General features: G+C 69.8%; 103 protein-coding genes and 1 tRNA gene (1 of these 104 only partly in view). 48 read left to right on the forward strand and 56 right to left on the reverse strand.

Annotation, left to right across the window (positions count from 1 at the left end):
- Both ACJ8AN_RS10075 and ACJ8AN_RS10080 read right to left on the reverse strand, forming a co-directional pair.
- On the reverse strand, positions 1-385 hold a 385-nt coding region (locus ACJ8AN_RS10075; protein ID WP_407755065.1), incomplete at its 3' end, for a hypothetical protein.
- A gap of 111 nt (positions 386-496) precedes the next feature.
- Positions 497-1,576: a hypothetical protein gene (locus ACJ8AN_RS10080; protein WP_407755066.1), complete on the reverse strand. Its 1,080-nt coding sequence runs from the start codon at positions 1,574-1,576 to the stop codon at positions 497-499.
- A 190-nt stretch (positions 1,577-1,766) separates the two neighbouring features.
- Between ACJ8AN_RS10080 and ACJ8AN_RS10085 the strand changes: the two genes are divergently transcribed.
- Positions 1,767-2,525: a 2OG-Fe(II) oxygenase gene (locus ACJ8AN_RS10085; RefSeq protein WP_407755067.1), complete on the forward strand. Its 759-nt coding sequence runs from the start codon at positions 1,767-1,769 to the stop codon at positions 2,523-2,525.
- A gap of 10 nt (positions 2,526-2,535) precedes the next feature.
- Here ACJ8AN_RS10085 and ACJ8AN_RS10090 read toward each other — a convergent pair whose 3' ends face one another.
- Genes ACJ8AN_RS10090 through ACJ8AN_RS10105 form a run of 4 tightly spaced genes read right to left on the reverse strand, consistent with a single transcriptional unit; the run spans position 2,536 to position 6,828 of the window.
- Positions 2,536-3,099 (reverse strand): hypothetical protein, encoded by a 564-nt coding sequence (locus ACJ8AN_RS10090; protein ID WP_407755068.1) that lies wholly within the window; start codon positions 3,097-3,099, stop codon positions 2,536-2,538.
- Positions 3,100-3,111: 12 nt separating this feature from the next.
- Positions 3,112-4,704 carry a hypothetical protein gene (locus tag ACJ8AN_RS10095; protein ID WP_407755069.1) on the reverse strand — a complete coding sequence of 531 codons (1,593 nt, stop codon included), beginning with the start codon at positions 4,702-4,704 and terminating at the stop codon, positions 3,112-3,114.
- A gap of 10 nt (positions 4,705-4,714) precedes the next feature.
- Complete coding sequence (locus tag ACJ8AN_RS10100) at positions 4,715-5,974, reverse strand: glutathionylspermidine synthase family protein (protein ID WP_407755070.1); 1,260 nt, start codon at positions 5,972-5,974, stop codon at positions 4,715-4,717.
- On the reverse strand, positions 5,971-6,828 hold the full coding sequence (locus ACJ8AN_RS10105; protein WP_407755071.1) for a DUF350 domain-containing protein: 858 nt from the start codon (positions 6,826-6,828) through the stop codon (positions 5,971-5,973). The genes ACJ8AN_RS10100 and ACJ8AN_RS10105 overlap by 4 nt, the downstream gene beginning before the upstream one ends.
- Positions 6,829-7,060: 232 nt before the next feature.
- On the opposite strand from ACJ8AN_RS10105, the gene ACJ8AN_RS10110 reads away from it, so the two are divergent.
- Positions 7,061-7,750, forward strand: a complete 690-nt coding sequence (locus ACJ8AN_RS10110) for an N-acetyltransferase family protein (RefSeq protein WP_407755072.1) — start codon at positions 7,061-7,063, stop codon at positions 7,748-7,750.
- A 3-nt stretch (positions 7,751-7,753) separates the two neighbouring features.
- Here the strand turns inward: ACJ8AN_RS10110 and ACJ8AN_RS10115 are convergent, their stop codons facing one another.
- Together ACJ8AN_RS10115 and ACJ8AN_RS10120 are read right to left on the reverse strand one after the other, a co-directional pair.
- Complete coding sequence (locus ACJ8AN_RS10115) at positions 7,754-11,944, reverse strand: AAA family ATPase (RefSeq protein ID WP_407755073.1); 4,191 nt, start codon at positions 11,942-11,944, stop codon at positions 7,754-7,756.
- Complete coding sequence (locus tag ACJ8AN_RS10120; protein WP_407755074.1) at positions 11,934-12,770, reverse strand: hypothetical protein; 837 nt, start codon at positions 12,768-12,770, stop codon at positions 11,934-11,936. The genes ACJ8AN_RS10115 and ACJ8AN_RS10120 overlap by 11 nt, the downstream gene beginning before the upstream one ends.
- 121 nt (positions 12,771-12,891) lie before the next feature.
- Between ACJ8AN_RS10120 and ACJ8AN_RS10125 the strand changes: the two genes are divergently transcribed.
- From ACJ8AN_RS10125 to ACJ8AN_RS10145, 5 genes are all read left to right on the forward strand, one after another.
- Positions 12,892-13,275: an endonuclease domain-containing protein gene (locus ACJ8AN_RS10125; RefSeq protein WP_407755075.1), complete on the forward strand. Its 384-nt coding sequence runs from the start codon at positions 12,892-12,894 to the stop codon at positions 13,273-13,275.
- Between the two features lies 1 nt (position 13,276).
- Positions 13,277-13,564 (forward strand): hypothetical protein, encoded by a 288-nt coding sequence (locus ACJ8AN_RS10130; protein ID WP_407755076.1) that lies wholly within the window; start codon positions 13,277-13,279, stop codon positions 13,562-13,564.
- A 52-nt stretch (positions 13,565-13,616) separates the two neighbouring features.
- Entirely contained in the window at positions 13,617-14,081 is a 465-nt protein-coding gene (locus ACJ8AN_RS10135; protein ID WP_407755077.1) for a hypothetical protein, read from the forward strand.
- A gap of 159 nt (positions 14,082-14,240) precedes the next feature.
- Entirely contained in the window at positions 14,241-14,675 is a 435-nt protein-coding gene (locus ACJ8AN_RS10140) for a tetratricopeptide repeat protein (RefSeq protein ID WP_407755078.1), read from the forward strand.
- Positions 14,676-14,753: 78 nt separating this feature from the next.
- A complete protein-coding gene (locus ACJ8AN_RS10145) occupies positions 14,754-15,761 on the forward strand; it encodes a tetratricopeptide repeat protein (RefSeq protein ID WP_407755079.1) in 1,008 nt (335 codons plus the stop codon).
- A gap of 86 nt (positions 15,762-15,847) precedes the next feature.
- Here ACJ8AN_RS10145 and ACJ8AN_RS10150 read toward each other — a convergent pair whose 3' ends face one another.
- Together ACJ8AN_RS10150 and ACJ8AN_RS10155 are read right to left on the reverse strand one after the other, a co-directional pair.
- Positions 15,848-17,419 (reverse strand): M4 family metallopeptidase, encoded by a 1,572-nt coding sequence (locus ACJ8AN_RS10150; protein ID WP_407755080.1) that lies wholly within the window; start codon positions 17,417-17,419, stop codon positions 15,848-15,850.
- A 177-nt stretch (positions 17,420-17,596) separates the two neighbouring features.
- Positions 17,597-18,940, reverse strand: a complete 1,344-nt coding sequence (locus ACJ8AN_RS10155; RefSeq protein WP_407755081.1) for a sigma 54-interacting transcriptional regulator — start codon at positions 18,938-18,940, stop codon at positions 17,597-17,599.
- 147 nt (positions 18,941-19,087) lie between these two features.
- On the opposite strand from ACJ8AN_RS10155, the gene ACJ8AN_RS10160 reads away from it, so the two are divergent.
- Positions 19,088-20,986: an SPFH domain-containing protein gene (locus tag ACJ8AN_RS10160; RefSeq protein WP_407755082.1), complete on the forward strand. Its 1,899-nt coding sequence runs from the start codon at positions 19,088-19,090 to the stop codon at positions 20,984-20,986.
- Positions 20,987-21,326: 340 nt separating this feature from the next.
- A complete protein-coding gene (locus ACJ8AN_RS10165) occupies positions 21,327-21,758 on the forward strand; it encodes a DUF1634 domain-containing protein (RefSeq protein ID WP_407755083.1) in 432 nt (143 codons plus the stop codon).
- Positions 21,759-21,847: 89 nt separating this feature from the next.
- Here the strand turns inward: ACJ8AN_RS10165 and ACJ8AN_RS10170 are convergent, their stop codons facing one another.
- The 3 genes from ACJ8AN_RS10170 to clpB form a co-directional block, all read right to left on the reverse strand.
- On the reverse strand, positions 21,848-22,453 hold the full coding sequence (locus ACJ8AN_RS10170) for an HmuY family protein (protein WP_407755084.1): 606 nt from the start codon (positions 22,451-22,453) through the stop codon (positions 21,848-21,850).
- Positions 22,454-22,455: 2 nt separating this feature from the next.
- Positions 22,456-24,468, reverse strand: coding sequence for a TonB-dependent receptor plug domain-containing protein (locus ACJ8AN_RS10175; RefSeq protein ID WP_407755085.1), 2,013 nt, complete (start codon positions 24,466-24,468; stop codon positions 22,456-22,458).
- Between the two features lie 198 nt (positions 24,469-24,666).
- Positions 24,667-27,270: an ATP-dependent chaperone ClpB gene (gene clpB, locus ACJ8AN_RS10180; protein WP_407755086.1), complete on the reverse strand. Its 2,604-nt coding sequence runs from the start codon at positions 27,268-27,270 to the stop codon at positions 24,667-24,669.
- A gap of 228 nt (positions 27,271-27,498) precedes the next feature.
- Between clpB and ACJ8AN_RS10185 the strand changes: the two genes are divergently transcribed.
- Entirely contained in the window at positions 27,499-28,014 is a 516-nt protein-coding gene (locus ACJ8AN_RS10185; protein WP_407755087.1) for a hypothetical protein, read from the forward strand.
- 27 nt (positions 28,015-28,041) lie between these two features.
- Here the strand turns inward: ACJ8AN_RS10185 and ACJ8AN_RS10190 are convergent, their stop codons facing one another.
- The 3 genes from ACJ8AN_RS10190 to ACJ8AN_RS10200 are packed head-to-tail and all read right to left on the reverse strand — an operon-like array spanning position 28,042 to position 29,244.
- Positions 28,042-28,698, reverse strand: a complete 657-nt coding sequence (locus tag ACJ8AN_RS10190; RefSeq protein ID WP_407755088.1) for a hypothetical protein — start codon at positions 28,696-28,698, stop codon at positions 28,042-28,044.
- A complete protein-coding gene (locus tag ACJ8AN_RS10195) occupies positions 28,695-29,006 on the reverse strand; it encodes a DUF1844 domain-containing protein (protein WP_407755089.1) in 312 nt (103 codons plus the stop codon). The genes ACJ8AN_RS10190 and ACJ8AN_RS10195 overlap by 4 nt, the downstream gene beginning before the upstream one ends.
- Positions 29,007-29,010: 4 nt before the next feature.
- Positions 29,011-29,244, reverse strand: coding sequence for a hypothetical protein (locus ACJ8AN_RS10200; RefSeq protein ID WP_407755090.1), 234 nt, complete (start codon positions 29,242-29,244; stop codon positions 29,011-29,013).
- A 95-nt stretch (positions 29,245-29,339) separates the two neighbouring features.
- On the opposite strand from ACJ8AN_RS10200, the gene thiE reads away from it, so the two are divergent.
- From thiE to ACJ8AN_RS10225, 5 genes are all read left to right on the forward strand, one after another.
- Entirely contained in the window at positions 29,340-30,017 is a 678-nt protein-coding gene (thiE, locus tag ACJ8AN_RS10205) for a thiamine phosphate synthase (protein ID WP_407755091.1), read from the forward strand.
- Entirely contained in the window at positions 30,014-30,775 is a 762-nt protein-coding gene (locus ACJ8AN_RS10210; protein ID WP_407755092.1) for a gamma-glutamyl-gamma-aminobutyrate hydrolase family protein, read from the forward strand. Before thiE ends, ACJ8AN_RS10210 begins: the two co-directional genes overlap by 4 nt.
- Complete coding sequence (locus ACJ8AN_RS10215) at positions 30,772-31,512, forward strand: bifunctional hydroxymethylpyrimidine kinase/phosphomethylpyrimidine kinase (RefSeq protein WP_407755093.1); 741 nt, start codon at positions 30,772-30,774, stop codon at positions 31,510-31,512. Before ACJ8AN_RS10210 ends, ACJ8AN_RS10215 begins: the two co-directional genes overlap by 4 nt.
- 53 nt (positions 31,513-31,565) lie before the next feature.
- On the forward strand, positions 31,566-32,366 hold the full coding sequence (locus ACJ8AN_RS10220) for a DUF6544 family protein (RefSeq protein WP_407755094.1): 801 nt from the start codon (positions 31,566-31,568) through the stop codon (positions 32,364-32,366).
- Positions 32,367-32,471: 105 nt separating this feature from the next.
- Positions 32,472-33,137 carry a hypothetical protein gene (locus tag ACJ8AN_RS10225; RefSeq protein ID WP_407755095.1) on the forward strand — a complete coding sequence of 222 codons (666 nt, stop codon included), beginning with the start codon at positions 32,472-32,474 and terminating at the stop codon, positions 33,135-33,137.
- A 21-nt stretch (positions 33,138-33,158) separates the two neighbouring features.
- Here the strand turns inward: ACJ8AN_RS10225 and ACJ8AN_RS10230 are convergent, their stop codons facing one another.
- From ACJ8AN_RS10230 to ACJ8AN_RS10275, 10 genes are all read right to left on the reverse strand, one after another.
- Positions 33,159-34,484 (reverse strand): hypothetical protein, encoded by a 1,326-nt coding sequence (locus tag ACJ8AN_RS10230; protein WP_407755096.1) that lies wholly within the window; start codon positions 34,482-34,484, stop codon positions 33,159-33,161.
- Between the two features lie 98 nt (positions 34,485-34,582).
- Entirely contained in the window at positions 34,583-35,950 is a 1,368-nt protein-coding gene (gene dnaB / locus ACJ8AN_RS10235; RefSeq protein WP_407755097.1) for a replicative DNA helicase, read from the reverse strand.
- Positions 35,951-36,143: 193 nt separating this feature from the next.
- A complete protein-coding gene (gene rplI, locus ACJ8AN_RS10240) occupies positions 36,144-36,590 on the reverse strand; it encodes a 50S ribosomal protein L9 (protein ID WP_407755098.1) in 447 nt (148 codons plus the stop codon).
- A gap of 30 nt (positions 36,591-36,620) precedes the next feature.
- Positions 36,621-36,950: a 30S ribosomal protein S18 gene (gene rpsR, locus ACJ8AN_RS10245; RefSeq protein WP_407755099.1), complete on the reverse strand. Its 330-nt coding sequence runs from the start codon at positions 36,948-36,950 to the stop codon at positions 36,621-36,623.
- Positions 36,951-37,000: 50 nt separating this feature from the next.
- Positions 37,001-37,453 (reverse strand): 30S ribosomal protein S6, encoded by a 453-nt coding sequence (gene rpsF / locus ACJ8AN_RS10250; RefSeq protein WP_407755100.1) that lies wholly within the window; start codon positions 37,451-37,453, stop codon positions 37,001-37,003.
- A gap of 225 nt (positions 37,454-37,678) precedes the next feature.
- The gene (gene pth, locus ACJ8AN_RS10255) at positions 37,679-38,257 is read right to left on the reverse strand and encodes an aminoacyl-tRNA hydrolase (RefSeq protein WP_407755101.1); all 579 of its coding nucleotides are present in this window, start codon (positions 38,255-38,257) and stop codon (positions 37,679-37,681) included.
- A gap of 72 nt (positions 38,258-38,329) precedes the next feature.
- A complete protein-coding gene (locus ACJ8AN_RS10260) occupies positions 38,330-39,031 on the reverse strand; it encodes a 50S ribosomal protein L25/general stress protein Ctc (protein ID WP_407755102.1) in 702 nt (233 codons plus the stop codon).
- Between the two features lie 187 nt (positions 39,032-39,218).
- Positions 39,219-40,169: a ribose-phosphate pyrophosphokinase gene (locus tag ACJ8AN_RS10265; RefSeq protein ID WP_407755103.1), complete on the reverse strand. Its 951-nt coding sequence runs from the start codon at positions 40,167-40,169 to the stop codon at positions 39,219-39,221.
- Between the two features lie 67 nt (positions 40,170-40,236).
- A complete protein-coding gene (spoVG, locus tag ACJ8AN_RS10270) occupies positions 40,237-40,545 on the reverse strand; it encodes a septation regulator SpoVG (protein ID WP_407755104.1) in 309 nt (102 codons plus the stop codon).
- 90 nt (positions 40,546-40,635) lie between these two features.
- A complete protein-coding gene (locus ACJ8AN_RS10275; protein WP_407755105.1) occupies positions 40,636-40,998 on the reverse strand; it encodes a DUF5658 family protein in 363 nt (120 codons plus the stop codon).
- 181 nt (positions 40,999-41,179) lie between these two features.
- Here ACJ8AN_RS10275 and ACJ8AN_RS10280 point away from each other — a divergent pair, with 181 nt between their 5' ends.
- Genes ACJ8AN_RS10280 through hpt form a run of 3 tightly spaced genes read left to right on the forward strand, consistent with a single transcriptional unit; the run spans position 41,180 to position 43,159 of the window.
- The gene (locus tag ACJ8AN_RS10280; protein WP_407755106.1) at positions 41,180-41,782 is read left to right on the forward strand and encodes a thymidine kinase; all 603 of its coding nucleotides are present in this window, start codon (positions 41,180-41,182) and stop codon (positions 41,780-41,782) included.
- 18 nt (positions 41,783-41,800) lie between these two features.
- Entirely contained in the window at positions 41,801-42,616 is an 816-nt protein-coding gene (locus ACJ8AN_RS10285; protein WP_407755107.1) for a uracil phosphoribosyltransferase, read from the forward strand.
- Between the two features lie 9 nt (positions 42,617-42,625).
- Entirely contained in the window at positions 42,626-43,159 is a 534-nt protein-coding gene (hpt, locus tag ACJ8AN_RS10290; RefSeq protein ID WP_407755108.1) for a hypoxanthine phosphoribosyltransferase, read from the forward strand.
- A gap of 112 nt (positions 43,160-43,271) precedes the next feature.
- Here the strand turns inward: hpt and ACJ8AN_RS10295 are convergent, their stop codons facing one another.
- From ACJ8AN_RS10295 to ACJ8AN_RS10305, 3 genes are read right to left on the reverse strand one after another with little or no spacing between them, the layout of a single operon-like run.
- The gene (locus tag ACJ8AN_RS10295; RefSeq protein WP_407755109.1) at positions 43,272-44,402 is read right to left on the reverse strand and encodes an acyl-CoA dehydrogenase family protein; all 1,131 of its coding nucleotides are present in this window, start codon (positions 44,400-44,402) and stop codon (positions 43,272-43,274) included.
- A 27-nt stretch (positions 44,403-44,429) separates the two neighbouring features.
- Entirely contained in the window at positions 44,430-45,629 is a 1,200-nt protein-coding gene (locus ACJ8AN_RS10300) for an acyl-CoA dehydrogenase family protein (RefSeq protein WP_407755110.1), read from the reverse strand.
- Between the two features lie 36 nt (positions 45,630-45,665).
- Positions 45,666-47,750, reverse strand: a complete 2,085-nt coding sequence (locus tag ACJ8AN_RS10305) for a 3-hydroxyacyl-CoA dehydrogenase NAD-binding domain-containing protein (RefSeq protein WP_407755111.1) — start codon at positions 47,748-47,750, stop codon at positions 45,666-45,668.
- Positions 47,751-48,179: 429 nt separating this feature from the next.
- Between ACJ8AN_RS10305 and ACJ8AN_RS10310 the strand changes: the two genes are divergently transcribed.
- Positions 48,180-50,618, forward strand: coding sequence for an asparaginase domain-containing protein (locus tag ACJ8AN_RS10310; protein WP_407755112.1), 2,439 nt, complete (start codon positions 48,180-48,182; stop codon positions 50,616-50,618).
- A gap of 98 nt (positions 50,619-50,716) precedes the next feature.
- On the opposite strand, the gene ACJ8AN_RS10315 is transcribed toward ACJ8AN_RS10310, so the two are convergent.
- On the reverse strand, positions 50,717-51,283 hold the full coding sequence (locus tag ACJ8AN_RS10315) for an MmcQ/YjbR family DNA-binding protein (protein ID WP_407755113.1): 567 nt from the start codon (positions 51,281-51,283) through the stop codon (positions 50,717-50,719).
- Between the two features lie 50 nt (positions 51,284-51,333).
- The gene (locus ACJ8AN_RS10320; protein WP_407755114.1) at positions 51,334-52,233 is read right to left on the reverse strand and encodes an IF-2 protein; all 900 of its coding nucleotides are present in this window, start codon (positions 52,231-52,233) and stop codon (positions 51,334-51,336) included.
- Positions 52,234-52,334: 101 nt separating this feature from the next.
- Here ACJ8AN_RS10320 and ACJ8AN_RS10325 point away from each other — a divergent pair, with 101 nt between their 5' ends.
- The 4 genes from ACJ8AN_RS10325 to ACJ8AN_RS10340 are packed head-to-tail and all read left to right on the forward strand — an operon-like array spanning position 52,335 to position 61,225.
- Positions 52,335-56,954: a hypothetical protein gene (locus tag ACJ8AN_RS10325; RefSeq protein WP_407755115.1), complete on the forward strand. Its 4,620-nt coding sequence runs from the start codon at positions 52,335-52,337 to the stop codon at positions 56,952-56,954.
- A gap of 15 nt (positions 56,955-56,969) precedes the next feature.
- Positions 56,970-57,821: a diaminopimelate epimerase gene (gene dapF / locus ACJ8AN_RS10330; protein WP_407755116.1), complete on the forward strand. Its 852-nt coding sequence runs from the start codon at positions 56,970-56,972 to the stop codon at positions 57,819-57,821.
- A 39-nt stretch (positions 57,822-57,860) separates the two neighbouring features.
- Complete coding sequence (locus ACJ8AN_RS10335) at positions 57,861-59,711, forward strand: response regulator (RefSeq protein WP_407755117.1); 1,851 nt, start codon at positions 57,861-57,863, stop codon at positions 59,709-59,711.
- A gap of 17 nt (positions 59,712-59,728) precedes the next feature.
- Positions 59,729-61,225: a DUF4388 domain-containing protein gene (locus ACJ8AN_RS10340; RefSeq protein WP_407755118.1), complete on the forward strand. Its 1,497-nt coding sequence runs from the start codon at positions 59,729-59,731 to the stop codon at positions 61,223-61,225.
- A 6-nt stretch (positions 61,226-61,231) separates the two neighbouring features.
- On the opposite strand, the gene ACJ8AN_RS10345 is transcribed toward ACJ8AN_RS10340, so the two are convergent.
- Positions 61,232-61,567 (reverse strand): hypothetical protein, encoded by a 336-nt coding sequence (locus ACJ8AN_RS10345; RefSeq protein ID WP_407755119.1) that lies wholly within the window; start codon positions 61,565-61,567, stop codon positions 61,232-61,234.
- Positions 61,568-61,649: 82 nt separating this feature from the next.
- Between ACJ8AN_RS10345 and ACJ8AN_RS10350 the strand changes: the two genes are divergently transcribed.
- On the forward strand, positions 61,650-62,933 hold the full coding sequence (locus tag ACJ8AN_RS10350) for a tetratricopeptide repeat protein (RefSeq protein ID WP_407755120.1): 1,284 nt from the start codon (positions 61,650-61,652) through the stop codon (positions 62,931-62,933).
- Between the two features lie 12 nt (positions 62,934-62,945).
- Here the strand turns inward: ACJ8AN_RS10350 and ACJ8AN_RS10355 are convergent, their stop codons facing one another.
- On the reverse strand, positions 62,946-63,758 hold the full coding sequence (locus tag ACJ8AN_RS10355; protein WP_407755121.1) for a class I SAM-dependent methyltransferase: 813 nt from the start codon (positions 63,756-63,758) through the stop codon (positions 62,946-62,948).
- Positions 63,759-63,817: 59 nt separating this feature from the next.
- Entirely contained in the window at positions 63,818-64,783 is a 966-nt protein-coding gene (locus ACJ8AN_RS10360) for a class I SAM-dependent DNA methyltransferase (protein ID WP_407755122.1), read from the reverse strand.
- 81 nt (positions 64,784-64,864) lie between these two features.
- Between ACJ8AN_RS10360 and ACJ8AN_RS10365 the strand changes: the two genes are divergently transcribed.
- The 3 genes from ACJ8AN_RS10365 to rd all read left to right on the forward strand — a co-directional run bounded on the left by ACJ8AN_RS10365 (position 64,865) and on the right by rd (position 66,474).
- Entirely contained in the window at positions 64,865-65,671 is an 807-nt protein-coding gene (locus ACJ8AN_RS10365; RefSeq protein WP_407755123.1) for an SDR family NAD(P)-dependent oxidoreductase, read from the forward strand.
- 69 nt (positions 65,672-65,740) lie between these two features.
- Positions 65,741-66,292: a zf-TFIIB domain-containing protein gene (locus tag ACJ8AN_RS10370; RefSeq protein WP_407755124.1), complete on the forward strand. Its 552-nt coding sequence runs from the start codon at positions 65,741-65,743 to the stop codon at positions 66,290-66,292.
- A gap of 14 nt (positions 66,293-66,306) precedes the next feature.
- Complete coding sequence (rd, locus tag ACJ8AN_RS10375; protein ID WP_407755125.1) at positions 66,307-66,474, forward strand: rubredoxin; 168 nt, start codon at positions 66,307-66,309, stop codon at positions 66,472-66,474.
- A 23-nt stretch (positions 66,475-66,497) separates the two neighbouring features.
- Here the strand turns inward: rd and ACJ8AN_RS10380 are convergent, their stop codons facing one another.
- The 4 genes from ACJ8AN_RS10380 to ACJ8AN_RS10395 form a co-directional block, all read right to left on the reverse strand.
- A complete protein-coding gene (locus ACJ8AN_RS10380; protein ID WP_407755126.1) occupies positions 66,498-67,106 on the reverse strand; it encodes a DUF2378 family protein in 609 nt (202 codons plus the stop codon).
- Positions 67,107-67,271: 165 nt separating this feature from the next.
- The gene (locus ACJ8AN_RS10385) at positions 67,272-67,982 is read right to left on the reverse strand and encodes a hypothetical protein (protein WP_407755127.1); all 711 of its coding nucleotides are present in this window, start codon (positions 67,980-67,982) and stop codon (positions 67,272-67,274) included.
- 123 nt (positions 67,983-68,105) lie between these two features.
- Positions 68,106-68,585 carry a hypothetical protein gene (locus ACJ8AN_RS10390; RefSeq protein WP_407755128.1) on the reverse strand — a complete coding sequence of 160 codons (480 nt, stop codon included), beginning with the start codon at positions 68,583-68,585 and terminating at the stop codon, positions 68,106-68,108.
- A 162-nt stretch (positions 68,586-68,747) separates the two neighbouring features.
- Positions 68,748-69,128 (reverse strand): nuclear transport factor 2 family protein, encoded by a 381-nt coding sequence (locus tag ACJ8AN_RS10395; RefSeq protein ID WP_407755129.1) that lies wholly within the window; start codon positions 69,126-69,128, stop codon positions 68,748-68,750.
- A gap of 88 nt (positions 69,129-69,216) precedes the next feature.
- On the opposite strand from ACJ8AN_RS10395, the gene ACJ8AN_RS10400 reads away from it, so the two are divergent.
- The 3 genes from ACJ8AN_RS10400 (at position 69,217) to ACJ8AN_RS10410 (ending at position 72,793) form a co-directional block, all read left to right on the forward strand.
- On the forward strand, positions 69,217-70,581 hold the full coding sequence (locus ACJ8AN_RS10400; RefSeq protein ID WP_407755130.1) for an ATP-binding protein: 1,365 nt from the start codon (positions 69,217-69,219) through the stop codon (positions 70,579-70,581).
- A 138-nt stretch (positions 70,582-70,719) separates the two neighbouring features.
- On the forward strand, positions 70,720-72,054 hold the full coding sequence (locus ACJ8AN_RS10405; RefSeq protein ID WP_407755131.1) for a Tox-REase-5 domain-containing protein: 1,335 nt from the start codon (positions 70,720-70,722) through the stop codon (positions 72,052-72,054).
- A gap of 31 nt (positions 72,055-72,085) precedes the next feature.
- Complete coding sequence (locus tag ACJ8AN_RS10410; RefSeq protein WP_407755132.1) at positions 72,086-72,793, forward strand: immunity 52 family protein; 708 nt, start codon at positions 72,086-72,088, stop codon at positions 72,791-72,793.
- Positions 72,794-72,827: 34 nt separating this feature from the next.
- Here the strand turns inward: ACJ8AN_RS10410 and ACJ8AN_RS10415 are convergent, their stop codons facing one another.
- On the reverse strand, positions 72,828-74,123 hold the full coding sequence (locus tag ACJ8AN_RS10415) for a M16 family metallopeptidase (protein WP_407755133.1): 1,296 nt from the start codon (positions 74,121-74,123) through the stop codon (positions 72,828-72,830).
- On the reverse strand, positions 74,120-75,661 hold the full coding sequence (locus ACJ8AN_RS10420) for an ATP-binding protein (protein ID WP_407755134.1): 1,542 nt from the start codon (positions 75,659-75,661) through the stop codon (positions 74,120-74,122). The genes ACJ8AN_RS10415 and ACJ8AN_RS10420 overlap by 4 nt, the downstream gene beginning before the upstream one ends.
- Before the next feature lie 114 nt (positions 75,662-75,775).
- Between ACJ8AN_RS10420 and ACJ8AN_RS10425 the strand changes: the two genes are divergently transcribed.
- Positions 75,776-77,347, forward strand: coding sequence for a kelch repeat-containing protein (locus tag ACJ8AN_RS10425; RefSeq protein WP_407755135.1), 1,572 nt, complete (start codon positions 75,776-75,778; stop codon positions 77,345-77,347).
- Positions 77,348-77,401: 54 nt separating this feature from the next.
- On the opposite strand, the gene ACJ8AN_RS10430 is transcribed toward ACJ8AN_RS10425, so the two are convergent.
- On the reverse strand, positions 77,402-78,469 hold the full coding sequence (locus ACJ8AN_RS10430; RefSeq protein WP_407755205.1) for a cell envelope biogenesis protein TolA: 1,068 nt from the start codon (positions 78,467-78,469) through the stop codon (positions 77,402-77,404).
- A gap of 281 nt (positions 78,470-78,750) precedes the next feature.
- On the opposite strand from ACJ8AN_RS10430, the gene ACJ8AN_RS10435 reads away from it, so the two are divergent.
- Positions 78,751-79,635, forward strand: a complete 885-nt coding sequence (locus ACJ8AN_RS10435; protein ID WP_407755136.1) for a 2-oxo acid dehydrogenase subunit E2 — start codon at positions 78,751-78,753, stop codon at positions 79,633-79,635.
- Positions 79,636-79,688: 53 nt separating this feature from the next.
- On the opposite strand, the gene ACJ8AN_RS10440 is transcribed toward ACJ8AN_RS10435, so the two are convergent.
- Both ACJ8AN_RS10440 and ACJ8AN_RS10445 read right to left on the reverse strand, forming a co-directional pair.
- Positions 79,689-80,651, reverse strand: coding sequence for a zinc metalloprotease HtpX (locus ACJ8AN_RS10440; protein WP_407755137.1), 963 nt, complete (start codon positions 80,649-80,651; stop codon positions 79,689-79,691).
- Positions 80,652-80,733: 82 nt separating this feature from the next.
- The gene (locus ACJ8AN_RS10445; RefSeq protein WP_407755138.1) at positions 80,734-81,168 is read right to left on the reverse strand and encodes a hypothetical protein; all 435 of its coding nucleotides are present in this window, start codon (positions 81,166-81,168) and stop codon (positions 80,734-80,736) included.
- A 168-nt stretch (positions 81,169-81,336) separates the two neighbouring features.
- Between ACJ8AN_RS10445 and fni the strand changes: the two genes are divergently transcribed.
- The 8 genes from fni (at position 81,337) to ACJ8AN_RS10485 (ending at position 91,277) form a co-directional block, all read left to right on the forward strand.
- Complete coding sequence (gene fni / locus ACJ8AN_RS10450) at positions 81,337-82,395, forward strand: type 2 isopentenyl-diphosphate Delta-isomerase (RefSeq protein WP_407755139.1); 1,059 nt, start codon at positions 81,337-81,339, stop codon at positions 82,393-82,395.
- A 48-nt stretch (positions 82,396-82,443) separates the two neighbouring features.
- Positions 82,444-83,772 carry a hydroxymethylglutaryl-CoA reductase, degradative gene (locus ACJ8AN_RS10455; RefSeq protein WP_407755140.1) on the forward strand — a complete coding sequence of 443 codons (1,329 nt, stop codon included), beginning with the start codon at positions 82,444-82,446 and terminating at the stop codon, positions 83,770-83,772.
- A gap of 107 nt (positions 83,773-83,879) precedes the next feature.
- A complete protein-coding gene (mvk, locus tag ACJ8AN_RS10460) occupies positions 83,880-84,833 on the forward strand; it encodes a mevalonate kinase (protein WP_407755141.1) in 954 nt (317 codons plus the stop codon).
- A complete protein-coding gene (mvaD, locus tag ACJ8AN_RS10465) occupies positions 84,830-85,822 on the forward strand; it encodes a diphosphomevalonate decarboxylase (protein WP_407755142.1) in 993 nt (330 codons plus the stop codon). Before mvk ends, mvaD begins: the two co-directional genes overlap by 4 nt.
- Positions 85,822-86,901 carry a mevalonate kinase gene (locus ACJ8AN_RS10470; protein ID WP_407755143.1) on the forward strand — a complete coding sequence of 360 codons (1,080 nt, stop codon included), beginning with the start codon at positions 85,822-85,824 and terminating at the stop codon, positions 86,899-86,901. The genes mvaD and ACJ8AN_RS10470 overlap by 1 nt, the downstream gene beginning before the upstream one ends.
- A 350-nt stretch (positions 86,902-87,251) precedes the next feature.
- Positions 87,252-88,943 carry a hypothetical protein gene (locus tag ACJ8AN_RS10475; RefSeq protein ID WP_407755144.1) on the forward strand — a complete coding sequence of 564 codons (1,692 nt, stop codon included), beginning with the start codon at positions 87,252-87,254 and terminating at the stop codon, positions 88,941-88,943.
- A 42-nt stretch (positions 88,944-88,985) separates the two neighbouring features.
- Positions 88,986-89,864 (forward strand): DUF4846 domain-containing protein, encoded by an 879-nt coding sequence (locus ACJ8AN_RS10480; RefSeq protein ID WP_407755145.1) that lies wholly within the window; start codon positions 88,986-88,988, stop codon positions 89,862-89,864.
- Between the two features lie 87 nt (positions 89,865-89,951).
- Positions 89,952-91,277, forward strand: a complete 1,326-nt coding sequence (locus ACJ8AN_RS10485) for a sensor histidine kinase (RefSeq protein ID WP_407755206.1) — start codon at positions 89,952-89,954, stop codon at positions 91,275-91,277.
- 24 nt (positions 91,278-91,301) lie between these two features.
- On the opposite strand, the gene omp85 is transcribed toward ACJ8AN_RS10485, so the two are convergent.
- Complete coding sequence (gene omp85 / locus ACJ8AN_RS10490) at positions 91,302-92,522, reverse strand: Omp85 family outer membrane protein (RefSeq protein WP_407755146.1); 1,221 nt, start codon at positions 92,520-92,522, stop codon at positions 91,302-91,304.
- A 152-nt stretch (positions 92,523-92,674) separates the two neighbouring features.
- Here omp85 and ACJ8AN_RS10495 point away from each other — a divergent pair, with 152 nt between their 5' ends.
- Together ACJ8AN_RS10495 and ACJ8AN_RS10500 are read left to right on the forward strand one after the other, a co-directional pair.
- The gene (locus ACJ8AN_RS10495) at positions 92,675-94,279 is read left to right on the forward strand and encodes an alkaline phosphatase family protein (protein WP_407755147.1); all 1,605 of its coding nucleotides are present in this window, start codon (positions 92,675-92,677) and stop codon (positions 94,277-94,279) included.
- A complete protein-coding gene (locus ACJ8AN_RS10500) occupies positions 94,276-95,358 on the forward strand; it encodes a lysylphosphatidylglycerol synthase transmembrane domain-containing protein (protein WP_407755148.1) in 1,083 nt (360 codons plus the stop codon). Before ACJ8AN_RS10495 ends, ACJ8AN_RS10500 begins: the two co-directional genes overlap by 4 nt.
- A 63-nt stretch (positions 95,359-95,421) precedes the next feature.
- Here ACJ8AN_RS10500 and ACJ8AN_RS10505 read toward each other — a convergent pair.
- The 7 genes from ACJ8AN_RS10505 to ACJ8AN_RS10535 all read right to left on the reverse strand — a co-directional run bounded on the left by ACJ8AN_RS10505 (position 95,422) and on the right by ACJ8AN_RS10535 (position 100,864).
- Positions 95,422-95,505, reverse strand: a tRNA-Leu gene (locus ACJ8AN_RS10505).
- 94 nt (positions 95,506-95,599) lie between these two features.
- Entirely contained in the window at positions 95,600-95,977 is a 378-nt protein-coding gene (locus ACJ8AN_RS10510) for a 2Fe-2S iron-sulfur cluster-binding protein (RefSeq protein WP_407755149.1), read from the reverse strand.
- A gap of 1 nt (position 95,978) precedes the next feature.
- Entirely contained in the window at positions 95,979-97,823 is a 1,845-nt protein-coding gene (gene hscA / locus ACJ8AN_RS10515; protein ID WP_407755150.1) for a Fe-S protein assembly chaperone HscA, read from the reverse strand.
- Positions 97,820-98,386, reverse strand: a complete 567-nt coding sequence (hscB, locus tag ACJ8AN_RS10520) for a Fe-S protein assembly co-chaperone HscB (protein WP_407755207.1) — start codon at positions 98,384-98,386, stop codon at positions 97,820-97,822. The genes hscA and hscB overlap by 4 nt, the downstream gene beginning before the upstream one ends.
- Before the next feature lie 180 nt (positions 98,387-98,566).
- Positions 98,567-98,965, reverse strand: a complete 399-nt coding sequence (locus ACJ8AN_RS10525; protein WP_407755151.1) for a HesB/IscA family protein — start codon at positions 98,963-98,965, stop codon at positions 98,567-98,569.
- A 28-nt stretch (positions 98,966-98,993) separates the two neighbouring features.
- Complete coding sequence (gene iscU, locus ACJ8AN_RS10530) at positions 98,994-99,392, reverse strand: Fe-S cluster assembly scaffold IscU (protein ID WP_407755152.1); 399 nt, start codon at positions 99,390-99,392, stop codon at positions 98,994-98,996.
- Between the two features lie 110 nt (positions 99,393-99,502).
- Positions 99,503-100,864, reverse strand: a complete 1,362-nt coding sequence (locus tag ACJ8AN_RS10535; protein WP_407755208.1) for an IscS subfamily cysteine desulfurase — start codon at positions 100,862-100,864, stop codon at positions 99,503-99,505.
- A 371-nt stretch (positions 100,865-101,235) separates the two neighbouring features.
- Here ACJ8AN_RS10535 and ACJ8AN_RS10540 point away from each other — a divergent pair, with 371 nt between their 5' ends.
- The gene (locus tag ACJ8AN_RS10540) at positions 101,236-102,990 is read left to right on the forward strand and encodes an SPFH domain-containing protein (RefSeq protein ID WP_407755153.1); all 1,755 of its coding nucleotides are present in this window, start codon (positions 101,236-101,238) and stop codon (positions 102,988-102,990) included.
- Positions 102,991-103,176: 186 nt separating this feature from the next.
- Here the strand turns inward: ACJ8AN_RS10540 and map are convergent, their stop codons facing one another.
- Positions 103,177-104,160: a type I methionyl aminopeptidase gene (gene map, locus ACJ8AN_RS10545; RefSeq protein WP_407755154.1), complete on the reverse strand. Its 984-nt coding sequence runs from the start codon at positions 104,158-104,160 to the stop codon at positions 103,177-103,179.
- Positions 104,161-104,168: 8 nt separating this feature from the next.
- Complete coding sequence (locus ACJ8AN_RS10550) at positions 104,169-104,735, reverse strand: DUF3267 domain-containing protein (RefSeq protein WP_407755155.1); 567 nt, start codon at positions 104,733-104,735, stop codon at positions 104,169-104,171.
- Between the two features lie 171 nt (positions 104,736-104,906).
- Between ACJ8AN_RS10550 and ACJ8AN_RS10555 the strand changes: the two genes are divergently transcribed.
- Positions 104,907-105,038 (forward strand): ATP-binding protein, encoded by a 132-nt coding sequence (locus ACJ8AN_RS10555; protein ID WP_407755156.1) that lies wholly within the window; start codon positions 104,907-104,909, stop codon positions 105,036-105,038.
- 167 nt (positions 105,039-105,205) lie between these two features.
- Here ACJ8AN_RS10555 and ACJ8AN_RS10560 read toward each other — a convergent pair whose 3' ends face one another.
- Both ACJ8AN_RS10560 and ACJ8AN_RS10565 read right to left on the reverse strand, forming a co-directional pair.
- Positions 105,206-106,438, reverse strand: coding sequence for a DUF1990 family protein (locus tag ACJ8AN_RS10560; RefSeq protein WP_407755157.1), 1,233 nt, complete (start codon positions 106,436-106,438; stop codon positions 105,206-105,208).
- 1 nt (position 106,439) lies between these two features.
- A complete protein-coding gene (locus ACJ8AN_RS10565) occupies positions 106,440-107,060 on the reverse strand; it encodes a DUF1990 family protein (protein ID WP_407755158.1) in 621 nt (206 codons plus the stop codon).
- A 109-nt stretch (positions 107,061-107,169) separates the two neighbouring features.
- On the opposite strand from ACJ8AN_RS10565, the gene ACJ8AN_RS10570 reads away from it, so the two are divergent.
- On the forward strand, positions 107,170-107,460 hold the full coding sequence (locus ACJ8AN_RS10570) for a hypothetical protein (protein ID WP_407755159.1): 291 nt from the start codon (positions 107,170-107,172) through the stop codon (positions 107,458-107,460).
- Between the two features lie 7 nt (positions 107,461-107,467).
- On the opposite strand, the gene ACJ8AN_RS10575 is transcribed toward ACJ8AN_RS10570, so the two are convergent.
- Positions 107,468-107,932, reverse strand: a complete 465-nt coding sequence (locus ACJ8AN_RS10575) for a hypothetical protein (RefSeq protein ID WP_407755160.1) — start codon at positions 107,930-107,932, stop codon at positions 107,468-107,470.
- A 117-nt stretch (positions 107,933-108,049) separates the two neighbouring features.
- Between ACJ8AN_RS10575 and ACJ8AN_RS10580 the strand changes: the two genes are divergently transcribed.
- The 3 genes from ACJ8AN_RS10580 to ACJ8AN_RS10590 all read left to right on the forward strand — a co-directional run.
- On the forward strand, positions 108,050-108,499 hold the full coding sequence (locus ACJ8AN_RS10580) for a MaoC family dehydratase (protein ID WP_407755161.1): 450 nt from the start codon (positions 108,050-108,052) through the stop codon (positions 108,497-108,499).
- Positions 108,500-108,588: 89 nt separating this feature from the next.
- Complete coding sequence (locus ACJ8AN_RS10585; protein ID WP_407755162.1) at positions 108,589-109,635, forward strand: methyltransferase domain-containing protein; 1,047 nt, start codon at positions 108,589-108,591, stop codon at positions 109,633-109,635.
- Positions 109,636-109,722: 87 nt separating this feature from the next.
- On the forward strand, positions 109,723-110,766 hold the 5' portion of the coding sequence (locus tag ACJ8AN_RS10590) for an MFS transporter (RefSeq protein WP_407755209.1). 189 nt of this gene lie beyond the right edge of the window; 1,044 of the gene's 1,233 nt are visible here — the first part of the coding sequence; the start codon lies at positions 109,723-109,725; the stop codon falls past the right edge of the window.

Here is a 110,766-nt window from a genome sequence, read left to right on the forward strand (position 1 = left end):
ACCGGGTCGCGCAGCGCTCCGTGTGGAGCTGGCTGGCCTTCTCGAGCAGCGCGGTGGCCTCGGGCTGTTGGGGCTGGAGGTCCAGCGCGGCGAGCAGCGGGGGGATGCACCGGTCGAGCTCCCCGGCCTCGCACGGCGGGCGCGCGGACTCGAGGGCCTGGTTCACCCCCTTCTCCACGAAGATGGGCACCAGCGGACAGGCCTTCTTGTCCTCGGGGGCGGCGGCACAGGCCGACCGGTAGGCGCGGGCCGCCGCGATGAAGTCCCCGCGGAGCGCCGCCTCCCGGGCCTGGGCCATGGCCTCCCGATACGCGGTGTTGCAGCCACTCAGGACCAGGAGTGCGAGAAGCGCGGAGAGGCGCGAGACCAGGGACGGGGAGCTCATGCGGGAGGACTCGGAACGAAGAACGGGAGCAAGGGCCCCAGACGGGCGAGGGAGCCGTTTATTCAACCCGGCCTCCCCCGTGCTCCCGGATTCTACCCGCCCCCGCGCGGGCTACTCGAAGAGGGACAGCTCGTTGAGCGTCACGAGGTGGTCCTGGTCGCTGGACGAGGTGGCGCGCAGGCGCACCTGGCTCACCGGCGTGGGGTTGCTCAGCGGCAGCTCGATGAAGCCGCGCGTCTTCGGGGTGCCCTCCATCAGGTTGGCCAGCGACACCCACTGGGTGCCGTCGCTACTTCCCTCGAGCACGAACGCGGTGGGATGGAAGCTCAGCTCGAGGTTGCGCAGCACGGCCTTGCGCAGCACCTTGGCCTGCGGCAGCTGGATGACCACTTCCCTCATCCCATTCTGGAAGGACGTGCTCCCGCCGAGCTGGCCATCCGTCAACGGGCAGGTGGCCGGCGCACCGGTATAGGTGCAGCTCGCGCCGCGGCTGACGGGAACACGGGCGCGCTTGGGCAGCGCCACCGGTGCGCCCTGGTAGTAGATGTTGAAGTGGGTATTGCTGCCCGGCAACTCAAGGCGGTACAGGGAGACGCTGGCCGAGGTGTCCACGTCCTCGAGCAGGTCATCGTTCAGCAGCACCGGCGAGTGCACCGAGTCGCTCTTCCAGATCGCGCCGGACGACTTCTGCGTCACGCTCAGCGTGTGCTCTCCCGAGGCGTCCGCCTGGGTGTCGGAGATGGGTTTGAAGGACACGCTCACCCCATCCGCGGTGGCCGCCGACGAGGGCGAGCCGGTCCACTGCTGGAGCACGGGAACCTGCACGTTCTCGTCCTGCATGAGGAACCAGGCATACAGGGAATCTCCCTGACCACTTCCTGGCGCGTGCACCTCGAAACAGCGCGCCGTGTCGCCGTACCGGGTGTCGGCTCCGAGCAACTCCATGCTGAAGGCGCCATCCGTGCCCGTCTTCAACTTCTTCCAGTCGATGCCGTCGAAGAGGAGGAAGATGCACTCCGAGTTGGAGGCGCGGTTGATCCTCAGGAGCGCGTCCGCCAGCGGCTGCTTGTCCTCCTTGAGCACCTTGCCGGTGAGGGTGACGTTCACCTCGGGCTCGAGAGCGCTCTTCCCGCAACCCGCGCAGGCCATCGCCGCCGTGAATGCCGCCATCATCCAACGATTCATCGTCATGTCCTTCCCCCTGTTTCCGGCACCGGGCCGGAGTGAGTTCCCGGGTAGTGTTGTCGAGAACCGGGCTTTTGGGATCCAAGGCGGCCCGGAGCCGAGGGGCGCTCGACGACGCGAGGTGTCATGCACGGCGAGGGTGCACTGCCGGTGGCTGCTTGACCCTCCGATGATGGAGCCGCATGGTGCCTCCACCATGGCCGTGCCTCCTCACGCCACGGTAGCCGAGCGCTCGTGGGACGCGCTGCGCTCGGGTACCTCGGACTTCCTCTCCCTGCTCGATGCGCACCTGGGCGTGCGCGTCCCCGGCTTCCTCGCGCCCGACGAATGCGCCGCGCTCGCGCGCCGTGTCTACGCGGGCCGGCCCTTCTGGAGCTCCGACTTCGACGGCGTGCAGTTCTCCCTGGGCCGCGCCTGGTACACCCACCTCGAGCAGGACCGTGAGGACGAGTACTTCGCCCACGCCCGCACCTCGGATGCCGTGGTGGAGCGGATGCTCCCCGGGCTTCAGGCCCGTCTGTGCGAGGCCATCTCGGCGCTCGTGGGGGCCCCCGCCGTCAAGCGCGAGGGCTGGTGCGGCCCCGGCGTCCACATCTTCCCGGCCGGCGAGTGGTTGTCCCATCACGGCGGCGACATCCACTTCGACACCGAGGGCCTCTCGGAGGCGCACTGTGCCCGCCGCTCGCGCGCCCTCACGCTCGTGCTCATGCTCCAGCCGCCCGAGTCCGGTGGCGCGCTGCGGCTGTGGGACGTCACCTGGCCGGGCAGTGATGAGGTGCCCGGCAGCGCCCTTCGGGCCCCTCGCGCCGATGTGGAGTACCGCGTGGGGGAGCTGCTCGTGCTCGACAGCTACCGGCTGCATCAAATCCAGCCCTTCACCGGCACGAGGGATCGCATCTCGGCCACGGCGCACGCGGCGCTCGGGGAGTCGGGCTCGTGGGAGGTCTGGTTCTAACCTCCTCGCTTCAGAGGAGCCGGCGCAGGTAGTGCCAGTCTTCGCTCGCCAGCTCCACATCCGTGAGGGCGCAGGCGGGGTCGTCTCCCGGCAGCAGGTACACGAGGTGCGACTTCACGTGCAGGAAGTTGAGCAGCCCCGGCCCCTTGAGCAGATGGTGGAAGGTGCCGCGGGTCCACAGCTTCGCCTCGGGGATGTCGCAGTGCGCCAGCAGCCGCTGATCGCTCGTGCTTCCGTGCTGCAGCAGTATCGCCAGCGTGCACACGAGATAGCGCGGGCGGCCATCCTCGGGTGCCGGCTCGGTCCGCGCCTCCTTGCCCTCCAGTCCGTCCACCCAGTCCTGGAAGTCGTTCGGCGCGCGGGAGGGATCGTCCCAGTAATCCCAGACGCCCAGCTCGAAGCGCTCGGATTCCCGGCGCAGCACATTGCAGATGCGCCCGTAGTAGTCGTGCATCCGCGCGTAGTTGGTGCGCTCCGGTGCCGTCCGCACGAGCTTCTGCAGCTCCCGGTACGCCGGGTCATCCGAGCCCCGGAGCGGCATCGCCACCTGCATGGAGAAGATGGAGTAGTTCATGCGCCGCTCCCGTCATCCGCCGGAGGAGGAGTAGCTCGAGGAGCGGTTCCACGAGCTGCGTGAGGTGAACGCCGGCCCGAGGATGGAGCGGCTCTTGCTCGACACCCGCATGGCCACCTTGCCGAAGCCCGAGGGCGGTGGACGCGGCGCTCCGCTCGCCCCGCGCGGCACCGAGGCGAACATCGTCGTCCGCCGCGACGGCTCGTAGGCGTAGCCGCCCGAGAGGGTGGTGGGCACCCGCGCCAGCTCCTTCGTCGAGAGAATGCCGGCGGGTGAGATGCCTCGCACCGTCTCGTGGCTCGTCTGGGTGCGGCCCCAGGGGTAGAACAGCCAGAAGGTCTCGTGCGCCGCCCGTGAGCCTCCGAAGTACCACGCACGCGGTGCGGGCGCCGAGCCGGTGCTCGCCGTGGCCAGGCCCGAGGTTCCCGCGTCCGGGGTGGTGCCCGCATCCGTGGCGGCGGTGGGCTGCTGCGTGGAGGGGCTCGCCGTGGCCAGTGCCGAGGTGCCCGCGTCCGGCATACCCGCGTCCGTGGCGGCCACCGGGGTGCCTCCATCCGTCGTGGCGGGCTGCCCCGTGGAGGCCATGGTGGGAGGGGTGTTCTCCGTGGGGTCGGGCTGGAAGTCGCTCGCCGCCACCAACTTCACGTCCAGCTCGCCGGCGCGCCAGGCCACGAAGTCCTCGTTGAGATCGTCCAGCTCCTGCGGCGGCGTACTCCCACCGGGGACGACGTACAGCACGTGCTGGAGGCCCAGCTTGCGGAGCTGCTCGGCGGTGGGCATCCGCGCCATGTAGCGGTTGTCGAACTGGGTGCGCTCGTCCGTGTAGGGCTGCAGCCGCTGGTTATCGAGCACGAACACCGGGGGCGCGGGCAGCCGGCGCTGCTGCGCGAGCTGCCGGAGCATGGGCTGGTAGTACGCCACCGCCGCGAGCGTCAGGTGCGCGGGCACCACGCCGAGTGGGTGGGGCCAGTTGTCGAAGGTGAAGACGGGCTCGAAGCGTCCGGCCAGTCCCGCCGCGAAGGCCACCGACTCGGGGCCCGGCAGGTCCACCAGCACGGCCGTGGCGAGCGCCGCCTCCTCCTGCTTCGCGAAGAGGCTCGACAGTGCCACGCCCTGGTTGAAGGCCGCGTCCATGGCGGGCGTGTAGATGGGGCGCAATTCGTTGCGCAGGGACCCGGCGCCGAGCTGGTTGACTCCGACCGACTGGAAGAGCGTGGCCTGGTAGAAGGGCTTCAGCGCGTCCTGCTTCGGGGCCAGCTCGGTGGCCAGCTCGCGCAGATCCTCCGGCTTCCATTTGACGTTGGCCTGCGTCTGTCCCGAGAAGCTCAGGGCATCATCCGTGGCGCCGAAGTTCCACCCCTGTTGCCGCTGCGTCGCCAGCGCGTCGTAGAGCTCCAGGTACTCGTCGTCGTCATCCGAGCCCGCGAGCAGCAGGCCTCCCACCGCCACCGTGCCCCCGAGCACCGCCAGCGCCTGGAGCGCCTTGCGCCGGGTGACCGGATCGCTCATCGCCGTCAGGCCCTCGTTCCACCACTGCGCGCCCACGATGCCCGGCTCCCGGGTCATCACCTTGCGCTGGAAGGGATTCGGATCGTTCTCGCTCATCGTCTTCCCCTCACTCCGTGACCAGCACCGGGACGCTCATGGCCCGCGTGTCGGTGGCCCCGCGCTGCACCCGCGTGTAGAGGCCCGCCGCCTCGCCGGCGATGACGTAGACGCCGTGGTTGATGGTTTCCCCGCCCGCTCCCTCCTCGGCGGCGAAGTAGCGCTGCGCCACCCAGCGGCCCGGCACCGCATGCACCAGCGCCGCGTTCCACTCCTGCTGCGGCGTGAGGCGGCCCACCAGCACCTCGTCTCCCTCCGCGCCGTAGTCCGATTTGAGCACCCACGCCTCCCTGTCCCGCGCCAGCTCCTCGATGGGCAGCGTCTCCAGCCGCACCGTGTAGGGGAGGTGCGCGCGGATGGTGGCTCGCGCTCGCGGGGAGAAGCGCTCGTGGTGCTCCCACATGAAGGCCATGGCCCGCTTGTTCTGCGTGAGCACCGCGCCGAATGGATTCACCACCACGCACCGGCCCTCCAGGCTCGCCTGCAGCACCACCGACAGCGGCCCGCCCAACGGCACCATGTCCTCGACGGGCTCCTCGTCGTCCCAGACGGGCATGCGCTCGCCCCACCAGTCCGTCTTGTAGTGGCGCAACAGCACGTCGCACGGCTCGCCGAAGAGGCACACCCGCCCGTCCGGGCCCGCCATGAGGTTGAAGGGCGAGCCCAGGTTCACCTTCCACCCTCGCGCCTCGAACCACTGCCGGTAGAGCCGCACCAGCCCCAGGTCCTCCGGCATCTCCGTGGGGTAGAGGATGCCCACCGACAGCTGCTCGGGGACGGGTACCAGCAGCCGCGAGGCCAGGGACTCCACCATGGCGCACAGCCGCTCGCCGAGCCGCGTGTTCGGATCCACCGTGCCCGGCCACGCGGGCTGCACCAGCGGGTTGAGCAGCACGGCCTCGACCTCGCCCGTGGGCGTGTCGCTGTTGAGCTCGCACACCGCGAGCTGCCCCTCCTTCGTGAGGAACACGTCCGCCCGCGCCAGCCCGTGCCAGAAGGGCTGCGAGGTCTGCCACATCAGCTTCTGGCACGGCGTGAGGCCGAAGAAGCCGTCCAGCAGCTCGGGCGACGCGGCGCACGCCAGCACCAGCTCGTGGTAGGCCGCCGCCACGTCCTCGGCCGCCCGGTAGAGCGCGGACTGGCGCTCGCGCGGTAGCAGCAGCGGCTCGGCGCGGAAGCGGGGCGCTCCCTCCAGCCATGGATCCGTGATGAGGCCGGTGCGCACCAGGCTCTCGGCGAGCGCCTCGTAGGTGAGGGGCGGAGCGCTCATCCGAGGCGCGTCACCAGGAAGGCGGCGGCCAGATAGGAGACGGCCTCCAGCACCCCCATGCCCAGGTTGCGCTCGGCGGCGATGCCCTGATCCAACCGGCCGCCCCGGAAGGAGAAGCGCGCGCCCAAGAGCAGCGTCTGCACGAAGAGCTGGCGCACCGGGTAGAGCGCCAGGGCGAACAGGAGCGCCAGCGCGTAGCCGCGCAGCGAGGTGGCCCAGTCCACGAAGGTGCCCTCCACCGCGTGGCCGATGATGAGCGAGAGCGCCACGGTGACGCCCGCGTAGCTGAGCGCCGCGGCCAGGTTCTCCCCGAGAATCTCCTCGGCGTCGTCGTAGGCGGTGAGGGTGCGGAAGAGCATCACGAAGAGGTGCAGGGTGAGCTGCGCGAGCACGAAGAAGACGAGCGCCACGCCCAGCGAGCCCAGATCCGTGCCGGACAGCGAGCGCGACAAGAGGAGGCCGGTGGCCAGGTAGTGCGAGCCCGCGGCCAGTCCGGCGGCGATGTTGCCGCGCTCGACCTCGGCCGCCAGCCGCGCGCGCAGCAGCACGCGCACCCCCAGGTGTCCGAAGAGCACGAGCAGCACCAGCGCCGCGACGCCATGGGCCGCCACCCAGAGCACGTCCTGCGCCAGGCTCTCGCCCTGGACGCTCCCGGCCACCACCGAGCCCGAGATGAGGAACACGCCGAGCACCTGGCCCACCTGAAGCAGCGCATGGGCCAGATGGCCCTGCTCCAGGTCCGAGCGGACGGTGTGCGCGGGCGACCAGAGCCGCTGTCCGGCGCGCAGCAGCAGCAGGAGCACGACCGTGGTGATCGCACCGAAGGCGGGCATGTAGAGGGGGCGGAGCTCCATGGGGGCCGGGAGTCTACCCCGGTTCCGCACTGGCAAGCGCCCGGAATCACGAGCTTCCAGGCCGTGGAAAGGGCCTCCGGGTCCTCAGCGCGGTTCTCCGGCCTGACGGGAATCGCCGAGAGTCTGACGCACCTGCTGTCCGCTACCGCCCAACGGCCCGGAAGGGGGCGCGGAGCGGCTTGCCGCGCTGCGGCATCGAACCCACCTTGCCCGGACAATCTGGAGGTTCGCGATGCAGCCCTACCGTCGTTTCCATCCTCAATACCGGGAGCGCCTGGCACTCGCGGATGGGACGTGGGCGGAGTTGCGGATGGTGCGGCCCGAGGACGCGGCCCTGCTGCGCGACGGCTTCGAGCGGCTCTCCCCGCGCTCGCGCTTCCAGCGTTTCCTGTCCGCCAAACCCCGGCTGTCCGCGGAGGAGCTGCGCTACCTCACGAGCGTGGACGGCGAGCAGCACGTGGCCATCGGCGCGGTGACGTGGAGCCCGGCCGGCCGGGAGCGGGGGCTCGGCGTGGCCCGGTTCTTCCGCCTGGCGCACGCGCCCGAGGTCGCCGAGGTGGCCATCACCGTGGCGGATGACGCCCAGGGCAAGGGGCTCGGCCGGTTGCTGATGGACCGGCTGGTGGAGTCCGCGCGCGAGCGGGGTGTGGAGCGCTTCGAGTTCCGGGTGCTGGCGGGCAACCTGCCCATGTACAAGCTCGTCCAGACGCTCGCGCCTTGCGAGCCCGAGCAGGACGACGACGCGCTGTGCTTCCACGTCCCGCTGTCGGCGCCCACGCGCTCCGGGTACGAGCTGATGCGCTCGCTGCTGGCGCTCGCTGCCCAGGGCGCGCTCATGCTCATCGGGCCCACGTGCCGCTGGAGGATGATGGCTCGCGCATCGTCCCCGGGGGCCTACGAGGAAGAGGCCCGCTCGCCCTAGCGCTCAGTCCGTGAGGATGTCTGTCTCCAGCAGGGCCCAGAGGAGAGCGATGGCGTTGCGCATGGCGTAGCTCCGCAGCGCCCCCGCTCCCGTTGCATCCAGCTCGGACTTCCGTTCGTCGCCGAAATCGGAGATGCCGCGAAGGATGAGCGTCCGCTTCGGCTCCACGTGCCGGACCGCGGCCGCCATCAATCCCGCGGATTCCATGTCGAGCGCCTTCAGGTTCCGGTCTCGCTGCCGGAGCCAGGTGGAGAACTCCTGGGCGGCGCCCACGATGTCACCCGAGGCCAGGTGCGCATCGTGCAGCTCGGGCTCGGGCCGGATGAGCTTGTGTGTGAGCAGCGTGGCCCGGACGTTCGCATCGGGCAACAGCTCGGCGAGGACCGCCTCGCGCCTCTGCCGCCAGCGCAGGTAGAGCTCCGGGTGGGTGAATTCGAAGTTGCGGACGCCGGTCACCAGGCCGTGATCCATCCGGTACACGGAGCCACCCGGGATGAGCTCGAAGGAGCCGGGCGTCTTGCCGGGCCGGGCCTTGGCCCCATCGAGATAGTGGTCCACCTGGGTGGCAACGACCACGTCTCCCACGCGCAAGTCGCCGTGGATGCCCGCCGCGAGTCCGAGCATCACCGTGACGCGGGGCTTCCACCGGCGCAGGAGTCTCTCGGTCTGAAGGGCCGCCGTCGTCTCTCCCATGTCACCGATGAGTGTGGCGACACAGGTGTGTCCCGTTCCCGGTGCTTCGAAGACGTAGTCTTGCTGCCGGGTCTCCTCGTCGCGAACGGTCCGTCTGTTCTTGGGGAGCGACTGCCAGAGCTCTCGGAATTCATCCCTCAGGGCGATGACGATGCCCAGCATGATGGCCGGCTGCGGGAGGGAGGGCGGGTGTCCCTCGTCATGGCGGCGTCCAGGCCGTGCCTTCGCCGGATGGGGCTCCAGCAGCCAGAGGTTTCCGCGCCTGTCTCCCGCGCAGATGAGGTCTCGGGCCATCGCGATGCACAGGAATCCGGCGACCCCGTGCAGGGTGTCGAGACACCGTTGCGTCTCCACGTCCCAGACCCGGAGCGTCGCGTCGTCGGAGACGGAGAGCACCTGGCGGCCATCCTCCGTCACGAGGCAGCGATTCACCCCGGCCGTGTGGCCGCGAAGCGTGGCGAGACAGTGGCGCGTCTCCATGTCCCACACCTTCAGCGTCCCATCTTCCGAGGCGGAGACGATGCGGCGGCCATCGCTCGTCACCGCGCAGCCATTCACCGACCGCTCGTGGCCCTGGAGCGTGGCCAGACAGTGGCGCGTCTCCACGTCCCAGACCTTCAACGTTCCATCCTTCGCGGCGGAAATGGCGCGGCGGCCATCACCCGTCACCGCGCAGCCATTCACCCAGCCCTGGTGGCCCTGGAGCGTGGCCAGACAGTTCTCCGTCTCCACGTCCCAGACCTTCAGCGTCCCGTCGGAGGAGCCGGAGAGGACACGGCGGCCATCCTCCGTCACCGCGCAGCACCGCACGTCCTCGGAGTGGCCGGGCAGGGTGGCGAGGCAGCTTCGGGCCTCCACATCCCAGACGCGCAACGTCCCATCCCAGGAGGCGGAGACGGCACGGCGGCCATCCTTCGTGGCCGCGCAGTCCATCACCCAGACCGAGCCGTTGGGGAGCAGGGCCACGGGCTGATGGGTCCTCACATCCCACACCGTCAACATCCCGTCCCAGGAAGCGGAGAAGGCCCGGCGGCCGTCCTCCGTGAGGGCGCAGCCATACAGCGGGAGCGATTGTCCCAGGAGGGTCACCACACAGTGCTGGGTCTCCACGTCCCAGACCGTCAGCGTGCCCTCCGAGGAGCCGGAGACGGCACGCCGGCCATCCCCCGTCATCGCACAGCACCAGGAGCCTCCCAGATGGCTCGCGAGGGTGTGGAGGCATTCGCCCGTCTCCGCCTGCCACACCTTCAGCGTCCCATCGTAGGAGATGGAGATGACGTGGCGCCCATCCTCCGTCATGGCGCAGCCCGTCACTTCCTCCGCGTGGCCCCGGAGTGTCGTGAGGGGCTGGTTCGTCTCCAGGTCCCACACCCGCAGCGTCCCGTCGGAGGAGGCGGAGACGGCGCGGCGGCCATCCTCCGCCACCGCACAGCCCGTCACCCAGCCCGCGTGGCCCCGGAGCGTGGCGAGACAGCTCTGCGCCTCCAGGTCCCAGACGCGCAACGTGCCATCCCGGGACGCGGAGATGGCGCGGCGGCCATCCCTCGTCACCACGCAGTCCGTCACCCAGCCCGCGTGGCCCCGGAGCGTGGCGAGACAGCTCTGTGTCTCCAGGTCCCACACCCGCAGGGTCTCGTCGGAGGAGGCCGACACGACACGGCGCCCCTCCTCCGTCACCGCGCACGCCCAGGCCGGGCCCGTGTGTCCGTACAAGGTGGCGATGCACTGGCCCGTCTCCGCGTCCCACGCCTTCAGGCTGCCATCCCGGGAAGCGGAAACGGCGCGACGGCCATCCCCCGTTACCGCGCAGCCCAGCACTTCTCCCCGGTGTCCCCGGAGGGTCGCGAGCGGCTGGCCCGTCTTCACATCCCACACCTTGAGCGTCCCATCCTCGGAGGCGGAGAGGACGCGGAGGCCATCCCTCGTCACCGCGCAACCCCTCACGCCGCCCTCATGCCCGGCGGCCGTGCTCTCCTCGCTCCCCATCCGCACCGGGTGCCGCAACCGCAGCGCGGGCAGGCCCTCGGGCAGGCGCAGTGCTTCCTCGAAGCGGACCTGACTCCAACCGCTCGAGAGCAACCGGTTGTAGACCAGCCGCACCAGGGCCTCGGGCTCCTTCGCGAGCCAATGCGACTCGGCCTGCACGGCGCGTTGAAGTGCGCGCAGCACCGCCGCGCTCCCGCCGTCCGCTGGCTCCGCCGTCCGTGCGAGGCTCTCCTCCACCGCGCTCGGACCGGACTCCCGGCACAGCGCTTCCAGGTAGCCCAGGTCCCGGCAGAGCGCGACCGCCTCCTGCGCCTCCCCGGCCTCGAGCCGGTGCGCCACGCCATGACGGACGGCGTACCGCTTCACGAAACCGTCTCCGGGTGCCTTCACCGGCCAGGACCCCAGGCGCTCCGACAGGCGGCGGTGTGCCTGCCTCATCCCGTCCTTCCCCAACCTGTTCGCCATGAAGGCCCGGAAGGACTCGTGGAAGGGCCGCCAGGCCTTCTCTCCCCACCAGGACTCCGGCTCCTCGAGCAGGAACGGTCTGGCACGCCGCAGGAAGCGGTCGAGTCTCCCTGCCGCCGTCCATCCCGCCAGCTCCGCCAGCCTCGAGTGCGGGAGCGCCTCGCGCGCGGCCGTCATCAGCCCGAGCCCCTCGAGCATGTCCTCCTGCGCCTCGCCCTCCACCATCGCGAGCCGCTCCCAGCTCTGTGTCAGGAAGGCCTCCAGGCTTCGGGGCAACAGCTCCACCCTTCGGCGCTCCGGCGGCTGCTCCTCCAGCCACTCCGCCAGTTTTACCGTGTAGAGGATGTTCCCCTGGGCCCGCCGCGCCGCTGTGTCGACGAACTCCCGGGGCAGAGGAGGCTCGAGCCGCCGTGCGGCGTCCTCCCAGTAATGGCGCACCACCGCCTCGTTGGAGCCCGCCCAGCGCGTGGCATCCAAATCCAGCTCCCGGACTCGCTCCAGTTGCTCCAGCCAGGACAGGTGCGGGTACATCGGCCGCGACGCACACAACACCTGGACTCCGGGAGGCAGTGCGTGCGGCAACATGCGCGGCAGCGGGTTCTCGTGCCCGGCATCCGAGTACGCTTCGTCCAGGCCGTCCACCACCAGCAACAAGCGTTTCCGCTCCGGCACCAACCGCTCGTCGGATGCGCGCTGGAGCACCTCGCGCAAACGCTCCTCGGGGCGCAGGTCCGGTTTCGCCGAAAGCCCGAACTGCTTCTCCACCTGCGCCGCCAGGTTCTGTGCCACGCGCCAGGGCTTGTCCCAGTCCCCGATCCCGTGTCTCAGGAAGTGGTGCGGCACCTGCTCGCCCCGGTCCTGTAGCCGATCGACGTAGCGAGCCAGGACGGCGCTCTTGCCCATTCCCGGCCCTCCCTTCACCAGCACCCAGCCGCGCGTCGCTCCCTCACGCGGGAGGAGCCGCTCCAGCTCCTCGAAGACATCGTCCCGCCCGAACCACCGCTCGTGGCGCCTGCGCTCCAGGCGGAAGTCGATGATTTCATCCGCCATGGGCATGGTCCTGGCGTAGGCGCTCGAGGAACGCGGGCTCGAAGACACCGTCCACGCGCAGCGAGTAGCGGAAGAAGGGGGCGGCCTCGACACCGTGGTAGTCGAAGTCGTTGAACCAGTAGGCGCGGCCCTCCACGGGCGTCTTCTCCTGGCGCTCCTCGTCCCAGAGGAAGAGGCGCTTGGTGCCGCGCGGGCACAGGGTGATGAATGGGTCCGGGGCCGTCTGCTCCTCGGGCTCGCCGTCGCGGTGCACGGTGCCGTGGTCGTTCGCGTTGAGTCCCAGCAGCGTGCAGCGGCCGATCTCCCGGAAGGGCAGGGCGCGCACGAAGGCCACGGTGCGCGGGAAGTAGAGACGGGCCTCGCGGGTGAAGTCCTTGCCGGCGCCCGTGCTCTTCTCGCTCCAGTAGCCTCCGGGGACGAGCTCGTAGAAGACCTTCCAGGGGAAGTAGACGCCGTATTTGAGCTCGAGGAAGCGCATCTGCTCGCGGGTGAGCGGGTGCTCGCGCTCCTCGCCGAACTCGTACTCGTGGCGCCGCCGTGCATCGAACGCGCCGGGCTCGTTGCCGAGCGAGACGAAGGTGGCGAACTCCTGCTCGCTGAAGCCGCGGATGACCTGGCCGTAGTCGATGTACGGGTCCTCCGCGAGCGAGGGCGGGACGATGCCCATGGCCTTGTGGCTGCCACCCGTGTAGCTGGTGCGCACCTGGGCGAGCGCGTAGCAGATCTCGTCGTCCAGCGAGGCGAGCTGCGTCAGGTCCAGGTATGGCTCGAGGTTGATGAAGGGGCGGCCCCAGATGCCCACGAGGCCGCCGCGTGCGCCTTCCATTGTGTGTCCGTCCGACCGCGGGCCTCGAAATAAGGCTCCTGGTGCATCGTCAGGATATGCGCTGTAAGGGATGATGGAAACGGCGTAATCTTGCGCTGGACCACCCCCACTCGAGGAATCCATGCCCCCAAGGAAGAAAGTCAGGGAAGGCAATGTCCCTGATTACATGAAGGAGCTGGCGCAAGAGAGCAGGGAGAATCCCACTGAAGCAGAGGCTGCTCTCTGGGAGTATCTTTCGAACAAGCAGCTCGGTGTCGTCTTCTGGCGCCAGCATTGCTTCAACATCAATGGTCATGACTATAGGGTGGATTTCTACTGCAAGGAGCTGAAGCTGGCTGTGGAGATCGATGGCCCCATCCATCAGTTCAAGAATAGGGATGATGCCATTCGTGAATGGCATATCGAGCAATTGAGAATCCAGATGCTGCGATTCTCGAACGAAGAGGTTCTCGCTTCCCCGGCGCGGGTTGCTCGTAGGATTCACACCGTTATCGAGAGACTTTGAGATGAATTACATTACCGTGGAAATGCTCCGGTCGTCCGTAGAGGCCATGCCGGACCAATTCGACTCCCATGCTGTCATCCGCCACATCATGCGGACCTGGCCCCAACTCTATGTGCATGAGTTGTACTCGCGTGAGCGGTTGCCGGATCCCATCATGGCCACGCATGCCGAGATTGGTCGTGCCCTCGCGAGGCTCGGGTCACTCGAGAAAACCGATCGAGTGGAGAGCCGGAATGTTCGTGGTGAGTTCGACACGGAGAACCAGGGGTGGAAGAAACCAAAGCCCTGATTGCACGCGTGCAATATTCCGGGGGCAGGCCTGCCCTGAACCCCATCTTCGATTGGGAGATTCCTCCATCCATCCCCAGCCCGAGCTGTTCACCTACCTCCTGATGCTCGTGCTGGTCTGGCGAGCTGTGCTCGGTGCCTTGCGCACACTGGCGCAGGAGTCGTGTTTCCGGTGGGGCGAGTTCCACAAGACGCTCCGTCTCTCACGGGCGCTGCGGTGGCTGTCCGTCGGTGGCGGGTATCGGTGGGAGGCACAGCGGTTGACCGTGCTCGCGCACGAGGCGCTCGGAAACACCGCGGAAGCCGTCAGGCGCGCGCGGATCCTCCTGGCGTCCCGGCGGGAGGCGGGCGACTGGCGGATCGCCAATACGGTGGTCAATACCTTCATCAACGCGGGCCTCTACCAGGAGGCGCTCGCCGTCGAGCACTCCTGGGGAAGTGCGGGCGAGCGTCCCCAGGACGGTGCGCGGCTTCTCGAGTGGTGCCTGGTGCAGCTCAACCTCGTCGAGGCCGTCTAAAATCTGGGGGACTGGGATGCCGCCAGCGCGCGCCTCCGGATGGCGGAGCAGGTGGCGGCGCAGGTCGCGGCGGATGCTCCCGTTCTGCGGCATGGGTTTCTCTCGCAACGGGCATGGATCCACGCCCATACGGGCCAGGGCACCGATGCGCTTGCCGCCGTGAGTGAGGTCGATCGTCAGTATCTGCCTCCCGTGTATTGGAGCGAGCTCGCCTTCACCCGTGCGGCTGCGTTGTTGGCATTGGCGCGGTACGGCGAGGCGGAGGCGGCAACCCGGGAGGGATTGACGAGCGCATGCCGCGCCTCCAGCACCCGGAATGGCCTGTTCATGCTCGGGCGGATCGCCCTGTCGGCGGGGCAGGTGGAGGAGGCGGCTCGCCACTTCGAGGCCGGTGCCCTGCACCCGTATCGAGGGCAGGGGGGAGATGGGCTGCTGGCGTGGGGCGATTGCCTCGAGCGGCTCGGACAGAGGGAGCGGGCCCGGGAGAGCTGGCGGCTCGTGGGTGAGCGGGATCCACAAAGTGAGGCCGCGAGGAAGGCCGCCTCGCGGCTCGGAGAGATGGCCGAGCAAGCCGGTCGTGTCACGAGCGGTTGAGTCCCTGGCTCCGCCCCCAGACGAGCAGGGGCCGTTTCTTCCTCCCGTGCGCCCGCGCGGTACGCTGCGGCGCCCCTCATGCCCTGGCTCGCGCTCGTCCTCTTCCTCGTGGTCCTGCTGCTGCTGCGGCAGCCGGCCATCGCCGTGCTCTTCGAGCTGGCGGAGGACTGTAGCTTCGACTGGGGCACCTATCGCGCCACGCTGCGCATCACCCGCGCCATCGAGCTGCTGCGCCCCGATGCGCTGATGAGGCGCTCGTTGCGTCAGCTCCGGGTCCATGCCCTCGAGGCGCTCGGAGACACCCCGCGCGCCGTCGAGGCCGCACGGCACCTCGCGGACGAGGCCCGGTCCGCGGATGATTGGGGGCTCGCCAACACGGCCATCAACACCTTCATCAACGCGGGCCTCTACCGGGAGGCACTCGAGGTCGAGCGCGGTTGGCCGCATCCGGAGACGTCTCCCTCGCACCCGCTGGGGCCCGACGAGCAGAGGGATCTCGCGCGGCTCAACCTCTGCGAGGCGCTCTACAACCTGGGGGAGTGGGACGCCGCCAGCGAGCGCCTCCGGGCCCTCGAGGAGGCGCATGCGGACGAGCCGCTCCTGCGGCATGCGCTCCTGCTGCAGCGGGGGTGGATTCTGGCGCATGACGGGCATGCGGAAGAGGGGCTCGCGGCCATGGACCGGTTGCGGCGCGACGAGCTGCCCCGCGTGTACTGGAGCGAGGTGGCCTTCACCCGCGCCGCGGTGCTGCTCGTGCTCCAGCGCCACGACGAGGCCGAGAAGGCGGCGCGCGAGGGCCTGTCACTCGCGCGCCGGGCCGCGAGCCTGCGCAATGGCCTGTTCATGCTCGGGCTGATTTCCCTGGCCCGGGGCCGGCTGGAGGAGGCCTCGCGTCACTTCGAGGCCGGGGCCGCGCACCCGTACAAGGGACAGGGCGGGAGCGCGCTGCTGGCGTGGGGCGAGTGTCTCGAGAAGCTCGGACAGGGAGCACGGGCCCGGGGGGCCTGGCGGCTCGTGCTCGAGAGAGACCCACAGAGCGCCGCGGCGCGCGAGGCGGCCTCGCGGCTCGAGCAGGCGGCCCACTGAGCCCCGGAAACACGAAGGGCCGGCCCGGAGACTTCCCGGACCGGCCCGAGTGACTCCGCGCGTTCAGTCCGCGCGGGGTGAGGTCATCAGTTCACGCTGACGGCGGACCAGGCGGCGGCCACGGCGTTGTACTGGGTGCTGCCGGCGCCGAAGAGGTCCGTCGCGGCCTTGAGCGTGGCCTGACGCGCACCGGCGTAGTTCGTCGAGGACGTCATGTACACCGTGAGGGCGCGGTACCAGATCTTGCCCGCGGCGTCGCGGCCGATGCCCGACACACTCGAGCCGTTGCAGGTGGGGCTCGCCGGGCCGCTGGCGGGGCTGGAGCCCTCGGCCAGCAGGTAGAAGAAGTGGTTGGCCACGCCGCTGGAGTAGTGCACGTCGAGCGAGCCCACCGTGCTGGTCCAGCAGTTCTTCGAGGCGCCGTCCAGCGAGGGGTTGTACATGTAGCGGAGCGCGTCGCCCGCCTTGCTCGGGGTGTAGATGGTCTCGCCGATGAGGTAGTCGCCCGGGTCGTTCGCGGTGTTGGCGTAGAACTCCACCAGGGTGCCGAAGATGTCGCTGGTGGCCTCGTTCAGGCCGCCGGACTCACCCGAGTAGGTGAGGTTGGCGGAGCGGCTCGTCACGCCGTGGCTCATCTCGTGGCCGGCCACGTCCAGCGCGATGAGCGGGGTGAACTGCACGCCGTCGCCGTCGCCGTAGGTCATGCAGAAGCAGCTGTCGGACCAGAAGGCGTTGTTGTAGGCGCGGCCGTAGTGCACGCGGCTGTAGCCGGTGTTGCCCGCGCCGTCGATGCCGTTCCGGCCCTGGATGTTCTTGTAGTAGTCGAAGGTGATCTGCTGGCCGAAGTGCGCGTCCACCGCGCCCGAGGCGGCATCGCTCGTGGTGCCGTTGCCCCAGATGTTGTCGGCGTCGGTGAAGATGCTGCCACCCTGCTGCTTGCCGCCCAGGTTCACCGTGTAGAAGCCGTTGCCGCGCGTCGTGTCACGCATCTCGAAGCCCGTGGAGGTCGAGTTGGTGTTGATGCTGACGCTGCCCTGGTAGAGGGACTTGCCGGTGCCGACGGCCGCCGAGGTGTGGATGCCCTCGTACTGGTCACGCAGGGCGCCCGTGGTGGCGTCCACCAGCACGTGCAGCTCGGTGGGCGACTGGTCCGCCTTGAAGCCCTCGAGCACCACCTCGTAGGCGAGCGCCGGAGCGCGGCCACCGAGCGAGTCGATCACCAGCTCCGCGCTGGAGGAGTCCAGCTTCACGCCCTGGAAGGCCGCCTGGGCCAGCACCGAGGCCGCCGCGCCATCGAAGCTCGGCTTGAGCGACACGCCCTTGAGCGAGGCGGCACTGGCGGCGCTGAACTCGGTCGCGTCCGCGTTGCCGTGCACCACGAAGTCACCACCGAGCACGCGCAGGCCCTGGACGGTGCGGTCGAAGCGGACGTGCTGCGTGCCGTTGTCATCCACGATGACGGCGCGCGCCTGAAGCTCCTGCGAGTCCTTCACACCGAACGTCTGCCCGGCCAGGACCTGGGCGGCGGCGCGCTGGATGGCGGCGGCCTGCTCGGGGCCGGCGCTCAGCTCGCGCGAGGAGATGACAGGGGCGTTGTCGGTGGCGCCGCAGCCAAACAGGGCCAGGGCAGTGAAGGCGGTCGGGATGATGCGCTTCATGGGGTGCCTCTCCTTTTCCGGCGAAACGGGTTTACCCCGCTCAGGAAGTGAGAACACTTATAGCCGGATTCCGGAACTAATCAATAGTATTTTTGAAGTGCGGGTGGATTTTTACGTATGGGCCGTCCTGAAGTCCCGGAAGAGCCGTATGGCCCCGCTTGATGGTTGCGGTGCCAATCAAGTGCGACCGGAGACGCCGAGCCGGCGCATCATGGCGCGCACGGTGGCGCCCGGGTCGGCGGAGCGGCCGCGGCCCACCTCGCCCAGCAGCGCCGCCGCGCGGGAGGCATTGCCCCCGGAGCGCTCCAGGGCGAGCGCGAGGGCCAGGCGCTCCAACCGCTCCACCTCCGCGCGCAGGTTGAAGGTGCCCGCGTCCATGGCGCGCGAGATGGCGCCCGTGTCCAGGCCGCCGCTCGCCGCGCGCTCCACGCCCCGCCGCAGCACACGCCGGGGAAGGTCCGAGGGGAGGATTTCCCCGCCCACCCGCTTGTAGACGAGCACCTCGAAGAGGACGTTGCGCAGCTCGCGGATGTTGCCCGGCCACGGGTAGGCCTCGAGCGCGGCGAGCGCCTCGGGCGTCACGTGCACCGGCCCGCGTGGTGCCGAGGGCTCCTCGCGCTGGAAGCGGGTGATGAAGTGCTCGAGCAGCACGGGCAGGTCCTCCAACCGCTCGCGCAGGGGCGGCAGGCGGATGCTGACGATGGCCAGGCGCTCGTGCAGGTCCGCGCCGAAGACGCCCCGGGCGATGAGCTCGCGCAGGTCGCGGTTGGTGGCGGCGACGATGCGGAAGTCCACCTGCTTGGGCTCGGACTCACCGAGGCGCGTCACCACCCGGTCCTCCAGCACGCGCAGCAGCTTCATCTGCAGGGACAGCGGCGTGTCGTCGATTTCGTCGAGGAAGACGGTGCCGCCCTCGGCCGCCATGAGCTGCCCGTCGAAGCCGCGCGTGGCGCCGGAGAAGGCGCCCTTGGCGTAGCCGAACAGCTCGCCCTCCATCAGCTCATTGGGGATGGCGGCGCAGTTGATGGGGACGAAGCGCGCGGAGCGGCGCTCGCCGAGCGTGTGCAGCAGCCGCGCCGTCACCTCCTTGCCGGAGCCCGTCTCGCCGGTGATGAGCACGGGCTGGGAGGTGCGCGCGGCGCGGGAGATTTGATGCAGCGTGGCGCGGGCCGCGGCGCTGCGGGCCACGAAGGTGGGGGCGGGCGCGGGCGCCGGCTCGGGGATGGCCAGCTCCGAGAGGCGCGAGAGCAACCGGCGGACACCGTCCTCGGCGCCCAGCCACACGGCGTCATAGGCCCCGGCGAGGGCCGCCTCGGTGGTGAGCAGCACCGGGATGCGTGCGCGGCAGGCCCACACCCACGGCAGGCCCGAGGCGGGAGGGGAGGGCACCCGCGAGGCGGACGCGGTGCTCACCACGGCGAGCGCGGCGGGGCCCCGGGTGACGAGCTGGTGGCCCTCGGCGGTGAGCCGGGCGGACAGCGGGGCGGGAGGGGCGGCGCCCTCCCAGAGGATGGTGGCCATGCCGTCATTGGAACACCGCCCGCACCGAAATCCAATTCGGTCCGGGCGCCCGCGCGGGGAGGGCGTCCGAGCAAATCCAACGGGTTGGCTTCTGGCAGGGCGGATGCAACTTCCGGCCGGCAACACTCGAAAGGAAGCGTTCCCCCCATGTTCGACTTCATCCTGGCCCATCCCCTGCTCGTCGCCGCGGCGCTGCTGCTGCTGTCCGGCGTGGCGTTCTGGGTCGTCTTCATGCTCGGCACCTGGGTCATCCGCGAGGGCGAGTCCGGACTCGTCATCCGCCGCTTCGGCCGCCCGCTGGCTCCGGGCCGGCTCATCGCTCGCTCGGGCGAGGCGGGTTATCAGGCGCGGATGCTGTCGCCGGGCTGGCACTACGGCCTGTGGCGCTGGCAGTACAAGGTGGAGCGCGTGCAGCTCGTCATCGTGCCCCCCGGTGAGGTGGCACTCGTGGTGGCCAAGGACGGCGCGCCGCTGCCCACCGAGCGGCTCCTCGGCCGTGAGGTGGAGTGCGGCAACTTCCAGGACGCGGAGGCCTTCCTCGCCAACGGCGGCGAGCGCGGCCGGCAGAGCGGCTTCCTCACCGCGGGCCACTACCGCATCAACCCCGCGCTCTTCGAGGTGGTGTGCGCCGCCAACGCGGAGGAGCACGGCATGCACCCGGCGCAGCTGCGCGTCTTCCACGTGCCGCCGGACCGGGTGGGCATCGTCACGGTGCTGGACGGCAAGCCGGTGCCCGCGGGCGACCTGGCCGGCCCCGTGGCCGCGCGCCATGACAGCTTCCAGAGTCCGCAGGCCTTCATCGACGCGGGCGGCTGCCGCGGCCTCCAGGAGGAGGTGCTCATGTCGGGCTCGTGGAACCTCAACCCGTGGTTCGTGCAGGTGGAGCTCATCCCCCTGACGGAGATTCCCATCGGCTACGTGGGCGTGGTGGTGTCCTACGTGGGCAGCGAGCACGTGGACGTGTCCGGTGATGCGTTCACCCACGGCGACCTCGTGGCTCGCGGCGACAAGGGCGTCTGGGTGGAGCCGCTGCTGCCCGGCAAGCACCCGCTCAACACGCGGGTGATGAAGGTGGAGCTGGTGCCCACCACCAACATCGTCCTCAACTGGGCCAACCGCACCGAGGCCCACCGCTACGACGACAAGCTCTCCAGCATCCTCGTGCGCAGCAACGACGGTTTCAGCTTCAGCCTGGACGTGTCGCAGATCATCCACATCGGCGTGAAGAACGCCCCGCGCGTCATCTCCCGCGTGGGCAGCATGCAGAACCTGGTGGACCACGTGCTCCAGCCCACGGTGGGCAACTACTTCCGCAACTCGGCGCAGGAGGTGACGGTGCTCGAGTTCCTCTCCGCTCGCAGCGAGCGGCAGAGGCAGGCCTTCGAGGCCATCAAGAAGGCGATTCACGTGTACGACGTGGAGTGCATCGACACGCTGATTGGCGACATCGTGCCGCCCGCGGAGCTGATGAAGACGCAGACGGACCGGAAGATCGCCGAGGAGCTGCAGCGCACGTACGAGGTGCAGCGGCTGGCGGAAATGAAGCGGCAGGATCTGCAGCGCGAGCTGGCCATCGCCAACATCCAGGGGGAGGTGGTGCGCAGCGAGCAGCAGGTGCGCATCAGCGAGCAGAACGCGCGCGCGCAGGTGGAGTCGGCGCGGGGTGATGCGGCGTCGGTGAGGGCGAAGGCGGAGGCGGAGGCCGAGTCGGTGCGCATGGTGGGCTCGGCGAAGGCGGAGGCGGAGGCGGAGTCGGTGCGCCGGGTGGGTGCCGCCCGGGCCGAGACCGAGGCGGACCTCGTGCTCCGGGTGGGCGCCGCGCAGGCCGAGGCCCACCGCCAGGGCCAGGAGGCGCTGGGCGCCGCGGCGTACACCGCGGTGCAGGTGGCCACCATCCTCGGCGAGCACCACGTGAAGCTGGTGCCGGACATCGCCGTGGGCGGGGTGGGTAGCGGCGGGCTGACGGAAGCGCTGCTCGGGCGCATGCTCGCGGCCGGCGCCCAGGGTCTCCCCCCGTCCCTGCCCGCGCCCGAGCCGAAGGCCTGAGGTCCGAAGCTCGGAGTCCGAGGCCCCCGCTCGTCCAGGGGGGCTTTCGTTCTTCGCTGACTCAGGGGGTCGCTGCCGCATCAGCGGCCCAGGCGCCTCCTCCCCGCGAGGGGGTGAAGGTGCTCCAGTCCGGACACTTCAGCAGCCGGGGCGCGAAGCGCTCGCCCCGCGCGCCTCGCGGGGAGTAGTAGTCGAGCTGCGCGTCGAGCTGCGCCGACAGCAAAGCGGTGGTCCGTCAGGTCGTACATGACCTTCCTCTTCACCGGCGTGGTGTTCCTCGTATCGTTGGGATCGGGGCTGCTGCGGGTGGCCTTCCAGGTGTTGCGCAAGGGGTGAGCCCGTGAGCGAGCCGTCCGCCGTCCAGACGAAGTCCCCCTCGCCCGAGCTGGCGCGCGAAGCCGCGGGCCCCGAGGTGCTCATCAGCAACCTGCTGCGCCTCGGGGTGGTGCTCAGCCTCTCGCTGGTGTCGGCCGGCATGCTGCTGACCTTCTTCCACCACCCGGACTACTTCTCCTCGAGCCAGGCGCTCCAGCGCCTCACCGCCCCGGAGCATGCGCCCCATTCGCTCTCGGATGTGCTCGCGGGCGTGGTGGCTGTCCGGGGCCAGGCCGTCGTCATGGTGGGGTTGATGGTGCTGATGGCCACCCCCGTCATCCGCGTCGCCCTCTCGCTGCTCATCTTCGGCCGGCAACGCGACCGCGTCTTCGTCGGGGTGACCTCCGGGGTGCTCTGCCTGCTGCTCCTGTCCTTCCTGCTCGGCAAGATCGGGTAGGCCACGCACCTGCGCTCTTGCTCCTGGGGGCCATGAGCCTGGTGGGCCTGGCCGCCATCTGGCTGCCCCAGTTGGGGAGCCCTCGGGCCTCAGGGCGCCGCGAAGGGTGACTCCAGCCGCTGATAGCGGAACGACAGGTGCGCCGGCGTGCCCGCGCTGTCGTAGTACGAGAGCATCTGGAGCTTGAAGAAGTGCCCGCTGCTGCTGCGCACCACGTAGAGCAGCCCGTCGCGGGTGACGAGCTTGTGCTGGCCGAGGTCATAGGTGTACCAGCCGCCCGCCACGTCGCTGAACACCGGCTCCGAGGCGTCCTGCTGGTAGCCCGCAGCGGGCGCCTCCGTGAGCGAGTCCCAGCCCACGCCCTGGAGCACCGCCACGCTCACCTCGCCGTCCGGGTTGCCGCCGCCACCGTTCATCGTGATGACGTAGCGCTGGAAGGACATATCCCACCCGTTGGTGTCGAAGGCCTCGTCGACCTTCATCTCCCGGCCCTCGTCGAGGTCGAAGTAGACGGTGGCCGACTTGCTCGTCGCGTCGATGAGGGCGACGCGGCTGCCGTCCTCCTGGCCCGTCACCTCGACGAGGTTGTCACCGCTGGCCTGTCCGTCGAAAGGGTAGTCCGTGCGCAGGTCCGGCGCGCAGCCCGCCACCGCGAGCCCGAGCAGCAGCGCCGCCATGTGAATCCGCATCCGCATCGTCAGTACTCCCACTGGACGCCGCCCAGCACGCCTCGCGGAGGCCGCGGGTTGAATTGCTGGTCGCCCGCGTTGAGCAGGTTGTAGCCGTTGACGAAGACCTCGAAGCCGCCGCGCAGCCGGTACGAGACCTGGGCCTCGAGGTCGAAATACGAGGGAGCCCACACCTCCTGCTCCTCGCCGAAGCCGAGCACGTTGGCCATGCCGCCATCCGAGCCCAGGTAGTACGGCCGGCCGCCCACCCACGAGCCGCGCACGGTGGCCTCGAGGTTGAGCGGGCGCACCCGCGTGGACAGCTGCGTGTTGACGCGGTGGCGCGAGCGGCCTTCCAGCGGGCGCTCGCGCGTCAAATCCTGGGCGTCGAGGAACGTGTACCCCAGGTCCAGGTACGTCGCGCGCACGGGCAGGCGGAAGCGGCCGTTGAGCTCGACGCCCTGCGTGTACGCCCGGGCCACGTTCTCGTAGTGGTACGTCACCGGCTCATCCGGGTTGGGCACGCCGCTGGCGGTGACGTTGATGAGGTTGTTGAGCCGGGTGTGGAAGGCGCTCGCGGAGAGGAGCCAGCCGTCGACGGGGGGCCGCCAGTCCACGCCCACGTTCACCGCCGCCGAGTGTTCGGGCGAGAGGTCCTCGTTGCCCGCGACGATGTAGCCGATGCCCGGGTTGGAGAAGCGCAGGTACAGCTCCTGGAAGGACGGCGGGCGGAAGCCGAGTCCCACCGAGGCACGCACCGTGAGGGCCGGGCTCGGGTCCAGCTTGAGGGCCAGCCGCGGCGAGGGCGCTCCGCCGAATTGCGAGTCCAGATCGAAGCGGAAGCCCGGCGCCACCTTGAGCCTGGGCCCGTCGGCGTCCGAGGACAGCGCCACGTCCCACTCGTCCTGGAGGAACACGCCGCCCCGGATGCGGCCCACCGGGCTCTGCTCGAGCCGCTCCGAGGTGAGTCGCTCGCCGAGCACCTCGAGGCCTCCAGTGAGCGCGTGGGCGCCAAGGCGATGGTCCGCCTGGACGACGCCCTCGTAGAGCCGGTTGAAGTTCTGCGAATACTCGTCGAGCGCCCGCGAGCCGCGCTGGTCCTGCAGCAACTGGTCGCGGAAGAAGCCGAAGTGTCCCCGGACGAGCAACGAGGTGTCGTCCGCGAGCCGCCGCCGGCCCCCGAGCGACACGTCGAACTGCTCCTGGCGCTGCCGCCGGTCGAGCACGGCGCCCGAGGGGTTGAGATCGACGGCGTTCTCATCGCGCAGGTTGTACTGGCCGCGCAGCCACAGGCGCGAGCCGTCGCCGGGTGCGTAGGCGAGGGCCACGTCTCCGTCGAGCCGGTGGAGGCCCGCGCCGCTCGTGGCCGCGTCGGTGGACACCCAGTCGTAGGGATTGCGCGTGCGGTAGCCGCCGCCCACGCGCACCTCGAAGGGGCCCTGCCGGGTGCCCGCGTTGGCGCGGAAGTCGCCCTCCAGCAGCGAGCCGAACGAGCCCCGCGCGCCGAGCTCCAGCGGGCGCCGCACATCGCGGGTGATGAGGTTGATCACGCCGCCGATGGCATCCGCGCCGTAGAGCGCCGCCGCCGGGCCCTTGACGATCTCCACGCGCTCCACGTCGCGCAGGCTGAAGCGCCCCAGGTCGAGCGTAGTGCCCACCCGGCCGCTCACGCGCTCGCCGTCCACGAGGATGAGCACGTACTCGGGGTCCAGGCCCTGCAGGCGGATGCCCGTGCCGCGGAAGGTCCGCACCAGCTCCACGCCCGGGTGATGCTGGAGGAGCTGGCCCAGGTCGCGCGCGCCCACCGCTTCAATCTGCTTGCGGGTGATGACCTCGGTGGCCACCACCACGTCCTCGAGCTTGCGCTCGGCGCGCGAGGCGGTGACGACCGTCTGCTTGCGCCGGTCGGTCTCCTCGGGCTCGGGCGGGGCCGGTTGGGAGACGGCGGGCCCGGCGGCGTCCGGAGTGGAGACACTCGCGCCGGGCTGCTGCGGATTGAGCGGCTGGCTCACCACGAGGGCGGCTACCAGGGGGAGGAGCACGGGCCGACTCTCGGCCGGATGCCCCTGTCCGTCAATGGGTCCACCCCGTGCGACCAGGCGAGCAGGCCCGTGAACGCGAAAGGGCCCCGGCTCTTGAGAACCGAGGCCCACGCGTCGAGGCCCGGGATTCAACCCGGGGCTCTCGTTACCCTCACCCCGTCCCTCTCCCGGTGGGCGAGGGGAGGGGGGCGGAGTGGGTTACGCCGCCTTCGCCTGGCCCTTGCCGAAGGTGAGCGCGTCCTTGCCCGCGTCCACCGCGATGTGGTCCCCGGGCAGGAAGTCGCCGCCGAGCACCTTCAGCGCGAGCGGATCCATCAGGTACTTCTGGATGGCCCGCTTCAGCGGCCGCGCTCCGTACGTCGGATCGTAGCCGCGATCGGCGAGGAACGTCTCGGCCTTCTCCGTGAGCTCCAGCGTCAGCCGCTTGTCGGCCAGCAGCTTCTGCATCCTCGCCACCTGGATGTCGACGATGCTCTGGATGTCCCGCTTGCGCAGCGGCTCGAAGAGGATGATCTCGTCCACGCGGTTGAGGAACTCCGGCCGGAAGTGCTGGCGCAGAATCCCCATCACGTCGTTGCGCGTGGCCTCGTCCAGATCCTCCTTGCCCGTCATTCCCTCCTGCAGGGCCTGCGAGCCCACGTTGCTCGTCATGATGAGCACCGTGTTCTTGAAGTCCACGGTCCTGCCCAGGCTGTCCGTGAGCCGGCCCTCGTCGAGAATCTGCAGCAGCATGTTGAAGACGTCCGGGTGGGCCTTCTCGATCTCATCGAACAGGACCACCGTGTACGGCCGGCGCCGCACCGCCTCGGTGAGCTGACCGCCCTCCTCGTACCCGACGTACCCCGGAGGGGCGCCCACGAGCCGGGCCACGGAGTGCTTCTCCATGTACTCGGACATGTCGATGCGCACCATGGCGCTGTCGTCGTCGAAGAGGAACTCGGCGAGGGCCTTGGCCGTCTCCGTCTTGCCCACGCCCGTGGGGCCCAGGAAGATGAACGAGCCGATGGGCCGGTTGGGGTCCTGCAACCCGGAGCGCGCCCGGCGCACCGCGTTGCTCACCGCCTCGATGGCGCTGCGCTGGCCAATCACCCGCTTCTGCAGCCGCTCCTCCATGTGCACCAGCTTCTGGACCTCGCCCTCCATGAGCTTGGAGACGGGGATGCCCGTCCACTTGCCCACCACGGCCGCGATGTCCTCCGCGTCCACCTCCTCCTTGAGGAACTTGTGGATCTTCTGCAGCTCGGCCAGCTTCGCGTTCTGCTGGGTGATCTCCTTCTCCAGGCCGGGGATGATGCCGTACTTGACCTCCGCGGCCTTGTTGAAGTCGCCCTGCCGCTCCGCCGTGGCCTGGTCGTTCCTGGCCTTCTCGAGCTTCTCCTTCAGCGCGCCGATCTCGCCGATGGCCTTCTTCTCCGAGTCCCAGTGCGCCTTGAGCGTATTGAAGCGCTCATTGAGGTTCGCCAGCTCCTTCTCGATGTGCGCCAGCCGCTCCTTCGAGTGGGGGTCCGTCTCCTTGCGCAGGCCCTCGCGCTCGATCTCCAGCTGGGTGATCTTCCGCCGCACGTCGTCGATCTCCGTGGGCATGGAGTCGATCTCGATGCGCAGGCGGCTGCACGCCTCGTCGACGAGGTCGATGGCCTTGTCGGGCAGGAAGCGGTCGGAGATGTAGCGGTTGGACAGGTTGGCCGCCGCCACCAGGGCGGAGTCCTGGATGCGCACGTGGTGGTGCACCTCGTAGCGCTCCTTGAGGCCGCGCAGGATGCTGATGGTGTCGTGCACGGTGGGCTCGCCCACCATCACCGGCTGGAAGCGCCGCTCCAGGGCCGCGTCCTTCTCGATGTGCTTGCGGTACTCGTCCAGCGTGGTGGCGCCGATGCAGTGCAGCTCCCCGCGCGCCAGGGCCGGCTTGAGCATGTTGCCCGCGTCCATCGCGCCCTCGGCCTTGCCCGCGCCCACCAGGGTGTGCATCTCATCGATGAAGAGGATGATTTCCCCCGCGGCGTCCGCCACCTCCTTGAGCACGGACTTGAGGCGCTCCTCGAACTCGCCGCGGAACTTGGCCCCGGCCACCATGGCGCCCAGGTCCAGCGTCACCAGCATCTTGTTCTTGAGCCCCTCGGGCACGTCGCCGTCGATGATGCGCCGCGCGAGGCCCTCGACGATGGCCGTCTTGCCCACGCCCGGCTCGCCGATGAGCACCGGGTTGTTCTTCGTGCGCCGGCTGAGCACCTGGATGCAGCGGCGGATCTCCTCGTCGCGGCCGATGACGGGATCCAACTTCCCGGCCCGCGCCGCCTCCGTGAGGTCGCGCCCGTACTTCTCCAGCGCCTGGTAGGTGGACTCGGCGTCCTGGCTCGTCACGCGGCCGGAACCCCGGACCTCCTTGAGGCTGGACAGGACGCGCTCGCGCGTCACGCCCGAGGACTTCATCACCTCGCCCACCGCCCCCTTGTCCTGCGCCAGGGCCAGCAGCAGGTGCTCGCTGGAGATGAAGTCATCCTTGAGCGACTTGGCCTCGTCCTCGGCCTTGTCGAAAGTCTTGAGCAGCCGCTGGCTGAGCGTCGCGCCCTCGCCGCCCTGCATCTTGGGCAGCTTCTGGAGCGCCTCGCCGAGCCGGCCGGCGAACAGCTTCACGTCCACGCCAATCTTGCGCAGCAGCGGCTCGACGATGCCGTCCTTCTGTCCGAGCAACGCCGTCGCGAGGTGCTCCGGCTCGTAGTTCGGATGATCGGCTCGCCGGGCCAGGGACTGCCCTTCTTGAATGGCTTCCTGGGCCTTCACTGTGTATTTGTCGAGTCGCATGCCCCCAACGTAAGAGCCAGGGACCCCTTGGCAAGCACGCGAACGCCATCCACATTTCACTTGTCGCGTGAGCCTGGATGGTTGGGGGGCATACGGACTTCCTGGCTCTCCGGGAGTTGCCTTTCCGCTTGGAGTCCGGGTATATGCGCGCGCATTACCGGGGGGCATCCACTGGAAGCGCATGGCGGTTATCTCATCCGAGTTGAATCCCTGAGCAGCGCCCGGCTGGTGGAACTGGCCCGCCAGGCGCTCGTCGAGGACGGCGTGCCCGCGGACACGCAGCTGACCGTGTCCGTCTACGGCCGCCGGAAAATCATCCGTCTGGCGCTGGATGGCCCCCACACGGCGGGTCGCACGGGCTCGCACTGGTATAGCGACCACCATGCGCTCGCCCGGCTGCTGTCCCAGGAGGCCGGCGTCACCGTCCACTCCTACGTGTGCGACCCGCAGGAGTACGAAGAGGTGAAGGCCTTCGGGGGAGGGCAGCACGTGGGCGGGGAGCGGCTGCTCTACGACGAGGTGGAGCTGCCCGAGTGCCTGGACGGGGAGTTCGACGACGAGGCCTTCGCCCGCATGCAGGCGCGCTGGCCGCTGGGGCACCTGGCGTGGGTGTACGGGGTGGATCGCGAGCTGCTGCTGCAACTGCACCGCACCTACAAGAAGGCGCGGCTGGCGCTCAACGGCTCGGGGCCGGCGGGCTCGGTGCCACCGCTGGACTCGCTGCTGCGAGACGCCGCGGCCTGAGGAAGAGGGGCCCCGGCGGCAGGCGCCTCAGTCCTCTTCCTCGGCGAGGTCGCCGGACTGGGCGATGATGGTCTGGCGCACGTGCTCGCTGCGGAAGTACTGGCCGAGCAGGGCGAAGGTGCCCGCGATGAGCGCGGTGAGCCCCATCATCGTCAGCGAGGCGAGCCAGGACATGCCGGCCTCGAGCTGCGCGGCCGTCTCCACCTCGTGGTAGGCGGGCCGGGTGCTGATGAATTGCGCGAGGGCGGGGCCCATGCGCTGGGCCACTACGGACAGCTGCGCGCCGTCGATGGTGCGCAGCACGGCGGCGGCGATGGAGGCCCCGGAGAGCAGCCGGCGCGCCCGCTCCAGCGACACCCCCCCGGGCCGCAGCAGCCGGCCCGAGGAGACGAAGGCGAAGGCGCACACCACCGAGAGCGAGCCGAGCACCAGCGAGCGCGAGTCCCGCATGGGCTCGAGCGCGGCGAGCTCGGCTTCGGAGACGCGCGCGAAGGCGATGAGGTCGGCGTCCTTGGAGAAGCGCGCGACGTTGTTGGCCTGATCGCGCAGCTCGGCGAGGTGGCCGAGCTTGAGGGTCTCCTGCAGGGCGAAGAAGCCCGTGAAGGCGGACAGCACGAGGCATACCCACGCCGCGAGGCGGATGCCCCGCGACAGGCCCTGGGGAGGGGAGACCGTTGGATTCACCGCTTTTTCGCCTCCACGAAGCGCAGACGCAGATCGGCCAGGAGGTTGTCGAAGAGTTGCTGCTCCTCGGCCGTGAGGTTGCCGCGCGTCTTGTCGTGCAGCATCCCCAGCAGGTCCAGGCTCTGACGGGCGAGGATGAAGTCCCGCTCGGCGCGGCCCGTCTCCGGGTTGGGCGCCTCACCCAGGTGGATGAGGGCGCTGGAGGCCAGGCCGATGAGGAAGGTGCTGAAGGTGATGGGAGCCTCGGGCGCGGACGGCCGCCCCTCGCCCTTCATCACGAAGGTCTCTCCGCGCTTCTCCTCGCTCATGGCATTACTCGGTGTCCTCGGTGTCCTCTTCGCCCTCGTCCTCGTCCTCGTCCTCGAAGTCGTCCTCCTCGTCCTCGAGCTCGTCGTGCATCACCGTCTCGACGGGGACGGACTTCTCGGAGACGTCCGGCAGGGACTCGATGTGGCGCTGGTACGCCTTCTCGTCGAGGGTGCCGGAGCGCAGGTAGCGCTCGGCGGTCCGCTTGTCGAGGTACTTGGGGTCTGTCGGGTTGGCCATGTTCAACTCCTCGGAATCTCTTGGAAAAGGGCGCGCCACCTTATAGCAGGGCTACCCTCTGTCAACGCCACTGAACCCACGCCCGTCCGGAGCCGATGAACGCGCCCCTTCGCCCATCCCTTCCCCGAGGGTTGTATGTCCTCTGTGATGACACCGTCCGCCCCGGGTTGCCACTCGGAGAGAAGACCGCCCGGATGCTCGCGGGGGGAGCGCGGGTGGTGCAGCTGCGGATGAAGCGCACCCCCCTGAGGGAGGCGCTGGCCGCGGCGCGCGAGGTGGTGGCGGCGTGCCGGCGGGCCGGAGCGGTGTGCCTGGTGAACGACCGGGTGGACCTGGCGCTGCTGTCCGGGGCGCATGGGGTGCACGTGGGGGACGAGGATCTGCCGCCCGAGGCGGCGCGAGAGCTGCTGGGCCCGGAGGGGCTGGTGGGGGTGACGGTGCGGGACGCGGCGGGGGCGCGGGCGGCGAAGGCGGCGGGGGCGGACTACGTGGGCCTGGGCCCGGTCTTCGGGACGACGACCAAGCAGGTGGCCGCGCCGGTGCTGGGGCTGGAGCGCTTTGGCGCGGTGGTGCGCGAGTGCCCGCTGCCGGTGGTGGGCATTGGCGGGGTGAAGCTGGAGAACATCGCGGAGCTGGCGGCCGCGGGAGCGCACGGGGGCGCGGTGGCCTCGGACGTGCTGCTCGCCGAGGACCTTGCCGAGCGGGTGCGCCGCCTGAGCGCTGCCTTTGACAGGGGCGCCCGGGGGACTAGCCTCGCGAGCGGAGACGTATGATACACAAACCACATGGCCAGGCGCCGCGACGGCCGAACATCGGCATCACCCCGGACTTCAGCGCGAGCCGGCCGGATTCACCCTTCGCGTACTACGAGCTGAAGGTGCCCTACGCGGACGCGGTGCTGCGCGCGGGGGGACTGCCCTTCGTGCTGCCGTACTCGGACGAGCTGGCGTGCGTGGACGCGTACCTGGACCGGATCTCGGGGCTGCTCGTGACGGGCGGGGCCTTCGACATTCCGCCCGAGGCGTATGGGGAGACGGCGCGCGAGGGGATGGGGACGGTGAAGCTGTCGCGCACGGCCTTCGAGACGGCGCTGCTGCGCGGGGCGTTCAAGCGGAACATGCCGGTGCTGGGCATCTGCGGGGGCATGCAGCTGCTCAACGTGGTGCTGGGCGGCACGCTGCACCAGGACATCGGCCGCGAGGTGAAGGGCGCGCACGAGCACGAGCAGAAGCATGACCGCACGCAGCCGCAGCACCCGGTGGAGGTGCGGGACGGGACGTTGCTGGCGGAGGCGGTGGGCAAGGGCCAGCTGATGGTGAACTCGACGCACCACCAGGCGGCGGCGCGCACGGGCACCCAGGTGGTGGTGAGCGCGGTGTCGCCGGACGGGGTGGTGGAGGCCATCGAGTCCACCCAGTACGGCTACGCGCTGGGTGTGCAGTGGCACCCGGAGCTGATGCTCCAAACGATTCCCGCGCACGTGGGCGTGTACCGCTCCTTCATCCAGAGAGCGCGCGAGCACCGGCGGTGAGTGGGGCGCCGCGCATCCTGTTGTGCGCGGGCCACGAGCCCACGGGCCGAGCGGGGCTGCTGGCGGATATGGCCGCGGTGAGGGCGCTGGGGGGAGCACCGGTGGCGGTGCCCTCGGCGCAGACGGCGCAGGGCCGGGGGACGTTCCTGTCCCATCCCACGCCGGCGCGGGTGTTGCGAGCCCAGGTGACGGCGGCGCTCGAGCTGGGTCCGTTGCACGCGGTGAAGCTGGGCCAGGTGCCCGGGCCGGCGTTGCTGACCGCGCTGCGCGAGACGCTCGCGGGCGTGGACGCGTGGTGGGTGGTGGACCCGGTGGTGCGGACGTCGAAGGGCGAGTCGCTCTCGAAGCTGACGCGGCGGCACTACCTGTCGCTGGCGGGGCCGAAGGTGGCGCTGACGCCGAACCTGGACGAGGCGGCGTGGCTGCTCGGCGGGGGCGAGGTGCGCTCGGTGGAGGAGGCGCGCGAGGCGGGGAGGGCGCTGGTGGGACTCGGCTTCGGCGCGGTGCTGGTGAAGGGCGGGCACCGGGCGGCGGGAGCGGTGGACGTGCTCTGCCTGCCGGGCCGGGACGTGGTGCTGGAAGGGGAGCGGCTGGAGCGCTCGCCCGAGCGCCGGGGTTCGGGATGCAGGCTGGGCTCGGCCTTCGCGGTGGAGCTGGGGCGGGGACGAGCCCCGGGAGCCGCCGCGCGCCGGGCGAAGACGTACGTGGCGCGCTACCTGCGCACCGGCCGGGATTGAGCTTCCGGATTCTCCTGCCGTGGGTCTAGATCCTCACGGAAAGGGGAGGGTGCATGACCATGAGAGTCCGGTTCTCGCGAGAGGTTGCCGCCCTGGGTCTGCCGTCCGGTCCGGGGTCCGATGAGCCCGTTTCCGAGGCGGACATTGCCTCGCTGCCCGAGCCGGTGCGGCGCTACCTGCGGTTCATGGGCGTGGTGGGACGTCCCCGGGACTGGTCCTTCCGCGCGGGCCTCACCGGCCGCTTCCGGCTCGGGCCCGGCCAGGCCTGGAAGACGATGGAGGCTTGGCAGTACGACACGCGCCTCGAGGTCGCGCGCATCTTCCACATCCGCCTGAGCTTCTTCGGCGTCGTTCCGGTGCTCGGGCGGGACACCTATCTCCGGGGCGAGGGGCGGATGCTCATCCGGCCGTTCGAGCTCTTCACCGCCCAGGACAACAAGGGACCCGAGCTCGATATCGGCGAGCTGGTGACGTACCTCAATGACGCGATCCTCCTCGCGCCGTCGATGGTGCTCGGCCCGGAGACCACCTGGACGGGCGTGGACGACAGCTCGTTCGACGTGGCGTTCACGGATCGGGGACGAACGGTGACGGCGCGGGTCTTCCTGGACACGCGAGGCGCCCCTCGCGACTTCAGCACGACCGATCGTTTCTGCCAGGACCCCTACGCTCCCAAGCACCCCTTCATCCGGGCGCGTTGGACGACACCGATCGACTCCTGGCAGGTGCACGAGGGGCGCCCGATACCGACGTGGGGCAAGGCGGTGTGGCATCTGCCGCAAGGGGACTTCACCTATGTGGAGATGGCGTTCTCGCCCGACAACCTGGTGTTCAACGTGCCGCCGGGAACCTGAGCCAGTTGCCCTCTCCTCCGTACCCAAACCCGTGCCTCCGCTGTGAGCCGCGCACTGTCAGACCGATATGCGACACAGGAGCTTCCGCGAGCACGGAGAGGAGACATGGCCATCCAGAACGAGCAACGGTTGCGCGAGCTGCTCCAGATTCCGATCGGAGCACCGCCAGAAGACCCCCGGCCCGAGTATTGGGACGAGACCTTCATGCGGCTCGGCCGGGGTTACGGCTTCGACCCGGATGCGGGCGAGTACCCGGTGGACCACGAGGCGCTGATGCGCGACCTGCTGTCCCTCGTGTCGCCGCTGCTGGACGGGGCGAGGTTCACGCAGGTGCTGCCGGGGGAAGAGGATGTGGAGCAGGAGGACGAGGCACGCGCCCTGGAGGACGCGGACGTCGAGTCGGGCGGGCTCAACAGCCGGTACACGCTGCGCCTGACGCACGGGGGGCGGCGGTACGGCGTGACGTTCCACGACATCTCGGACTACTTCAACATCAACGCGCTGCTGGCGCTGGTGAACGCGGCGCTGGAGGCGAGTGGCACGTCGCTGCGGTTCTTCGGCTTCGGTGATGTGGTGGTGGTGGGGCCGCTGCAGGGCGTGCAGCAGGCGATGCGCGAGGGCTTCATCCCCGCCTTCGAGGGCGAGGGCCTCTTCGAGGACTGGGACCTGGAGGAGCTCGACGCCTGGAGCGAGTCCGGGGACACGCCCCAGTCGCTGGTGAGGCAGCTGGAGAAGGGTCGCAGCCACGTGCGGGTCGCGCTCGTGGTCTGAGCAGCAGCGACGCCCGCGCCCTCAGCGCTTGCCCTGGGCCGGCGCTGTAGCGGGCTTTCCGGAAGAGGTGGTGGGCTTCACCGGAGCACTGGTCGCGGGCTTCTTCTGAGCGGCCGGAGGCGGGGGCGGCTGCACCGCCTTCGCCGAGGCCTGCGCCGGAGCCGAGGCCTTCACCGGAACGGGAGCTGGGGAGGGGGCCGGAGCCTTCGACGTGAGCGTGGGCTCCGCGCGCGAGGGCGCCGGCGCGGGCACATGGCCCGATGCGAGGATCGTCTTCATGGAGTCCTGGAGCTCTCCGCGCACCACGGCGCGGACGTCCTCCTTCACCACGGCGCGCACCTCGCGCCGGACGAGCTCCTCGAGCTGCTCGCTCTGGAGCGCTGTCTTCAGCTCCTCGCGCACCAGGGCCTTGAGGTCCCCGTGCAGTTCCTCGCGCAGGCCATTCTTGAAGTCCGTCTGGAGCGACTGCTCGAGCCCCTGCACGTCCTTGTGGAGCGGATCCACCGCCTTGCTGAGGCTCTCGAGCGTGGCGCCGGTGACGGCCATGATGAGCTGTTGGGTGCTCTCGCTCTGGTTCTTCAGCTCGGTCTTGAAGGTGCCGAGCGCGTCGCGCATCGCGCCGAGCGAGGCAATCTCCCGCTTGAGGTCCTCCAGCTCGCGGGCGCGGGTATCCAACTCGCCCTTCTTCTGCTCGAGCAGGGCCTGGGTGTCGCGCAGCAGCATCGTCTGTTGCGAGCAGCGCGCGTCGATGGAGAGCAGGTTGGCGTAGGTGCCGCCGGTCACCTGGCACATCGTCCTCGCCTCCTGCTCGTCGAGCAGCGCGAGCGAGGCGCTCAGGGTGAGCATGACGATGGTGAGCATCGTCAGGGCGGCGCCGCGGGTGACGCGCAGGCGCGGGCTGAGGTCCCCGCGGCTGAACCAGCCCCGCTGCTGCAGACCCAGGAGGCCCGCCAGGGAGATGACCACCAGGGGCAGCAGCGACAGCACCTTGGCGGGGGACACCTCCAGCACGAGCTTGGAGAGGAGCTGGACGGCCTGCCACTTCGAGCCGTTCTCAATGGCGAGGTCCGGGTTCTCGCTCCGGTTCTCCAGGTTGCCCCAGGTGGGCTGGTGCGCCTGGCAGAAGCCGCGCATGTCGCCGGCCCAGTGGGGCACGTCGCTCACGAGCGGGGTGCTCGGGCAGAGGCTGAAGATGTACCTGGTGGTGCCCAGGGTGAAGGCCTGGTGGATGCGATGGCGCTCGGAGGCCTTCGCGAGGGCCCAGTTCCACGTGTAGCCGAGGAGCACCAGGGTCAGGGCGAAGGCCACCCAGGGCAGGGCCAGCTTCGCGACACTTCGCAGGGACATGCCCGGAGAATGGTGCAGCCGCGTCCAGCAAACAACGCGGTGCCCCGGGCGACTGTCACACACCACGCCAAGAGTGGAGGCGGCCCCCTCCCGGAGTGCTACTCCAGGCGGGCGCGGCTCTCGAAGCGCGTGTACTCGGCGAGGAACACCAGGTCGATGTCGCAGATGGGGCCGTTGCGCTGCTTGGCGATGACGAGCTGCACGGGGATGGCCGTGCTGGCGCGAGGCTCGCCGCCCTCGCCCTCCTGCTGGTCCTCGCGGTGGATGAACATCACCACGTCGGCGTCCTGCTCGATGGCGCCCGACTCGCGCAGGTCCGAGAGCATCGGCTTACCGCCCTTGCGCTCCTCGACCTTACGGCTCAGCTGCGAGAGCGCGATGATGGGGACGTCCAGCTCCTTGGACAGCTGCTTGAGGGCGCGGGAAATCTCGGCGATTTCCAGCTGGCGGCTCTCCACCTTGCCCTTCTGGTGCATCAGCTGGAGGTAGTCGATGACGATCAGCGACAGCCGCGGGTCCCTCTGCTTGAGCCGCCGCGCCTTGGCGCGCAGGTCGAACGGGGACAGGCCACCCGAGTCGTCGATGTAGATGGGGGCGTTGTAGAGCTTGCCCGCCATCTCCTGGAACTTCTCCTCGTCGTGCGGGGTGAGCCGGCCGCCGCGCAGCTTCTTCATGTCCACGCGGGCGCTCGAGGCCAGCAGACGCATGAGCAGCTGATCCGCGGGCATTTCCAGGCTGAAGATGGCCGCCGCCTTGGGCTCCTCGGCCAGGCCCACGTGCGTGGCGATGTTCATCGCGAAGGACGTCTTTCCGCAGCCGGGGCGCGCCGCGAGGATGATGAGCTCGCCGCCGTGCAGACCCGTGAGCGCGTTGTCCAGGTCGACGTAGCCGGTGGACAGGCCGGTGATGCCCGTCGTCGCCGTCTTCATCTTGTCCAGCAGGTCCAGCGTGTGCTCCATCAGCTCGCTGACGGGCCGCAGGTCTCCCACGCGCTTCTTCTCCGCGAGGAGGAAGACCTTGCGCTCGGCCTCGTCCAGCAGGGCGTCCAGCTCGCCCGTCTCCTGGCTGGCCAGCTCCTGGATTTCGCGCCCCGCGCCCGCCAGCCGCCGCCGGAGGGCCTGATCCTTGACGATCTTGGCGTACTGGACGGCGTTGCCCGGCACGGGCACCACCTGGTCCAGGCTCATCAGGTAGGCCGGGCCTCCCACCGCCGCCAGGTGCCCGAGCACCTTGAGCTCCTCGGCCAGCGTCAGGTGGTCCACCTGCCGCGAGGAGCCGGACAGCTTGAGCATCGCGGAGAAAATCTGCGAGTGCGCCGGACTGGCGAAGTCGTCCGGATGCACCACCTCCGCGAGGCTGTCGATCAGCGTGTTGTCCGCGAGCACGGCGCCCAGCACCGCGCGCTCCGCGGCGAGGTCCTCGTGAGACCTGCGCCCGCCCGTCCGAATGTCGAGGATGTTGTCCATGGCTGCCCGCCCAGTCTACAGGCCGCTACAGGCCCGTACGAGTACCTTGCCAGTGGGCTCCCACGTACCCCGAGCCCCTACACCGGTTTCTCCCGCGACTGGCTCCCTCCCGCAAAAGCAAGGGCCGCCCGGGGGTTGAATCCCGGACGGCCCTCGTGCTTCACCGGAGGAAGCCGGTGGCGGATGCCCTGAATCAGGCCTCCGCCGCGACCTCGACCTTGATCTTCGCCGTCACATCGCGGTGCAGGCGCAGCTCCACCTCGTACTGACCGGTGGCCTTGATGGGCTCGGCCAGGTGCAGGTGACGACGGTCCACCTGCTGGCCCTGGGCGGCGAGCGCCTCGGCGATGTCCAGCACGGTCACGGAACCGTACAGCTTGTCCTGCTCACCCACCTTGCGGCGGATGGTGACCTTGACCGCGCCCAGCTTCTTGGCCTGCTCCTCGGCAACGCCCTTCAGCTTGGCGTTGCGCGCCGAGATGACCGAGCGCTCGTGCTCGAGCTGCCGCACGTTCTGCTCGGTGGCCAGCACCGCCAACTTGCGCGGCAGCAGGTAGTTGCGGCCGAAGCCGTCCTTCACCGTCACGAGCTCCCCGGACTTGCCCAGGTTCTCGACGTCCTCACGAAGAATGATCTTCATGTGATGTCTCCGTTGGTACGTGGGGCGGGACTAGCCGACCATCGCGTTGTAGGGGAGGAGCGCCAGGCCACGGGCACGCTTGATCGCCGTGGCGATCTCACGCTGGTGCTTGGCGCAGTTGCCCGAGATGCGGCGGGGAATGATCTTGCCGCGCTCGGTGACGAAGTACTTCAGGGTCGACTGATCCTTGAAGTCCACCTTGGAGTTCTTCTCGGCGCAGAAGCGGCACACCTTCTTGCGGCCGAAGCCGCGACCGCCACCACGCTTCTCATCATCACCGCCGGCGCCACCACGGTCGCCACGGTCGCCACGGTCCCTGTCGCCACCACCGCGGGACGCGTTCCTGTCGTTACCGATCATGAGTATTCTCTCTTCTCTGGAATGGGTCCGTTGAAGACGAACCGAGGGGCTCACGCCTCCTCGGGGGTCTCCTCCTCAGCCTCTTCAGCGACCTCGACGCGCTCGACCGGCGCGGCACCCGGACGCGTCTCCTCGACGTCGCCGGCCAGCTTGAGGTCCTCGAGCACCGGACGGCTCTCGGGATCGACCTCGTCCGCCAGCTTCACGGACAGGTAGCGCGTCACCTCGTCGTAGTTGCGGAGGTTACGCTCGATCTCGGCCACCAGCTTCGTGTCGCCCAGGAAGTTGGCGTGCACGTAGATGGCGCGGGGCTGCTTGGCGATGGGGTAGAGCGTCTTCTTCTTGCCCCACACCGTGAAGCGGATGACCTTGCCACCCTCACGGCTGACGATGCCGCGGACGCGCTCCTTGAGCTTGTCCACGTTGTCGTCGGTGAGGTCCGGCTTGACCAGGAAGATGGTCTCGTACTCACGAAGCCGCTTGGCGGCCTGCGTATCAGCCATGTTTCTCTCCCCTTGGGGTTGAGTGCCCCCCGGTTGCCCGAGGAGCGGGGAAACGGTCAGACGGTCCAAGGGGGATCGTCCGCCGGGACGGGAAAACCACGCGCCCGTCTCCCTCGCGCTTCATCCCGAGTGCACGCACCCGGGATGATGACAAAGAACAGTCCTCCCCGGCCGAGCCTTCCGGCGGGCGGAGAACGGGCCTTCTACGGGGGGGAGGGGCCCGAGTCAAGGCGCCCGCTTGTTGTAGCGGTTCATCGCCGGGTCCAGCCCCTCCCGTACCCAGCACTCGGCCGCGTCGGCCGCCTGGGAGATGAGCTCATCGAGCTGCCGGCGCTCGGCGTCGTCGAAATTGGACAGCACGTAGCCGGCCACCCGGTCCTTGGCGTTGGGGCCCTGCGGCTTGCCGATGCCGAAGCGCAGGCGGATGAAGCTGTCCTCCCCCAGGCTGGACACGCTGCTCTTGAGGCCGTTGTGGCCCCCGCTCCCGCCGCCCGCCTTGAGCTGCAACCGGCCAAAGGGCAGGTCCAGCTCGTCGTGCACCACGAGGATGTCCTCGACGGCGATCTTGTAGAAGCGCGCCGCCTCGGCGAGCGAGCGGCCGGACAGGTTCATGTACGTCTGCGGCTCGAGGAAGAGGACCTTCTCGCCGCCCAGCGAGCCCTGGCCCACGCGGGCCTGGAACTTCTCATGGTTGAGGTCGGCGCGGGCGCGCGACAGCAGGGCGTCCACCACCATGAACCCGATGTTGTGCCGGTGGCGCTCGTACTCGCGCCCGGGATTGCCCAGTCCACAGATGAGCTTCACGGAAGACCCTCCAAAAAACAGACGGGGCCAGCCCCTTCGGACTGGCCCCGCGAGTACGGCAGGAGGAAGAGACTACTTCTTCGCGCCAGCCGCGGGCTTGGCCGCCGCACCGGCCGCGGGCTTGGCCGCCGCACCGGCCGCGGGCTTGGCCGCCGCCGCAGCAGCCGGAGCCGCCGCCGCCGCCACCGCCGCGGGAGCCGCCTCGACCGCACCCTCGGGCGCGCTGAGGACCGCCACGGTGTAGTTGACGGTGGTCTTCACGACCACGCCCTCGGGCATCTTCACGTCGTTGATGTGGAGCGCCTGGGCAATCTTCAGCGGCGTCACGTCCACCTCGATCTTCTCGGGGATGGCGCGCGGCTTGGCGTAGACCTCGATCTCACGGCGGGCCTGGGTGAGCAGACCGCCCTCGGCCACGCCCTCGGCCTTGCCGATGAGCACGAGGGGAATCTTCACCTTCACCTGGTCCTCGTCGCGCACGGCGATGAAGTCCACGTGGAGAATCTCGCGGGTGACCGGATCCTGCTGGTAGTCCTTGAAGAGGACCTGCTGCTCGCCACCCACGCCCCGGAGGGTGATGAGGGTGTTGAACTTGTGCGGGGTGTTGATGGCCTGGCGCACGGACTTGGGATCGACGGCGACGGACAGCGGCTTCTCCAGGTGCTTGCCGTAGACGACGGCGGGCACCAGGCCGGTGGCGCGCAGCTTGCGGGCGGCGCCCTTGCCGGCGCCCTCGCGCGCCTTGACCTCGAGCGTGCTCTTGTCAATGGACATGGATTTCCTCGGTGTGGGGGACTGCGATGTGACCCGCCGGAACCCCGGCGCCTCTGGCATCCCGCCCCAGTGGCGGGCCCCGAGACGGCACCTCATGGAAAGGAAGGGCCGGCGTGGTGTGGGGTGCGACATGCCAGCGCGGGCGGCCAGAGTCAAGCCGCCCGGCGGGCAGGGGAGCCCTTCTCCGTCAGACGAAGAGGGAGCTGAGCGAGTCCGCGCGGTGGATGCGGGCGATGGCCTCGCCGAAGAGCCGCTCGGTGGTGATGACGCGGATCTTCCCGGTCGCCAGGGAGGCGGGCGACAGGGGCACCGTGTCCGTGAAGACGATCTCCTCCAGCACCGACTCCTGGATGCGCTGGTTGGCGGGGCCGGAGAGGATGGGGTGGACGGCATAGGCGACGATCCGGCGAGCGCCCCGCTCCTTGAGGGCGGCGGCCGCCTGGGTGAGCGTGCCCGCGGTGTCCACCATGTCGTCCACCAGCACCGCGTCCTTGCCGTTCACGTCACCAATGAGGTTCATCACCTCGGAGGAGTTGGGGCGGGGGCGGCGCTTGTCGATGATGGCCAGGCCGCAGGTGAGGCGCTTGGAGTAGGCGCGCGCCCGCTCCACGCCGCCCGCGTCCGGCGACACGATGACCAGGTCCTGCGTGTCCGGGAACTTCTTGCGGATGTCCTCCAGGAACACCGGCGAGGCGTAGAGGTGATCCGAGGGGATGTTGAAGAAGCCCTGGATCTGCCCGGCGTGCATGTCCATGGAGACCACGCGCGTGGCGCCCGCCACCTCGAGCAGGTCCGCGATGAGCTTGGCGGTGATGGGCGTGCGCGGCGCCACCTTCCGGTCCTGCCGGGCATACCCGTAGTACGGGATGACGGCGTTGATGGAGCCGGCGCTCGCGCGCTTGAGCGCGTCGCACATGATGAGCAGCTCCATCAGGTGATCATTCGCCGGCGGGCAGGTGGACTGGACGATGAAGATGTCCAGCCCGCGCACGTTCTCGCCGATCTCCACATGGATTTCCCCGTCGGAGAAGCGGCCTACGTGCGCCTTGCCGAGCGGGCGCTTGAGGTAGTCGCAGATACGGTGGGCCAGACCCGGGTTGGAGCTACCGGTGAACACCTTGAAGTCGCGCGGCTGCATGGGCGCGCTCCTAGCGCGGCCCGTGCCGGAAGGGAAGATCCTTCCGGTGCCACCACCTGGGGGGTGCTCAGTCCGCGTCCGCGGCGGCGGCCTGGAAGGGGCTCGGTCCCCCGGCCGCCGTGTTGTGCTGATGCCGCTCGTACTCCAGCAGGATGGTGCGCTCCATCTGGTTGCGCGTGTCGGCGTTGAGCGGATGGGCGATGTCCTTGTACGTCCCATCCTTGCGCCGCTTGGCTGGCATGGCGATGAAGAGCCCGGACGCTCCGTGAATCACCTTCAAATCCCGGATCACGAAACAGTGATCCAGCGTGATGGTCACGTAGGCCTTCAGCTTATCCTCATCAACCGGGTACACCTTGACGTCGGTGATGTTCATGGTCCCCCCAAGACCCTTGAGGTACGAGCTAGGGGGCGAGCCTCGGGCAGACCGGCCCGGAAAAGCAAGCCTGTCAGGGCTTCTTGTGCGTCAACCGATGCCTCGGTGACACATGTGGGCCAGGAAGGCCAGGTGGTAGATGTCAATGACGGTGTAGAGCGCGGCCCCTGCCTGGATGGCCCGCTGGCTCAAGCGCATGGAGCGGTGCAGGCACAGCAGCGACAGGCCCAGGCTCACGATGACGAGCTTGACGGCCATGAAGGCCAGGGGCGAGTGCTCGTAGGCCAGCCGCATCAGCGGGTTGAGCTCCTCGGCCACATCCAGCTGTAAAAAGGTGAGGGTGAAGAGCCCATCCAGCAGGTTGAGCACCAGCAGCAGCACCGCCGCCGGAGTGATGTGGAACGAAGCCCCCTCGATACCCGCCCAGCGTGTCGCCTGTGTCGTCGCCGCCACCCGAACCTCCCCGTTGGAGTCCGGGCCGGGTTCTTCAAGATGCTTGCCAACGCGGCGGGCCGCGGTGGGGCTGCCTCGCTCGGTCCCGGATGAAGTGGGGGGATCTTGAAAGTTGACGTCCCAGGAGGGGCGTGACAGAGGAGACGCGCGCTCCCGCCCCAGCCCTGATCGAGTCCCGCTCGTGCATCAATTTCCCACAGATATCGGGTGGATAGAGGTCATCTGCGGCTCGATGTTCTCGGGCAAGACCGAGGAGCTGATTCGCCGCATCAAACGTGCGGTTTACGGCAAGCAGGTGGTCCAGGTCTTCAAGCCGAAACTGGACAACCGCTACGACGAGACCCAGGTCGTCAGCCATTCCCGGTTGAAATTGACCTCCATCCCCATCGAACGGGCTGAAGAAATTTTCCTTCACCTGTCCCCGCGTACCCAGGTGGTGGGGATCGACGAGGTGCAGTTCTTCGGTCCCGAGGTGGTGTCGGTGTGTGAGGCGCTGGCCAATCGGGGGATGCGCGTCATCGTCGCGGGGCTGGACCAGGACTACCAGGGCCGCCCCTTCGAGCCGATGCCGCAGTTGCTGGCGATCGCCGAGTACGTGACGAAGGAGCTGGCCATCTGCGTGGTGTGTGGGAATCCAGCCAACCGCTCGCAGCGCCTGGTGGATAGCGGGGAGCGGGTGATGGTGGGCGCGGCGGGGGCCTACGAGGCGCGCTGCCGCAAGTGCCACCGCGCCGAGCCGACCGAGGCCACGCCTCCCCAGACGCTCGATCTGTTCAAGGACTGAAGTCCCGGAGGCCCGCCCATGCGCGACACGCTCTACGCCAACGTCCCCTTCCAGTTGAGCGAGATGCCCCACCGCTACGGCTCCAACGTGCACCTGGTGGGCAACCCGTTCCTGCTCTCGCAGCTGGCGAAGCTGTGCGCCAAGGGGACGGTGCAGCCGGAGATCAACCGGCTGGTGGCGCTGCTCTACACGGACCTGGTGAAGACGGTCATCAACGCGGAGTTCCCGCGCAAGATGGTGGCCATGCCCACCCGGATGATCGACTCCACGCCCCAGGGCATGTACCAGGGCGAGGTGATTGATCCGGCGGTGCGCGCGGTGACGGTGAACATCGCCCGCGCCGGCACGCTGCCCTCGCAGGTGACGTACGACCTGCTCAACACCACGGTGGATCCGGTGCTGGTGCGCCAGGATCACATCATCATGAGCCGGATGATCGACGCCAAGGAGACGGTGGTCGGGTCGAACATCGGCGGGGCGAAGATTGGCGGGGACATCGACGACGCCATCGTCCTCTTCCCGGACCCCATGGGCGCCACCGGCGGCAGCCTGTGCACCGCGGTCTCCATGTACAAGGAGAAGGTGCCCGGCAAACCCCGGCGGATCCTGAGCCTCAACCTGATCATCACCCCCGAGTTCCTCCGGAGGATTTCCACCGAGCATCCGGATGTGGTGGTGTACGCGCTGCGCCTGGACCGCGGGCTGTCACCGCCGGAGGTGTTCGGCACGGTGCCCGGCGAGCTGTGGGAGAAGGAGCGGGGGCTGGATGACCGGCAATACATCGTCCCCGGCGGCGGCGGCTTCGGGGAGATCATGAACAACGCGTACGTGTAGAGGTACCCCGTGGCTTTCTACGAGCAGGATGTCGGCATCCACATCGATGAGCAGAAGCTCCAGGCGCGCGTGCGCGAGCTGGGCGCTCAAATCACCCGCGACTACCAGGGCAAGGAGCTGACGCTCATCTGCGTGCTGAAGGGCTCGGCGTTCTTCGCCATGGACCTGGCGCGCTACGTGGACCTGCCGCTGACGGTGGAGTTCCTCGGGGTGTCCTCGTACCAGGGCGGCACCGAGACCACGGGCGAGGTGCGCATCACCACCGACGTGAGCAAGCCCATGGCGGGCAAGCACCTGCTCGTCATCGAGGACATCATCGACACCGGGCTCACCATGAGCTTCCTGCTGGAGAACCTCCAGGCCCGGCACCCGGCGTCCCTCAAGGTGTGCTCGCTGCTGGAGAAGCCGGCGCGCGCGCGCACCAAGGTTCCCATCGACTACAAGGGCTTCGTCATCGACGACATCTTCGTCGTGGGCTACGGGCTCGACTACGCCGAGCGCTACCGCAACCTGCCCTTCATCGGCGTGATGAAGGGGAAGTAGTCCCCGGGCCCCCCGCCGCTTCGCTTGTAGACGTCTACAAGTGATGTCGTACCTCATGCCTCCTCACTGGTAGACGTCTACCAGTGAGGCGCACGGAGGCCCGCTGGGAGGCTCAGGCCGTGGCGAAGCGGGTGAGGTGGAAATCCGCGTCGCCGAAGGTGCGGTCGATGGTGGTCAGCCGCTTGAAGTAGTGGCCGGCGCTGTACTCCAGCGTGGTGCCGATGCCGCCGTGCAGCTGGATGGCCATCTGGCCGACGAAGCGGCCCGAGCGGCCAATCTGAACCTTGGCGGCGGAGATGGCCTGGGTGCGCGCCGGAGCGTCGGTGCTGTCCGCGCGGTCGGCGGCGAGGATCGCCATGGAGCGGGCCTGCTCCTGGGCGATGTACATGTCGACCATGTGGTGCTGCAGCACCTGGAAGCTGCCGATCGGCACGCCGAACTGGGTGCGCGTCTTCAGGTAGTCGAGCGTCACCTCGTTGAGCGCCTGCATGTTGCCCACCGCCTCCGAGCACAGGGCGGCGATGCCGCGGTCAACCGCCTGCTGGATGAACGGGAACGCACCGCCCTCGGGCCCCAGCAGCGCCGAGCGCGGGACGCGCACGCCCTCGAGTGAGAGCTCGGCGGCGCGGGTGCCATCCACCGTGGGGTAGCCGCGAAGCTTCAAGCCCGGAGCGCCGCGCTCGACGAGGAACAGCGACAACCCGTCCCGCTCGTCTGGCTTGCCCGCCGTGCGCGCCGAGACGATCAGGGAGTCCGCGCAGTCGCCCCCGAGCACCACCGCCTTGGACCCATGGAGCGTGTAGCCCTCCGCGCCGCCCGTGGCCTTCGTCGTGACGTGGGTGAGCGAGTAGCGCGAGCGGGGCTCCCCGTGCGCGAAGGCCAGGAACAGCTTGCCCTCGGCCACGCGGGGCAGCAGCTCCGACTTCTGTGCGTCACTGCCCGCGGCTCGCAGCAGGCCCGCGCCCAGGACGACCGTGGGGATGAAGGGCTCGACGACCATGCCGCGGCCGAACGCCTCCAGCACGATGGCGAGGTCCTGGAACGTGCCACCGATGCCGCCGTGCTCCTCGGGGATTTCCACGCCCAGCAGGCCCAGCTCGGCGTAGGTGGCCCACAGCTCCCGGGAGAAGCCGTCCGCCGAGGCCAATATCTTCGCCCGCGCCTCGAAGCCGTAGCGCTCGCGGATGAGCCGGGCGGCGGTGTCTCGCAGCATCTGCTGCGTGTCGCTCAGACTGAAGTCCATGGGATGTCTCCCTCCTTTAGCCTCGGCTCAGAGCCCGAGCACGGCCTTGGCCAGGATGTTGCGCTGGATCTCGTTGGAACCGCCGTAGATGGTGACCTTGCGGTAGTTGAAGTAGTCCGGCCCCAGCGGGGCGGCGTACTCCGGGCCGATCGGCTCGCCGTGCCAGCCGGGCTCGCGGGCCTCGGGGTTGAACGGCAGCGCGTAGGGGCCCACCGCTTCCATCATCAGCTCGGTCAGCGTCTGCTGAATCTCCGAGCCCTTGATTTTGAGCATGTTGGCCTCGGCGCCTGGCGCCTGCCCCGAGCGCTCGGCGGCGATCATCCGCAGGTTGGTGAGCTCCAGCGCCATCAGCTCGATCTCCACCGCGGCGATCTTCTCGCGGAAGCCCGGCGTCTGGAGGAGCGGCACGCCCTCGGGAGTCTTCTCCTCGGAGGCAATGCGCTTGAGCCGCGTCAGCTCCGACTTGGAGCGGCCGATGCGCGCGATGTTGGTGCGCTCGTGGCTCAGCAGGAACTTGGCGTACGTCCAGCCCATGCCCGGCGCGCCGACGAGGTTCTCCTTCGGCACGCGCACGTTGTCGAAGAAGACCTCGTTGACCTCGTGCTCGCCATCGAGGGTGATGATGGGCCGCACCGTGATGCCCGGCGTGCTCATGTCCGCCAGCAGCATGGAGATGCCCTGCTGCTTCTTGGCCTGCGGCTCCGTGCGCGCGAGCAGGAAGATCATGTTCGCGTACTGGCCCAGGGTGGTCCACGTCTTCTGCCCGTTGAGCACCCACTCGTCGCCGTCCAGCTCCGCCTTCATCCGCAGCGACGCCAGGTCCGAGCCCGAACCCGGCTCGGAGAAGCCCTGGCACCACCAGTCCTCCATCCGCAGGATGCGCGGCAGGTAGTGCTCCTTCTGCTTCTGGCTGCCGAAGGCCATCAGCACCGGGCCGATCATGCTCAGCCCGAAGGGCAGGGGCTGCGGAGCCCCCTCCTCGGACAGGACCTCGTCGAAGAGGTGTTGCTGCACCGAGTTCCAGCCGGGACCGCCGTACTCCTTCGGCCAGCGCGGGCCTCCCCAGCCGCGCGAGTGGAGCCGCCGCTGCCACTCGACCTGCTCCTCCTTGCTCAGGCGCTTGTGGTGCAGGACGCGCTCACGCGTCTCGGGCGGGAGGTTCGCCCGCACCCACTGCCGCACTTCCTCGGCGAAGGCGAGCTCCTCGGGGGTGTAGTTCAAATCCATGGGGTCCTCCTGGATGTGATGACGGGGGCTGCGGTTTCAGACGGCCTGGGCGAAGCCCTTGCCCTCGGCGACGAGGCGCTCCAGCAACGGCGAGGGCGTCCACCAGCGGGGCCCCTGCTCGCGACCGTACTCGCGAAGCTTCTCCAGCGCCTGGGGCAGGCCGAGCTCGTGCTCCGCCCAGAACATCGGGCCCCCGCGGTGCGCCGGGAAGCCGTAGCCGTAGAGATAGACGATGTCGAGGTCGCTCGAGCGGTAGGCGATGCCCTCGCGCAGCACCTCGCAGCCGATGTTCACCATGGCCAGGAAGCAGCGCTCGAGGATCTCCTGCTCGGAGATGTCGCGGCGCTGGATGCCTTGGCCGGCCGCCGTCTCCTCGATGACCTTCGCGACGACGCCGGAGGGAACCGGGGTGCGATTGCCCGGCGGGTAGTCGTAGTAGCCCGCCTGCGTCTTCTGGCCGAGCCGCCCCAGCTCGACGAGCTTGTCGGCCACGGCTCCGGCCCTGGCCTCGAAGGTGGCGGGGTCCCGGTCCTTGCGCGACCTATAGCCGATGTCGAGCCCGGCCAGGTCGCCCATCTGCAGCACGCCCATGGGCATGCCGAACTTCACCAGGGCCTGGTCCACCTGCTGCGGCGTGGCGCCTTCGAGCACCAGCAGGCTGCCCTCGCGCATGTAGCCTTCGAGCATGCGGTTGCCGATGAAGCCGTGGCGGTTGCCCGCCACCACGCCCACCTTCTTGATGCGTTTGGCGACGTCCAGCGCGGTCGCCAGCACGTCGGGAGCGGTGCGGGCGCCCCGGACCACCTCCAGCAGCTTCATGACGTTGGCGGGGGAGAAGAAGTGCATCCCCAGCACGTCCTCCGGCCGCGAGGTGTAGCCCGCGATGGTGTCGATCGACAGGTACGAGGTGTTGGAGGCCAGGATGGCGCCCTTCTTGGCCACCCGGTCCAGCGTCTCGAAGACCTTCTTCTTGACCTCGAGCGTCTCGAATACGGCCTCGATGACGAGGTCCGCGTGGGCCAGCGCGTCGTAGGACAGCGTGGGCGTGATGAGGCCCATGCGGGTCTCCACCTGCTCCGCCGTCAGCTTCCCCTTGGCCGCCGTGGCCTCGTAGTTCTTGCGGATGACGCCCAGGCCCCGGTCCAGCCCCTCCTGGTTCACCTCGAGCAGCGTCACCGGGATGCCCGCGTTCGCGAAGTTCATCGCGATGCCGCCGCCCATGGTGCCCGCGCCGATGATGGCCACGGACTGGAGGGGGCGCGGCTTCACCTCCGAGGGGAGGCCCGGAATCTTGGAGACCTGGCGCTCGGCGAAGAAGACGTGCTGGAGCGCCTTGGACTGGGGGTTGCGCGCGCACTCGAGGAACAGGTCGCGCTCGCGCTGGATGCCGGGGTCGAAGGGCAGGGTGGCCGCGGCCTCCACCGCGTCGACGATGCGCTGCGGAGAGAAGAGGTTTCGCTTCTCCTTGGCGATGCGCCTGCGGGCCTCGTCGAAGAAGCCAGCGGGGACGGCATTCGCGGTGAGGGAGCGGTCTCGCACCCGGCGCCTCGGCGAGCCGCTCTTCTCCCGCGCGAAGGCGACGGCGGCCTCGGTCAGGTCGCCCTCCACGAGCTTGTCGATGGCGCCCATGCCGTGCGCCACGGGGGCGGGGATCGGATCACCGGAGACCATGGCCTGCAAGGCTGGCTCGACGCCGACGAGCCTCGGCAGGCGTTGCGTGCCACCGGCACCGGGCAGGAGGCCCAGCTTCACCTCGGGCAGGCCGACCTGGGCGTTGGGCAGGGCCACGCGGTAGTCGCACGCCAGCGCGACCTCGAAGCCCCCGCCGAAGGCCGTGCCGTGGAGCGCCGCCACCACTGGCTTGGAGAAGGCGTCGAGCGCGTCGATCACTTCGGGCAGGCCCGGGGACTTCATCGGGCCGTTGAACTCGGTGATGTCGGCGCCCGCCATGAAGGTGCGCCCGGCACAGGCGATGACCACGGCCTTGATGGCGCTGTCCGCCCCGGCCTGCTTCAGCCCGTCGAGCAGGGCCACTCGCACGGCCTGGCTGATGGCATTCACCGGCGGGTTGTCGATCCAGATGATGCCGACGTCACCACGTGCCTCGAAGCGTCCCGACATGCAGCTGCCTCCCTGGGTGGCGACTGCTTATCAGGTCATCAGTCCCGTCGGCGAGGGGGGCGTGCCTCGTGCCAAATCACTTGTCATCGAAAGTCAGTGATGCGCTGGCTGAAGCGGCCTGACGCAATCGCTCACATGCCTCCTTTGGTTTCAGGCCGCGACGGCCGGACAGTGGTGCGCGATGTTTCGCGGACGGCACGTTTCCGTTGCTCCGCTTCGAGGATGGAAGGCTCGCCAGTTCTTCGAAGTGGCGAGCGGGTGTTCACTTCTGGTATGACCGTGTCGTACCGCTTGTTCGCTCTGCCCAGGGCGCCTCCCCGCTCCCGCAGCTCGCCGACGCCGCCCCAAGAGCGCGCAGTTGACCAGGCATTCCGTTGGCCCGCCAGGCGACGGAACACCGCCATCTATCACCAGGAAAGAGAGAGGGACGTGAAAGTCAACGTCATCAACACGGGTGGAACCATCAGCTGCGTCGGAGATCCGTTGGCGCCGATGTCGGCATCGCAATTCGCGCAGGCCTGCCAGCAGAATCTCAACCCGATCATCCAGCAGCAATACCCGGGCGTGCAGCTCAACTACGTAACGGATCTCACGTTCCCGGAGTCGACGTCCGGAACGCTGGACAGCACCAATCTGCAGCCCACGGACTGGTGCTTGATCGCCGGTTACATTCTCAATCACTACGCCGAGTGCGACGGCTGGGTGGTGCTGCACGGCACGGACAGCATGGACTTCACGGGGACCGCCCTTCCGTTCCTGCTCTCCTCGTTCTCCAGCCAGGGAATCCCCACCGCTGTCCTGAGCAAGCCGGTCATCATCACGGGCTCGCAGGTGCCCATGTTCTACCAGGACACGAAGGGGGCGTGCTCCCTCCGGTACAACACGGACGCCTTCCAGAACTTCTGCGGCGCCATCGCGGCCGCGCAGAGCGGCGTTCCGGAAGTCTGTATCTACTTTGATAGTCAGTTGTTCCGCGCCAACCGGTGCGTGAAGACCAACGCCAGCGAGTTCAACGCGTTCTCGTCTCCCAACTACCCCGCGCTCGGGCAGTACGGTATCGCGTTCCAGTTGAACCCCGAGGAGATGCTCCCGCCTCCCGTCAGCAACAACGTCAGCCTCGATAACCCCACCGTTCTGGGCCAGGCGATCGCGCAGCTCAACTACGTCACCCAGAACATCAACAGCTTCCCGGTGATGCAGTTCAATGCCTTTCCCGCGTGGTACTCGACCGGCAGCACTCCTTCCGGGCTCATCGCGTCACTGATTACCGCCTGTGTGGGACAGGGCATCAAGGGTCTTGTCCTCGAGTCATACGGCGAAGGCAACTTCCCGTCGGGAAACCCGGACAACCCGCCGCAGGGCTCCATCTATCAGGCGCTCCAGAAGGCGAACGCCTCCGATGTCGTGATCGTGGACTGCACCCAGGTGCTCCAGGGCGTGGTCAACGACAACGCCTACGCCGCGGGCGCGTGGCTGCCCGCGGTGGGCGCCCTGAACCCCGCCGACATGACGCCGATGGCCGCGCTGGCCAAGCTCATGGTCCTCCTGTCCAGCGCCGGCTACTCCGGCAACGACTGGGGCCTGTCCGACGTGAAACGCCTGTTCCAGCTCGACCTGCTGGGCGAAATGATGAGCGTGAGCAGGCTCGACAGCCGCACCCATCCGACCCTGCTGACGGGGCAGACCCTCACCGCGCTCGATGGCAGCGCGACCTTGACCAACGACCCGGTCGCCGGGCCGGTTCTGACGAAGAGCGACGGCAGCGTCCTCTGGACTGCCCTCTCCAGCCCCGCCGCCCAGCTGCCGGGGCGCCTCATCATGCAGAACGACGGCAACCTCGTCTTCTACAACCGGGAGAACGTGGCGCTGTGGGCCACCAACACCGGCGTGTCCAGTGGCGCCTCCTCGATGCTCATCCTCGGCGGCTCCGCCAGCGACGGAACCCTGACTCTCACGGTGTACGACTATTCCCACGGCAAGACGACCCAGACGCTCTACCCCTCGTCAACAGCCGTCCACGGCCAACCCCAACCGAAGGAGACTTCCATGTCCACGCCGCGCAAGCAGTTCAAGTTCAGCGGACGGATCGCCCCGCAGGATCCGCTCCACCAGTTCACGCTGGCCAAGACGCTCGATGCCGCGCCGGATGAGCATTACATCGCGCCGACGACCGTCAACGTGAACATCGTCTCCCCCGAGCCGCGCACGATCGGGGTTCCTCAGTACGGCCCCACGGTGAACGGCGGGAATCCGTCTGGCTTCAATCCCGCCGGGGACTGCCAGGGCAATTTCATGTCCTACAAGTTCCAGGCGAACAACAACTGCTACGCCTACGGCTGCAACATCACCCCGAACACCTTCCCTCAGCCCGGGCGTCAGAGCGGCTACCTGCTGACGGCCTCCGAGTTCGCCCAGCCCTTCGACACGCTCGGCGCGTTGGTCGCCTCGTACGCCGAGAAGGACGGGCTCGTGTTCGCCGGCAAGTCGATGGACGAGCTGATGAAGTTCAAGTCCAGCAAGCAGGGCACGAACCCCGGCGGGGGCCTGAAGGCCGGAGCCCTGAATGGCCACTTCGTCGCCTTGATGATCTCCCCCGCGGGCGACGCGAACTGGCCGGGCGACTATCACTGGGCGCGCTGCGACAACTCGTCCGGCGGCTGCGACTCGTGGTCGCAGAAGGACGGGCCCGATCAGGTGACCAACTTCGACTTCGCCGGCAACGTCATCACCAACCCGGCCACCGCGAACTGGACCGTCAACCAGGGGCCCATCGCGTCTGGCTCGCCGGACGCGGGGGATGATCAGGTCGTCGACTACGCCTTCTACTGCTTCATGTTCGTGCCGACGTCGGGCGTGAACATCATCTAGCCCGGCACGGTCCGCGTCGCTTGTAGGCGTCTACAAGCGATGTCGTACCTCATGCCACTTCACTGGTAGACGTCTACCAGTGAAGTCGGCTTCGAGCCTCAGGCGCGCCGGGAGCGTGCGCTGGCCGCGGTCTTCTTCGCCGCCGTCTTCGCGGGAGCCTTCTTTGCGGCGGCCTTCTTCGCCGGAGCCTTCTTGGCGGCGGCCGGTGCGGACTTCCGGACGGGGGCGCTGCGAGCCTTCGCGGGCGCGGCCTCGGCCTTCTCCGCCTTCGGTGCCGCTGCCCCGCCGTCCAGCAGCGCCGCGAGCTTCTTGGGGGCCACCGCGCGGTAGCTCTCGGCGAGCCACATGCGCAGCATGTCCATCGGGGGCGTGTCCTTCGCTCCGAAGAGGGCGGTGACCCAGCCGCTCTTGCCCATGCCATACCCGGTCGGCTGCGCGAAGGGCAGCATCAGCGCCGCGCCGTTGGACTGCGGCAGCTTCATGGACAGCGACAAGCCCTCCGCGCTGAGCGCCATGAAGATGAAGGCCTTGCCCTTCACCTTCAGCGTCCGGTGCCCCCACGGGAAGTCCTCGGTCACTTCGGGGTAGCCCATGCCGACTTCGCGCAGGGCCATCTCGAACGGAACGAGTCTCTTCATCTCGGGGGGAACTGGGAGCGTCGTCATCGGGGGGTCTCCTCGTGGGGCCCCCACGTATACCCCAGGACGGCGCCGAGTCAGCGCGCCGGGCCCGTCCCGGGCTGCTCCGTCCCGGCGGGGCGCTGCTGCGTCTCGGTGTCGGTGGTCCTCACGCCCGGCTTCTGCTGCGGCCCCGGAGGCGTCGCCGTGCTCCCGGGCGCCGTGCTCCCGGGCGCCGGCTGCTGCGCCGCTGGATTCTGCTCCGTGGCCGGCGCGGGAACGGGCGTGTCGGACGGCGTCGAGCCGGGGCTGCGCTCGTCCAGGTTCACCTCCACGGCCCGCAGTGCCTTCTCCAACTCCCGCGCCGCCGGGCCCACCGTGCCGAGCATCTGGTTGGCCTTCCACGTGTTCCGGTTGCGGCTCTCCGCCGCCAGCTTCAGCTGCGCCAGCGCCTCCGTCACCCCCCGCCGCGCCGCCTCCAGCTTCTGCCTCGCCAGGTAGAAGGCCACGTCCGCCTTCATCGTCTCCAGCGTGCGGCGCTGCTCCTCCGACAGCCCCGAGAGCAACTCCGCGCGCCGCAGGTAGTAGAGGCCCTTCTCCAGCAGCTCGGGGTCGTCCGACTGCACCTTCGGCCGGGCAAGCCCCTCGAGCACCGGGAAGAGGGCCCGGTCCAGCTCGTCGCGCTCGGTGAACTTCTGCTCCACCAGGCCCGAGACGTCGCGGCCCTCGAAGGCGAGGGGGGCGTAGGCGTCCGCCAGGCGCGCGTCCCCGGGCCGGTAGGGCACCGCCCCCGTGGGCAGCATCCGCCCCTTCATCACCACCAGCTGCCCGTTCTCCTGGGCCAGGGTGAACGTCCGGGCGTTGAGCTGCGAGAGGAGGAAGACCACCGTCCCGCCCAGCCCGAGGATGAGGAGGGTGACGAAGAGCCGGGTGAAGGCGCTCGTGGCCCGGCGGCCGAAGCTCTGACGGTTCTGCTGCGGGTTCATCATGGGATTCATCTCGCTTGCTCCCCAGACGTCCGGGCGGGGAGGCGATTTCCCGCCCCCGGTGCTTTCCTTGGGACAACCGTCTCCAGGGCTATACTCGGCCGTCCGAACTCATGCATCCCACATTCCGCCGCCTGGGGACCAGCGAGCTGTTGCCCCGGTACATCTTCGCGGAGAGCCTCTTCGCACGCCGGCGCGTGCTGGAGGTGGACGCGGTCGCCACCACCGGCGGCGAGAGCGCGCGCTTCCTCCTGGAGCGCGGCGCCCGTACCGTCGTGGCCTGCGACGCGGACCTCGCGGCGGTGCAGGCGGCCCAGAAGGCCCACGGCGGCCCCTCGCTGCGCTACCGCGCCAACGTCTACGACGACCTCGAGCCCGGCAGCTTCGACCTGGTGCTCGTGGCGGACCTCGCCCCCTACGTGCGCGCCCCCACGCTCCTCGCCGAGCTGGCGCGGCTGGTGAGCCGTCAGGGCTACCTCATCGGCGGCCTGCGCAACACGGCGGGCCTCGCGCTCTGGCAGCTCATGGACGTGGAGGAGGGCGTGCCGCCCACCTACGGGCAGCTGCTCGACGCGCTCTCGCCGCACTTCCCCCAGGTGGAGGTGGCCACCCAGTCCCCCGTGCTGGGCTACCAGCTCGCCTTCGAGAAGGGCGACGGCCTCCAGGTGGACGGCACCCTCATCCACGGCGGCGAGGCGGCCTACTTCGTGGTGGTGGCCGGCCAGGAGCCCGCCCGGGTTGTGGACCCCACCTGGGTGCAGCTGCCTCCCGAGCCGCTCGCCTTCACCCGCGGCAAGCTCGACGAGGTGGCCCAGCGCGCCAAGGGCTGGGAGGAGCGCACCGGGCGCCTCAAGGAGTCCCTCACCCGGCTGCGCGCGGAGCTGACCGACCGGGAGAACGAGGTTACCCAGCTCAAGCCCTCGCTGGAGATTGCCCGCGACGACGTGGCCCGGCTCACCGCGCAGCTGGAGCAGGCGCGCGGCACCCCCGAGTCCGCCCGCGAGCGCGATGAGCTGTCCTCGCGCCTGCGCCGCACCGAGCTGGAGTTGCAGGTGGCCCTGGAGCGCGTGGCGGACGCGGACCGGCGCCTCACCCAGCAGCGGCTGGAGCTGGAGGCCGCGGAGCGCTCGCGCAAGGAGGCCGAGGTCCAGGCCCTGGGCACCCAGGAGGCGGTGCGGTTGGAGCGCGCCCGCCGCGAGGAGCTGAACACCTCGCTGGAGGAGTCGCGCGAGCGCCTCACCCAGGCATACAACCAGCTGCGCGAGCTGCGCGACGAGCTGGCGGGCCTGCGTGTCGAGCGCGAGAAGGACCGGCTCTCGGCGGAGCGCGCCCGCGAGCAGTCCGAGGACCTGCGGCGCCAGGTGGACGCGGCCCGCGAGCGCGAGCTGAAGATCGCCGAGCAGTATTCGACGGCGCTCGCCGCGGTGGAGCTGCTCAAGTCGGACGTGGCCCGGGCCGAGGAGGGGCGCAAGGCGGCGGAGGACTCGCTGCGCCTGCGGGACGCGGACGTGGCGCGGGTGTCTCGCGAGGTGGAGGACAGTACCCGGCGCGTGTCGGCCGCCGAGGCGGGCCGGCGGGACGCGGAGCTGCGGCTCACCGCGCGCGAGGCCGAATGGCGCGGGCTGGAGACGGAGCTCACGGCGGCTCGCGCCACCGTGGAGCAGCTCACGGCCGAGGTGGAGGCCCGCTCGCGCGCCGAGGCGAATGCCCGCTCGTCGGCGGCCCAGCTCGAGCAGTCCGTACACGAGCTCCAGGGGCGCCTGGCGTCGCTGGAGGAGGAGCGCGTCCGCGCCGCGGTGGAGCTGGAGGAGTCCATCGACGAGGAGCGCCGGCACGCCGAGGAGCGGCTGGCGAAGGCCGTCGCGGTGGAGCGGGCGCGGGCGGAGAAGGCCGAGGCCGAGGCCACCCGGGAGGCCGCCGCGCGCGAGGCCCAGGAGCTCCGTGCCGAGGGGCTCGAGCAGCAGGTGGCGGTGGAGGCCGCCGCGCGCGAGGAGGCCGCGGGGGCGCTCGCCGAACTGGAGGCGAAGCAACAGCAGTGGGCCGATGAGCGCGGGGCCCTGCGCCGGCGCGTGGTGGAGGTCGAGGCGACGCTCGCGGAGCTGGAGCGCGTGCGGACCTCGGACGTGGAGTCCATCTCCCGGCTCGACGCGGCGCTGAAGGCGACGCAGGGCTCCATCGCGGCGGAGCAGCAGGCGCGGGTGAAGGCCGACGAGGAACGCGAGCAGGCCGTTGCCGAGCTGGCGCTCGAGCAGCAGGGGCGGGTGCGGCTGGAGGAGGCCATGGCGCGCGCCGAGGCCGGGCTCGCGGCGGAGCACCAGCGGCTGGAGGAGGCCCGGGAGGCGCTCTCGCGCACCCGCGCCGCGCTCGAGACCGAGCGGCAGGGGCGCATCGAGGCGAACGAGGACGGGGCACGCACTCGCGCCGAGCTCGAGGAGGAGCGCCAGCAGCGGACGCGCGCGGAGGACCTGCTGTCGCGGGCCCGGGCGGCGCTCGAGACCGAGCGGCAGCACAAGGCCGGGCTGGAGTCCGCGCTGGAGTCCGCGCGGCAGGCGCATGGGGCCTCGGAGGAGTCCTTCGTGCAGGTGCGCACCGAGCTCGATGCCGAGCGGCGCCAGCGCACCGGGGCCGAGGCGTCGCTCGCGGCCGTCCGTGCCGAGCTGGAGGCCGAGCGCGAGGGCCGGACGAAGGCCGCGGAGTCGCTGGAGCTGACGCGGACGGAGCTGGAGGCCGAGCGCGAGGGCCGGACGAAGGCCGCGGAGTCGCTGGAGCTGACGCGGACGGAGTTGGAGACCGAGCGGCGCCAGCGCACCGAGACCGAGGAGTTGTTCGCGGCGGAGCGCGAGGAGGCCGGCGCGCTGCTGTCCCAGGTGCGTGCGGGGCTCGAAGCGGAGCAGCGGGCTCGTGCCGGGGCGGAAGCCTCGCTCGCGGAGCTGCGCACGGCGCTGGAGGAGACGCGGCGGGAGCGCACGGCGACGGAGGACTCGCTGGCCGAGGTCCGTGCCGAGGCGGAGTCCTGGAAGCGCGGCCGCGAGGAGGCGGAGGCCACGCTCGCGGAGACGCGGCGGGAGCTGGAGTCCGAGCGCGGTGGACGCGAGGCCCTGGAGCAGTCGCTGGCCGAGGTGCGCGCGGATCTGGAGTCGGCCCGGTCGGGCGCGGACGAGCGCGAGCGGGCGCGGCTCGAGGCGCTGGAGACGGCCCGGCAGGAGTCGGCGGCCCTGCGCGCGGAGCTGGAGACGGCCCGGCGCGAGGGGACGGAGCTGGGCGCGTCCCTGGCGGAGCAGAAGCGGCTCGTCGAGGAGCTCCGGGCGAGCCTGGAATGGGAGCGCGGCACCTCGTCCGAGGTGACGGCCAACGCCCAGGCCCGCGAGAAGGACCTGGCGGAGAAGCTGGCCGGGGCCGAGGCGCGGCTCGCCGAGGCCCGGGCGCGCGAGGAGGCCATCACCACCGAGCGCGATGCCCGCAAGCGCGACGCGGTGGAGGTCCGGATGGAGCTGGAGGGCCTCCGGGACGACGTCGCGAAGAGGGACGCGGAGCTGGCGGCGCTGCGGGCCCAGGTGGCGCAGTTGGACGTGGCCCGCTTCCAGGCGCACCAGGGCCTGCGGGACCGGGACGCGCACATCGGCAACCTCCAGAACGAGCTGACCGAGGTCCGCACCCGGCTCGCCTCGGAGCACGAGCAGATGGAGCTGCTCACCCTGCAGTTGGAATCGGCGCGGCGCATCGCGGGCAAGGTGTCCACGCTCGAGTCGGCCCTGCAGGAGGAGCGCGAGGCGCTCGGGTCCGCGCGGGACGGGCTGGAGAAGGCGCGCGCCGAGCTGGAGACGGCCCGGGGCGAGCTGGAGACGCTCGGCACCGAGCTGGAGAAGGCGCGCGAGGCGGGCCAGTCCGAGCGCGAGCGTGTCTCGGAGGCGCGGCGTTCCGCGGACGAGCTGGAGTCCCGGCTCTCGGAAGCCCGGGCCGAGCTGGAGGCCGCGAAGGCACGTCAGACGGAGCTGGAGGCCCAGGCCGGCGAGGCCGGGACTCAAGCCCGCGAGCGCGAGGCGGCCCTCCAGGCGAAGCTGGCCGGGCTGGAGGCCCAGGCGGCGGAGGCGGAGCAGAAGGCCCGGGCGCGCGAGCTGGCCACGCAAGCGGTGCAGGAGCAGTTCGCCAGGCTCGAGGCGGAGAAGGGCTCGCTGGCCTCCGAGCGCGAGCGGCTCAATTCGGACCTCACGGTGGCCCGCGCGGCCCGCATCCGGCTGGAGGGCCGGGTGACGGCGCTGGAGGCGGCCTCGGCCGAGGCGGTGAAGTTCCTCGAGGCCGAGCGCGCCGAGAAGGCGAAGCAGGCGCAGGCCGCCGAGGTGCTGACCGCCCGCATCCAGGCGCTCGAGACGGAGCGGGCCGGGCTGCGGGAGAAGATCAGGCAGCTCGAGAAGCGCACGGACTCCGAGGCCATCCTGGAGCTCTCCGAGGAGCTGGAGCAGATGCAGGGCACGCTGGACACCCTCCAGGCCACCCTGGCCGAGCGCGACGCGGCCCTGGCGGAGCAGAAAAGCCGCCTGGAAGGTCAGGAGTCCGAGCTGGCCGCCCTCAAGAGGCTGTCCGCCCGGAAGGGGGCGGACACCGTCCAGGACATCTACACTCGTGCCAACGCGGAGCTCAACGCCGTGAAGAATGAGTTGCTTCGCCGGCCGAAGGGGGGCACACCCCCTACAACGCCCGCGTCCAGTAACCCGAAACCCGACGAGCAGGGCTGAAGTGAGGCGGTCCGCATGAGCACGACGGAGTTCTTCTTCAAGTACCACGGCCTCGGCAATGACTTCATCGTGCTGGACTGCCGCCAATCCGGCGGGGACATCGACGCGGAGTACTCGCGCTGGCTGTGCGACCGGCGCCGGGGCGTTGGCGCGGATGGCGTCCTCAGTCTGCTGCCCTCGGAGAGCGGCATGGCGCGCATGGTGGTGCACAACGCCGATGGCAGCGTCGCGGAGATGTGCGGCAACGGCCTGCGCTGCGCGGTGAAGTACCTGGTGGACCACTCCGGTGAGAAGCCCGAGCACATCGATGTGGAGACGGGCGCCGGCCTCCTCTCGTGCGCTCCCGGCTATGGCCAGGACGGCGTCGCCGAGGTGGAGGTCTCCATGGGTCCGGCGCGGCTCGTCGCCTCCAACCTGCCCTCGGGCGCCAGCGGCCAGCCCTTCGTCGGCGCGCCCGTGCCCGGCCACTCCGGCCTGCGCGGCTACGCCGTCAACATGGGCAACCCACACCTCGTCCTGCTTGACCAGCCCCTGGAGGACGCCGGTCGTTTGGGCCCCGAGCTCGAGCGCCACCCCGGCTTTCCGGACCGCACCAACGTGGAGTTCGTCCGGGTGGACAAGGACGGGCTGACGGTCGTGGTGTGGGAGCGGGGCTGTGGCCTCACCCAGGCCTGTGGCACGGGCGCCTGCGCGGCGGCCGTCGCGGCGGTGCTCGCCAAGAGGCTCCCGGCGGATGCCTGGCTGCGTGTCACCCTGCCGGGCGGGGACCTGCGCATCCGGGTGCCCTCCGACCTGTCGGATGTACGTCTCCGGGGTCCCGTGTCCTTCGTCTTCACGGGCGTTGTTCCGGATCTCCCGGGCCGGTAACCTCGGGGGCTCCACCTCCCCCCCGCCGAGTCCCCCGCCGTGGCTGGTCCCATCCTCGTCGTCGACGACGACAACTTCTTCCGGCAGCTCGCCTCCGACATGCTCACCCGGAGGGGTTACCGCGTCGTCACGGCGGAGAGCGCCGCCCAGGCCCTCGTGCAGGTGGGGCGCGAGTCCTTCGACCTGATCATCACCGACGTGGTGATGCCCGAGGTGGATGGTTTCTCCCTCACCGCGAAGCTGCGCGAGCGCGACCCCGACCAGGAGGTCATCCTCGTCAGCCAGCGCACGGACGTGAAGGGCTCGTCCATGGCCCTGAGCGTGGGCGTGGCCGACTGCCTCACCAAGCCCGTGGAGGAGGCAGACCTGCGGCTCGCCGTGGAGCGCGCCATGGAGCGTGCCCAGCTGCGCCGCGAGCGCACCCAGCTCCAGACGGAGAACTTCGAGTTCGCCCGCTACCAGAACCTCCACCAGCGCTGCCTGGAGTTCCTCTCGCAGCCGGACCTCGAGTGGCTTCAGGAGCGTGTGGCCGCCGAGCTCGCCTCCGTCTGCGATGCCCAGAGCGCCGCCCTGTGGGTGACGGATGACCGCGGGCACCTCGTGCTGCGCGCCTACCGGGGCCTGCTCGACAAGCAGTTCCTCGCCGAGCGCATGAGCCCCGAGGGGCCGCTCGGCAACCGTCTGCGCGAGGCCATGCCCTGGATTGCCCGCGACGAGCGCTCGCCCGTGCTCTACGTCCCCTTCGTCGTCAGCGGGGACATCATGGGCATGGCGCAGCTCTCGGATCCGCTCGCCGGGGACTTCCGCACCGAGCACGTGCGCTACGCGAAGATTCTGGGTGACTCGGCCGCGGTGGGGGTGAAGAACGGCCGCCGGGTGCAGGCGCTGCAGCGCTTGGGCCTGCGGGACAGGGACACCGCCGCCTACAACCTCAGCTACTTCACCGACTACGCCTCCAAGGAAATCTACAAGGCGCGGCGCTACGGGCGGACGTTCTCGCTGCTGACGTTCAGCGTGGACAACCTGCCCATGGTGCGCACGCGCCTGGGCATGGCGGACGCGAAGCTCGCGGTGCGCGGCATCATCAAGGCGCTCGGCAGAATCGTCCGGGACTCGGACGTCATCGCCAAGGCGAGCGACCAGGAGTTCTTCGTGCTGCTGCCGGAGACGGACTTCTTCGGCGCGATGATGTTCGTGCGCCGCGCGCTGGACGCGGTGCGCGCGGAGCCCGAGGCGCAGGAGGTGGAGTCGCGTCTGCCGCTGGCGCTCGTCGGCGGGGCGAGCGCCTTCCCCAAGGACGGCGAGGACTTCGACGAGCTGGTGCACCGCTGCCGCCAGCGCATGGACGAGCGGCGCGCGTCCCTGCAGCGCAAGCTGATGCTGGACACGCTGCCCTTCTGGGACGAGGTGGACCTGCTGCTCGGCAATGCGTCCAGTCCCAAGCTGCCGGTGGAGGAGAACGCCGAGCCCTCTCGCCGCGGCAAGGTGTCCGACGTCCTCTTCGACGAGCTGCAGACGGAGATTGCCCGCGAGCTGATGCGCGACCCGGGCTCGCGCGGGCTGCTGTACGTGGGCGGCCCGGAAATCCGCTCGGATCTCCCCATCGCGCTGGGACTGGAGTCGGCTCCGCCCGACATGGCCTCGCGCATCTACATGCTGGGGCGGCGCTCGGACATGGAGTCGCACCCGGCCGTCACGCCCGTCTTCCTCGAGGGCGACGAGCGCATGAACCGGCACGAGTTCATCCTCTGGATGTCGGAGAACGCCTCGTACGCGCTCATCCAGCGCCGGGGCCTCGGGGCGACGTGGGGATTCCACTCGTCGGACACCGCCGTGGTGGATGGGCTCATCACCCGCCTGCAGGCCGAATACGATCTGCAGCCGTACTGAACAGGTAGGGAGCGACCGTGGCTCTGGTTCGAAAGATCCTCATCGCCGATCCCGACCTCGAGTCGGTCCGGCCGCTCTCGCGTGCACTGCGCACCAAGGGCTACCAGGTGCATTACGCGCCGGATGGCTCGCGCGCGCTCGAGGTGGCCGTGCTGCGCCATCCGGACCTCATCCTCTTCGATGAGGCGTGCCGGATGCTGGACGCGCGCACCTTCATCAACATCCTGCGCACCAACCCGCGCACGGACGACATCCCCGTGGTGGTCTCCACCGGCCAGTTCGAGGCGGACCGGCTGCGCGGCCTGCGCGATGGCTTCCTGCGCAAGCCCTTCAACATCGACGAGGTGCTCTCCCGCATCGAGCACGTCTTCCGCCGCAACGAGGCCGCCAAGGATCTCAAGACGGAGGTGCAGGAAATCGAAGGCTCGCTCAGCCAGCTGGGCATCCCGGACCTGATGCAGATCCTGGGGATGAACAAGCGCAGCGGGAAGCTGACGCTGGAGCGGGGCAGCGAGCGCGGAGAAATCGTCGTGGCCGAGGGCCGCCCGGTGAACGCCAAGGTGGGGCGCGCCGAGGGCGAGAAGGCCCTCTTCCGGCTGCTGGCGTGGGCCGAGGGCTCGTTCACCTTCTCCCCGGGCAACACCAGCGGCAAGCCGCGCATCCAGCGCGCCGTGGACGACGCCCTGCTGGAGGCGATGCGCCAGGCGGACGAGCTGAACCGGCTGCTGCCGGGGCTGCCGCCGCGCAACACCCGGCTGGTGCTCGCGCCCGAGGCGGACCTGACGAAGGACCAGCACCCGGTGACGGCGCAGGTGGTGGAACTGCTGCGCCAGCCGCGAGCGCTCGGCGAGGTGCTGGACCTGTCGCCGGCCACGGACCTGGAAGTGGTGGGCGTGCTGCACACGCTGCTGCAGAAGGGCGTGGCGCGCATGTCCGAGGGGGAGCGCGACGAGGGCTCGGGGCCGCTGCTGGGGCCCGCGGAGCTGCACGCGTTGCGCGGGCGCATCCTCCGGGGCCGCGGTCCCTCGCGCGAGGCCACCGCGAAGCTCTTCGTGTGTGGCAGTGGCCCGGCGGTGGCGCGGCGGCTGCTCTCGCAGTTGCCCGGCATCGAGGCCGTGGCCGCCGAGCCCCCCGCGGTGAAGAGCGGCTTCGGCACGCTGGGCCGGATGGACCTGAGCGAGCTGCTGCACCTGGACTTCTGCGTGCTGCCCCCGGCGGAGGCGGCGCGGCCGCTGTGGCGCCCGTTCAGCTCGGGAGGCCTGGGCGCGCTGCTCTTCGACACCTCGGAAGCGGCGGTGAAGCTGGCGCACTTCCTGGCGTGGGACATCCGCATGCCGGTGGTGGTGATTGGCCACCCGGTGCCGGCCGAGCTGCAGGGGGCTCCGGCGGGCTCGACGAGCGTGGGGGAGAGCCTCGAGGAGGGCCTGCGCAACCTGCTCATCCTCGCGCTCAACCCGGCGCCGCTGCTGCCCGGTGTGACGAAGGTGCCGCGAGCCGCCTCGGCCTCCGTCTAGGCCCCCTCAGAGGTCCCCCTCGAGCGCATCGCGCACGCCCGGTAGCTGGGCAAGCAACTCCAGCTCGGCCGCCTTGAGGTGGGAGACACGGCGGCCGGAGATCCGCTCGAAGTGGAGCTCGATCCGGTGCTCGCCCTCTTCGTTGACGTGACGGAAGAGGCGAGCCCGCCGGCCCTCCTTCACGCAGGCGAGGATGTCCTTGTGGATGCTGTTCAGCCGCCGGTACACCTTCAGCGCCATCCGACCCTCGGGGGTGTCGAACGTGTGGAAGTGCCGGTTGCGCGACAGGGGCCGCGCCGGGTCATGGAGCCTCTCCACGAGGCGCCTCACGAATGGGTCCATCGACGCGGCAGGATAACATCCGGTACCCTGCATCTCAGCGATGCATTTGAAATCCAAACGGCGCCCGCTCTGGGCCCTGCCATTGTTGCTCTCGCTTGCCTGCAAGGACCCCGAGACCGTCTCCGTCCAGAGCCGGGAGCAGAAGCTCCAGGCGAAAATGGACGAGGGCCGGGAGCTCATGGCCGGCGGCCAGCCCGATCTCGCCGCGAGGGCCTTCGGTGAGGCCGCCAGCCTCAACCCCGAGAGCACCGAGCCGCTGCTCCAGCTCGCCGAGGCCCACCGGCGCGCGGGCAACTCGGGCGCGTCCATCCTGGCCCTGAAGCAGGCCATGGCCCTCAACCCCGCCGAGGCCCCCGACATCAAGCGCAAGCTGGCCGAGCGCTACGAGCAGAACGGGCTGCTGCGCCAGTCCATCGGCGTGCTGCTGGAGCTGCGCGAGGCGGATCAGCTCGGGGACCTGGACATCCTCAAGCTGGCGCACCTGCAGACGCTGGAGGGGCAGCATCAGGCCGCCTTCCAGACGCTGGAGCGCATCCAGCGCGAGCGCCCCGACGACGTGGACGCCAAGGTGGTGGAGGCGGAAATCCTCCTGGCCAAGGGCGAGGAGGTGCTCGCCGCGAGGCTGATGGACCGGCTCCTGGAGGAGCAGCCGGGACTGACGGCGGCGCGGGTGCTGCGCGCCCGCTACTTCCTGAAGGAAGGCTACGCGGAGTACGCCGAGCAGGACCTGGCGATCATCCAGGGCGAGGAGGGCACGAAGCCGGAGGTCGTCTCGCTCCGGGCGCGGGTGCTCAACACGCTCGAGCGCTACAAGGACTCGGAGACGCTGCTGGCGGACGCGGTGACGCGCTATCCGCAGAACGCGGACCTCATCGCGCGGCTCGCCGAGACGAAGCTGTTGCAGGGCGACAAGGCGGAGGCCCTGGCGAAGGTGGAGCAGGCGCTGAAGGTGCAGCCGGAGTGTGTCCGGGCCTTCTTCGTGCGGGGCCGCGTGCAGGAGGCCCAGGGCGACAACAAGCGCGCGAAGGAGGACTATGGCTTCGCGCTCAACGAGAACCCCCGGTTCGCGCCGGCGCTCTCGCGCATGTGGCGGCTGCAGCAGCAGGCCGGCGAGAGCGATCAGGTGATGGACACGCTGGAGCGGCTGGTGGGGGTGGGCGAGGCCACGCTGGAGGAGAAGGTGGCGCTGGCCGACCTGTACGCGCAGACGCGGACCAAGCCCGAGCAGGGGCTGAAGCTCATCGCCGAGGCGCTCAAGCAGGACGCGGGCAACTTCCAGTACCTGGACATCCAGAGGGATTTGAAGAAGGTGCTGCCCCGGAAGAAGGTGTCCGGGCCCGTCATCATGCGCGGCAAGCGGCGCTGAGCGCGCGCGAGGCTAGCGGAACGGGCGCTGTCCGCAGACGCTGAAGAGCGTCGGCCCGTAGAACCAGGTACTCGGCTCGCTCAGCTTCTCCAGGCACTGCTCGTACTGCTTGCGCGTGAGCATCCGCAGGTGCTCGCCCTCGCGCCACAGCCGCGCGCCCAGGTGCCGGTGGTACTCGGCCGCGGGCGAGCCTCCGGAGAAGACGAGCAGCTCTCCCTCGGCGCTCACGTTCTTGAGTCCCAACCGCTGAAGGGTGCCCGGCAGTGCCCGGACCGGAGGGCTCGCCGCACGGGCGGAGCGCTCGAGCGTGTGCAGCACCTCCACCATCTGGCGGAAGGGCCCGGTCTCGTTCTGCGCGAGCGAGAATGTCTCCATCTCCTCCAGCAGCAGCCAGCCGCCGGGCTTGAGCGCGGAGAGCAGCCGCTCCATCACCTGCTCCAGCTGGAGCCGTGGCTGGAGCACACGCCGGACGTGCACGACATCGAACACCATCTGGGGCAGCGGCGCCGTGGCGACGTCCTGTTGGCGCACCTCGAGGGCCGGTCCGGCCGCGTCGGCCGCGAAACGGGTGTCCACGTCCAGGGCCACCACGCGGCCACCGGCGGGCACCACCCGGTGGCTCATCCAACGGGCGATGGAGCCGCTCCCACAGCCCACCTCGAGGCAGCTCCAGCCCTCGCGCAGGCCCAGCGCGTCGAGCCGCCGCAGTGAGGAGGGATCCGTCATCCCCTCGAGCGCGCGCAGCCGCTGGCGCTCCTCCTTCCAGGCGTCGTCCTGACTGGCCTGCTGGCTCCTCACGCCTGTCGTCTTTCCCTGCGCGGTCATGCTCACGGCCCCCGTTGTGACGTGGGGCGGAGAATACCTCGCGTGGGGCCGGGCGTGTTTCAACCTTCGTGGGTCAGCACCACCACATGTCCGGTGACGGGCTGTCCCGCCTGTCTGCGGAGTGTGTCCTCCCGCTCCACCACCGGGCGCAGGCCCGCGGCGCTGGCACAGGCGCGCAGGTACTCGAGGTGGTGCGCATAGCGCGCACTCGGCTGGAGCCGGTACCCCGGTTGCGTTCCCTTCTCCACGGTGAAGGCGAACAGGCCTCCGGGTGCGAGTCGTTGGGCCGCGCGCTCGAAGAGCAGCTCCAGCGCGCCGAAGTAGACGAGCACGTCCACGGCGACGAGGAGATCATACCGCTCGGTGGAGGCGCCCAGCTCCGCGGTGATCTCCCCGGCACGCAGTGCGTCATACACGCCTCGCTCGCGTGCCTTGGCCAGCATGCCCGTCGACAGGTCGAGGCCCTCCAGCCGGCGGGCGAAGGGCCGCAGCAGCGGACCGGCCAGACCGGTCCCGCACCCCAGGTCGAGCACATCGAGCTCCCGCCGGTTCCCCAGCGCGGTGCGCACCACGTCCATGAGCCGCTCGGGCGCGCGGTAGGCCAGGAAGCCGCGCAGGCTGTCATCGAAGCTGGGGGCGTAGACATCGAAGAGCGCGGCGACATAGGCGTCCGCCGAGCGCTCCGGCGGCGGGCTCCCGGTCTCCGCAGCCTCGAGGTAGGCGATGACCTCGTCCCAGCGGGCCTCGGGGACGCCGAGGTCCTTGCAACGCCGCTCCTGGAGCTGGCGGCGCAGCGCGGCCTCCTCGTCGGCGCGCCCCGTCTCCCGGAGGATGGACAGGAGCGTCTCGAGGGCCTCCTTGTCCTCCGGCTGCTGCTCGAGCTGCTCGCGCAGGGCCGCTTCGGCCGCGAGGTGCTCCCTCCAGGACCGCAGCACGTGCGCCGCGTACGAGGGCGGCACGAGCTCGGCCCCTTCGAATCCACACGCTTCCAGGCGCGCGCGCCAGTCGATGGGAGTGGGTTTCATGGGGTGTCCCCCACGAAGGTACACCCACGAGAATCCACGAGGCCATTGACGCCGGGCTCGCTCCCTTGGAAGCGTGGCGTCATGGACAGCATCGTGCAGGCGAGCAGGTATGCGGTGGTGACGGGAGCCTCCAGTGGCATCGGCCGGGAGCTGGCGGCCATCCTCGCGCGCGAGGGGTACGCGCTGGTGTTGGTGGCCCGGCGCACCGAGCCCATGCAAGCGCTGGCGGAGCAGCTGAAGCAGGCCCACGGGACACAGTGCGTGGTGGTGGGGGCGGACCTCGGGAAGCCCGAGGGCGTGGCCACCGTGGTGCGCGAGGTGAAGGAGCGCGGGCTGGAGGTGGAGGTGCTGGTGAACAACGCCGGCTTTGGCCTGGCGGGGAAGTTCGAGGAGCTGCCGGCCGAGCAGCAGGCGGGGATGATCGATCTCAACGTCCGGGCGCTCACCGTGCTCACGCGCGAGCTGGTGCCGGGGATGGTGGCGCGGCGGCGCGGGTACGTGCTCAACGTGGCGTCGTCGGCGGCCTTCCAGCCCGGCCCGCTCATGGCCGTGTACTACGCGAGCAAGGCGTACGTGCTGTCCTTCTCCGCCGCGCTGTACGACGAGCTGCGGGGCCAGGGCGTGAAGGTGACGGCGCTGTGCCCGGGCTATACCGAGACGGAGTTCGCCGCGCGCGCCTCGGAGCACCAGCGCTCGCGCCTCTTCAGCGGGCCCCTGGGCCGGGGGGATGCGCGGCAGGTGGCGGAGCAGGGCTACCGGGCCTTGCGGCGGGGCAAGCCGGTGGTGGTGCCCGGGCTGATGAATCGCCTCGGTGCCTGGTTCGCGCCCCTCACCCCGCTGCCGGTGTTGCTGCGCATCACCCGCCACTTCAACTCGGGCGAGAGCTGAGCCGCGCGGCGTCCATGGCCAGCGGGGCCGTTCGTCTCCAGAATGGCCGGCACAGGGGAGGAGCAGTCGATGAGCGTGGACAAGCCGGTGAGCGCGGTGAAGCGGTGCCCTTCGTGCCGGGGGCGGATGCAGCGCTTCTTCGCGATGGGGGTGGAGCTGGACCGGTGCCGCGCGTGCCGGGGCGTGTGGCTGGACGCGGGCGAGCTCTCGGAGGTCCTCATGCGCGAGCTGGCGCCGAGGATGGCCGCGGGCCGGAGCGAGCGCCCGTGCGCCGTCTGCGAGCGTCCCATGCGCGCCGCCCGGCTCCCAGGAGACGTCCCGGTGGAGACGTGCGAGCGCTGCCGGGGCCTCTACCTGGACGAGGGCGAGCTGGAGCAGCTCTCCTACGGCACCGAGGAGGTGGCGCCGCAGGCCGCGAACGTCAGCTCCGAGCGGCGGTTCTTCTTCTTCTACTGCGTGTCCTGCGCCGAGCGCTTCCCGCTCAACGAGGCGCGCAACGGCGAGGGAGGGCTGCACTGCACGGGCTGTGCTCCCGCCGCGCAGCCGCCCGCCGACGAGGAGCAACAGCCGGTGAAGCAGGTGGGCGGGTGGTTGAGCCGGTGGTTGGGCCGCTCCACCTGAGGTAGAAAAACGGCATGAACAAGCGCTACCGCTGCCTCGTCTGCACGCACATCTACGACCCGGCCCTGGGCGACCCCGACTCCGGCATCGCTCCGGGCACCGCCTTCCAGGACATTCCCGACACCTGGTACTGCCCCGAGTGCGGCGCCGGCAAGGCCGACTTCGAGCTCATCGAGGACTGACGGGCGCGGCGAGGCGGCCGACTTCAGGCCTTGCGGCGCAGCAGGTAGACGACGTGCTGGGAGCCGGGCTCGATGGGCTGCAGCTCGCCGCCCGCGAAGGGCGAGCCCACCAGCGCCATCATCCCGTCCATGGTGCCGTTCATGAAGTACGGGTCGATGCCGGGCTGCGCGCCGAACGCGGCGCGGAACTCGGGCATGACCTCGAAGACCATCTCGAGGGTTGCACCTTCGTCGAGGAAGCGGGTGCGGGCCGACAGGAAGTTGGAGCCCGACTGCAGCCCGCGCGAGATGCGCGTCAGCGAGCGCTCCCAGCCGAGCATCCGGAGCATCGCGAACACGGCGCGGCCCATGGTCGTCTGGCCGTAGCCATCCACGAGCTGGCGGCCGAGCCGGTAGCGGGCCTGCTCGCTGGGGAGGTCCGGGTAGAGGACCTCGGCGCACACGCGGATGGCGGCGAACCAGGTGGGCACCGAGTAGGCCACCAGGAAGGGCTGGTCCAGGTCGATGCCAATCGTCTTGAGCCGCCTGCGCGTGTCCGCGTCGAACCGCTCCCGCTTGATGGCGTGCTTGAAGAGCGCCTCCACCACCTGGCTGAAGATGACGGGTTCCTTGGAGGTAGGCGCAGCGCTCATCATCATCGGAGCATCCCTGGGACGAGTGGGTCCCCTGCTCGGGGCGCTCGTCCTCCGCGACGAGCCCCGGGGCAGGGTAGCCCCTTCAGGGTGCCTCTACCACCTTCCCCGGGATTTGAGCGGCCCGGCGGAGGCCCCGGGTGGCTTTCCCGGGGGCGACGTTTGCTACTGGATCAGCTCCGCCTGCTTGACGGCCGTGTACCAGAGCAGGCCGTAGTGGCCGTAGGTGTAGGTGTAGCTGCCGCTCTCGTTGGCGAGCTGGCTGGAGTGGACGCCGTTCACCGTGCACACGCCGGTGGAGCAGACCACCTCATCCGAGTAGCTCTTGAGGGAGAAGATGCGGGCGGCCATGCGCTTGCCGGAGATGCCATTGAGGAAGGGGCTGCTGACGGACAGGCCCCAGTAGCCGCAGGTGCTGGTGACCATGTTGTACGGGTAGGTGCCACAGCTCCACAGGCCGCGGTAGCCGCCGGCGATGCCCACGAAGGCATCCACGCGGCTCGACACGCCCAGGTCGAGGAGCTCCTTGATGGCGAGCGTCACGCCCATGGAGTGGCCAATCACGTCGATCTTCCCGGTGCACGAGTGCGAGAGGGCCTGGTTGATGGCGTCGCGCACGGGCGTCTCCTCGGTGCCGGAGTGGTCGTTGCAGGCCGCGCACGTCTTGGAGCCCCAGTTGACGCTGAAAATCTCCCCGGACACGTACCCGCGGGCGATGAGCTCGTTGTAGGTGGCGTTGAAGTCCGAGGGCGAGCCGGTGTTGCCGTGCACCAGCACCACCGCATCCCGGCACGCCGCGTCGGCCGAGGCCGCGATGAGCGCCACGGCCACGACGGACAGAAACCGCACTGTGCTCGACAGCCGCTTCTTCTCCATGGTGCTCCTCCGGTACGTGCCGTCCTGCACGGACGGTGACACCTGGGGACGTAGTTGAAGGATGATTCAGGTGTCAAGAAGGAGCTCTTGGATTGCGAGAAACCAACGAAGCAGCGGGGGAGGCTAGGGACTCGGCGCGGGGAGCAGGGCGGTGCAGGCGTCGAGCACGGCTTGGACGTCCTCCTCCACGGCGAACGTTCGCGGCGAGCCGCAGTCGTTGAGCTCGGGGCGGGTGTCGTAGTGCCGCGTCTCGCCCGAGGACTTCATGACGTGGAGGCCCATCACGGGGGCGTCGTTCGCGCAGCCGCCGTTGTGCGTGGATTCGAGCCGGACGCGCGCGAGGAGTTCCATGAGTTGGGCGGCCTGGTCCGAGGAGAGCAGCAGCTCGGAGTGCTTTTCATCCTGGAACAACTCCTTCCATTTCCCGCTGAGGCTCCGGGTCGAGCGGTCGAAGAGGTACGTGCGGCTGTCGGTCGCCATGCCATCCGACGCGAAGACGGTGACTTGACGGTCGTCCGAGGTCCACACGACGCCCGCGGGTCCGATGGAACTGCAGCCGGCGAGCAGCAGGAACAGGGTGAGGAGAGAGGCTGACGTCTTCATCGTGCGAACGACCTCCGTGGGAGTGTGCTCGCCCGATGTGCAATGGGTGCGCCGATGCACGGTCCCGGGGGAAGAGGCCGTCCGAGGAGGGTGGAGGCCGCCGGAAATCCGAAACCCGGTGTCAGACTTCCGAGGCGCTGGGGCGTGGGCGCCCGGGTGGGACTACTCGGAGAGGGGCACGCTGTGGGCGAGCACCATGCGCCACTGCCCCTCGCGCAGGAGGGCGATATCGGTGAAGGCCCCCACGTCGTCCACGGTGGTGCCGTCCTCCAGGCGGACGCGCGCGTGCTGCCGGCCGGTGAGGACCCCGACGTCTCCATAGACGTGGGCCCGAACGTCATCGGATTCGACCGAGAGGATGGTACCGGGGATGGACAGGATGGCGGCGATGAACCCGGCGCGATCCACCGGGGGCTTGCCCGGGACGCGGAGCTCGAAGCGCTCGTCGAGGATTCGCTCGAGCATTTGACGGTCCCGCGTACGGATGGCGGTGAACATGTCCTGCTCGAGCTGGAGCAGATGGGCCTCGTCGGCCGGATTCACGGAGGGCTCCGCTTGGGTGGAACGAAGTCCAAAGCAGGCGGAGCCCAGACACAGGAGGACGAGGGCCACGAGCCGGGCAGGGGTTCTCATGGCCGCCGAAGATACCGGTATCGCGGGTGGACCCGGGGCTCGCGCTCACCTGGAAGGCGTTCTGCCTCGTGTCGATCCAGTTAACCCGAGCGGCGTCACTCGCGTTGACTTGGCTTCGTCTGGTCGACATGGTTGCGGCATGTCGCTAGAGCGCCCGCTACCCCTGTCGCTGGAAAATCCTGCTCCTCTGCTGCAGTGGCTGAGTGGAACAGGACCCGAGCCGGAGCAGCTTGACTTACTGATCGTTGCTCGCGCATGGGTTCGCGCGGCCCTGGTTGCCACGAGCGCGGTTGATCAGCGGGCATACGCAGCATGTAATCGTGCGATTAAGCTGACTGAACAACTGAAGCGCGGAGAGAAGCTGGAGGATTTTTCGCAACTTTTTCCTCATGTCATGCAATGGGACCCCACCAGATTTCCTCTCCGGTGGGTCAACAACTTCGAGACAATCGAACCCTTCGCGAACGAGATCTCGAAGGCTCTCGTTTCCGATGAGAAGTTGGAGGATACACGACTCACTCTTCGCTATGTGGTCGTGGAACTCCTTCGAAACGTAGTTCAACACAGCCATTCCCAGCCAGGAGGTGTGGTGAACGCTGACCTTTTGGGAACTGCTGGTGAGCAGCCCATGTTGCAACTCGCTGTGGCTGATACAGGTATTGGTATTCCTGCCAGCCTGCGGGCCTTGCATCCTGACTTGTTGGATCCCGAAGCGGCGCTTGAGAAGTCCCTCTGGCCTCACATCTCGGGAACGTTCGAGGAGGGACTCACGGGCACACAGCAGAACGCTGGCATGGGCCTCTTCTTCATCGCCGAAATGGCCAAGCTGACGGGGGGAACGTTACTCATCGCGACTCGAGGGGCTACGCTTCTGCTTTCCGGATGGACTGATGAAGAGGGTGGCCACACCCTGCGCTTCATCGAGCCGCGTGGCGTTGGCTTTCCCGGAACGCTGGTCGTATTCGAGCTGCCCGTCGAAGGCGTGGTCGACTACCCCGCGCTCATCGAGACCATCAAGGAGCGGGCGAAGCAGCGCACCCCGCAGCGTGCCATCCATCGCTGGATCCGGTTCGACCCCGCACCGGCCGAAGCCACTGTTTTCGAGATCCAGAAGCAGGCGGAGAACACTCCCGCCGCCATTGCTCTCGCTCAGAACGAAATCACGCCGCGCATCCTCCGGCGTGAGTCCATCGTGCTCGACTTCAGCGGCTTGCGGATCCTCACGCAGAGCTATCTGCACTCCCTGCTCTTCGAGCCCCTGCGGCTCGCGTGGGCGTTGCGCACGCCCATCTACGTGAGGAATGTCGAGCCCGCCGTGCGCAGCACTCTGGAGCTGCTGGAGAACTACGCGCTCGCCGGGTAGGCCTCGACCCGCGCAGCTGGATCCTGGGAGGCGATAGGTTGCGCCGCCTCACCCAGATAGTGGGGTCATCTCGTGACATTCCATTTCCGCTGTCTTCTGTGGCGGGTCGTGCGGAGGCTCGGCCGGGTTCTGCCTGTCGTGCTGCTGTTGGCGTTCAACGCGCGGGCCGCCGAGGCGGATGACTTCCAGGTTCTTCTCCAGCACTCGGGCCTGCCGGAATCCGTCCATCCGCGTCCGGGTCAGGCGCTCGCGGCGGACGATGCCCAGAACCTCTGGCGCGGCTTGCTGGAGAGCCCCGCCACACTGCGAACCTTCGCTCCCCGCATCGTGCTGGCCCGGCTGGTTCGCGAGGCCCTCGCCACCGGCCAACCCCTTGCCTACGACGAGCTGCTTGCCAGCACCCGGCGCTTTCGTCCCCTGGTGGTGGTGCGGCCGGATGGCTACGTCTCCACGGCGCTCACTGGCAGGCCCCTGGCGCGGATGGGCGCTCCCGCGCTCCGCCAGGGTGAGTTGTACGTGCTGGTCATGCGTGTGGGCGCCTTCTACGTCGACGACGGAGGCGTCTTCTTCGCCGTAGGAGAGTCGCTCCAGCAGCAGGGCGAGCCCGTTGGTGAGCGTCCCCTGGGGCGAGATCCCGCTACCGCGGCCCTGCTTGGTGCGCAGGACGCGCTGGAAGACGTGGCCAGGGGGCTGGCGGCTTTCATCACCCACCCGGTGCGCACGCTGGCGGGGCTGTCCCAACTGCCCTCGGCGGTAGCCGGGCTGATTGCCTCCTCGCCCGAATACTTCGAGCACTTCAAAGCCCTGCCACGCGAGGAGCAGCTCCGAGAGACGGCGCGGCTGGCCACGCACCTGCTGATACTGCGGGGAGGCTCGGCGGCGGTGGGGCCTCGGCTGGCTTCGGCCACGCGGCTCCCGGTGTTGAGCCTCTCCTCCGGCGGCAGGCTGGCGGTGAGGGAGGTGGCGGTATCGGCGGGGACGATGACGGCCGTGGTGGGAGCCGGCGCCGTATCCGTCTCCATCGTCTTCATGGCGGAGAGCGGCGGTGCTTCGGGGGATGGCCCGCCACGTGAGCCCTGGCCTCCAGCGCCAGCGGGGTCGGGCCAGTGGACGCAGAAAGAGGAGCGCATGACCGAGGAGGCCCAGCGCTTCCAGTCCCGGGTCACGGGTGCTCCGGCGGGTTGGGTCTACCGGGTTCGTACGGGTCCAGGCCCCAAGGACTACGTGGACTTCGACGGCTTCAAGGACGGCGTGCTCTTGGAGGTGAAGGGGCCGGGCTACCAGAAGTTGCTACGAAAGATGCACGGCAAGGTGTGGTTCCATGGAGTCGAAGACATGCTCGAGCAGGCGAAAAGGCAGCTCGAAGCCGCCAGGGGTGTTCCTATCGAGTGGCACTTCGCCGAGCAGGAGGTAGCGGACTTCATGCGAGCCCTGTTCGAAGAAAAAAGCCTCGGCCGCATCAAGGTGGTTTGACCCGGCAGGGCTCCTATAAAGGAACTCTTCAATGGAAGAATCGCATTACGTAGGTGCCTATTGGCTGGCGCGGCCGGAGTCGGTGGAGGAGTGTGCCCGGCGCGCCGAGGCCTTCTTTCGACTGTTGGCCCCCTGTGACCCGCTGCTCTCCCGTTGGTTCAGGAAGGGCTGGACTCTCGAAGAGGCTCTGCAGAATCGCTTCGAGCCCAGGATGGAGGAGTTCGTGAGGGTCTTCAGCCAGAAGAAAGAAGAATATCCCCTCGGTGGTGTTCGACTGGGAGTCTGGAATGGAGAGGTGAATGGGGCGGCGGACGTTTCCGTGGATTGTGGGGAAGCGTCTGTCTGGGTTCCCAACTCCTCTCTGGTTCATCTGCCTGAAGAAGGCCCCGCTGCGGAGCGTCTGTTTCAGGTTGCAACCCTTTGCCAGATACTCCGTGCCATGGTCCTGGCGTGGGAACCCGAGTGGGGCGTAGCGACTTCCGGCTCCCATCGCGACAGGGTGTCGGACTCCGGCACGGCGGGCACCTTCGTGGGGTGGGTGACGTACTTCTCCCATCGCCGAGGCCCGATTCCCGCCCTTCCTCCCCCCGTCCGGGTCGAGCCCGTGGAGGACAAGGGTTCGCTCATCATCCTCACGCCCGAGCGCATCTCCGCCGAACACGTGGAACTGGCCCGCACGGTGACCGCGTTGCTCGACCAGGCGGGCCTGATCGGTCCGCTGAAGCCCTGGGACTCCTGAGTGGGCGGTCCCGGGGATTCATCCGTGCAGGCGCTCACCTGGAGGCCGGTAGCCCCTCGGCGGTGTCCACGACCTTCTCCAGGTCCTTGACGCCCTTGCGCTGGCCCACGGCCACCACCGTGAGGTTCTCCCGCGCGAAGTAGCGCCTCGCCACCTCGCGCACCCGCGCCGCCGTGGTCGTGTCCACCAGGTCCGCCCGGAAGCCGAAGGACTCGGGCCGCCGGAACAGCTCCGTGCCCCCGAACCACCCGGCCAGCTCTCCCGGCGAGTCCTGCGCGAACTCCAGCAGCATCCGGTGCCGCCTCTTGGCCCGGCTCAGCTCCTCCTCGCCCACCTCCGTGTCGCACAGCTCGCCCAGCACCCGGAACATCTCCGCCACCACCAGCGACGCCCGGTCCGGCGCGCTCGCCGCTTCGATCTCGAAGATGCCCGCGTCGTGGAAGGCCTCCAGCGACGCATGCACCGAATACGCGAGCCCGCGCTTCTCCACGATTTCGAACGGCAGCCGCGAGGACAGCCCGTCGTCGAGGAAGCGCCGCAGCAACTGCAGGGCGGGCCAGTCGTCGTGGTGCTCGGGGACGGTGCGGAAGCTCAGGCGGAACTCCGTCTGCGCCTCGTCGTGGTTGACGACGTGGAGCAGCGGGCCCGCGGGCGTGTGGGGCGGCGGAGCGTCGAGGCTCTCGGGGCCCTGGGGCAGCCGCGCGAAGTGGCGCTCCACCATGGCCATCACCTCGTCGTGCTTCACCCGGCCCGCCGCCGTCACCACCATGTTCCCCGTGACGTAGTGCCGCGCGAAGTGCTCGCGGATCTGCTCGTGCGTGAGGCGCGAGACGGACTCGCGCGTGCCGGCGATCTTGAAGGCCAGCGAGTGCCCCGGGAAGAGCACGCGCTTGGACAGGTTGTCGATGTCGATGTCCCGGCCCTTCTCGTCCACCTCGTCGAGCATCTCCTCGAGGATGATGTTGCGCTCGACCTCCATGTCCGTGAGCCTGGGCCGGGTGAGCATGTCCCCGAGGACGGCCATGCCCACGTCCAGGTGCGCCGGGTGCAGCGGCGTGTAGTAGTAGCCGTGGTCGCGCGTGGTGACGCCGTTGAGGTTGCCGCCCACCTCCTCCACGGCGGTGTTCATCTTGATGGTGTCCGGCCAGCCCTCGCTGCCCCGGAAGAAGAGGTGCTCGAGGAAGTGGCTGATGCCGTTGTTGGCGGCCGTCTCGTGGCGGCTGCCAGTGCGCACGTACACTGCGAGCAGGGCGGTGTGCAGGTGCGGGGTCTCGACGGTGACGACGCGCAGCCCGTTGGGCAGGACGTCTCGGTGGTAGCTGAAGCTCATGCGCGGGGAAGCCTGACGAAGAAGGTGGTGCCCCGGCCGGGCTCGCTCTGGCACGAGAGCGCGCCGCCGTGGGCCTTGAGAATCTGCTGGCAGACGGCGAGCCCCAGGCCCGTGCCGTCTTCCTTGGTGGAGAAGAAGGGCTCGAAGATGCGGGTGCGCACCGTCTCGCTCATGCCGCGCCCGGTGTCCTGCAGGGCGACCTCCAGCTCGCTGTCGTGCACGCGCGTGGCGATGGTGAGGCGGCCTCCGTCGGGCATGGCCTCGCGGGCGTTGCGCAGCAGGTTGAGGAACACCTGCCGCAGCTGTCCCTCGTCGGCCAGCGCCCGGGGCGTGTCCGGCGTGGGCTCGCGCACCACCTCCACGTGGGCGCGCTCCAGCTCCTCGCGCGAGAAGTCCAGCACGCTGGCGAGCACCTCGGCGACGTCGGTGGGCTCGAGGCTCGGCCGGGGTGGCCGCGCCATGCGCAGGTACTGCTCCGTCACCTCGGTGAGCCGGTCCACCTCGCGGGTGACGGCGGCGAGCAGCTCGCGCGCCTCGCGGGCGTCGGCGGGGGCCTCGAAGGTGGCGCGCTCGAAGGCGTCCTGCATCAGCTCCACGTTGAGGCCGATGGAGGACAGGGGGTTGCGCACCTCGTGGGCCACCTGCGCGGAGATGCGGCCCACGGCGGCGAGCTGCTCGGCGCGCATGAGGGCCTCGGCCTGGGCCTTCAACTGGGCCTCGCGGGCCTGGAGCGAGCGGGCCATGGCGTCGAACTCGCGGGCGAGCACCGCTACCTCGTCGTCTCCTCGCACGCCCAGCTGCGCGCTGTAGTCGCCGCGGCCGATGCGCGACACGCCCTCGATGAGGGTGCGCACCGGGCGCAGCGTGCGCGCCGACCAGGCCGTGGCTCCCAGGCCCACGCCGATGGCCAGGATGGACAGGGTGATGATGGCCAGGCCCGTGCGCCGCTCTCGCTCCTCGGCCCCGTCCACGCGCTCGCGGATGCGGTTGCTCAGGGCGGCCCGGAGGAAGCGGATGTCCCGGCCGATGGACGTCTCCTGCTGGCGCAGCTCGGCGGTGGCTCGGGCCACCTCCTCCGCGTCGGGCGACACATTGGCGAGCACGGTGAAGGCCGCGTCCGCCGTCTTGCCGTACGTCTGGTAGCGCTTGATGAGCCCACTCAGGCGCGCCTCCAGGTCCTGGACGAAGTGCGTCTCGCCCGCGGGGGCCAGGGCGCGCACCTCGCTGGCCCGGGCCCTGGCCGCCTGGAGCCGCTCGGCCATGAGCGAGGGGAAGTACAGCCGGGCGAGCCGGATGAGCGCCCGCCGCGTCTCCACGCTGGTCTCCTCGAGCAGCCGCTCGGTGTCCTTCTCCTGGTTGGAGTGGAAGGACTCGAGCGCGGCCGCATCCTGGGACAGCTGCAGGTAGCCCTGGCTCACCAGGCGGATTTCCAGGCGGTTGCGGTGCAGCTCGGCGACGCTGAAGAGCGACACCGCGCCGAAGGTGACGAGCACCACCGCGTAGCCGAGGAAGATGCGGGTGGCGAGCGAGAGCTTCATTCGTGGACAGGGGCCGCGTTGACCACGGCCAGAGGGCATCGCTACGCTCGCGACGCTCCGAGCGCAAGCCCTCTTTGTCTGCGCCAGGGCCGGATACCGCAAAAGGGGAACGCGATGGGGCGGAGTATCAACGGGTGGACCTCGTCCGCCGGGTGGGGACTGGGACAGGGCAGGGCCCGCTCGCCCGGTTGGAAGGCGTGGGTGGCGGCCCTGGGGCTGCTCTCCGGCTGCGGCCCGCGCGAGGCCCTCTACGAGACGAAGCTCCTCACCGAGGCCTGCTCCGGCACGTCCGCCCTGGACGGGGTGCACTACCTGCGCTTGCGCGTCACCGGCGAGGGCCTGGAGCCCGTGGAGCGCTATGTCCCCGTGGAGGAGGGCACGGCCCCGCTGCCGGCCGTCCCCGCGGGCAAGGGGCGCGTGCTGGAGGTGCGCGGCTACACGGACCTGCCTCGCGCGGGAGGCCGCGTGGTGTCGCTGGGGCGCTCGCATCCCTTCGACGTGCCGGAGTCCTCGGGCGCGGCCCGCCCCACGGTGCGCGTCGCCGTGCGGCGGGTGAACGAGTACGTGCGGCCGGGCGGGGCGAACAACGCCTGCGTGGCGCTCGCGGACCCGAGGGCGGGGCACACCGCGACGCTGCTGGAGGACGGCCGGGTGCTGCTGGCCGGGGGCTACCAGCTCGATTTGAACGGGAACACCTCCACGCTGAGCACGGCGGAGCTCTTCGATCCCGTGACGAGCACGCTGGAGCAGGCGCCGGGCCTGGGCTCGCCGAGGGCCTTCCACACCGCGACGCGGCTGCCGGGGGGCAAGGTGCTGCTGGCGGGCGGTGAGGTGAAGTCGGTGGAGGGCACGCTGCCCGTGCACGACGCCCGGGTGCTGGACGTGGCGCAGGGCACGTACACGGGGGTGGAGCTGATGGCGGCGCGTACCCGGCACGCGGCGGCGGTGGACTCGGGCGGGCACGTGCTGCTCGTCGGAGGCGTGGGCGAGGGCGGCTCGGTGCTGATGCAAACCGAGGGCTATGACGCCACGACGGGCCAGGTGTTCCCCGTGCGCACGCCGTTGCCCCGGTTGGGCATGGGGGTGATGGCGGTGCAGGGGGGCCAGCGCATCGCCGTGGTGGGCGGCTCGGACGGCGTGGCGTTGCGGCCGGAGGTGCTCTTCTTCGCGTACGAGGGCGGCACCTTCGTGCCCGTGGGCGAGGGTGCCCGGTTGCGCGAGCCCCGGCGCGACGCGGCGCTCGTGCCCTACGGCGGAACGGAGCGGCTGCTGTACGTGGGCGGCCATGACTCGCCGGGCCTCGGGGACGACGCGCACCTGCTGGCCTCCTCGGAGGTCGTCTCCCCGGGAGCGGCCGAGCCGGTGACGGCCGGGCCCCAGATTTTCGCCCGGAGCGAGCCGTGCGCGGTGGCGCTGCCGGATGGGCGGGTGATGGCGCTCGGCGGGCGGCAGTTCTCCCTCGGCGGGCTCGTGAGCGACGCGCACGTGGAGCTGCTCGTTCCCGGCAAGGACGGTGGTGCGCCCGCGCTGCTCGGGTTGATGCCGCTCGAGCGGCAGCGCTACCAGCACTCGTGCACGGTGCTGGAGGACGGCTCGGTGCTGGTGGTGGGCGGTCTGGATGACACGGGCGCCCGCTGGGCGACGCTGGGCGACCTGTTCATCTACACGCCGGTTCCGCTGGATTGACCCCTACCCGGCCCCCTCACCCAGGGGGGTGAGGGGAGCGCGAGCCCGAGGGCCCTACGCGTTCGGAGCGGCGGGCTTCTCGTCCTGCGAGGACTCGCCCGTGGCGGGCTGCTCGTTGGGCACGCCCGACTGCTCGGTGGCGGCGGCGACGGCCTGGGTCTGCGCGGCCTCGGCGGCGGCGCGGGACTGCGCGGCCTCCTCCACCTTGCGATCGCTGGCCGCCATCTCATCCGGCGTCAGCTCGGTGCGCTCGGCCAGCATGCCCGTCTTCTTCTCCAGGTCCTTGATGGCCCGGCGCAGCAGGTCGCGCTCCAGCAGCGTGCGGTTGAGCCGCTTCTCCAGCGCCTTGTACTTGTCCTTCACCAACTCCAGCTCGTTCTTGCTGGCGGAGAAGATGCGCTGCTGCGAGTCGGACCGGCCGCGGACGCGCTTGAGCTCGCGCTCCAGGTCGGCGGCGCGGCTGCGCTCCTTGTTCGCCGTGGCCTCCAGCCGCTCCATCTTCTCGCGGTCGGCGTCGTTGAGCTCACGGTAGCGGCGCTGGCCCTTCTCGGCGGCGGGCTCGGCGGCGGCGGCGGACACCACGGTGGTGGTGGCGCTCACCACGTGCTCCTCGGGCTGCGCGGGGGCGGAGAGCTGCTGCGTCGTGGCCACGGCGACAGGGGCCGTGGCGGCGGGCGCGGGCGCGGCGGCGGGAGCACCCCCACGGCGGCCACCCCGGCCCAGCTCCATCTCGGACTTCATCCGGGCGATCTCCGCCTCGGCCTGGGCCAGCTCACCCCGGACGACCTCGAGCTGCGTGGAGGCATTGCGCTCCACCTCGACGCGGGCGCGGGCCAGGTCCTTGTCGCCCTTCTCCGACTCCTTCTGCTCGTAGTTCTTGCGCTTGGCCTGCTTGAGCTGCTCCTTCACGTCCTGCAACTGGGTGCGCTGTTCCTCCAGCTCCTTGCGCTTGCGCTCCAGGTCGGCCTCCAGGCGCGCACGGACCTTGCTGTCCGACTCCAGCTCGGCGGCCTTCGCGCCCGAGGTGGAGGCGGGGAGCGCCGTGGCGTGCTTCGGGCCGAAGAAGATGTAGGCGAGGGCCGCGAGGAAGCCCAGCGAGACGACGATGAGGAGCGGTACCAACACGGGGGTGACCTCCGGGGACAATGCAAAAAGCGGCGCAGACTAGCCTCCGGAGGCCGGACGTCAATAGGTCTCGTCGCTCGCCCTCCGGCCAACGGACCGGGCCCCACCTCGCCCGTCCTCCCCCCTGGATACACGGTCCGCTCCTCAAGTTAGGGGTCGGGCTTCCCAGGTGCCCGGTGTGCCTGGGTGGCGGTGCGCAGGGCAGGGGGGCTTTCTCCGAGGGCCGGAAAAAGGGTAATGCTGGAGGCTCGCGCACCGTCTCGGAGGGACCTCGCGTCATGGCTCATCTGGAGCTCATTCCCAAGGACAACGTTTCCAGCTTCCGCAAGCTCGCCATCGGGAGCTGGAAGACGGCGTACGACCCGACCGTGTACGGGACGATGACGCTGCGGATGGACAAGTCCCTGGCCTACATCGAGGCCTTCCGCCAGAAGACGGGCATCCGCCTCACCGTCACGCACCTGCTGGCCAAGGCCATGGCCGAGGCGCTGCGCCGCTGCCCCGACGCCAACGCCATCCTGCGCTTCAACCGCATCTACCTGCGCAAGCAGATCACCGTCTCCACCCTCGTGGTGCAGACGGATGGCGGCAAGGTGGATCTCACCTCGGCGAAGATCGACGACGCGGAGCAGAAGACGCTGCGTGAAATCTCCGCCGAGCTCGAGGCGGCGGTGCAGAAGGTGCGTCAGCGCAAGGACGAGATGCTCGAGAAGGGCAAGGGCACCATCCAGCGCATGCCGTACCTGCTGCTCAACTTCTTCACATGGTTCATCTCGTTCTGCATGTACACGCTGAACCTGGACATGCGCTGGGCGGGCATGCCCCGGGACGCGTTCGGCTCGGCCATCATCACCAACGTGGGCTCGCTGGGGTTGGACACGGCGTACGTGCCGCTGGTGCCCTACACCCGCGTGCCCATCCTCATCGCCCCGGGCGCCATCAAGGACGCCGCGGTGGTGGAGGACGGCAAGGTGGTGCCGGGGAAGATCATGAACGTGAACGCCTCGTTCGATCACCGCTTCATCGACGGCTTCCACGCCAGCATCCTCGCCAACACGCTGCGCGAGATGCTGGAGAACCCCTTCGAGCACTTCGACAAGCTCGACGACGTGGCCCCCGCCGTGCCGGCCGCCGAGCTCAAGCCGCCGGTGGCCGCCGCGTAGGCCAGACGCGGGCTCGGGCGCGTGTCACTCGTAGTCGGCTCGAGTGCGGGCCGCTACGCCCAGGCATCGCGCCAGGCGCGGGGGGAGGAGCCCATGCGGGCCCCCAGCTCGCGCAGGCGGCGCACCCGCTCGGGGATGGGCGGGTGCGTGGAGAACAGGTGCATGAGGGCACCGCCCGACAGCGGGTTGACGATGAAGAGGTGCGAGGTGGCCGGCGCCCGGTCATAGGGCATCAGCTCCGCGCCCCGCTCCAGCTTCATCAACGCGTTGGCCAGCGCATCCGGGTCTCCACACAGCTCCGCGCCGGTGGCATCCGCGCCGTACTCGCGCGAGCGGCTCACCGCCAGCTGCAGCAGCGTGGCCGCGATGGGCGCCACCAGGAGCACGCCCAGGTTGCCCAGCGTGTGCCCGAGGCCGTCGTCATCGTCGTCGCGGCTGAGCATCGAGCCGCCGAACCAGAAGAGCATCTGCGCCGCGTAGCTGATGACGCCCGCCAGCGTGGCCGCCACGGTGCCAATGAGCGTGTCGCGGTTCTTCACGTGCGCCAGCTCGTGCGCGAGCACCCCTTCCAGCTCCCGCTCGTTCAGCAGGTCCATGATGCCCGCCGTCACCGCCACCGCGGCGTGCTCCGGGTTGCGGCCCGTGGCGAACGCGTTGGGCGTGCGCGTGGGCAGCAGGTACAGCTTCGGCTTGGGCATGCCCGCGCGCGCCGCCAGCCGCTCCACCATCTGGTGCAGCCACGGGGCCTCGGCGTACTCCAGCGGCTGCGCCCCGTGCATGGCGAGCGCGATCCGATCGCTGAACCAGTACGACACGAAGTTCATCACCACCACGAAGAAGCCCGCGACGAGTAACCCCTGCGGGCCGCCCAGGCGCTCGCCCACCCACAACAGGAGCGCCGTGAGCCCGGCCAGCAGCACCGTCGTCTTCAACGCGTTGCCCAGCCGGTGCCCCCAGCCGCTGCCGCGCAGGCCCTCGCGGGGCATCGACGCGCCGTACCTACCGCCAGCACTCATGACCTTGCCTCGACTTTCCCTTCCCTCTCTCGGGTCCGGAAAGAACGTAAGCAGGCGGCGGAGCGCGTCAAACGCACCCGGGCTAGAGGTAGAAGCGGTCCACCACGCCCGCCGTCCTCTGGAGGATGGCGCTCCAGCCGACCCAGCCGTCGATGAGGCCCTTGCCAGCCAGGGAATCGGCCAGGGGCTCGGCGCCCAGCGCGCCCAACGAGCCCGTGCACCCCTGCACCGTGCCCAGCCCCGACTCGCGCACGTGCTCCAGCAGCTGGCGCAGCGTGGGGATGCGGCGCGTCTCGAAGCGGTCCGCCACGTCCTCGCGCGCGGGCTGGAAGTCCGGCTCGTCCAGGCGGCCCTGGAGGAAACGCTCCAGCGCCCACCAGAAGAGGTACACCTCCACGCGCCGGCCCGAGGCCACCGCCGCCGCCGCGATGGACAGCCCCTGATGGACCCGGTCGTACTCTCCGCTGTGCAGGAAAACAGCCACCTTCGGCGCCGGATTGCTCACAGCCGCCCTCATACCGTCCGCCCTCCGACCCGTCCATCCGCACTCCTCGTGCGTCCAGCCCCAAGACGGGCCGCTTGCGCCTGCTTGCCCTACTTGCTAGGGATTCAAGGAAATCAGACACTCTCGCTGTTCTTGCAGTTTTCCAGGCACATGGTTCCAAAACAGGGCAGGCGGGACGCGATGGGTGAGGAGGCAACGCGCAAGCGGAAGGATGATCACCTCGATCTCTGCGCGACCGGGGATGTCGAGCCGGCGGGCAACAGCACGCTGCTGGAGTACGTGCGGCTGGTGCACTGCGCGATGCCGGAGATGGCGGTGGAGGAGGTGGACCTCTCCACGGAGTTCCTCGGCAAGAAGGTGCGCTACCCGCTGCTGGTGACGGGCATGACGGGGGGCACGGAGCGGGCCGGGGTGGTGAACCGGGACCTGGCGCTGCTCGCCGAGCGGCACGGGCTGGCCTTTGGCGTGGGCAGCCAGCGCGCCATGGCGGAGAACCCGGCGCTGACGGAGACGTACGCGGTGCGCCACGTGGCCCCCACCGTGCCGCTGGTGGGCAACATCGGCCTGTTCCAGGCGGTGGCGCTGGGCGTGGACGGGGTGCGCAAGCTGGCGGACGCCATTGGCGCCGACGGCATGGCGCTGCACCTCAACGCCGGCCAGGAGCTCACCCAGCCCGAGGGCGACCGCGACTTCCGCGGCGGCTACCAGGTGGTGGAGGGGCTGGTGCGCACCTTCGGCTCGCGCCTGCTCGTGAAGGAGACGGGGTGCGGCATCGGCCCCGAGGTGGCGCGCCGTCTGGTCGACCTGGGCGTGCAGAACCTGGACGTGTCCGGGCTGGGCGGCACCTCGTGGGTGCGCGTGGAGCAGCTGCGCGCCCAGGGCGTGCAGGCCCAGGTGGGCGCCGAGTTCTCCAGCTGGGGCATCCCCACCGCGGCGGCCATCGCCTCCGTGCGGCGCGCCGTGGGCCCGAAGCCTCGCCTGGTCGCCTCGGGCGGGCTGCGCACCGGCCTGGAGGCGGCGAAGGTGATCGCCCTGGGCGCGGACCTGGCCGGCATGGCGCTGCCCCTCTTCCGGGCCCAGCAGGAGGGCGGACTGCAAGGAGCCGAGCGAGCGCTCGAGGTCATCCTCTCCGGTCTGCGTCAGGCCTTCGTGCTCACCGGCAGCCGGAACGCCCTGGAGCTGCGGCGCAAGCCTCGTGTCATCATGGGCCAGTTGAAGGACTGGCTCGAGGCACTGTAGGGATTATTCCCGCGCCCCCCATCGCCTCTTCCCGTAGTGGAGAAACGAATGTCTGAAACGCTGACGTCCCGGTTGTCTGGATTCCACAAGCTGTCCATGGTGGAGCGCCACGAGAAGCTCTCCCAGATGCTGGGGCTGGACGAGATGGACCTGGCGCAGCTCCAGGGCATCAGCGCCCTCCAGCCGGGTCTGGCCAACCAGATGATCGAGAACGCGGTGGGCACGTTCTCGCTGCCGCTCGGCCTCGGGCTGAACCTGCAGATCAACGGCAAGGACTACCTGGTGCCCATGGCGGTCGAGGAGCCCTCGGTCGTCGCCGCGGTGTCCTTCGCCTCCAAGATTGTCCGCGAGGCGGGCGGCTTCTCCGCCGAGGCGGATGACCCGGTGATGATCGGCCAGGTGCAGCTCACCCGCTACGGCGACCCCACCGAGGCCACGAAGAAGATCCTGGCCTCCAAGGAGGCGCTGCTCGCGCTGGCCAACAGCTTCCACCCGTCGATGGTGAAGCGCGGCGGTGGGTGCAAGGACATCGAGGTGCGCGTGCTGCCGGCCCCCGAGGGCCCGCGCGGCGAGCCGCTGCTCGTGGTGCACCTGATCATCGACACGCAGGAGGCCATGGGGGCCAACCTCATCAACACCATGGCCGAGGGCGTGGCGCCGCTGCTCGAGCAGCTCACCGGCGGCAAGGTGTTCCTGCGCATCCTCTCCAACCTGGCGGACCGCCGGCTGGCGCGCGCCACGTGCCGGATTCCGGTGGAGGCGCTGGCGGACTTCGACCTGCCCGGAGACCTCATCGCCCAGGGCATCTACCAGGCGAGCCGTTTCGCGCTGGCGGATCCCTACCGGGCGGCCACGCACAACAAGGGCATCATGAACGGAATCGACTCGGCGGCCATCGCCGCGGGCCAGGACTGGCGCGCCATCGAGGCGGGCGCGCACGCCTTCGCCTGCCGGGATGGGCAGTACCGGCCGCTGTCGACGTGGCACGTGGATGACGGGCACCTGGTGGGCCGCATCGAGCTGCCCATGGCGCTGGGCACGGTGGGCGGCCCCATCAAGGTGCACCCGGGCGTGCAGGTGGCGATGAAGATTTTGCGCGTGGGGTCGGCGCGCGAGCTGTCGATGGTGTTCGCGGCGGTGGGGCTGGCGCAGAACTTCGCGGCGGTGCGGGCGCTGGGCTCCATCGGCATCCAGAAGGGCCACATGGCGCTGCATGCGCGGTGCGTGGCGGTGACGGCGGGCGCGCGCGGCGACTGGGTGGAGAAGATCGCCGAGCTGCTGGTGACGGCGGGCCACGTGAAGGTGGAGAAGGCGCGGGAAATCATCGACGCGCTGTCGGCCGAGGACTTCCGCGCCGCGACGGGCACCGAGGGCTGAACCATTCCCTCTCCTCCCCGGAGAGGGCCGGGGTGAGGGTGGGGGCGTAGCGGGTGTTGAATCCGTGGACGCCCCTCTCTCCGAGCTCCAGGCAATGACAGGACATCATGGACACGAACAACACTTCCTCCCTGACCGGCTTCGGCGCGGGCAAGGTCATCCTGCTGGGCGAGCACAGCGTGGTGTACGGCTACCCGGCGCTGGCCGGCCCGCTGTCGCACGGGGTGACGGCGCGCGGTGAGCCGTCCAACAAGTGCCAGCTGGTCATTCCGGAGGCGCTGATGCCGGAGCAGCGCAAGGTGCTCAAGGCGGCCTTCGCGCGGGCGATGGCGGCCGTCGGCGAGCCCGGGGTGAAGGTGTCCTTCGACACCAACCTCCCGCTGTCCATGGGCCTGGGCAGCTCCGGCGCCCTGTCGGTGGCATGCGCGCGCGTGCTGCTGCAGGCCGCGGGGCGCAAGACGACGGCCGCCGAGGTGGCGGCTGTGGCCTGGGAGATGGAGCAGGAGTTCCACGGCACGCCGTCGGGGGTGGACCACACCACGAGCTCCATGGAGCAGCTCATCCTCTACCGTCGCAAGCCGGGCGCCGAGCAGGGCCGCGCCAAGGCGGTGGAGAGCCCCAAGCCGGTGCGGCTGGTGGTGGTGATGGCCGGTGCGCGCAGCCCCACCAAGCACACGGTGGGCGCGCTGCGCGAGCGCCAGAAGCGCTGGTCGGAGCGCTACCAGCGCATCTTCCGGGAGATTGGCCTGCTGGCGTCCGAGGGCGCCGAGGCGGTGGAGGAGGGCGACCTGGAGGCCCTGGGGGACGTGATGAACGTCAACCACGGCCTGCTCGCGGCGCTCGGCCTGTCCTCGCCAGGGCTGGACGACATGGTGCACCGGCTGCGCAACATGGGCGCGCTGGGTGCCAAGCTGACGGGCGCGGGCGGAGATGGCGGCGCCGTCATCGGCCTCTTCAACGACACGGGCCCGGTGGTGCACGAGCTCACCCGCCTGGGCATCCGCTGCTTCGACAGCCAGCTCGCCGGCCCGCGCGCCGAGGGTGCCAGGGGGGCGGCATGAAGGCGACCGCCCGGGCGCATCCGAACCTCGCCCTGGTGAAGTACTGGGGCAAGCGCGACGAGGCGCTCATCCTCCCCCACCAGTCCAGCCTGTCCATGACGCTCTCGCCGTTGGCGGTGCGCACGACGGTGGCCTTCGGCGTGGGCTCGGCCGACGAGGTGGAGCTCAACGGCTACGTGGCCAAGGGCAGCGAGCGCGATCGCGTGCTGCGCGTGCTGGACGCGGTGCGCGCCGAGGCCAGGGGCGCGAAGCTCGGCCCGGCGAAGATGGTGTCGCGCGGGGACTTCCCGGCGTCGGCGGGCCTGGCCAGCAGCGCGGCGGGCTTCGCGGCGCTGGCGGTGGCGGCGCGCGCGGCGGCGGGACTGCCGGCGGACCCGAAGACGGCGAGCATCCTGGCGCGCACGGGCAGTGGCTCGGCGTGCCGCAGCGTGCAGGGCGGCTTCTGCGAGTGGCTGCGCGGCGAGCGCCCGGACGGCACGGACAGCTACGCGGTGCAGCGCTTCGACGAGAAGCACTGGCCGGAGCTGCGCATGGTGGTGGCCATCGTCAGCCGCGACGAGAAGGAAGTGAAGTCGCGCGACGGCATGAAGAACGCCGTGGAGACGAGCCCCTACTACCCGGCGTGGATCAAGGACGCCGAGGCCGAGGTGGTGCGCGCCCGGGAGTTCCTCGCGAAGAAGGACCTGCAGGCCCTGGGCGAGATGTGCGAGCGCAACGCGTGGCGGATGCATGCCACGTCGCTCGCGGCGGACCCGCCGCTCTGCTACCTGATGCCCAAGACGCTGGAGCTCATCCACTCGCTGCGCGAGCAGCGCAAGAAGGGCGTGCCGGTGTGGTTCACCCTCGACGCGGGCCCCAACCCCTGCATCCTCACGGACGCGGCGAACGAGCTGGCGGCCGAGGCGGTGGCGCGGGCCGTGGGCGCCACCGAGGTGGTGCGGTGCGTACCGGGCGGTGACGCGCTGTTGCAGGCGGAGCACCTCTTCTGATGGAGCGCGCGCTCTCGGCCCCGGGGAAGCTGTTCGTGTCTGGCGAGTACGCCGTGCTCTGGGGCGGCGTGTCGCGCGTGGCGGCGGTGGGCCCGCGCACGGCCGCCCTGGTGCGCCGGCGCTCGGACAGCCAGGTGCACGTGTGCGTGGAGGAGGGGACGCTCGCGGGGCGCACGACGCCTCGGGGCGTGAAGTGGGAGCGCGAGGTGCCTCCCGGCTTCTCCTTCGTGGCGCGTACGCTCGACGAGGCGCTGCGGCTGCACGGGCGCGAGTCCGTGGGCTTCGACCTGGCGGTGTCTCCCTCGGCCGTGGACTCGAATGGACGCAAGCTGGGCATGGGCGGCAGCGCGTGCGCCACGGTGCTCGCGGCGGACGCGGTGCGCTTCGTGTTGGAGGAGAAGCTCGACGCGCTGAAGCTGGCGCTCGTGTCGCACGCGGCGGCGCAGGGCGGCAAGGGCAGCGGCGGCGACGTGGCCGCGAGCTTCGCGGGCGGCGTGGTGCGCTACCGGCGCTACGAGGTGTCCGCGCTGATCGAGGCCTCGAACGCGGGCGGCTACCGCGCGGCGCTGGACGCGGCCCCCACGGTGGACGTGTGGCGCCTGCCGGTGCCCAGGGTGTCGCTGGGCTATGCCTTCACCGGGGAGAGCGCCTCGACGCGGCTGCTCATCTCGCAGGTGGAGGCGAAGATGGGCGAGGCGGGCCGCCGGGCCTTCGTGGAACGCTCGGACGCGCTCGGGCACGAGATTGAAGTGGGCCTCGGCGGCGGGGACTTCCGCGCCTTCTCCGAGGCCGTGCGCGAGCAGCACGCGCTCCTCCAGGAGCTGGGCCCGCTGGAGACCGAGCCCATGCGCCGGGTGCTGGGCATGGCCTCGGCGTACGGGTGCGCGGGCAAGCAGTCCGGGGCCGGTGGCGGAGACGGGTGCATCCTGTTCGCCCCGGACGCGGAGAAGCGGGCCGCGCTGCTCGAGGGCATTCGCGCGCGGGGCTTCCACACGCTGGAGCTCGACGTGGAGCCGGGCGTGCGCGGCGAGGCCCAGCCGGATGCGCGGCTGCGCTCCTGGCTCGATGCCCTGAAGTGAGCTGATGCCCGGGCGCCCGCCCTGTCGGCGGCGGGGCGGGGGATTGCCGCGCTGCGCTGGCACGAGCCGCGGCCTGGCACTCACGCGCCGGAGGCCGGGGGACTTCCTTTGGCTTCGCGGCTCCGGCTATGAGCAGTCACCTCATCGCACTCTGGAGTGCCATTTTGGGTTCGAAGTCCACCTTCCTTCGTGCAGCCGTTCTCGTCTTCCTCTCCGCGTGCAGCGGCAAGCAGGGCTCCCAGGGGGAGACCGGTCCCCAGGGCCCCGCCGGCCCGACCGGTACCCAAGGCCCCACAGGTCAAACCGGGCAGACGGGAGCGCAGGGGTCCGAGGGCCTCAAGGCACTCGTCGTGACCTCGGCCGAGCAGCCGGGCTCCAACTGCGCGGCGGGCGGTATGCGGCTCGTGGTGGGCACCGACGCCAACCGCAATGGCGCCCTCGATGACGCGGAGATCGATCCCGCGCTCACCCGCTTCATCTGCAACGGGACGAAGGGCGCTGACGGTGCCACGGGCGCCAACGGCGTCAACGGCGCCAATGGTGCGGACGGGTTGAGCACGCTGGTGACGACCACGCCCGAGCCCGTGGGCACCCACTGCCCGGCGGGCGGCACCCGGGTGCAGGTCGGACCCGATGCCAACCGCAACGGCACGCTCGACACCACCGAGGTGGTGGACTCGTTCACCCAGTACGTCTGCCACGGCGCGAAGGGCCTGGACGGTGCAGCGGGCGCCAATGGGACCAACGGTACGAATGGCAAGGACGGCACCAACGGCACCAATGGCAAGGACGGCATCAATGGCACGAACGGCACCAATGGAGTGGATGGGTTGACCACGCTGGTGGTGACCACCGCCGAGTCCGTGGGCTCCACCAACTGCCCGGCCGGTGGCACCCGGATGCAGGTGGGACGCGATGCCAATCGCAATGGCACGCTCGACACGGCCGAGATGGATGCCTCGCTCACCCGCTATGTCTGCAACGGTTCTCCGGGCGCCAAGGGCGACAAGGGCGACCCCGGCGTCATGTACGTGCGCACCAGGGTGGTCAACCCGGGCGCCACGGACCTGGACAGCGGCAATGCGCTGCGCGCCGCCATCGCGGGCATCACCGATGGCAAGACGTGGCGGGTCAAGCTCGAGCCGGGTGTCTATGACCTCGGCACCTCGGCGCTCGTGCTCAAGCCGGGCATCCAGCTCGAGGGCTCCGGAGAGACGAGCACCTTCCTGCGCGCTTCCGTCGACTCGACCAGCCAGGGCACCGTGGTGGGGGCCGCGGGCGCCGGGCTGAGCTCGCTCTCCGTGGAGAACACCGGCGGGGGCGCCAACGTCTTCGCCATCTACAGCACGGCGGCGGACTTCGGGCTCCACGATGTCACCGCCATCGCTCGCAATGGCGCCACCCGGAGCTGGGCCATCGTGCTCTTCAATTCGACGGGCACCTTCCAGCACGTGCGCGCCCTCGGGTACAGCAGCGGCGCCAGCGACGGCTATCCCAGCGGCTTCCGTTGCTATACCTGCACCGCGAACCTGCTGGAGTCCTATGCCGAGGCGAATGGCGATACCAGCAGCGCCAACACCCAGACCGTGGGCCTCTACACCAGTGGTGGGACTGTCTACCTGCGCAACGTGACCTCCAAGGGCAGCGGTGCCAGCACCAACTGGGGCGTGTACGCCCAGGGCGACGCGGTGCTCGTCAACGTGGAGGCCATCGCCAGCGGTGGGAGCGACAACTCGGGCCTCACCGTGCAGGACGGCTCCGTCAACGTGCGCAACAGCACCCTGAGCGCGAGCTCCGGGACGGCCACCAACGAGGGCCTCGGCTCCTTCAACAGCGGCACCACACCCCGGACCATCACGGTCCAGAACACCGTCATCTCGGGCGGCTCCACCGGCGTCTTCCGCGCGAAGTACTTCGACCTGCGCCTCGCCCAGACTCAGGTCTCCGGTCCCCTCCTGCAGACCTCCGTGGCCGGAGCCGGCAAGTACACCTGCGTCGGTCTCTACGACGGCGGCTTCGCGCCCATCGTCTCCTGCCCCTGAGTTTCGGGAGGTGGGGTGTCGGAGCATGATGGGAGGACCCTCATGACCCAGACACCCCACCGCCCGTGGTTGCTCGTCCTGCTCGCCGCCCTCCTGGGCCTCCCGGGAGTCTCACGGGCGGGCTCCGCGCAACCCCACGCTCCCACGCGCGAGGAGCGGGCCCGCTATGCCTGGCTCTCCGCCGAGCACTCCATCCGCCCGCTCGCCGAGGCCCTTCCTCCTCCCTCCGGCTACGCACGGGTACCGGTGGAAGAGGGCTCCTTCGGGGCATGGCTGCGCGGCCTGCCCCTGCGTCCGGCGGGCACTCCGGTGAGGGACTTCTCGGGCGGGCAGGTGCTCGCCGGGGATGACGGGGCGCTCGCGGCGGTGGCCGAGCTGGACGTGGGCCCGGCGAACCTCCAGCAGTGCGCGGACTCCATCATCCGCCTCCACGCCGAGTGGCTGTGGTCTAGCGGCCAGAAGGAGCGCATCGCCTACCCCTTCACCAGCGGGCACCTGGCCTCGTGGAGCCGCTACGCCGCGGGCGAGCGCGCCCGCGTGTCCGGCTCCAAGGTGACGTGGGTGAAGGGGGGGCCGGCGGATGGCTCGCGCGCCTCGTTCCGCGCGTACCTGGACCTGGTCTTCACCTACGCGGGGACGCTGTCCCTGGCCGCCAAGACGCAGCGCCCCTCGCGCGAGGACGTGCGGCCCGGAGACTTCTTCGTGCTCGGCGGCAGCCCCGGCCATGCGGTGCTGGTGCTGGACGTGGCGCGCAACTCCGAGGGCAAGCACGTGGCGCTGCTCGGCCAGGGCTTCCTCCCGGCTCAGGACTTCCACGTGCTCTCTCCGGGCGAGGACGGCCCCTGGTTCTCGCTGGATGCCTCCGAGGTGGCCACGCCCTTCTGGAAGCCCTTCGCCTGGTCCGCGCTCCGCCGGTTCTAGGAACGTCCGCCCGCTCGTTTCCCCCTCGGACGGCCACGACGGCCAGTCTGCCCGCGCGGTGACCCGCCATTTAGGTTGCAAGGTGTGATGACCAAGGCGGCGATAACAGGTCGGCCCCGCACCCCTTGGCGGCCCGTCGCCGTCTATGCCGTCATCGCCGCGCTGTGGATCATGTTCTCGGACATGCTCGCCGCGCTGGTGGCGCGCAGCGTGGGCCACTTCACCCTGGTGGAGATCCTCAAGGGCTGGCTGTTCGTCGCCGCCACCTCCGTCCTGCTGTACGCCCTCATCCGGCGGGACACCGCGGCCCTGCGCCGCTCCGAGGCCCTCCACCGCACGAGCCTGGAGAGCATGGCCGATGCGCTCTTCCTCATCGACGCCCAGGGGCGGATCGTGGAGGCCAACAGGGCCGTGCGGACAATGGCCGGGCTGGCCGTGGAGGCGATGCCGGAGGACATCGAGCGGTTGATCGACGTGCTCGACATCCGCCATCCGGATGGGCGCCGCATCACACCGGACGAGGCCCCCAGCCGGAGGGCCTTGAGAGGGGAGACGGTGCGCGAGGAGGCGTTGCAGTTCCGGCGCCCGGGCGGAGAGGTGCTCCACATCCAGGTGACGGCCTCTCCCGTCGCCGCCGAAGAGGGCGCGGAGCCCGCGCTGGCGGTGGTGGTCATCCGCGATGTGACGGCGCTCAAGCGCCTGGAGCGGATGCGCGACGAGTTCCTCTCCGTCGCCGCCCACGAGCTGCGCACGCCCATCACCACCATCAAGGGCTATGCCCAGCTGCTGGACCGGTGGACGCCGGGCGGGCACGAGCCCCGGGAGGGCAAGGCCTTCAAGATCCTCAACCACCAGAGCGATCGGCTCAGCGAGCTGGTGCAGGAGCTGCTCGAGGTGTCCCGGCTCCAGCTCGGCCGGCTGGAGCTGCGGCGGCAACGCTTCGAGCTGGGTGGGCTGGTGGGAGAGGTCATCGAACGCATGCGCGGCGTGTCCTCCCTGCACCGGTTCGTCCTGCACCAGCAGGGGCCCATCCTCGTCGACGCGGACCCGGATCGAATCGAGCAGGTGCTCACGAACCTGTTCGATAACGCCATCAAGTATTCACCGGACGGCGGAGACATCGAGGCCACGGTGGGCGTCCGCGAGGGCCTGGCGGTGGTGTCGGTGAGGGATCAGGGAATGGGCATTCCCCGGGAGCGGCAGGGCCAGCTCTTCGAGCGCTTCTACCGGGCCCATGCCGGGCTCGGCACGGACCGGGGCGGCATGGGGATTGGTCTGCACCTGAGCGAGCAGATCCTCCAACGGCACGGCGGGCGCATCTGGTTCGAGAGCGAGGAGGGCAAGGGCTCGATGTTCGCATTCAGCCTGGCGCTGGCCGAGCCGGTGCACGACGAGCAGGGGGCCCACCCGTGAGGCGCGCCCGGGGCGGGTGCGGCTTCAGAACATGTGGCCGAAGTTGAGGTACACGCGGCTGCGGCCCGACTCCGGGGACAGGGCCCAGTCGAAGCGCACCACGGCGGCGCGCCGGGTGAGACGCAGGCCGGCGCCCACGCCCGGGTGCCACTTCCACCACGGGCCGTCCACCACGTTCGGGTGCCACACGCGCCCCAGGTCCACGAAGGCCACGCCGCCGGCAATCACGGGCGAGCCGAACAGCTTGAAGTCGAAGGCCCGGAAGCGCAGCTCCGTGTTGGTGAAGGCCTTGATGTTGCCGGCGAAGCGGTTGCGCTCGATGCCGCGCACGCTGCTCATGCCGCCGATGCCCTCGGAGGTGCTCACCCCGCCTGTGTTCACCCACTCGAAGAAGGGCACCTCGCCGAAGAGCATGTCGAGCGTCAGCCGCTGCGCCAGCACGAAGCGCGGGCCGAGCTGCCAGTAGCGCCGCTCGCTCAGCGTCACGCCCGCGTACTGGTAGCGGCTGCCCGTGGCGCTCCCCGACACGCGCAGGGCCACCTCCTCCACGCCGCCGCGCACGGGATCCGACTCGTTGTCGCGCGTGTCCCAGAGCACGCCCGCCATGAGCTGCCCCGTGGGCCCGCCCTCGATGCCCACCGGCTTGAGCTGCGCCAGCGCCGAGGCCTCGAAGGGATCCACCTCCGTGTACCGCCACGCGTAGCCCACATAGGACTGGAAGGGGTGGTTCTCCCCCCAGGGCCGGCCGCGCAGACGCACGAAGGCGCCGGGCGAGTTGCGTGTGTAGTTGTACTGCTTCTGGGACTCGTCGCCGTTGAAGCCCTGCGCGGACACGTTGCCCGGCCCGTAGAAGGGGCTGAGCAGCTCGCGCCGGTACTCCAGGCGCAGCTCCAGCCGCATGGGCCCGATGAGCTGCGGCCCGTCGTAGCGCAGGTAGTGGCTCTGCTGTCCGCGGCTGGTGAACATCACCTGCAGGGCGAGGCCGTGCTGGTACGGCTTGTGGCCCGGCGCGTACAGGTAGGCGCCCGCCACGCCGCCGTACGTGAAGCCCAGGTCCGAGTTGTAGCTCACCAGCGGGAGCACGATGGCGTCGACGCCCTTCTCCTTCTTCGGCGCGGACTCGGCCGGAGCGGAAGTCGTCGCGGCGGCGGAGGCCGTGGCGTTGGGGTCTGGGGCGATCGCGGCACTTGGGGGCGCGGTCGGGGTGGTGGCCAGCGTCGTCAACAGCAGCGCGGTCGTGAGCATCACACCTCAAAGTGGGACGCCAACAACTCAACGGACCCCGGTGACATTCTGGGGGCCTGCCCGCTCGGCCGCTCACCAGCGGGCCCTCTCGCACCCCCGGCTGGCGGCTTCCCCCGTGCGCATCATGGCCCGGGGGGAGGGGAGGCGAGACCGTGAACGAAGTCATCATCCCGCAGCTGAGGTGCTGGGCCCGAGAGTATGTGAAGCGTGTGGGGGCGAAGGTCGCCCCGCTGCCGGTGTCGCGCCGGCGCAAACTGCTCGTCGTCCACCTGGACGGAGTGCCCAAGAATCACCTGGAGGAGGCCGTCCGCACCGGACGCATGCCCTTCTTCTCCAAGCTCATCCGCTCGGGTGAGTACGCCCTGGACGATGCGTTCTGGGGCTCGCCTGCCTCCACGCCCTTCTTCCAGGCGGGCTTCCTCTATGGCCTGCGCCATCCCAACCTGCCGGCCTACAGCTGGTTCGATCGGGAGCTCGGCCGCAAGGTGCAGATGAACACCCCGACGGACACGCTCGCCGTGGAGTCGCGGCTGGGCATGCGCTCCGGCAGGAGCCTGCTGTCCGGGGGCGGACATACCTACTTCTCGCTCTTCCAGGCCGAGGCCGGCAACCACCTGTGCATGAGCACGCTGGCCAGCTACAAGCTGATGACGCGCAGCTTCAAGTACGAGATGGAGGGCATTCTGGCGGCGCGCACGCAGACGCCCTTGAGCTACCTGCGCTCGCTGGGCAAGGACGCGTGGAACGCCTTCACCGAGGTGTACCGCTGGGGCCGTGCGCTGCGCGACTGGCGCCACGAGAGCGGCTTCCTCATGAGCCGCGTGCTGCTGCAGCGGCTCGGGTGGAGCTTCGCGCACACCAAGGCCCTGGTGGACATGGTGCGCGGCGTGCCCTCCATCTACCTCGTCTACGGCAACTATGACGAGGTGGCCCACCGCCGCGGTCCGCGCTCGGAGCAGGCGCTCGCGGAATTGCAGCGCGTGGACGCCTACCTCGCCGAGCTCCACGCCGTGGCCCACACGGTGGAGCCCGGCTACGACGTCATCTTCCTCACGGACCACGGCCACGTGGACAGCCACCCCATCGAGCAGCGCGGGGGCCAGCGGCTCGAGGACATTCTGTTGGGCGGTGAGCCGCTGCCGCTCTCCGAGGACGTGGCGCGCGGGCTGCTCAACGGCCGGCCGCACCCGGTGGACGTGGGGGCCCACGCGCCGGGAGAGCCGGTGGTCGTCGAGTCCGGCAACTTCTCGCACGTCTACCTCACGCGCGAGCGCGAGCCGCTCGAGGCCACGCAGCTGGTGGCGCGCCACCCGGAGGTGCTCGCCAGGGCCATGTGCCATCCGGACATCGCCATCGTTGCGCTGCGCCGGGGGGACTCGGCGGTGGCCGTCATCGACGGGGGCGTATACGGGCCGGACGAAATCGACAGCGCGCCGCTGGCGGCGGAGTTCTCGAAGCGGGCGGTGGCGGACTTCCTGCGCGAGCTGCCCCATATGTCCACGGCGGGAGATCTGGTGCTCTTCGGCCAGGCGGTGCCGCGCGGGGGCACGGTGGGCTTCGCCTGGGAGTTTGGCTCGCACGGCGGCCTGACACGCACGGAGACGTCCAGCCTCATCTGCTGGCCGCGCTCGCTGCCGGTGGACCTGTCCGCGATGAGCCACTGCACGCAGCTGCACGAGCGGCTGTCCGAGGTGTACCGCGAAGACGGCGCCCGGCCGCTGGTGAGCACGGAGACGAGGTGGGCGGAGGCGACATGAAGCGCCCGGCGGGCCGCACGTACCTCAAGGTCCTGGCGGTGGTGGTGGGGGTGGTGCTGTCCGCCTTCCTCATCTCCAGTGCCTTCTTCCAATGGCACCCGACGGGGGGCGGGCCGCTGCTCACCCCGCGCTTCCCGCTGCGGAAGTTCGTGGAGGACCTGCCCGGCCACCTGCCCTGGCTCATTCCCTTCCTGCTGCTGTCCGCGTCCATCATCCCGGCGCGGGCGGCGCAGTGGCAGACGACGCTCAACAAGCCGGTGCCCTTCCGCGAGCGCTACCACCTGGTGGCCATTGGCGCCTTCACCCACAACGCGCTGCCCGGGAAGCTGGGGGACTTCATCCGCTCCTTCCTGCTGTCGCGCACCCAGCGCATTCCCTTCCTGCAGTCGCTGGGCTCGGTGGCGGTGTGCAAGCTGCTGGAGTTCGCCGCGCTGATGGGGCTGGTGGCCCTGTCCTTCGCCGGGCCCTTCGGCGCCACCATGTCCCACTTCGCGGGGCCGCTGCGCATCGCCGTGGGGCTGTGCGTGGTGCTGGTGGTGCTGGTGGTGCTGCTGGCCCACTACGCGCTGCCGCTCGCGCGGATGCTGGAGCGCAAGCACAAGCTGCCGCGGGTGAGCCACCTGCTGGGGCACGTGTCCGAGGGCCTGGGCACCGCGCGCAGCTTCCGGGGCATGGCCAAGGCGCTGCTCTTCTCCCTCCCATCCGTGCTGGCGCCCGCGCTGGCCTACGGCATGGCGCTGAGGGGCATTGGCGTGCGCGGTGGCCTCTTCGCGGGGACGGTGGTGCTGGGGGCTATCGCGCTCGGCCAGTCACTCCCCGGGGTGCCGGCGGGCATGGGCATCTACTACTTCGTGACGAGCTGGGCGGCGCGCAACCTGGGGGCCTCGCCCGAGGACGCCGCGTCCTTCTCCCTCCTCACCCACCTGGGCACGGTGCTGAGCCAGGTGGGGGTGGGGGCGCTGTCCGTGCGCCTGCGCGGCATCCGGATTCGAGACCTGCGCAAGGGCGGCAGTCTGGCGCGCGAGGCCGCCAGCCACGTGGCCCACGAAGCGGTGGAGCCCGTCCACGTCCCGGGCTGAGAGCGGGAAGCGGGGTGCTGAAAACGAAAAAGGCCCCGACTTTTCAGTCGGAGCCTTTTTCAGTGCCCAGGAGAGGACTCGAACCTCCATGCCCTTGCAGGCGCTAGACCCTGAATCTAGTGTGTCTACCAATTCCACCACCTGGGCAGGCGGTGCGTTGCGCTCGGCGGTGCGTTGCGTCGCGTCGACGGGTGCGGTGTATAGATGCCTGAACCGTCCCCGTCAAGCAGTTGTTTCAACCTCACTTCTTCAACGGCCATTTCCCCTCGGACTCGAGCCGGCGCCGGACGGCGGGGTTCTCGTCCATGAAGGCCGTGAGGGACTCTTCGGTAATTTCCACGAAGACGTCCTCATTCCCCAGCTCGGTCTGGCAGGACAGGCGGGAGTACGGGCGCACGTCGAAGCCCATGTCCAGCCGGTCCATCTCCTGGTCCGTCTGTTCGGAGAGCGTTTCGAGGCCCTTGCGTACCCAGATGTGGCAGGTGGAGCAGGCGCAGACCCCGCCGCAGGAGTGACCCACCTGGGCGCCGACCTTCTCGGCGGCGTCCAGCAGGGTGGTCCCCGTCGTCACCTCCACGGTGACGTCATCCAGGGGGCTCTTGAAGTGGACCTTGGGCACGTCAGAACTCCTCGACCGAATGGCCCGCGACGACCTTCGTCAGGGCCTGGTTCATCACCCGCTCGACGAAGGGCTTGCACACCTCGTCCAGGGCGTGGATGGACTCCTCGAGGGCGTGGGAGTCGTTCCCCTTCGCCACCTCGCGCACCTTGGCCATGGCGGCCTCGATGACGGGGCGCTCCCCCTCGGACAGCAGGGCGGCGTGCGCCCCGAGCTGCCGCTCGGCCTCGGTGAGGACGCGCTCGGCCTCCACCCGCTGCTCGCGCAGCTGGCGCACCTGCACGTCGTCCTCGGCGTGGTCGATGGAGTCGAGCAGCATCTGCTCGATTTCCTCGTCGGTGAGGCCGTGGCTGGGCTTCACGGTGATGGACTGGGTGGTGCCGGTGCTCTGCTCCTTGGCGGTGACGGCGAGGATGCCATCGGCGTCCACCTGGAAGCGCACCTCGACGCGGGCCATACCGGCGGGCAGGGCGGGAATCCCACCCAGCGTGAAACGCGCGAGGCTGCGGCAGTCCTCCACCAGCTCGCGCTCGCCCTGGAGCACGTGCACGTCCAGGCCCGTCTGCCCGTCCTTGAAGGTGGTGAAGACCTGGGCCGCGGCGGTGGGGATGGTGGAGTTGCGCGGAATGAGCTTCTCCACGAGTCCCCCCATCGTCTCCAGGCCGAGCGACAGCGGAATGACGTCCAGCAGGAGCACCTCGTCCTGCCGGTCCACGTTGGTGAGGAGGTCCGCCTGCACGGCCGCCCCGAGCGCCACCACCTGGTCCGGGTCGATGTCGCTGAGCGGCTCGCGGCCGAAGAGCTCGGCGACGAAGCGGCGCACCGCGGGCACCCGGGTGGCGCCGCCCACGAGGATGACGCCGTCCAGCTCCGAGGCCGTCACCCCCGCGTCCTTGAGGGCGCGGCGGCACACCACGCCCGTCTTCTGGATGAGCGGGCGGATCCACTCCTCGAAGTCCGGGCGGCGCAGCGTCTGCGTGTGCGCGCCCGCGGTGAGCTCCACCTCGGGCGCGTCGGTGAGGGCCTCCTTGGCCCCGCGCGAGGCGGCGAGCACCTCGGCCACGAGCGTGGGGGTGGGGGAGGACTGGCCCATGGCCTCGAGCACGCGCTGGGCGATGGCCCGGTCGAAGTCGTCGCCACCGAGCGCCGAGTCACCGCCGGTGGACTTCACCTCGAAGACGCCGTCCACCAGCTTGAGGATGGAGACGTCGAAGGTGCCGCCGCCGAGGTCATAGACGGCGTAGGTGCCCTGGCTGCCCTTGTCCAGGCCGTAGGCGAGCGCCGCCGCGGTGGGCTCGTTGAGCAACCGCAGCACGTCCAGGCCCGCGAGCCGGCCCGCGTCCTTGGTGGCCTGACGCTGGGCATCGTCGAAGTAGGCGGGCACGGTGATGACGGCCTGCTCCACCCGGCCGGCGAAGTGCGACTCGGCCCGGCGCTTGAGGGCGCGGAGGATTTCGCCGGACACCTCGATGGGCGTCACCGGCTGGCCGCCGGTCACGTCGAAGCGCACCACCTTGCCGCCGCTGGCGAACTTGTAGGCCCCCAGCTTGCGCGTCTCCGCGTCCTCCGGGCTGCGGCCCATGAAGCGCTTCACGGAGAGGATGGTGTCCGTCGGGTGCTCGGGCGCGAGCGCCTTCGCCCGCGAGCCAACCACCACGCCCCCGTCCTTCCCGTAGTGCACCACCGAGGGCAGGAGGTTGGACTCGCCCTCGTCCGCCACGAGGCAGCGGGGCTTGCCCTGGATGACGCTCGCCACCAGCGAGTTCGTCGTCCCCAGGTCGATCCCCACCGCATGCCCCTTGGGCTTGAGTGGGTCGTGAATCTGCAGGTAGCCGTTCTTGCTCACGCCAGCATCTCCTCCTCGAAGGCTTCCACCTGCTCGAGGAAGCGCGTGAAGTACCGCACCCGTCCCAGCGCGTGCGATGCCTTTTTCACCGAGGACTCGACCGGCACGCCCTTTTCCAGGGTGCGCAGCGTGTCCACGGCCTCCTGCAGGGCGGCCTTGCGGCGGGCCTCCACGTCCCCGGCCATCTTCTGGGCCCGCGCCAGAGCCTTGGCCTCCATCGCCTCGTCGAGCGCCTCGCGCAGCTCCATCACCTCCTCGAGGAACTCGAGGGGCATGTCCTTCTGCGCTCCGGCGTCCTCCCGCTCCAGGTCCACCCCGTACAGCTTCAGCAGGTAGAAGGCCCGCTTCGTGCCGTCCTTGAGCGTCTTGAAGGCCTCGTTGAGCGCCGTCGTCTGCTCCAGCGACAGCCGGCGCTCGCGCGCCTCCGCCTGGGCGAACCGGTCCGGGTGCAGCCGCAGCGACAGCTCCCGGTACTGCTTTTCCAGCGAGGGGACGTCCACGTCGTACGTCCGGGGCAGGCCGAAGGCATCGAAGTGCGTCGCCCCGGGCGGGCGGGCCGCGATCTTCCCGCAGGCCGCGCAGAACGGGCGCCCCGCCGTGTCCTTCTCACAGTTCCAGCACTTCACTTCATGTCCCCTTTCCGGGGAAAGACTCCGGGGAAAGACTCCGGGCAAACACAAAGGGCAAACACAAAGGGCCCGGCTTGCCTCGGCCGAGCCCTCAGGTGACTCCTTGTCCTACGCTCAGACCGAGAAGCTCTCTCCGCAGCCGCAGGAGCCCTTCACGTTGGGGTTGTTCAGCTTGAACCCCGCCGCCATCAGCGTGGACTCGTACGCGATCTCCGTGCCCAGCAGGTACAGGTAGCTCTTCGGATCCACGAAGACCCGCACCCCGTCCCGCTCGAAGATCTTGTCCTTCTCGCGCGGCTTCTCCGCCCACTCCATCACGTACGCCAGCCCCGAGCACCCGCCGCCTCGCACCGCGATGCGCAACCCCGCCTCGGGCGTCTGCCGCTCGGCCAGCAGCTTCTTGAGCTGCTCCACCGCGCTGTCGTGCAGCGTGATGCCGCGCGCCGGCTTCGCGGCCGGGGCGGCAGGCGTCGTCTGCGTCTGGCTCGTCTCTAGGGTCGCCTGCTCGCTCATCGCGCTCCTCCTCCTCCGTGGGTACCGCTCACGCCTTCTGCTGGCGCGCCTCGCGCTTCTTCTTGAAGTCGTCGATGGCCGCCTTGATGGCGTCCTCGGCCAGCACCGAGCAGTGGATCTTCACCGGCGGAAGCGCCAGCTCGCGCGCCACGTCCTTGTTCGAAATCGTCATCGCCTCGTCCACCGTCTTGCCCTTCACCCACTCGGTGACGAGCGAGCTGGAGGCAATGGCGGAACCGCAGCCGAAGGTCTTGAACCGGGCATCCTCGATGATGCCCTCGTCGGTGATCTTCAGCTGCAGGCGCATCACGTCGCCGCACGCCGGAGCCCCCACGAGGCCCGTGCCCACGTTGGGGTCGGCCTTGTCGAGCGTGCCGACATTGCGGGGGTTCTCGTAGTGGTCGATGACTTTGTCGCTGTAGGCCATGCTTGACTCCGTACTCTCTTGGAAGCCTTGTCACCGGGTCCGTCGCCCGGCAACCGTGCCGGGGTCGGGAGCCCGCCTGCCCTCCTACCAGGGGAGGGCCCAGGACGGGGCTAGTGCGCCGTCCACTCGATGCTCTTCAGGTCGATGCCTTCCTTGGCCATCTCGTACAGAGGGCTCATCTCGCGCAGGCGGTTCACCTTGTCCACCATGAGCTTGATGACGTAGTCGACCTCTTCCTCGGTATTGAAGCGGCCCAGGCCGAAGCGGATGGAGCTGTGCGCCAGCTCCTCCTCCACGCCGCACGCGCGCAGCACGTACGAGGGCTCCAGCGACGCGGACGTGCACGCCGAGCCCGAGGACACCGCCACGTCCTTGATGGCCATCATCAACGCCTCGCCCTCCACGTAGGCGAACGAGATGTTGAGGTTGCCCGGCAGCCGGTGCTCCAGCGAGCCGTTCACCATCACCATGTCCAGCTGGTCCGTGATGCCCTTGTGCAGCTTCTCGCGCAGGCGCAGCAGGCGCGCGGACTCGTCGGCCATCTCCTGGCGGGCGAGCTCCGCCGCCTTGCCGAAGCCCACGATGGCCGCCACGTTCAGCGTGCCCGAGCGCATGCCGCGCTCATGGCCACCGCCGTCGATGATGGGGGCGATGCGCACGCGCGGCTTGCGGCGCACGTAGAGCGCGCCCACGCCCTTGGGGCCGTACATCTTGTGCGAGGTGACGGACGCCAGGTCGACGTGCATCTCCTCGACGTTGAAGGGCACCTTGCCAATGCCCTGCACCGCGTCGCAGTGGAAGAGGATGCCCTTCTGGCGGCACAGCTTCCCGATCTCCGCCACGGGCTGCACGGTGCCGATCTCGTTGTTGGCGAACATGATGGAGACCAGGATGGTCTTGTCCGTCATGGCCGCCTCGAGCTTCTTGAGGTCGACCCGGCCGTCCTTCTCCACCTCGAGGTAGGTGACGCGCGCGCCACCCGTGGGCAGCTCGGCCCACTGGCGGTACACGCTGTCGTTGTCCAGCTCGTGCTTGATGGACAGCTCGGCGAGGTGGTCGCGCGACACGGGAGCGCCGGTCAGCTGCGCCAGCCGCATCAGCTTCAGCTCGTCCAGCCGGTCCTGCCGCACGCGCTCCAGGCGCTTGCAGGTGTCGAGCACCGCCTTGTGCTCGGTCTTCAGGGTGATGATGTGGTCACCCTTGTCCTTGTAGAACTCGACCACGCCCTTGATGGCGAGGTTGTCGGACTCGGTGGCGCCCGAGGTGAAGACGATCTCCTTGTCGGACGCGCCGATGAGCGCCGCCACCTGCTTGCGTGCCACTTCCACCGCCGCCTCGGCCTTCCAGCCGAACGCGTGGTTGCGCGACGCGGCATTGCCGAAGTCCTCACGGAGATACGGCATCATCGCCTCCAGCACCCGCGGATCCAGCGGGGTGGTGGCGTGGTTGTCCATGTAGATGGGCAGCTTCAGCATCTCGGTAAACCTTCCGGGCAACTGTCCGTCCCCTCGCCACGGGTGCCGGTAACCCCGCGAGGCGGCCAGGTGCTCCTACATGGGCACACCTAATGTGGACTGGACCGGTCAATTATAAAATCGGGACCCCCCCGGTCAAGCTGACATAAGGAGCGGGCGTCCCAGGCTGTATCAACCGCGAATCGGACCGATTCAGTCCTCTATATCCGTTCCTATACCTCAAGTGCACCGCTCCGGGGCGATCCACTTCGGGGCACGTGCGCCAGCCTGGAGCACCCCCCGCGGCCAAGTGCGCGATTTCAGGGCAGCGCCGCGTTGGCCGACAGGCTGCAATTCCCGGAGTCCGCGACTTTCGGAGGGTGCGCCAGATGAGCACGAACGAGAAGCGGGCCGTGAAGCTGAACGCCGTGGGAGCCATGGAGCTGTCGGTGGGCGGGAGGGGCGAGCCGGCGCGGAGTGGCGGGGGCGAGCCGCCGCAGGGAGGCGGGGACGACTCGCGCCGCTACCAGGCGGGGTGGAGGGCGGGCAAGCCGGAGGAGGACCCGGAGAAGATGAAGAAGTGGGGCCTGGTGACGGCGCGGCCGAGCGAGTTCCTCATCCACATGCGCCGGGGCCGCGTGCGGGACGTGAGCGGGCAGGGCGCCTCGTGCTTCAAGCTGCCGGGCGACGCGGTGGCCATCGTCCCCACGAGCGTGCAGAGGCTTCAGTTCACCGCGGACCAGGTGACGAGCGAGAAGGCGGGCGTCCAGGTGACGGGCCTGGCGGTGTACCGGATTGTCGACCCGCTGGTGGCCTTCCGGATGCTCAACTTCTCGTTCCCGGAGCGGGCGCAGCAGAAGCTGGCGGAGCTGCTGCGCGAGATGTTCGTGGGCGCGGTGCGGCGGCTGGTGGCGAACCTGTCGGTGGAGGAGTGCCTCTCCAAGCGCAAGGAGGGCATCGCCACGGAGCTGATGCGGGAGATTGCCCCGGTGGTGTCGGGCAAGGGGCGGCTGGAGGACCGCAGCGACTCGGGGTGGGGCGTGGTCCTGGACACGATTGAAATCCAGGACGTGCGGGTGCTGTCGGACACGGTGTTCGCCAACATGCAGGCGCGCTTCCGCCAGGAGCAGGAGCGGGTGGCGCGCGAGGCGGAGCTGGCCAAGGAGCGCTTCATCCGCCGGGAGGAGGCGGAGGCGGAGCGGCAGATCGCCCTGACGCGGCTGGCGACGGAGGAGGAGGTCCGGCACAAGCGGCAGGAGGCGGAGGAGCAGGCGAAGCTGGAGTCGCTGGCGGTCGAGTCGCGCGTGGAGGAGGCGCGGGTCGCCAAGGAGCGCGGCACGCGGCAGGCGCAGGTGTCGCTGGAGCGCGAGACGGCGCTGGCGAAGCTGAACGCCGAGCTGGAGGTGCGCGAGCAGAAGGCGAAGGCGGAGGAGTCGCAGAAGCTGACGCAGCTCGAGGCCGAGCGGCGGATGGCGGAGGCGAAGCTGGCGCAGGAGCGGGCGCTGGCGGCGTCGCGCGCGCAGGCGGAGCTGGAGAAGCTGAAGCTGGAGCAGCAGGCGCAGCAGGCGAAGCTGGCCAACGAGCGGGCGCTGGATGCCGCGGAGGCGCAGGCGGAGCTGGAGCGGTTGCGGCTGGCGCAGGAGGCGGAGGCGGCGAAGCTGGCGCACGAGCGGCAGACGGCGGTGGTGCGGGCGGAGGCGGAGCTGGAGAAGCTGCACCAGGAGCAGCAGGCGCAGGCGGCGCGGCACGCGTCGATGATGGCGGTGCTGCAGCAGGAGTCGGAGCGGGCGAGGGCGCAGGCGAAGGTGGCGGAGGCGCGGTGCGCGATCGCCGAGGCGGAGCTGGCCATGGCGGAGATGGACGCGCGCAAGGCCCGGATTACCCAGGATCCGGAGCTGGCGCGGGTGCGTGCGATGCGGGAGATCGAGAACACGCTCTCGCCGGAATCCATCCAGCTGGTGCTGGCGCAGCAGTTGCCGCAGGTGGCGGCGGCGTTCCAGCAGAAGATGGGCGAGGTGCACGTGACGGCGGTGGATGGAGCCAACCCGTTCGGCTACATCGCGGCGGCGGTGGAGGGCGTTATGGGCCTGGCGCGTTCGGCGGGTCTGCAGGTACCCACGCCGAAGAAGGACCCGGCCGCCTAGTTTCGCCCTCTTACCCCCCCTCCCTCTCCCACCGGGCGAGGGTCGGGTTGACCCCGTTTCACTTCTACGCGCGTAGAACCGGAATGGACCCCCCCGGTTTCACTTCTACGCGCGTAGAACCGGAATGGACCCCCCCGGTTTCACTTCTACGCGCGTAGAACCGGAATGGACCCCCTCCGTTTCACTTCAATCCACCCGGGTGAGGATCTCCGCGCCATCGCGCGTCACGTGGATGGTGTGCTCGAACTGAGCCGAGCGCCTGCCGTCCGCAGTGACCACCGTCCACCCATCATCCCAGTCCTGGTGCTGGACGGTGCCCATGGTGAGCATGGGCTCGACGGTGAAGAACATGCCCTCCTCGATGATGTCGGTCGCGTGGGGGTCGAAGTAGTGGCAGACCTGCGGCTCGCTGTGGAACACCTCGCCGATGCCGTGCCCGCAGTAGGAGCGCACCACCCCGTAACCGTGGCGGGTGGCGTGGGCGTCGATGGCCCGGCCGATGACGTTGATGGGCAGACCGGGCTTCACCGCCTCGATGCCCAGCATCAGGCACTCGCGGGTGACGCGGAGCAGCTGCTCGGAGGCCGCGTCGATCTTCCCCACGGGGAAGGTCGCCGAGCAGTCCCCGTGCATCCCATCGAGGTAGATGGTGATGTCGAGGTTGACGATGTCCCCGTCCTCGAGCTGCCGGCTGTCCGGGATGCCGTGGAGGATGATCTCGTTGACCGAGGTGCAGAGGGACTTGGGGAACCCGTGGTAGCCCAGCGTGCTCGGGTAGCCGCCCCGGCGGATGTACTCCTCGTGCGTGAGGGCATCGAGCGCGTCCGTGGTGACGCCCGGCTTCACGGCGGCCCCCGTCACCTGGAGCACCTCGGCGGCGGCGCGGCAGGCCTTCCGCATCCGCTCCAGCCGGGTCGCCGGATCGCTCTTCACGAAGGGGCCCGGACGGCCGGAGTCGGCATAGTCGGGCCGGGGGATGTGCGCGGGCACCGGACGGCGCGGGCTCACCACGCCCGGCTTCACACGGCGCGAGGCGGGAACGGGGGCGCGGGCCTGCGAATCCTCGCCGCGGTGGCACTTCTTGTACTTGTTCCCGCTTCCGCACCAGCAGGGCTCGTTGGGGCCGGGCAGCTTCGCGGGGGGCAGGACGGGCGTGGGGGTCGTGCTCATGGGGGCTCTTATACAGGCGGGAGGATGCGGCAGCCCACCTCGGTGGGATGGTCGATGACCCGGGCGTCTCCGGGCACCCGGCGGAGGGCCCACAACAGGCTCGCGTCGCCTCCCGCCAGACCCAACTCCAACACGCCAAAGAGGGTGAGGGCTCCCCAACCGGAGCCCAGGCCCACCACGGCGGGCAGCACGCCGAGCACCAGGCCGGGCAGGGCCCCCGCCAGCCGGTAGGCACGAGCCGTGAGGGGGATTTCGCAGTGCGCGTAGGGCATCAGCCTCGCCCACTGGATGCCGTACTTCACCTCCCCGGGCCTGGCACCGCCGAGCCGGTAGCCGAGCCCATGCAGCCCCTCATGGACGAAGAAGGACAGCCCGACGAGCGGCCAGAAGAGGAACCCCATCGAGGGCACCGGCAGCTCGTCCCAGAGCCACGCGTGGGGCACGAGGAAGACGGCCCCGGCCGCGAGGAACACGAGCACGGCGAAGACGTTGGCGAAGGCGAAGGGGACGGTCGCGTCGACGGCGGGCGTCGTTGCTTCTGCCTGGACGGTATCGGGCGGTGGGGCTGTCTGCATGGACGCAAGGGCGGGTTCGGTAGCCGGCCCGGGCGCGATGTTACATTGGGTCCCCGTATGACGGCTGACTCCTCCGGGCCGCGGGCCCTGCTTCGGGTAAACAGGAAGCACTTCCTCGTCTGTGCGGCGCTCGTGGTGGGAGGTGCCTTCCTCAAAACCAGGCTCCCCCACATGGGGCTCCCCCTGTACCGCGAGTACGCGTCGCGCGCCGGGGGCTCGCTCCACGCGGAGAATCTCCCCGAGGGGGGCTCCCGCTTCGTCCTGGTATTGCCCGAGGCGCCGACGCCCGCGGCGGTGGCCTGAGCGCTACTCCCCGGGTCTTCCCGAGCGGGGCGGGCCGCTCCTACCGTGCTTCCGCAGCCGTGCGAGCAGGTAGAGCGTGCCGCGCGCCAGCAGCACGAGCAGCGCCACCACCAGCAGGGCCGGCAGGAAGAGCGGAAGGTTTCTCCCGCCCGCTCGCGGAGCCCGCTTCAGTGCAGGGCGGTGAGCAGCCTGCCTCCGAGCGCGACGGCCACGGCGTCCTCCACCAGTCCCGCCACCACGTTGGGCAGGCCCAGCCGTTGCGTCGCGAGCTGGCGCAGCTTGTAGAAGGCGAAGGACGAGGCCACGGCCGCCGCCGCGCCGAGCACGGCCCGTCCGACGGACAATTTCCGGTGGGGCGCGGCCACGGCGGCCCCCGTCATCGCGCCGGACAGGGCCCGAGCCAGCAGCGACGGCGGGGAGATGCGCGCGGGGATCCACGGCGTCTTGTCGGCGGCCAGCTCACCGGCGGCCAGCACCGTCAGCACGCGCGCGACCCGGGGAGACGCGAGCGCATGCGCACGTCCCTCGGGGGCCTCGATGGGCTCCCGCGAGAGTTGTTGGCTGAGCAGGGCGGGCGCGCTGAAGCTCCGCATGCCCGCCAGCACTCCGAAGCCCACGGTCGTCAGCAGTCTGTCCCGTCTCACGCGCTCCACCTCCCGCTCGACACCGCTCAACCGGCGGCCCGAGCCTCGCTGTGAATAGAACTGCACCGGCTTGTGCCCCACCCGTAGCTCCGCGTGCACCAGCTCCTCGGCATCGGGGTGGCGCTCCAGGTGGCCGGTGCGCAGCAGCTCTCTCAGCCGCGCATGGGCCAGGTGATGCCACGCGCGCTGATAGCGCCGCCCCACCAGCTCGAAGCCCACGTAGCTCCACCAGTTGGGGAAGTGGCCCTCTCGCCACGAGGCCTGGATGTGGAAGCGCAGCTCACCGCTCGCGTGGTCCTTGCTCAGGAGGAACCACTCCCGCCCGGCCTCGATGTGTCCCCACAGCGTGTCCAGCCGGAAGCCGAACACCGTGTGCGCCTCCGTCCGCTCCGTGCGGACGGCGCCGATGCGCACCGGGCAGAGGTAGTGCAGCCCCATCGTCTTCAGCTCGAGCATCACCGGGCGTCGCTCCAGCGGAGTGGAGGCGTCGAAGTGCGCGTGCACGATGCGGGGGTCGGAGAAACCGTAGTGGAGGACGGCGTGCTTCAACCTGTCTAAGGCGTCCTCCGCGGACGGCGGGCCCGGGCGAGCTCTCGCGATGACGGCCTGCGACTCCACCTGGCTCCAGCCGTGCTCGAGCGTCATCTCCTCCTCGGCCGCCTCGAAGTTGAGGGGGAGGGTGGTGGCCCGCTCGAGCCGCGCCGTCACCTCGTCCCGCGTCCAGCCCCGCAGCCAGCGCCACTCGACGTCCGTCATCTCAGTCTCCCCGCGCGAGGAAGGTGGGGCCCTGGACGTCATCCGCGCTCTCGTGCTCCTGCTCCATCACGGCCGTCTCCGCATGGATGAAGCCGATGACACCCTCGCCCACGGTGAGGGCCACGGTGTTCACGAAGTCCGTCCAGGTGTTCGTCTGCATGGCCTCGCCGCCCGTGCGGAACCCCAGGTACTTCACCCGCGAGCCCGAGCGTGCCCGGCTGCGGATGTGGAAGATGACGTCGCCCCGCGCATTGCGGTAGGCGCCGAAGGTGATGCGGCCCGCTTCCGGGTGTCCGGTCAGGGTGGCCATGGTGAGGCTCTGTGCATCCCGGTGGATGATGCGCACGTGGAAGGTGCCCGCCCCGCGGATCTTCACCTCCAGCTCGTCGCCCCGCTCGAGCGGCGCGTGGTCCCGCCCGTCCTCGCGCGAGAAGACGACCAGCTCCTCCGGGGCGAGCTCCGCGAAGCGCGAGGCCACCAGCTCCATCAGCTCCGAGGGCGAGCAGGTGCAGCCCTCGATGAGGGCCCAGTAGTCGCGCTGGAGCAGTGGGCCGGCGCCCTCCACGGCGGAGAGCAAGCCGTCCAGCAAGCCATCCCCTGCACCCGTGCCTGCTTCCTCCATCTCGCCGCCTCCCCCGGTCGTCCTCAATATGGTGCGGAGGGCAAGGTTTGGCGCCGGGGCTCCATGAAGTGCCCCGTGAAGTGCCCCGTTCGGGCACGAGGAGGGCGGCATGCAGCAGGACATCAATCCGGCGAGCGAGAGATCGATGCGGGACTACCGGGCCGCGACGGTGATGCGGGCCGAGCACGACGAGGGCTCGTTCACCCGGCTGCTCGAGCAGCAGACGGCGAAGATTCCCTCGGACGTCTTCCTCTTCGCCAGCCTGTGCGCCATGGCCTTCTCGCTGGGCATGGAGCTGGCGCAGCGCACCCGGGCCAGCCGCTTCGTGGGCATGTGGGTGGGGCCCCTGCTCATCATGGGCGTCTACAACAAGATGGTGAAGACGTTCGGAGCGCGGTGAGCCCCGCTCAGCCGGCGCACTGTTCCGTGCGCACCGGGCCGTGGTGCTGCTGGACGCGGTGAGCGTCGAGAGGGTGTCCCGCGTCCTCCAGGCGCTTCGCCGTCCACTTCACCGCCTCGGGCAGGGAGGTGGTGGTGAAGTACGGACACGGCCGCGGGATGAAGTGGAGCACGAGGCTCGCCGCCAGTTGCATCAGGGGCGAGGTGATGACGGCGGCACAACCCAGCAACCGCGCGCGGAACAGCGCGTCGTACTGCCTCGAGAACGCCGTCAGCTTCTGGCGATGCTCGGCCGTCATCATCCGCACCTGGCGGGTATCGAGGATGAGCACGCACTTCTCTTCCCGCGCCAGGTAGCCGAGGAGCTGGGAGAAGTGCTCCTCCTGCTGCTGGAGCGAGGGTTGTCCCACGAACCGCGCCACCAGCAGGGGCCATTGCGAGTCGTCGATGCTGATGAAGTCCGAGGTGCCCATACCGTGAGGCGTATTTCTCGGGCATCGCGCGGCCGCCGTCAACGGACCGGGCCGTTATATTGCGGCGGGGGCGGACGCCGGGCCTGCCCCGGACCCGGCCCGAGGAACACAAAAGACATGCGCTACTTCGAGGACTTCCAGGTGGGCCAGGTGCACGAGCTCGGCTCGTACGAGGTGACGCGCGAGGAGATTCTCGCGTTCGCCCGGCAGTACGACCCGCAGCCCTTCCACCTCGACGAGGAGGCTGGCCGTCAGTCCATCTTCGGCGGCATCATCGCGAGCGGCTGGCAGACGGCCGCCATCTGCCACCGGCTGCTGGTGGGCTCGCTGCTGGCGGACTCCTCCAGCATGGGCTCGCCGGGCCTGGACGAGCTGCGCTGGCTGCGCCCGGTGCGCCCCGGGGACACGCTCTCCGCGCGCATCGAGGTGCTCGAGGCCACGCCCTCGCGCAGCAAGCCGGATCGCGGCTCGGTGCGCACGCGCATGGAGGTCCGCAATCAGCAGGGCGAGGTGGTGATGACCGAGAACGCCCTCGTGCTGTTCCGCCGCCGCGCCCCGGCCCCCTGACGCGGTTTTCCGCGGACGGGGTTGTCATGGAAGTCCGGCCAATCGTGTCAGTCCCGGGTGCTACGTAGGTGGCTCACAGGGGGACGGACATGACGCACGCTACTTCCACGCTCTCGCGCTCACTGGCGCAGCTCGAGCAGTTTCGCGCTCCGCTCTCGCAGGTGCTGCCCCGGCTGCGCTCGGCCGGACGGGTGGGGCTGCACGCGGGCGGATTGATGTCCGCCTGGGCCAGCGCGCTGCCCGTCGATGGGGTGGACCTCGCCTTCTTCAAGAACAGCTTCGCGGGCGCCATGGCGTTGCACGCGCGCGTGCTGGCGGACCCGGACAAGCGCGAGGCCCTGGCCCAGGCCGAGCGGGAGGACCTCTTCACGCTGCCGGTATTCCTCGCCTCGGTGCTCCCGGACCTCTGGCGCATCCGCTCCAAGCAGCGCGAGGAGCGCCAGCGTCTGCCGGTGGAGCCGCGCGACGTGTTTCCCTATCCGGACTACTACCTCAACGACTTCCACAACCAGGCCAACGGTGGGCTGTCGCTGCGCTCGGCGCTGACGTACGAGTGGCAGATCCGCCTGCTCTTCATGGGCGCCAACCGGCTCATGCGCCAGGGGCTCATCGACCAGATTCCCGAGGGGGATTACCTGGACGTGCTCGACGTGGCGTGTGGTCCGGCGACGTGGCTGGGCCAGGCGTGGGCGCAGAACCGGAGGCACCGCTACACGGGAATCGATCTCTCGCCGTCGTACCTGGAGGCGGCCCGGCTGCTGCGCCGCAAGGCCACGCTCCTGCAGATGAACGCCGAGCGGATGCTGCCGGAGTGGACGGGCCGCTTCGACCTCGTCACCTGTATCTGGCTCTTCCACGAACTGCCGGGGGAAGCCATGGAGTGCGTGGCCGCGGAGATGGCGCGGGTGCTCGAGCCGGGCGGGACGCTGCTCTTCATGGACGCCATCCAGGAGGCGGATGCCACCGAGGAGGAGCAGGGGGCCTTCCGGCACTTCCAGGTGTATTTCAACGAGCCCTACTTCGAGGACTACACGCGCACGGACCTGCCGGAGCTCTTCGCTCGCCACGGCCTGCGCGTGGAGCGGACGGAGCGCTGGTTCATGTCCAAGCTCCTGACGCTGCGCAAGGAGGAGTAGGGCAGGCGAGGGAGCACCCGGGCCCCGAGCGCGCGGGGCGGCTCTTCGGCTAGGGTTCGAGGGGTGAAGCGAATCTCGTACCGGAAGATGGGGCTGCTCAGCGCGCTGTATTTCGTGCAGGGCCTGCCCTATGGCTTCCAGACCACCGCGCTGTCCGTGTACCTGCTCACGCAGGGGTCGACGGTGATGGTCGTCTCCAGCCTGGGGTTGCTGGCGGCCCCCTGGTCGGCCAAGGCGCTGTGGGCGCCGCTGGTGGACCGCCATTTCTCGGAGCGGATCGGCCGGCGCAAGTCGTGGATATTGCCCATGCAGGCGGGGTTGGCGGCCACGTGCGCGGTGGCGGCCTTCGTCCCGGTGGGCAGCGCGTTGCCGCTGCTGCTCGGCCTCGTCTTCCTGATGAACCTCTTCGCGGCCACGCAGGACATCGCGGTGGACGGCTTCGCGGTGGACCTGTTGGAGCCGCACGAGCTGGGCTGGGGCAACACGGCGCAGGTGGTGGGCTACAAGCTGGGCATGCTCACCGGCGGCGGGCTGCTGGTCTGGGCGAGCGACATCATCGGCTGGCGCGGACTCTTCCTGGCCATGGCGCTCCTGTCGCTGGCGGTGTTCGGGGTGGTGGCCCTGGCGCGCGAGCCCCGGAGGGCGGTGGACGCTGACGCCACGCGCGGCGAGCAGCTCACCTGGTCCGACTTGAAGGACCGGCTCCTGGCCGCGGTGCGCCTGCCCGGGACGGGCTGGATGCTGCTCTTCATCGGCACCTACAAGCTCGGCGAGACGCTGGTGGACGTGCTCTTCAAGCCCTTCCTCGTGCAGGAGGGCATCACGGCCTCGCAGATCGGCCTGTGGGTGGGGACGTGGGGCCTGGTGGCCTCGCTGCTCGGCTCCTTCGTGGGAGGGTGGCTCACCAGCCGGATGCCCATCCTGGGCGCGGTGGCGCTCGCCGCGTGTCTGCGCGTGTTCCCCCTGGGCGGCGAGTGGTGGCTGGCGACGTATGGGATTTCGGCGCGCGGCGTCATCTCCGTCACCGTGGCCGAGCACTTCTTCGGCGGCATCCTCACCACGGCGATGTTCGCGTTCATGATGTCGCGGGTGGACAAGCGGATTGGGGCCACGCACTACACGCTGCTGGCG

It is taken from the genome of Archangium sp., assembly GCF_045802675.1.
In the GTDB taxonomy this organism is placed as follows: Bacteria; Myxococcota; Myxococcia; order Myxococcales; family Myxococcaceae; genus Archangium.

Excerpts from the sequence above, each read along its gene's own strand:
- ACJ8AN_RS10080 (WP_407755066.1), bottom strand. The coding sequence starts at position 1,576 with ATGACGATGAATCGTTGGATGATGGCGGCATTCACGGCGGCGATGGCC.
- ACJ8AN_RS10085 (WP_407755067.1), top strand. The coding sequence starts at position 1,767 with ATGGCCGTGCCTCCTCACGCCACGGTAGCCGAGCGCTCGTGGGACGCG.
- ACJ8AN_RS10090 (WP_407755068.1), bottom strand. The coding sequence starts at position 3,099 with ATGAACTACTCCATCTTCTCCATGCAGGTGGCGATGCCGCTCCGGGGC.
- ACJ8AN_RS10095 (WP_407755069.1), bottom strand. The coding sequence starts at position 4,704 with ATGAGCGAGAACGATCCGAATCCCTTCCAGCGCAAGGTGATGACCCGG.
- ACJ8AN_RS10100 (WP_407755070.1), bottom strand. The coding sequence starts at position 5,974 with ATGAGCGCTCCGCCCCTCACCTACGAGGCGCTCGCCGAGAGCCTGGTG.
- ACJ8AN_RS10105 (WP_407755071.1), bottom strand. The coding sequence starts at position 6,828 with ATGGAGCTCCGCCCCCTCTACATGCCCGCCTTCGGTGCGATCACCACG.
- ACJ8AN_RS10110 (WP_407755072.1), top strand. The coding sequence starts at position 7,061 with ATGCAGCCCTACCGTCGTTTCCATCCTCAATACCGGGAGCGCCTGGCA.
- ACJ8AN_RS10115 (WP_407755073.1), bottom strand. The coding sequence starts at position 11,944 with ATGGCGGATGAAATCATCGACTTCCGCCTGGAGCGCAGGCGCCACGAG.
- ACJ8AN_RS10120 (WP_407755074.1), bottom strand. The coding sequence starts at position 12,770 with ATGGAAGGCGCACGCGGCGGCCTCGTGGGCATCTGGGGCCGCCCCTTC.
- ACJ8AN_RS10125 (WP_407755075.1), top strand. The coding sequence starts at position 12,892 with ATGCCCCCAAGGAAGAAAGTCAGGGAAGGCAATGTCCCTGATTACATG.
- ACJ8AN_RS10130 (WP_407755076.1), top strand. The coding sequence starts at position 13,277 with ATGAATTACATTACCGTGGAAATGCTCCGGTCGTCCGTAGAGGCCATG.
- ACJ8AN_RS10145 (WP_407755079.1), top strand. The coding sequence starts at position 14,754 with ATGCCCTGGCTCGCGCTCGTCCTCTTCCTCGTGGTCCTGCTGCTGCTG.
- ACJ8AN_RS10150 (WP_407755080.1), bottom strand. The coding sequence starts at position 17,419 with ATGAAGCGCATCATCCCGACCGCCTTCACTGCCCTGGCCCTGTTTGGC.
- ACJ8AN_RS10155 (WP_407755081.1), bottom strand. The coding sequence starts at position 18,940 with ATGGCCACCATCCTCTGGGAGGGCGCCGCCCCTCCCGCCCCGCTGTCC.
- ACJ8AN_RS10160 (WP_407755082.1), top strand. The coding sequence starts at position 19,088 with ATGTTCGACTTCATCCTGGCCCATCCCCTGCTCGTCGCCGCGGCGCTG.
- ACJ8AN_RS10170 (WP_407755084.1), bottom strand. The coding sequence starts at position 22,453 with ATGCGGATGCGGATTCACATGGCGGCGCTGCTGCTCGGGCTCGCGGTG.
- clpB (WP_407755086.1), bottom strand. The coding sequence starts at position 27,270 with ATGCGACTCGACAAATACACAGTGAAGGCCCAGGAAGCCATTCAAGAA.
- ACJ8AN_RS10195 (WP_407755089.1), bottom strand. The coding sequence starts at position 29,006 with ATGAGCGAGGAGAAGCGCGGAGAGACCTTCGTGATGAAGGGCGAGGGG.
- ACJ8AN_RS10200 (WP_407755090.1), bottom strand. The coding sequence starts at position 29,244 with ATGGCCAACCCGACAGACCCCAAGTACCTCGACAAGCGGACCGCCGAG.
- thiE (WP_407755091.1), top strand. The coding sequence starts at position 29,340 with ATGAACGCGCCCCTTCGCCCATCCCTTCCCCGAGGGTTGTATGTCCTC.
- ACJ8AN_RS10210 (WP_407755092.1), top strand. The coding sequence starts at position 30,014 with ATGATACACAAACCACATGGCCAGGCGCCGCGACGGCCGAACATCGGC.
- ACJ8AN_RS10220 (WP_407755094.1), top strand. The coding sequence starts at position 31,566 with ATGACCATGAGAGTCCGGTTCTCGCGAGAGGTTGCCGCCCTGGGTCTG.
- ACJ8AN_RS10225 (WP_407755095.1), top strand. The coding sequence starts at position 32,472 with ATGGCCATCCAGAACGAGCAACGGTTGCGCGAGCTGCTCCAGATTCCG.
- ACJ8AN_RS10230 (WP_407755096.1), bottom strand. The coding sequence starts at position 34,484 with ATGTCCCTGCGAAGTGTCGCGAAGCTGGCCCTGCCCTGGGTGGCCTTC.
- dnaB (WP_407755097.1), bottom strand. The coding sequence starts at position 35,950 with ATGGACAACATCCTCGACATTCGGACGGGCGGGCGCAGGTCTCACGAG.
- rplI (WP_407755098.1), bottom strand. The coding sequence starts at position 36,590 with ATGAAGATCATTCTTCGTGAGGACGTCGAGAACCTGGGCAAGTCCGGG.
- rpsR (WP_407755099.1), bottom strand. The coding sequence starts at position 36,950 with ATGATCGGTAACGACAGGAACGCGTCCCGCGGTGGTGGCGACAGGGAC.
- rpsF (WP_407755100.1), bottom strand. The coding sequence starts at position 37,453 with ATGGCTGATACGCAGGCCGCCAAGCGGCTTCGTGAGTACGAGACCATC.
- ACJ8AN_RS10260 (WP_407755102.1), bottom strand. The coding sequence starts at position 39,031 with ATGTCCATTGACAAGAGCACGCTCGAGGTCAAGGCGCGCGAGGGCGCC.
- ACJ8AN_RS10265 (WP_407755103.1), bottom strand. The coding sequence starts at position 40,169 with ATGCAGCCGCGCGACTTCAAGGTGTTCACCGGTAGCTCCAACCCGGGT.
- spoVG (WP_407755104.1), bottom strand. The coding sequence starts at position 40,545 with ATGAACATCACCGACGTCAAGGTGTACCCGGTTGATGAGGATAAGCTG.
- ACJ8AN_RS10285 (WP_407755107.1), top strand. The coding sequence starts at position 41,801 with ATGCGCGACACGCTCTACGCCAACGTCCCCTTCCAGTTGAGCGAGATG.
- ACJ8AN_RS10295 (WP_407755109.1), bottom strand. The coding sequence starts at position 44,402 with ATGGACTTCAGTCTGAGCGACACGCAGCAGATGCTGCGAGACACCGCC.
- ACJ8AN_RS10300 (WP_407755110.1), bottom strand. The coding sequence starts at position 45,629 with ATGGATTTGAACTACACCCCCGAGGAGCTCGCCTTCGCCGAGGAAGTG.
- ACJ8AN_RS10305 (WP_407755111.1), bottom strand. The coding sequence starts at position 47,750 with ATGTCGGGACGCTTCGAGGCACGTGGTGACGTCGGCATCATCTGGATC.
- ACJ8AN_RS10315 (WP_407755113.1), bottom strand. The coding sequence starts at position 51,283 with ATGACGACGCTCCCAGTTCCCCCCGAGATGAAGAGACTCGTTCCGTTC.
- ACJ8AN_RS10320 (WP_407755114.1), bottom strand. The coding sequence starts at position 52,233 with ATGAATCCCATGATGAACCCGCAGCAGAACCGTCAGAGCTTCGGCCGC.
- ACJ8AN_RS10325 (WP_407755115.1), top strand. The coding sequence starts at position 52,335 with ATGCATCCCACATTCCGCCGCCTGGGGACCAGCGAGCTGTTGCCCCGG.
- dapF (WP_407755116.1), top strand. The coding sequence starts at position 56,970 with ATGAGCACGACGGAGTTCTTCTTCAAGTACCACGGCCTCGGCAATGAC.
- ACJ8AN_RS10345 (WP_407755119.1), bottom strand. The coding sequence starts at position 61,567 with ATGGACCCATTCGTGAGGCGCCTCGTGGAGAGGCTCCATGACCCGGCG.
- ACJ8AN_RS10355 (WP_407755121.1), bottom strand. The coding sequence starts at position 63,758 with ATGACCGCGCAGGGAAAGACGACAGGCGTGAGGAGCCAGCAGGCCAGT.
- ACJ8AN_RS10360 (WP_407755122.1), bottom strand. The coding sequence starts at position 64,783 with ATGAAACCCACTCCCATCGACTGGCGCGCGCGCCTGGAAGCGTGTGGA.
- ACJ8AN_RS10365 (WP_407755123.1), top strand. The coding sequence starts at position 64,865 with ATGGACAGCATCGTGCAGGCGAGCAGGTATGCGGTGGTGACGGGAGCC.
- ACJ8AN_RS10370 (WP_407755124.1), top strand. The coding sequence starts at position 65,741 with ATGAGCGTGGACAAGCCGGTGAGCGCGGTGAAGCGGTGCCCTTCGTGC.
- rd (WP_407755125.1), top strand. The coding sequence starts at position 66,307 with ATGAACAAGCGCTACCGCTGCCTCGTCTGCACGCACATCTACGACCCG.
- ACJ8AN_RS10380 (WP_407755126.1), bottom strand. The coding sequence starts at position 67,106 with ATGAGCGCTGCGCCTACCTCCAAGGAACCCGTCATCTTCAGCCAGGTG.
- ACJ8AN_RS10385 (WP_407755127.1), bottom strand. The coding sequence starts at position 67,982 with ATGGAGAAGAAGCGGCTGTCGAGCACAGTGCGGTTTCTGTCCGTCGTG.
- ACJ8AN_RS10390 (WP_407755128.1), bottom strand. The coding sequence starts at position 68,585 with ATGAAGACGTCAGCCTCTCTCCTCACCCTGTTCCTGCTGCTCGCCGGC.
- ACJ8AN_RS10400 (WP_407755130.1), top strand. The coding sequence starts at position 69,217 with ATGGCCGCCGAAGATACCGGTATCGCGGGTGGACCCGGGGCTCGCGCT.
- ACJ8AN_RS10410 (WP_407755132.1), top strand. The coding sequence starts at position 72,086 with ATGGAAGAATCGCATTACGTAGGTGCCTATTGGCTGGCGCGGCCGGAG.
- ACJ8AN_RS10415 (WP_407755133.1), bottom strand. The coding sequence starts at position 74,123 with ATGAGCTTCAGCTACCACCGAGACGTCCTGCCCAACGGGCTGCGCGTC.
- ACJ8AN_RS10420 (WP_407755134.1), bottom strand. The coding sequence starts at position 75,661 with ATGAAGCTCTCGCTCGCCACCCGCATCTTCCTCGGCTACGCGGTGGTG.
- ACJ8AN_RS10425 (WP_407755135.1), top strand. The coding sequence starts at position 75,776 with ATGGGGCGGAGTATCAACGGGTGGACCTCGTCCGCCGGGTGGGGACTG.
- ACJ8AN_RS10435 (WP_407755136.1), top strand. The coding sequence starts at position 78,751 with ATGGCTCATCTGGAGCTCATTCCCAAGGACAACGTTTCCAGCTTCCGC.
- ACJ8AN_RS10440 (WP_407755137.1), bottom strand. The coding sequence starts at position 80,651 with ATGAGTGCTGGCGGTAGGTACGGCGCGTCGATGCCCCGCGAGGGCCTG.
- ACJ8AN_RS10445 (WP_407755138.1), bottom strand. The coding sequence starts at position 81,168 with ATGAGGGCGGCTGTGAGCAATCCGGCGCCGAAGGTGGCTGTTTTCCTG.
- fni (WP_407755139.1), top strand. The coding sequence starts at position 81,337 with ATGGGTGAGGAGGCAACGCGCAAGCGGAAGGATGATCACCTCGATCTC.
- ACJ8AN_RS10455 (WP_407755140.1), top strand. The coding sequence starts at position 82,444 with ATGTCTGAAACGCTGACGTCCCGGTTGTCTGGATTCCACAAGCTGTCC.
- mvk (WP_407755141.1), top strand. The coding sequence starts at position 83,880 with ATGGACACGAACAACACTTCCTCCCTGACCGGCTTCGGCGCGGGCAAG.
- mvaD (WP_407755142.1), top strand. The coding sequence starts at position 84,830 with ATGAAGGCGACCGCCCGGGCGCATCCGAACCTCGCCCTGGTGAAGTAC.
- ACJ8AN_RS10470 (WP_407755143.1), top strand. The coding sequence starts at position 85,822 with ATGGAGCGCGCGCTCTCGGCCCCGGGGAAGCTGTTCGTGTCTGGCGAG.
- ACJ8AN_RS10480 (WP_407755145.1), top strand. The coding sequence starts at position 88,986 with ATGACCCAGACACCCCACCGCCCGTGGTTGCTCGTCCTGCTCGCCGCC.
- ACJ8AN_RS10485 (WP_407755206.1), top strand. The coding sequence starts at position 89,952 with ATGACCAAGGCGGCGATAACAGGTCGGCCCCGCACCCCTTGGCGGCCC.
- omp85 (WP_407755146.1), bottom strand. The coding sequence starts at position 92,522 with ATGCTCACGACCGCGCTGCTGTTGACGACGCTGGCCACCACCCCGACC.
- ACJ8AN_RS10500 (WP_407755148.1), top strand. The coding sequence starts at position 94,276 with ATGAAGCGCCCGGCGGGCCGCACGTACCTCAAGGTCCTGGCGGTGGTG.
- ACJ8AN_RS10525 (WP_407755151.1), bottom strand. The coding sequence starts at position 98,965 with ATGAGCGAGCAGGCGACCCTAGAGACGAGCCAGACGCAGACGACGCCT.
- iscU (WP_407755152.1), bottom strand. The coding sequence starts at position 99,392 with ATGGCCTACAGCGACAAAGTCATCGACCACTACGAGAACCCCCGCAAT.
- ACJ8AN_RS10540 (WP_407755153.1), top strand. The coding sequence starts at position 101,236 with ATGAGCACGAACGAGAAGCGGGCCGTGAAGCTGAACGCCGTGGGAGCC.
- map (WP_407755154.1), bottom strand. The coding sequence starts at position 104,160 with ATGAGCACGACCCCCACGCCCGTCCTGCCCCCCGCGAAGCTGCCCGGC.
- ACJ8AN_RS10550 (WP_407755155.1), bottom strand. The coding sequence starts at position 104,735 with ATGCAGACAGCCCCACCGCCCGATACCGTCCAGGCAGAAGCAACGACG.
- ACJ8AN_RS10555 (WP_407755156.1), top strand. The coding sequence starts at position 104,907 with ATGGGGCTCCCCCTGTACCGCGAGTACGCGTCGCGCGCCGGGGGCTCG.
- ACJ8AN_RS10560 (WP_407755157.1), bottom strand. The coding sequence starts at position 106,438 with ATGACGGACGTCGAGTGGCGCTGGCTGCGGGGCTGGACGCGGGACGAG.
- ACJ8AN_RS10565 (WP_407755158.1), bottom strand. The coding sequence starts at position 107,060 with ATGGAGGAAGCAGGCACGGGTGCAGGGGATGGCTTGCTGGACGGCTTG.
- ACJ8AN_RS10570 (WP_407755159.1), top strand. The coding sequence starts at position 107,170 with ATGCAGCAGGACATCAATCCGGCGAGCGAGAGATCGATGCGGGACTAC.
- ACJ8AN_RS10575 (WP_407755160.1), bottom strand. The coding sequence starts at position 107,932 with ATGGGCACCTCGGACTTCATCAGCATCGACGACTCGCAATGGCCCCTG.
- ACJ8AN_RS10580 (WP_407755161.1), top strand. The coding sequence starts at position 108,050 with ATGCGCTACTTCGAGGACTTCCAGGTGGGCCAGGTGCACGAGCTCGGC.
- ACJ8AN_RS10585 (WP_407755162.1), top strand. The coding sequence starts at position 108,589 with ATGACGCACGCTACTTCCACGCTCTCGCGCTCACTGGCGCAGCTCGAG.